The following is a 113,973-nucleotide window of genomic DNA, read 5'->3' as shown; positions in this document are numbered from 1 at the left end:
GAGTGGGCGCCCGCCGACACCGGCGCGGCCGCCGCCGGGGGCGGGGAGCGGGTGGTCAAGGACTCGGTCGGCAACGTGCTGAACGACGGCGACACCGTGACCGTCGTCAAGGCCCTGAAGGTGAAGGGCAGTGCCTCCGGCATCAAGGCCGGCACCAAGGTGCGCAACATCCGCCTGGTCGACGGGGTCGACGGCCACGACATCGACTGCCGCATCGAGGGCTTCGGCGCCATGCAGCTCAAGTCCAGCGTGGTCAAGAAGGCCTGACCGGCCTTCGCGGGCCTCGGCTCGTTCTCGTGGACCTGAGGCTCGTCCTCCGGCAGGTCCGGAGGACGAGCCTCAGGTGCGGATCCGGCGGAACACGACCAGCAGGGCGACCGCGGTGAGCGCCAGCAGGATGCCGGCCTCGACGAGCTGGACCGGCACGAGGTGGTCGGCCGGGTGGTAGCGGAGCCAGACGGCGGTGGCCCCGTCGCAGGGGGAGGACTGGCAGGTGTCGTCGGAGATGCGGCTGCCGTCGGCCAGGACGGAACCGCGCTCGACCAGCCACGCGTTGGTGGGCTGCCCGATGAAGGAATGTCCGGCGTCCATCGGGACCACCGTCTCGACGATCGGGTGGAAGTACGGGCGGACCAGGCTCATCAGGCCGTGGGCGGCCGCGACCAGCGCGCCGGTGAGGAACATCGCGGGCAGCGTTCGGCGCAGCAGCCGGCCGACCAGGACGCCCAGCGCCAGCGCGAACAGCGACCAGGCGATCGGCGCGACCCCGAGGGCCGGGTAGGTGAAGAACTGGAACGGCGGGTCGAAGGCGACCGGCCCGTGCACGATGTCCGTCCACCACACCCAGGTCATCAGGGAGGCGAGCGCGCCGCTGAAGACCAGCACCGCGAGGCCGGGCACCGCGAGCCGGGCGGCCAGCCAGCGCACCGGGCTGACGGACTGCGCGCGGATCAGCCGGATGGTGCCGCGCTCGTACTCCTGGGCCAGCAGCGGCGCGCCGACGAAGACGCCGATCAGCAGCGGGACGGCGGTGACCGCGGGCTGGAGTATCCGGACGAACCAGTAGTTCGGCCGGTCGATCGGCGAGAGCAGCGTCCAGCAGCGGGTGCCGGACCAGGTCGAGGGGCTGTAGCAGCCGGTGCGCCGCAGGACGCCGATGGTGTGCCGGCTGGCGAGGTGGATCCAGAGGAGGTCGGCCGCCACCAGGACCAGCAGTGCCGCCAAGGTCCACAGCACCGCCCGACTTTGACGGGTCGTCAGCCAGAGCATCCCGCGCAGCCCGGGGGCGGCGGGGCGGCGGCTCGCCGGTGCGGTGACGCGGTCGGGCAGGACGTTCGTGCTCATGCGGCGGCCCCGTCGTTCGTGTGCTCGTCGTTCGCGTGCTCGTCGTTCGCGTGCCTCGTGGCGAGGTTCCCGTCGGCCGGGCGCTCGGTGGTGGAGTGCCCGTCGGCCGGTGCGCGGAGGTAGCCGAGCAGCAGCTCCTCCAGGCCCGGCCGCTCGCCCTCCCACGGACCGTCCAACGGCTCACCGGTGCGCACCAGTGTGGTGGCCCGGCGTCCGCCGACGCGCTGCTCGACGACCAGGTCGGCCGGGAGCGCGGCGGACCCGGCCGGCCCGGTGACCAGCTGGTGCCCGTCCAGGATCTCCTCCAGGTCGCCGGCGAGTCGGATCCCTCCGCGCTGGACGAGCAGCAGGTGGTCGATGACGCCCTCCAGCTCGGGGAGGATGTGCGAGGAGACCACGATGGTGGTGCCGCGTTCGGCGGGCGCGGACATCAGGGTGCCCATGAGCTGGTGGCGGGCGAGCGGGTCGAGGTCGGCCATCGGCTCGTCGAGCAGCAGCAGGTCGGGGATCTTGCCGAGGGCGAGCGCCAGGCAGACCCGGGTGCGCTGCCCGCCGGAGAGCGAGCCGATCCGCGCCTTGGGCCGCAACTCGCCCTGGTCGACGATGCGTTGGGCCGTCTCCTGGTCCCAGACCGGATTGAGCTCACGGCCCATCCGCAGCGTCTCGGCGACGCTGAGGCCCGGATAGAGCGGCTTGTCCTGGGCCACGTACGCGACCCGGGCCCGCTGCTCCGGTGTGCCGGCGGCCTCGCCGAACACTCGCAACTCGCCCTCAGTGGGGGCTAGTTGTCGGGCAGCGAGGGAGAGCAGGGTGCTCTTGCCGGCTCCGTTGGGGCCCACCACGCCGCAGATCCGCCCGGTCGGGACGGTGAAGTCGCAGTCGCGCAGGGCCCAGTCACCCCGGTACCGCCTGCCGAGGCCGACGGCCTCCAGCGCGGGCGTCATGGTCGTCGGGTCTTCCACCCGGTCCCCCCACTGTTCTCAGTTCGGTGTTGCCGGGGAGACCCCGGTGTCGAAACGCTGCTCCAGGACGGAGGCCATCAGCGCGGCGATGTCCTCGCGCTCCAGGCCCGCCTCCCGGGCCCGGTCCACCCAGCCGACCAGGTCCGCGCGCAGCGGACCGTCGGCCGCCGCCTCCGGCCGGGCGAGTGACCGCCGGACGAAGGTGCCGAGCCCCGGCCGGGGCTCGACCAGTCCCTCGCGTTCGAGTTCGCGGTAGGCCTTCAGCACGGTGTTGGGGTTGATCGCGGTCAGCTCCACCACCTCACGGGCGGTCGGCAGCTTGTCCCCGGGCTGCAGCAGCCCGAGCCGCAGGGCCTGTTTGGTCTGCTGGACGATCTGCTGGTAGGTGGAGACGCCGCTGCGCCGCTCGATGCGGTACTCGATCACCGGCGTTCCGGCCTTTCACTAGTTCAATAGTGGAATGGTGGCCCACTGCGGCGCGCGGGTCAAGCCGAACCGGGGGAGGGGTGGGACGAACGGCCCGGTCAGGGGCGTTTGAGCAGCAGCAGGCCGTCCCGGTCGACCAATCGCCGGTAGCCCGACTCCTGGTAGACCGTCAGCATGCGGGCGGTGTCGGCGACGGCGCACGGGGCCCGCACGCTCGGATCGAGCAGATCGACGACCACCCACTCCGGACCGGGCCGGGCCGGCTCCCGGCACACCAGGGTGACCTCCGTCCGGTCGGTGAGCTGGGCCGCCAGGCGGTTGGAGGCGGCCACCGTGGCGTCGTCCGGTATCAGCCGGAGCATCGCCCGGGTCTCGGTGAGCCGCGGCGAGGTGCGCCAGGCCTCCGGCATCACCACCTCGTGCAGCGGGTAGAGCGGCAGCGTCACGACCGTCACCAGGGCGCTGACGAGCAGTGCGCGCCGGGCGCGGCGGGGGAGCGGGGCGGGCCTGGTTGCGGTCGCGCCGACGGTTGTGGCCTCGCTCGCGGTCGCGCCGACGGTTGTGGCCTGGCCGACGGTCGGGTGCCGGTCCCGGGAGCGGGCGAGGGCGTCGACCAGGGCGGCGACCGCGATCGGCATCAGCACCGCGCTGTAGTGGTAACTGACGCCCCAGTAGTGCGGGTTGGCGGACAGCAGCCGCCAGGCCAGGGTGGGCACGCAGAGCAGGAAGAGCGGAGAGCGCAGGCCGAGGAAGCCGGCCGTGGCGGCGAGCAGGAACAGCAGCAGCCATTTGACCGGCGGCCACACGAGGCGCAGCGGCAGCGCCCACGGCGCGGACTGCCCGCCGCCGTCCAGCTGCTGCCAGTAGTCGAAGCCCCCGCCGGAGTTGAAGGCGGGCAGCACCACGAGCACGGTCACCGCGGTCGCGGCGAGGCCGACGGCGGCGAGGGCGAGGCCGGGCAGCTGGGTGCCGGCGGCCTGCCGGGCCTGCCAGGCGATCAGCAGGCCGACGGCGGCGACGGTCAGGCCCAGGTCCTCCTTGACCAGCAGCAGTGGCAGCGACCAGAGCGCGGCGGCCAGCGGGCGGCGCCGGCCGAGCGCGGTGGCGGCGAAGGCGAGCAGCGGGACGGCGAACGCGATCTCGTGGAAGTCGTCGGCCGCGGCCCTGACGATCCCCCAGGAGGCCCCGGTGACGCAGCCGACCACCAGAGCCACCCGCGGCCCGGCCACCTCGTGGGCCCAGCGGGTCAGCGGGACGACGGCCAGTGCCATGAGCAGCGCCTGGGCGACCACGAGGGTGAGCGGCGTCGGGAAGGCCCGGTACGCGGGGGCGAGGGTGGCGATCAGCGGGTGGAAGTGGTCTCCGAGCAGGTGGTACCCGGGCCCCTTGAGCGGCACGATCGGCGCCCGCAGGTGCGCGTACGCCCGGATGGCCTGTTCGAAGATCCCCAGGTCGTAGGCCTTGGTGAGGCCGCGGCGGTGCCGGTTGGCGGCGACGCAGACGTAGAGCGCGGCGAAGACCGCGGCCAGGCCCCAGGCCAGTGCGGCGGGGTGGCGCGACAGGCGCGGGGTGCGGGCGGGGTGGCCGGACGGGGCCGCCGGCGGCTGGGGCCGCGGCTGAGGTGGGGGCGGGGGCTGGGGTGGGCTGTGCGGGGAGGGGGCCAGGGGCATCGGCATTGAACCCTTTCACTATTCGATTAGTGGAAGGGTGATGGAAGGCTGAGCGGGCGTCAAGCTCGGCCCGGGCGAGGCCGGGTGGTGCCGGGCGGTGTGCAGAAGCGGACGTGCATCACCATCTTGACTGGTGATGCACGCCTGTCGCGGTGGAGTCACCATCTCGACCGGTGATGGCAATGTGTTCCGACGTCACGCCCCTGACAGGTGCGCGGCACCACAGGTGACGGTAATGCCGGGGGCCGTGGCCGGTGGTCGACGGGTCAGCCGGCCCGCCCGGATCCACGGTCGAGGAGTCCTGCCCGGTGCCGTCACCGGAACATGTCGGCCGGTGCGGTCAGTGCGCGCCCATGGCGGGCGAGGTCTTCTTCCGGGCGCGGTAGGCGGCGGCCTTGATCTTGTTGCCGCAGGACTCCATGCCGCACCACTGGCGGCGCATGCCCCGGGAGCGGTCGATGTAGATCCGCGTGCACTCCGGGTTGCCGCACTCCTTCAGCAGGGGGACGTCCGGACCGCTGAGCAGTTCGACGGCGTGCCGCGCGACGGTGGCCAGGGCCTGTCCGGGTGTCGCCTCGTTGTGCCGGCCGGCCACTGTGAGCTGCGGCGTCACGGGGGTCCTGCGTGCGGCGGCGTTGAGCACGGCGAGCGCCTCGCGGTCGAAGTCCTCCTCGGCGAGGCGGTTGGTGACGAGCCGGTAGACGGCCTCGCGTACGGTCTGTGCCTCCCGGACGTCCTGCTCGTCGCCGGGCGTGATGGTGTCCACGAGTCCGCAGTCCAGGTACCAGGCGTTCAGCCGCTCGGGCGTCACGAACATCTCGAACCGGGTCGACCGCCGCGCGCGGAGGGTCGCGGCGAAGTCGAGGGCCGGGTGCCCGCACACGAAGACATGGTCAAGGTTCACATCACCATCCTGACAGGTGACTGTCAGGGGTGCAAGGACCGGCCGGTGCGCGGGCAGCGCCCACGGCTGCGCGCACCGGCCGGGTGTGAGGGGACGCGGCTACGGCTGTGTGCACCGCCCGTCCGGCTCCCGCGGTGGTCGGCCCGCCGGGCGCGAAGCCCCGGGACGCGGGCCGGACCACGCGCCGGCGGTTCACACCGCGGGGGCCCCGGTCTCCTGCAGCGTGCCGTCGGCCAGCCGCAGCCAGCGGTTCACCCCGATCTCGGCGAGGAACCGCTCGTCGTGGCTGACCACCAGGAACGCGCCCCGGTAGGCGTTGAGCGCGCTCTCCAACTGCCCTGCGCTGACCAGGTCGAGGTTGTTGGTCGGCTCGTCGAGCAGCAGCAGCTGCGGGGCCGGATCGGCGCACAGCACGCAGGCGAGGGTGGCGCGCAGCCGCTCCCCACCGGAGAGCACCCGCACGGGCAGGTGCGCCCGGGCGCCGCGGAACAGGAAGCGGGCGAGCAGGTTCATCCGCTCCGCCTCGGGCCGCTCGGGCGCGAAGGCGGCGAAGTTCTCCGCCACGGTGCGCTCCTGGTCGAGCAGGTCCAGCCGCTGCGAGAGGTAGGCGATCCGGCCGTCGTTGCGGGTGATCAGCCCGTCGTCCGGGGAGAGTTCGCCGGTGATCAGGCGCAGCAGGGTCGACTTGCCCGCGCCGTTGGGCCCGGTGAGCGCGATGCGCTCGGGGCCACGGACGTTCAGGTCGACACCGCCGTCGGCGAACACGGCCCGGCCGCCGTGGCGGACCTGCAGCCCTTCGCCGAGAAACAGGTTGCGCCCGGCGGGCACCTGGGTGTCGGGCAGTTCCAGGGACAGCCGCTGTTCGTCGCGCAGGGCGCGGCCGGCCTCGTCGAGCCGGGCCCTGGCCTCGCTGACGCGGGTCGCGTGCACCTGGCCGGACCGTCCCGCCGACTCCTGGGCGCCGCGCTTCATGTTCCCCGCGAAGATGCGGGGCAGACCGGCGTTCTTGAGGTTGCGGGCGGCGTTGCTCGCCCGGCGCTCGGCGCGTTCGCGGGCCTGCTGCATCTCCCGCTTCTCCCGCTTCAGCTCCTGCTCGGCGTTGCGGACGTTCTTCTCGGCGGTCTCCTGCTCGGCCCGCACGGCCTCCTCGTACTCGGTGAAGTCGCCGCCGTAGTAGCGAAGTTCGCCGCCGTCGAGTTCGGCGATGCCCTGCATGCGGTCGAGCAGCGCGCGGTCGTGGCTGACCAGCAGCAGGCAGCCGTTGAAGTCCGCCAGCACGTCGTGGAGCTTGCGCCGGGCGGCCAGGTCGAGGTTGTTGGTGGGCTCGTCGAGCAGCAGGACGTCGGGGCGCTTGAGGAGCTGGGCGGCGAGGCCGAGCGAGACGATCTGGCCGCCGCTGAGCGTGCTCAGGCTGCGGTCCAGGTCGAGATGGCCCAGGCCGAGCCGGTCGAGCTGGGCGCGGGTGCGCTCCTCGATGTCCCAGTCGTCGCCGATGGTGGTGAAGTGCCGCTCGTCGACGTCGCCGGACTCCACGGCGTCGATGGCGCTGATGACCGCGGCGACGTCGAGCACCTCGGCGACGGTGAGGTCCCCGGTCAGGGGGAGGCTCTGGCTGAGGTAGCCGAGGGTGCCACTGACCGTCACCGAGCCGGTGGTGGGGGTGAGTTGACCGGCGATCAGCTTGAGCAGGGTGCTCTTGCCGGAGCCGTTGGGGGCGACCAGGCCGGTCCGGCCGGCAGGCACGGTGAAGGACAGGTCGTGGAAGACCGGGGTGTCGTCCGGCCAGGCGAAGGAGAGGTTCGAGCAGACGACGGCGGCGTCGGACATGGAGGTGACCTCGAAAGGGGGTGAGGGCAGGGCTCTGGAGCGCTGCCCTGGGCAGACACGGGAAAGGGGTACGACGAAGCCGACCACTTCGGCGGCGGCGCTTCCGATGCGCCGGCCGGTGGCCGTCAGATCCGGATCTCACCCGGAGATGTCGTCGTCACCCGCCATGTCTGCCACTCCTCGATCACACGAACGTCAGGTCACGCGCAGCGTAGCAGGTTGTTCCGCGAAGGCCGCCGCCGTTTTCCACCGGCCCCTCCGCGTCGGCGCGTTGACCGCCGCGGTGGGGCGGATCACCGGCAGGGACGGCCCCGACCTGTCGGCCTTCGGGCCCTTCGCGTTCCCGTCGCCCGGGGGTGCGCCGGGCGGGTGCGCGGGTGGCGCCGGCCGGGTGTCAGCCGACGCGGTAGCGCACCGGGAGGGACCGCACGCCGCGGATGATCCCGGAGCCGATCCAGTCGAGCGAGTCCACCGGGACGGCCAGGTCCAGCTCCGGCACGCGCGCCAGCAGGGTGCGTAGGGCGACGGCGGCCTCCAACCGGGCGAGCGGGGCGCCGAGGCAGTAGTGGACGCCGTGCCCGAAGGCCAGGTGACGGGCGGCGGGCCGGGCCACGTCGAGGCCGGCCGGGTCGCCCCCGCCGTCGGCCTGCGGGGCGTCGTGTCCGGCGGAGCCGAGGGCGACCGCGATCAGGCTCCCCCGGGGGATCGACACCCCGCCCAGGTCGAGGTCCTCCGCGGCGTAGCGGTTCGTGGAGCGCTCGACCGAGGTGTCGTGGCGCAGGAACTCCTCCACCGCGCCCGGTACCAGCTCCGGCCGCTCGCGCAACAGGCGCAGCTGGTCGGGGTGTTGCAGCAGGGCGAGCACCGCGTTGCCGAGCAGGTTCACCGTGCTCTCGTGGCCCGCGACGACCAGCATCAGGGCGGTGCCCACCAGCTCCTCCTCGGACAGCCGGCCGTCCTCCGATCCGCTGCCCGGGTGTCTCTCCAGGCCGCTCTTCGGGCCGGCTCCGTGGTCGCCCGGCGAGTCGCGGACGGCGACCAGTGCGGAGAGCAGGTCGTCCTGCGGGCGGCGGCGCTTGTCCGCGACCAGGGCGGCCAGCAGCGCGTGCAGGGCGGCCAGCGCCCCGCGGTGCTCGGGCGAGGTCACCTGCAGCGCCTGCCCCGACCAGCGGCGGAAGTCCCGGTGGTGTTCCGGCGGGATCCCGAGGAGTTCGGCGATGACGGTGGCCGGCAGCGGGGCGTTGAACGCCTCGATCAGGTCGATCACACCGGACGGCGGCATCCGGTCGATCAGCGCGTGGGCGATCTGTTCGATGCGCGGCGCCAGCGCGGCCGTTCGGCGCGGGGTGAAGGCGGTCGCGGCCAGGCGGCGCAGCCGGGTGTGCTCGGGCGGGTCGGCCTCCAGCATCTGCGCGCCGAGTCCGACCGAGGGCTCGTGCAGGACGAAGCCGGCCGCGGCCAGCGCCCCGGCGGCGGGGGTGGCGTCCTTGAGCAGGGCCGGGTGGGTCAGCGCCTCGCGGGCCAGGTCGTGGCCGACGACCAGCCAGCCGGTCAGGCCGGGTTGGAACTCGGCGGGGTGGACGGGGCCGAGCTCCCGGAGCGCGGCGTAGCGGGCGGGGGCGTCCGCCTTGAAGGCGGGATCGAGGACCACTCGGCCGTCCCGGTACGGGCAGGGCTCGTCGGTGTCCATGAGGTGTCTCCTGATCGCTCGGTGTTCGGGTCGGTGTGGTCGGTGTGATCGGTGTTCGGGCCGGTGGGTGGCTGGTCGGCAGGTCGGCAGGTCGGCAGGTGGGTGTGCGGGCGCGGACGCGCCGGAGGGGCATGCGCGTGCTGCGCATGCCCCTCCGGCGTCGGGGAAGCTCAGTCGTCGCCGTCCAGGACGGTGAGGACCTGCAGCACCTCCAGGTAGATCCACACCAGCGTCGTGGTGAGGCCGAAGGCCGCGAGCCACGCCTGCTCGCGGGGGACGCCCTCGGCGAGGGCGTCCCCCACCTGCCGGAGGTCCAGGGTGAGGAAGCCCGCGCCGAGCAGGACGCCGACGGCGCCGAACAGCAGGCCGAGGACGCCGCAGTGGACGCCGAGGTCGTGGCCCGCGCCGAGGGCGGAGAAGAGCAGGTCGGCGAGGAGCAGCAGGAGGAAGCCGGCCGCGGCGCTGGCGAGGAAGCCGGTGAACCGGCGGGTGACCCGGATCCAGCGCATCCGGTGCGCGACCAGCACGGCCGCCGACACGGCGAAGGTGCCGAGGACGGTCTGGACGACGGCACCCGGGGCGAAGTAGGTCGAGGTCGCGCCGGAGATCACGCCGAGGAACACGCCCTCGAACGCCGCGTACCCGAGGATCAGGGCCGGGGACGGCAGCCGCCGGACGGCCTGGAGCATCGCGAGGGCGAACGCGACGACGGCGGCGCCCAGGGCGATCCCGCACGAGCGGCCGAGGTCCGCCTCGTCGACGGGCAGGAGGAGCCAGGAGAGCACCGCGGTCAGCACCACGGTGCCGAGCGTCGTCGCGGTGCGCACGACCACGTCGTCCAGGGTCATCGCGGGGGCGGCCGGGGCGGCCCGCGGAACCGTCGGGGCGTCAGGCGCTAGGGTACCGACGGGCGTTGCGGCGGGGGCTCCGTCGGTGCGGGGGCCGGCCGCCGGTGGGCCCCCGGCCGGGGTGTGGACCGGTCGGCGCGTCGATGCCTCGGCCGGGGCGGCGAAGCGGGCGGCGCCCCAGCGGGAGAAGACCGGGTTGGTGCTCTTCACGTCAATCCTCCTCTGCGGCCGCGGATGTGCGGCCTGCGGTGGAGCGTCGTCCTGGAGCGGCCGTGCGGAGGCGCACGTGTGAGCACGCCCGCGCCCGGGGCTGACGACAACCCCCCTTGTATCACCACTCTGGCAGGTGACGTAGAGGCCGGGCAAGTCATCCTCGCGGCCGGTCTCCGGCGGGCTCATCCGGGCGGCGCTCCCGGGTGGTCGAGCAGTCCGTGGAGGAAGCCGTCCCAGTCGATGCCCTCCAGCTCCGCCTCGGCCGGGACGATCCGGTAGGTGGCGTCCAGCCAGGCCGCCAGCGGTCCGGTCGGCAGCTCGAAGAGGGCCTCCAGCTCCGGGGTTTCGAGGAGCAGCCAGGAGGACGGCTGCTCGTCGGCCCGGCCCGGCCACATCCGTACGTCGCCGCAGCCGCTCATCGCCGTCAGCCCGCCCTGCAGCAGCGCGCGGCCGAACCGCCAGACGAGGCTCGGGCCGCGTTCCGCGAGGAACTCGACGGCGATCACCGCGGGCGTCCGCGGGTCGAAGCGGAACTCCGCCCGCGAGGGGAGCCGGGTGAACTCGTCGAGCATCCGGTCGACGTCCAGGACCAGGGGCGGCAGGTGTGCGGCCGTCGGCTGTGCCTGCAGGGGCGGTCGGTCACGGTGCATGGCATGGTTCCCCTCCGAGGTGCGGACTGTGCGGCCCTCACTCTCCGCCGGGGACGGGCCCCCGCGCATCGGTCACTTGACCGTCGAAGGGCGGTGCGCGGCGGGGCGTTCACGAAGCCGGGGCGGTGCGGCGGGCAGAGTCGGCCCCGCCGGAGGCACCGTCATTTGACTGCCCCCTCCCCGGAGCCGGGCCGGATCGGGGCCGGATCCGGGGAGGGCCGGAGCGGTGGGCACGACGACGGGGCCGACAGCGCATGGCTGTCGGCCCCTCCGGTCGTCCTCCCGCCGCGCCGGACCCGCGGAACCCGGCTGCGGCGCGGCTCACTTGGCGCGCAACGGCCCCGCGAAGGACTTGCGCAGGGACGGCGGGGCCGCCACCGGCAGGAGCGCGGCGAGCATCCTGCCCTTGACGGTGGTCGGGTGCCGGGTGAGCTCGACGTCGACCCTGGTGCCCTCCGCCCCGGGGGTCAGCCGGAACACCCAGCCGCCGCCGGCCCCGAAGAGCTTGGAGTCGAGCGTCGTGATGGTGACGGTGTCGCCGCCCGGCTCCCACTCGTACCGCGCGCGCTCCCACGCGGCTGCGGTGCCCTCGGTGACCTCGGCCCAGGTGTCGCCCCGGTCGTGGACCTCGAAGTGCTTCGCGTCGATCGTGGGCCAGGTCTGCGCCCGGGAGGGGCCGAAGTCGGTCAGCACCGCCAGGACGTCCTCCGGGGCGAGCGTGGAGACGAGATGGAACCGTACGACTGCCATGATGGGCTTCCTCGGGGATGAGTGGCTGGTCGGGCCGGTGACGCACCGGCCGTGGCGGGGGTGCGGCGGTGCCCGGTGCGGCCGCTGCGGGTCACCGCGCGGTGGGGTCGGGTGCGGGGAGGGCGGCCGGTCAGCCGGCGGTGGCGCGGGCGGCCTGTTCGATGACGTCCGCGACGAGGCGCGGGCGGGAGACGGCGACGGAGTGCGAGGCGGCCACCTCGGTGGTGTGGGCGTGGGCGCGCTCGGCCATGTAACGCTGCACCGCGACCGGGATGTTGAGGTCCTGGGTGGTGACGACGGACCAGCTGGGCGTGGTCTGCCAGGCCGCGCCGGCGGCCTTCTCCTCCAGGGCCGCCTGGGCGATCGGGCGCTGCTCGGCGGCCATCAGGGCGGCCCGGCCGGCCGGGACGTCGGCGGCGAACTGGTGGCGGAACGCGTCCTGCTTGATGTAGAGGTCGGTGGCTGTGCTGCCGTCACCCTGCCGGTAGGTGACGGGGTCCAGGGCGCCGGGGAGGGTGGAGCCCGGGTACCTGTTGGTGAGCTCCAGCGCGGTCTCGCCGGGGGCGGGCAGGAAGGCGGCCACGTAGACGAGGGCCTTGACGTCGGGGTCGTCGGTGGCGGCCTCGCTGATCACGGTGCCGCCGTAGGAGTGCCCGGCGAGGATCTTCGGGCCCTTGATGTGGTCGAGGACGGTGCGCAGGGCGGCGGCGTCGGAGGCGGGGCCGCGCAGCGGGTTGGCCGCGGCGACCACGGGGTAGCCGTCGGCGCGGAGTTCGGCGATGACGCCGTTCCAGCTGGAGCCGTCGGCGAAGGCGCCGTGCTCCAGGACGACGGTCGGCTTGGCGCGGCCGCCGAAGGCGTCGGCCCCGGCCCCGGCGGCGCCGCCCGCGCCGAGCGCGGAGCCGGGGGCGGTGAACGCGCACAGCGCCAGGCCCGCCGTGGCCGCTGCGACCGCACTCGCCATCAGCCGCTTGCGCCCACCCTTGATGCTTGCCACGACAAACCCCTTTTCGGATATTCCGGACATGGCCGGGCCGGCTGGTGCCGACTCCGTCACCGCTTTGACTGGTGATGAGTTTGTCGTGGCGTCGCGTTACCTGTCAAGGCGGTGACGCGATGGCGGGCTACCCGCGCCGCACCAGGGCGTCGACCCGGACGGCCACGGACAGCAGCTCCCGGTCGGCCCACCGGCGCCCGATCAGCTGCAGGCCGACGGGCGGTGACGCGGTGACCGGAAGGGGCACCGTGACCGAGGGCAGGCCGGCGACGGCGGCCGGGGAGGTGTTGCGGATCAGGGTGAAGAACGTGGGCACGTCCTGCCCGTTGAGGGGGAGGGAGTCCTCGAAGCGGTGCAGCGGCCGGGCGCACACCGGGACGGTGGGACTGAGGATCGCGTCCAGGCCGTTGGCCGTGAACAGGTCCTCGTAGGCCGCCTGCATCACGCGGCGCCGGGCGAGCGCCCCCTGGAGGGCGGCGTCCCCGGGGTACCCGGGGCCGGTGGGCAGGGCGGTGGCCTTGAGCATGTCGCCGATGACGGGGTCGGAGACCGCGTCGAGGACCTCGGCCGGGGTGAGTCCGGCGCGGTGCTCGTCGAGGTAGCGGCCGAGGGCGTCGGCGAACTCGCCGAAGACCAGCGGGAATCCGATCCGGGAGTCGTGCTCGACCAGGTGCGCCGTGTCCACCGGGACCCAGGTGGTCCGTTCGGTGGTCAGCCGGTCGACGGCGTCCTGCCAGGCGGCCCGGACCGGGCCCTCCAGATCCTCGGTGAACACGTGCCTCGGCAGGCCCAGCCGGAGCCGGCGTCCCGGGTCCTGCGGGCTCCCGGTCGCGCCGGTGACGACGGTGTCCAGCGTCAGGAGGAGGTCCAGGGTGGTCGCCATCGGGCCGGGTGTGTCCCGGGTGGGGCTCAACGGCGTGACGCCCGCCGAGGGGTAGCGCCCGGCGCTGGGGCGCAGGCCGTAGATGCCGTTGAGGGCGGCGGGGATGGTGATCGAACCGCCGGTGTCGGTGCCGAGCCCGGCGTCGGCGACGCCCGCCGCCACCGCCGCAGCCGTGCCGCCGCTGCTGCCGCCCGCGAAGAGGGCGGGGTCGGTGGCGTTGCCGACGGCGCCGAAGGCGTGGTTGCACGAGGTGGCCCCCAGGGCCAGCTCGTGCATGTTCGTCTTGCCGAGGACGATCGCCCCCGCGGCGCGCAGGGCCCGTACGACGGGTGCGTCCGTGGCGGGGACGAACTCGGCGAGCGCCGGGGTGCCGGCGGTGTTGGGCAGGCCGGCGACGTGGATGTTGTCCTTGATGACGAGGCACCAGGGGGCCGGCTCTTCCTGCTTCTCCTCCTGCCCCTGCTGCTCCGCCCCGCGCCCGCCATCGGCGTCGTGGCGGGCCGCGGCGGCGAGCGCTCCCTCGGTGTCGAGCGTGATGAACGCGTTGAGGTGCTCGGTCGCGGCGGCGCGGTCGAGCGCTGCCTCCACCGTCTCCTGCGCGCGGCCCCGGCCGGTCGGGTCCGGGTTGACCATGGACGTGTCTCCTTGTGACGGTGCGGGTGAACGGCTGCGCCGCGGCCCCGGCCGGGCAGTGCCGGCCCGGCCGGGACCACGCCGGAAAGGGACACTAGCGGTGTCGCCAGGCCGGTACCACCCGGTAACTGGGCGCCGCGGGTGGAGCGTTGGACCGGGCCGACGGCCCGGCGTCGACCTGGGTCGGGCGGAGCGGAGCACGCACGTGTGTGCGGCGGCGAGGTGTGGAGCCCACCGCGTCATCACCTGCTTGACAGGTGATGGATCCGCGCGCACGCTGGTGGCGTCGTCGGCGGCACCGAGGGAGCCGCCCGGGACCGGCGAAGTGGAGAGTGGCCATGGACGAGGACCGCACCCGCGACCCCGCCGCCGAAGCGCGGCACGCGCGCTACGGGAGGCTTCCCGAGCGCATCCGCTTCGAGGACATGACCGAGGAGGTGGACACGGCGCCGGGCCGCCGGGCGGGCGACCCGTACGACCCCGAGGGCTCCTGGAGGTTCTACAACTGCCTGGCCGTCGACCTGGGCGCGTAGCCCCCGTCCCGCCGTCCTGCCGTCCTGCCGTCCTGCCGCCCCGGCTCCCCGCCGTCCTGCCGCGCCGCCGCCCGGCGGACGCCCGTCCGGGGTGCGTCGCCCCGCCGGGGCCGCTGCCTCATGTGCCCGGGACACCGGGTGCAGGAGACTTCTGGCATCCGGTGGGTCGTCGGAGAGGACGGGGTGCTCATGGCTGCGGAGAGTGCGCGGAGAGCCTGGCGGCGACCCCGGTCCCGGCCCCGGCCCCGGTCCCGCCCGGCGGAGCGCCGGCTGGCCATGGCGGGGCTGTGCGCCGTCGTCTGCCTGGTGGCCGGCGGACTGTGGATCGGCTACGTCCTGAGCCACCAGGGGTCCGCCGGGCTCTCCCAGCCCGTCCACCACCTGGCGGTCCTGGGCTACGGCCTCGCCGCCGTCGCCGGCGGGGTGCTGCTGCACGCCCACCGGCCGGGGAACCAACTCGGCTGGGTGCTGCTCGCCTACGGCACGGCGCTGATCGTCCCGCTGGCCGCGCAGACCCCGGTCTGGGTCGAGGTGGACGATCCGCGCGTCGTCGGGGCCGTGGTGGTCCTGACGTCGATCGGGTACACGGTCAGCGGCACGCTCTGGCACGCGCTGCCGCTGTTCCTGCCGGACGGGGCGCTGCCGAGCCGCCGGTGGTGGTTCGCGATCGGCGCCGTGGCCCTGTGGATGCTGCCGCAGGCCTGCTACTACGTCTACCAGCCCACGGTGTTCGGCCGGCCCAACCCGCTCGCCGACACCGCCGTCGCCGGCTGGCTGCGGGCCTTCAACGACCGGCTGCACCTCACCCAGCTCGTCGTGTTCGTGGTGCTGACCGTCCTGGTGGTCCTCGTCCCGCTCGCCCGCACCCGCGGGATGCCCCGGCGCCGCCGGCAGAACGTCCTGATCGCCCTCGGCGTCTACCTGCTGTGGGGCGGCGCCGAACTCGGCTACTACTTCGACGACCAGAGCACCCCCTCCTACGTCGCGTTCGCGGTGGCCTCCGCGCTGTGGACGCTCACCCTGGCCGTGATCGTCGTCCGCGACGGCTCCTGGCGGCTCGACCGGGCGGCCCGGCGGGTCCTGGTCGGGCTGCTGATCGCCGCCGGGCTGGTCGTGGTGTTCGTGCTGGTGGCCTGCGTGCTCTCCACCATGCTGATGCCCGGCCGGCGCGGTGCGGGGGCGCTTCTGCTGGTCGCCGCCGTCTTCCTGCTCGCGGCCGGCCTGCCCCGGGGCGTGCGCTGGGCTTCGGGTGTCGTCGACCGCTGGTACTACGGCGCGCGCGCCCAGCCGTACCAGGTGCTGCGCAGCCTGGCCGGACGGGTCAGCCAGACCGTCGACCCGCAGGACGTGCCCGCCGTGCTCTGTGCCACGGTCAGTGACGAACTCCGGCTCTCCGGTGTGGCGTTGACCGTCTCCACGCGCGGCGGCGAACGCCCGCTGGCGGCCGTCGGCGACCGCTCCGGCAACAGCGAGGCCTTCGCCCTGGTGCACCGGGGCGCCGAGATCGGCCGGCTCACCGTCGCGCCGCGCCCGGGCCAGCGGGCCCTCGACTGCAGCGACCGCGACATCCTGCGCTCGCTCGCCGACCAGGCGGCGCCCGCCGTCGCCTCGCTGCAGCTGATGGAGGACCTGCGGGCCAGCCGCGAGCAGATCGTCGCGGCCCGCGAGGAGGAGCGCCGGCAGCTGCGCCGCGACATCCACGACGGACTCGGGCCGATGCTGGCGGGTCTGCGGCTGCGGTTGCAGGGGGCGGCCGCGGTGGACGACCCGGCGATGTTCTCGGCCACGCTGACGCGGGTCTCGGACGACCTGGCCACGGCGGTCCGGGAGGTGCGGCGGATCACCGACCGGCTCGGCCCCACCGCGCTGGGCGACTACGGGCTGTCGCGGGCGCTGGGCCGGCTCGCGGAGACCTTCAGCGGCGACGACCTCGCCGTCACGGCCCGGCTGCAGCCGGACCCGCTGCCGGAGCTGCCCGCCGCCGTGGAGGTCGCCGTCTACCGGATCACCGCGGAGGCCCTGAACAACGTGCTGCGGCACGCCCGGGCGAGCAGTGCCACGGTGTCCGTGCGGGTGGACGGCGGGGACCTGGAACTCCTCGTCGAGGACGACGGGCAGGGCCCGGGGCGCCGCGGACCGGCCGACCCCGGGGTGGGGCTGCGGTCGATGTCCGAGCGGGCCGCGGAGATCGGCGGCAGCTGCACGGTGGACGCCCTCGGGCGCGGCACCCGGGTGCACGCGGTGCTCCCGCGACGGCCCGCGAGCGGCTGAGCGCGGCGGCCTGGCCGGGCTGCCGCGGCCGCGGGCCCGGTCCGGACCGGCCCCGCCCCCGGCGCGACGGGCGCTCCGGGGGCGGGATCCGTGACCGGGTTCGAGGACGGGGGATCGATGGCGGGTTCAGTTGCAGTTCGGCGGGTTGGGGCACAGGCCCTTGGGGCCGCCGCCTCCGGGCGCGTGCCCGATGTGCGGTCGGCGCTTCGCTCGGTGGCCGCCTGCGCCGTGCTCGACCGGGCACCTGCACGCCCGGGCGGCCGCGGCGACGCTGATCGCGGCGAAGAACGCCGCGGCACCGGCCGCCAGCAGCGCCGTACTGGCCGTTCTGTCGGTCATGGTGACCTCCACGGTGGGTTTCGCAGGTCGGTCGTGCCGGCCTGCTCCTCCATGCCACCGCCGGTCGCGCCCTGTCCGCATGGGGCGACGGTCCCGTCCCGGTCCCGCCGGGCGGGAGCGCGCTCACGGTTCGTGGCGCGGGCACCGGGGAGCCTCTGTTCGAAGCGTATCCGGGCGAACTCTCGCCGCAAGTCGGCCAGTTGGCACCCGGTGCCAGCCGGTGCGGCGATCCGACCAGGACGGGGGCCGGGACGTCGGCCTCCGTCGGCGTCGGGACGTCGGGGGCTCCGTGCCGGTGGTGGCGGACCCGGCGCACGGGTGCCTCCTTTCCGCCCCGGTGGGCCGGTCCGGGATAAACTTGACCGGCGGTCAGGTTCTTGCCTGCTGCCGTACTGGACCGGCAGTCCAGTTGTCCGCCGGAGTGTCGGCCGGGTGTCCACGGGGCGCCGGGCGAACAGGGAAGAGGACTCGATGACGGACGGCCGACGCGAACGCGCCGACGCGACCCGCAACCGGCGCGCGATCCTGCGGGCGACCGAGGAGCTCCTGGCGGGGCACCGGCCCGAGCAGATCTCGATGGAGCAGGTCGCGGCCGCCGCCGGGGTGGGGAAGGGCACCGTCTTCCACCGCTTCGGCAGCCGGATGGGCCTGATGCGGGCGCTGATGCAGGAGCGGGCCTTCGACCTGGAGGAGGCGGTGCGCTGCGGGCCGCCGCCGCTGGGCCCCGGCGCCCCGGCCCGGGAGCGGCTGCTGGCCTTCCTGGACGCGGTGGTCGACGTCGTCTCCCGCAACAAGAGCCTGCTGGCCGCGCTCGGCCACGCGGTCTCCGCGAACCCGCCCTCGCCCGACCAGGGGCCGCGCGAGGCGCACCCGGTCTACCGGGCGTGGCACGAGCACCTCGCCGCCCTGCTCTCCGAGCAGCGGCCGGAGCTGGACGCCGAACTCACCGCCCACATCCTGCTCGGCGCGCTGCACAGCGACCCGATCCTGCGCCTGCTGGAGCAGGGCGAGGGGGAGCGGCTGGCGGACGCGCTGCGCGAGCTGGCCGTGTCGCTGCTCGGCCGCTGACGCCGGCCCGTGACAGGGTTGGGAGGGAACGGGTTCGTTCACTAACATCGTCAGTAGCCCCGTGACGGGGAATGGCCGGAGGAACGGGACAACCCGTTCGCCCGCGGGCGCCGACTGCGGCCCCGAACGGAGATTCGGTGGTCCGGAGAACCGCGGCGCGGGTGAACGCGTGTACCGATGGGATCGAGGAAGGACGACTGGAGAAGGTGCGCAGCCATGACCGCTGAAACGGATGCCGTGCGAGGACCGGTGGCGGGCGCCCCGCTGCGGCGACGCGGCGAGGCGCTGGAGAGCGCCATCTACGAGGCGGTCCTCCGACAACTGACCACCGACGGCTACGCCCGGCTGACCATGGAGGGCGTGGCCGCCGCCGCGCAGACCGGGAAGGCCGCGCTCTACCGCCGCTGGTCCTCGAAGGAGGACCTGGTGATGGACGCGCTGAGGGCCAGCCTGCCGCCCGGCGCGTCGGCCCCCGACACCGGCAGTCTCCGCGGCGACCTGCTGGAAGTCGTGGCCAGGCTGCGCGCCGCGATGTTCAGCGAGCTGGGCGCCGCCGTCCGGGCGATCATGAGCGAACTCGACCACCAGCGGGCCCACGCCTTCGTGGCGATCGTCTTCGAGCGGGTGGTCGAGCCGACGACGGCACTGCTCGCCGAGGTGCTGGACCGCGGGACGGAACGCGGCGAGGTCCGCCCGGGGGCGGTCACCCCGCTGGTCACCGACGTGGTGCCGGCGCTGATGCTGTACCGGATCAAGATGTGCGGCGGGGACGCGGTGCAGCTCGACCCGGAGGAGATCGTGGACGAGGTGCTGCTGCCGATCGTCCGCCCCTGACGGGCGCGGTACGGCGATCGGCAGCGGCCCTCGGGAATTCCCTCCCCCGGAATCAAGTCGGAATCGAGCGGGAATCGAGCGGGAATCGAGCGGGAATCCCGACCGGAGCGGTCCGGTGCGGTTACCGGCGAGGATTCCGGGGGAATTCCGGAGGTTTTCGGTGAAGGCGCGGGAGGTGTTCACGCCCCGCTGCGGCGGAGCATCTCCTCGCGCTCGACGACCTTGACCCGCTCGCGGCCCTCGGCCTCGCCGAGCGCGCGCTCGTGGGCGTCGAGCAGCTGCCAGCCCGCCCAGGTGGTGTACCGGACGCCCTGGCCGCGCAGGTGCTCCTCGATCGCCGCCGGATCGGGTTCGGCGGCGCCGGGCAGCCGGCCCGCGGCGTGGTCGTCCAGCAGGCAGGCGACGGTCTCGTTGGCGTCGCCCTTGGTGTGGCCGATCAGGCCGACCGGGCCGCGCTTGATCCAGCCGGTGACGTAGGTCGCGGTGCGGTGCGAGCCGTCGCCGTCCAGGACCCGGCCGGCCGTGTGCGGGACAGTGCCGGAGACCGGGTCGAAGGGCAGCTTGGGCAGCTCGTCCGAGTAGTAGCCGACGGCCCGGTAGACCGCCTGCACGTCCCAGTCGGTGAAGCGGCCGGTGCCGCGCACGTTGCCGGTGCCGTCCGGCTCGGTGCGCTCGGTGCGCAGCCCGACCACCCGGCCGTCCTCGCCGAGGACCTCCGCCGGGGACTCGAAGAAGTGCAGGAAGACGCGGTGCGGGCGGTCGCCGACGTCGCGGATCGCCCAGTTCTCCAGCGTCGCCGCGACCAGGTCGACGTGCTTGACCGCGCGGCGCTGGGCGATCGAGCCGGCGTCGTACTCGATGTCCTCGGGGTCGACGATCACCTCGATGGTGGGGGAGTGGTCCAGCTCGCGCAGTTCCATCGGGCTGAACTTGGCCTGGGCCGGGCCGCGGCGGCCGAAGACGTGCACCTCGCGGGCGCGGTTGTGCTTCAGGCCCTCGTGGACGTTCCCGGGGATCTCGGTGGGCAGCAGCTCCTCGGCGGTCTTGGCGAGGATGCGGGCGACGTCCAGCGCGACGTTGCCGACGCCGAGCACTGCGACCTTCTCGGCGTCGAGCGGCCAGCTGCGGGGCACGTCCGGGTGGCCGTCGTACCAGGAGACGAAGTCGGCCGCGCCGTAGGAGCCGTCCAGGTCGACGCCGGGCAGGTCCAGCGGACGGTCGGCGGTCGCGCCGGTGGCGAAGACCACGGCGTCGTAGAACCGGTGCAGGTCGTCCAGGGCGAGGTCGGCCGGGTAGTCGACGTTGCCGAACAGCCGCACCTGCGGCTTGTCGAGCACCTGGTGCAGGGCCGTCACGATGCCCTTGATGCGGGGGTGGTCGGGTGCGACGCCGTACCGGATCAGACCGAACGGCGCGGGCATCCGCTCGAACAGGTCGATCGAGACGCCCGGCGTCCGGGCGGCGTCGGACTTCAGCAGGGCGTCGGCGGCGTAGATGCCGGCGGGGCCGGCTCCGACGATCGCGACTCTGATCGGGCGAGGCATGACGGGCGGTCCTCCGGTCGGTGCGCAGCAGGAGGTGGTCTGGACCCGTTCAGCCAACCCCGAGGTGGGGCGCGGGTGTAGTCGGTTCCGATCTATGGGGTCATAGGGACGACCTATGGGTACGCGGGAACCCGGGGCGGCCGGGCCGGGCGGGTGCCCGGAGCGGCCGCGTGGGGTGGTGTGCGTGGGTGGTGTCCGCGTGGGTGGTCCGCGTGGACGGTCAGCTCCCGTCGGCCGGGGTCTGGGCGGGCACGGCGGGCACGGCGGGCACGGCGGGCGGCTGTGCCACGGCCCCGGCGGTCTTGTCGCCGTCGGCCGGTCCGTCCGCGATCCGGGCGGCGGAGGCCTCGAAGAAGCGCAGCAGCTCCACCGGGAACGGCAGCACCAGCGTCGAGTTCTTCTCCGCCGCGACCTCGACCACGGTCTGCAGCAGTCGCAGCTGCATCGCCGCCGGGGTCTCGGCCATCCTGGTGGCCGCCTCGGCGAGCTTGGACGCGGCCTGGAACTCGCCGTCGGCGGTGATGATCCGGGCCCGGCGCTCGCGGTCGGCCTCGGCCTGGCGGGCCATCGAGCGCTTCATCGAGTCGGGCAGGCTCACGTCCTTGATCTCCACCCGGTCGATGTGCACGCCCCAGCCGGTCGCCGGGCTCTCCAGCATGACCTCCAGCCCCTGGTGCAGGTTCTCCCGGCCGGAGAGCAGGTCGTCCAGCTCGCTCTTGCCGATGACCGAGCGCAGCGAGGTCTGGGCGACCTGCAGCATGGCGAAGGCGTAGTTCTGCACGTCCACGGTGGCCCGGATCGGGTCGATCACCCGGAAGTACAGCACGGCGTCGACGCTGACCGAGACGTTGTCCTTGGTGATGCCCTCCTGCGCGGGCACCGGCATGGTGACGACCTGGACGTTGACCTTGCGCATCCGGTCCAGCACCGGCAGCAGCAGGGTGACGCCGGGCTCGCGGACCCGGCCGCTCACCCGCCCGAGGCGGAACACCACGCCGCGTTCGTACTGCTGCACCACCCGCACACCGGTCAGCAGCCAGAGCAGGACCACCACGGCGACGATCACGGCCACTGCCACGATTCCGACCTCCCCCGTCGCGGCGCAGCCGGGCCGGGTCCGGGTGGGCCCTGTCGCTCGGTGCGAGCCGCGCAGGACAGTATGCTCCCGGCCCGCCGGGCCGGACAGACGGGTGCGGGGCGGTTTTGACGGATCTTTGCCACCGGCTCCGCTGCGGGCGCCTGCGGCCCTGAGCAGGTGGCTCGTCAGCGGACCGCGCCCCGGCGGACTGCGCCTCAGTGGACAGCGCCTCAGCGGACAGGGCTTCAGCGGGCGCCGGCGCGTTCCGGCTGCTTCGCGCCCGGTGTCGCTGCGGCCTCGACCCGGCGGCGCGGGCGGCCGGCCAGCGCGTTGATCGCCGCGACGGCCAGGCCCAGTCCGAGCGCGATCAGCCAGGCGCGCCGCTGGTCGAGGTGCGGACCGGCTGCGACCGAGGCCAGCACGGCCACGCCCAGGGTGCTGCCGAGCTGGCGGGAGGTGCTGGCGAGCGCGGAGGCCACGCCCGCCTGCTGCGCCGGCAGACCGGTCACCGCGGTGTTGGTGATCGGTGGGTTGACCAGGCCGAAGCCGAGCCCGAGCACGAGGTACCCGGCCGCGTACGGCAGGTAGCCGTCGCCCCCGGCCGCCAGGGCGAGCAGTCCGGCGCCCAGCGCCAGCAGCAGGCCGGAGCCCACCAGCAGCCGGCGCGCCCCGACCACCAGCAGGAGTCGGCCGCTCAGCGGCGACACCACGGCGATCATCAGCGTCGCCGGGAGCAACGCCAGTCCCGTCTCCAGCGCGGAGGCGTGCCGCTGCTGCTGCCAGTACACGCTGGACACGAACAGGAAACCGGCGAGGATCGCGAACGCCAGCACCGCGCTGACCGTGGCGGCGGTGAAGGTCGGGCGGCGCAGCAGCGCGAGCGGGAACACCGGGTGCGCCCGCTCCTTCTCGACGGCCACGAACGCCACTCCGCCGCCCACCGCCAGTGCCCCGCACACCAGCGGGGTGACGCCGCCGAAGCCGGCGTGGGCGCCGTGGATGAGCAGTTCGGTGACGCCGAACACGGCGACCGCGCCCAGGGCCAGCCCGACCGGGTCGAACGGACGGGGCGCACCGGCCCTGGTCTCCGGTACGCGCACCGACGCGGCCAACGCGAGGACCACCACCGGCAGGTTGACCAGGAAGATCCACCGCCAGCCCAGCGCGTCGATGAGTGAGCCGCCGACCAGCGGGCCGACGGCGGCGGCCAGCCCGAAGATGGCCGCCCAGAAGCCGATCGCCCGGGCCCGGCGCACCGGGTCCTCGATCGCCGTGGTCAGGGTGGACAGCGCGTTGGGGCCGAGCAGCGCGGCGCCGCAGCCCTGCAGGACACGGACGGCGATCAGCTGGTCGGGGCTGCCGGCGAGTGCGCAGCCCAGCGAGCCGACGCCGAAGACGAGCAGTCCGGCGCGGAACATGGTGCGCCGCCCGAGGCGGTCGCCGAGGGCCCCGGCGAGGAGCAGCAGCACCGCGAGGGTCAGCGTGTAGGCGTCCACGATCCAGGCCAACTGGGAGGGCCCGGCCGCGAGTTCGGAGCGAAGGGTGGGCAGGGCGACGTTCACCGCGGTGGAGTCGAGGCTGGTGATGAACAGGGAGGCGCCGCAGACGACGGTCAGGCCGGTCGGGCCGAGGACCCGGTGTTCGCGCGGCGGCCGGTGGACGTGTCGGGGCACGGCGGACGGCATGGGGGACCCCTTCCGGGTCGAGACGGGAAACGGCGACGGGCGGGGCGCGCCCCGGCGCGGAGGCCGGTCGGGCGGGCTGCGGTCGCTCTTCCTCGAACCTAGGCGGCCTGCGGATTTGCAGCAATCGGCAAAATGGCAACTGATACTTTCACCTGGTGCAACTGTCCTCGGTCGACCTCAACCTGCTGGTGGTCCTCGACGCCCTCCTGCAGGAGAGCTCCGTCACCCGCGCCGCGGACCGGCTCAACCTCTCCGTCCCGGCCACCAGCCGCGCCCTCGGCCGGCTGCGCCGCGCCTTCCAGGACCCGCTGCTGGTGCGCTCCGGTCGCGGGCTGCGGCCCACCGCCGCCGCCGTGGACCTCCGACCGCGGCTGAGGCTCTGGCTCGAACAGGCCGAGGAGCTCCTCGACCGTCAGGCCCGCCCGCTCGACCGCAGCCTGACCGTCGTCGCGCCGCAGGACCTGATCATCACCAGGAGCGCCGACCTGCTCGCCCGCCTCGCCGCGGCCGCCCCCGCCGCCGAACTGCGCCTGCTGGCCTCCGACGGCGGGCGGGACGGCGCCGAAGCCGTCCGGGACGGCACCGCCGACCTCGCCGTCGTGGTCAACGCCGCCAAGTACCCGGACCTGCGCTCGCTCGGCCTGGTCCGGGCCGGACTCACCGCCGCCGTCCGGGCGGACCACGGCCTGACCCGCGGCGAGGTGACCGCCGAGCGCTTCGCCGCCGCCGGGCACGTCCTGGTCTCCCGCAGCGGGCGGCCGGAGGAGGCGCTCGACCGGGAGCTGCGCGAGGCCGGCGTGCCCCGCACCGTCCGCTGCGTCGTCCCCGGCTACCTCGCCGCGCTGCAGCTGGTCGGCCGGACGGACCTGGTCACCGTCGCCCCCGCCGTGCTGGTCCGCGAGCCGGGCGCGGCCCTCGGCGTCGTGCCGGTCGACGTCCCCGCCCGGCTGCGGCCGCTGCGGGTCACCCTCCTGTGGCACCCGCGCCGGGACCAGGACCCGCTGGTGCGGCTGCTGCGGGAGAGCCTGGGCGCGCTGGCCGCGGAGCTCACCGGGGCGGGCGACGAGCCGCCGCACTGAGCGGCCGGACCGGGCGGCGGGACTGGGCGGCCGGACCGGGCGGCCGGCCTGTGCTGCCGGTCGAACTGCCGCACGGATCCGCCGCGTCGAACTGCGGCGTGGAGCCGCCGCTTCGAACTGCCGATCGGGCCGGAGTGCGGAGGCGAAGGCGCCGGGTGCGGGACCGTACCGGTGGCCCGTCGGGACGGATACCGTCACCGGGTGACCACGACGAGCAACTCCACGTCGCCGGAAGCCGGTTCCGTCCGGCCGCCACTGGTGACCCGGGCCCTGCTGCTGCGCTTCGTCTCGCTGTTCGGGTCCTCCGTCGGCTTCAACCTGCTGCTCTCCGCCGTCCCGCTGTACGCCCAGGAGTCCGGCGGCGGCGACCACGCGGCCGGCCTGGCCACCGGTGCGCTGATGCTGGCCACCGTCGTGGGCGAGCTGGCCACGCCCGCGCTGACCGCCCGGTTCGGCTACCGCCCGGTGCTGGCCGCCGGGTTGGTACTGCTGGGCGCGCCCGCGCTGGTGCTGGCCGCGACCGCTTCGATGGCGGCGGTGGTGGTGGTCTGCCTGCTGCGCGGGATCGGCTTCGCGACCGCGTTGGTGGCGGGCGGGGCGCTGACGGCCTCGCTGATCCCGGCCGAACGGCGCGGGGAGGGGCTCGCGCTGGTCGGGGTGGTCTCCGGAGTGCCGTCCGTGGTCGGCCTGCCGATCGGCGTCTGGCTGGGCCAACACGTCGGCTGGGACTGGGTGTTCGCGATCGGGGCGGTGGCCCCGCTGGCCGCCGTCGCCTCCGTCCCCGCCCTCCCGGACCGCAGGGCCGCGTCCGGTCCGGCGGTGGGACTGCGGGAGGGGCTGCGCAGTGCCGCCCTGCTGCGACCGGCGACGGTGTTCGGCGCCACGGCGCTGGCGGCGGGAGTCATCGTCACGTTCCTGCCGCTCGCCGTCCCGTCCGGCGGGGCCGTCGCGGTCGCGCTGCTGGTCCAGCCCGGGGCGGCGACGCTGGCCCGCTGGCTGGCCGGGCGGTACGGGGACCGGCGTGGCTCGGCCGGGCTGGTGCTGCCCGCCCTGCTCGCCGCGGCGGCCGGGATGCTGTTGCTGGCCTGGACGGACAGCGCGGTGGCGGTCGTCGCGGGGGCGGCGGTGTTCGGTGCCGGCTTCGGCGCCGCGCAGAACGCGACGCTGGCGCTGATGTACACCCGGGTGCCGCCGTCCGGGTACGGCACCGTGACCGCGCTGTGGAACGTCGCCTACGACGGGGCGATGGGCGTCGGCGCGGTCGCCTTCGGGGCGGTCGCGGGCGGGACGGGCTATCCGTGGGCGTTCGCCCTCACGGCGGCGGTGATGCTCGCGGCGCTCGCCCCGGCCCGGTGGGACCGGGGGAGCGCCGCGCCGGAGTGAGGGTCGCGCCGGGGTGAGCGCCGCGCCGGGCGCGGACCCCCTGTCCGGTGTGACCGCCCGTCAGTCCCGGAAGACCGCCGCGTGCTCGGCGGCGAACTCGGCGAAGGAGCGGGCCGGGCGCCCGGTCAGCTTCTCCACGTCCGGGCTGACCGCCGCGGCCTGCCCGGACGCGTACAGCCCGTACAGCTCGACCATGCCCTCGGCCCGCCACGGGTCCCAGCCGGCGCCGAGCATCCCGGCCAGGGCCTGCTCCGGCGCGAGCGCGGTGTACGCCACGTCGCGGCCCGCGACCGCGCCCAGCTGCTCGGCCAGCTCGTCGTGGGTGAGCCCGGCCGGGCCGGTCAGGGTGTAGACCGCGCCTTCGTGGCCGTCGGTCGCCAGCACCTCGACGGCCGCCGCGGCGACGTCCCGCGCGTCCACGTACGACACCGCGCCGGTGCCGCCCGGCACGGCCAGCGTGCCGGACCTCACCGACCCGGCCATGCCCAGGAAGTTCTGGTAGAAGCCGTTCGGCGCGAGGACCGTCCACGGCAGGCCGGAGGCCCGCAGGTGGTCGAGGCCGCTGACGTGCGAGCCGACGAAGCGCACGCCCTCCGGGCGGTGCTCGACGCCCGCGGCCGCGTGCAGCACGATCCGCGGGCGGCGCCCGGTGCGCACCGCGGCGTCGATCACGTTCCGCTCGTGCCCGGCCATCTCGGGGTGCACGGCCACCAGCAGGTAGACCACGTCGGCGCCGGCCAGGGCCGCGTCCAGCGACTCCGGGTCCGCGAAGTCGGCGGCCACCCGCTCGACCGCGTCGTCCCACCCGGCCGGCCCCGACGAACCGGCGCGCACCACGGCCCGCACCGTCGCACCGCGCTCCCGCAGCCCCACGACGACCTCGGACCCGACCGTACCGGTGGCACCCGTCACGACGATCACGGATGGCACTCCTCCCCGTTGTGGACCCGGACCTGATTCCGCGTCAGGCCGATGATCGCAGCCGGGTGGTGCGGGATCAAGGCCGGGTCCGGGGGCCGCGGCCCGCGGCCGTCGCACCGCCGACGGTGCTTACCGACACGCACGGGCCGGGCCGTTGCTCGACTTGCCGCAGGGTGGGCGCTTGGATGGTTCCGCCCTGGTCAAACGGACGGACCCGTACGGGGTCACGCCCGGCCTGCGGCCCGAACACCCCGGCAAGCCGAGGAGTCACCACCGTGCACGACACCCCCGACCCCGCCGTCGTGGCCCGCCGGATCGCCGAACGGCGGGAGCAACTGGGCCTCGGCGAGGAGGAGCTGGCACGACGGGCGGCGATGGCGCCCCGCTACCTGCGGCACCTCCTCGAAGCCGGGCCCGGCTTCGACCCGGGGGGCTTCGTCCGGATCGCCGCCGCCCTCGGCAGCAGCACCGACGAGCTGCTGTCGGGCCGCGCCGACGCCCCGCCCGGGCACGGCGGCCCCGGGCCGCGGCCGCAGCTGGAGAACCTCACCGAGGCCGAGTGCTGGGAGCTCGTCGGCACCCACGGCATCGGCCGGATCGGCCTGCCGGTCGAGCCGGGGCCGGTGGTGCTGCCCGTCAACTACGTGGTCGACCGGGCCTCCTTCGCCTACCGGACCGGTGCGCGCCACGCCACCGCGCCGGAGGAGGGCGCCGCGGTCTCCTTCCAGGTCGACCACATCGACGAGTACCTCGGCCGCGGCTGGAGCGTGCTCGCCCTGGGCCCGGCCCACTACGAGGACGACCCGGGCGAGCTGGAACGCCTGGACGGCCTGGTCGGCGCGGCACCGTGGGTGGGCGGCGACCGCCGGCTCTGGGTCCGGATCCGCCCCGAGGAGGTCACCGGCCGACGGCTGGTCACGGGCTGAGGCGGCCGTCGCCCCGTGCTGTCGCCCCCGGCACCGGCAGCGGTGACCGGCTGCGGCATCATGGCGAGGTCAGCGGAGTCGGCCCCGGGGGGAGTGCGGTCGTGCAGTTCGTCGTCCACCGGGACCCGGCCGGTCGCGCCGCGTCCCACCACATCGCGCGCGCCGACCTGGCCCCCTTCGGACTGGACGGGCGGGTCGAGCAGCTGTGGCTCCGGGCCCTGAACGACGGGAGCCACCAGGTCGCCTGCATACCCTTCGCGGCCTACGGGATCGCCCTGGGCGACATCGTGCTGCTCGACGACGAGGACTACGTCAGCGAGGTCGTCGGGACGGCCTGGCACCGGACGCTGCGGCTGGTGTTCGTCCCCGGCCTGCCGGCCGACGACCTCCGCGCGGCCGCCGACGGGATCAGGGCCGAGACCGGCGCGGCCGGACTGCTGAGCGAGTGGGAGGGCGACCGCCTCGTCGCCGTCGACGTCCCGCCCGACGTCGAGCCCGCCGGGCTGCTCGCCGTGATGGGGGCGCTGGTCGAGGCCGGACACGCCCGCTGGGAGTGGGCCGACGCGATGCCGTTCGCCGCCCGCTCCTGACGCCTCCTCGGTGAGCCGCGCCGCGCGTCGCCACGCGCGCGGTGCGCGGCGCGCGGTGCTCGACAAGCGATGCGCGGTGCTCGACAAGCGATGTGCGACGGACGAGGTCGGGCGAGGCGGGGCCGTCAGCCGCGGTCGAGCAGCTCGCGGACGCGGTCGGCGACGAGCGCGGGCTGCTCGGCCTGGATGAAGTGCCCGGAGTCCACGCGCTCGTAGCGTCCGTCGGGCAGGGCCTCGGTCCAGCGGCGCTGGTGTTCCTGGAGCGCCGGGTGGTTGCGTTCGCCGCCCCGCCGGGGGCGGTCGGCGGAGAGCAGGACGGTCGGGCAGGCCGGGGGCACCGGGGGCCGGGCCCGCAGGCGGGGGACGGCGGCGGCCACCGCGCGGAACTCGCGGCGGGTCTGGGCGATGCCGGCCGGGACGAAGTCCTCGGCGAGCATGGTGGCGTAGGTCTCGGGCGGGAAGACCCGGCGGACCTCGCCGCCGGCCAGGCGGGCGACCGCCCGGAGCCGGATCAGGGGCCCGACGACCGCGAGCGTGCGGTCGACCCGCCGGGCGATCTGCTCCATCGCGTCGTACGCCGGGGCGGTCTCCGGCGTGGGGTCGACCAGCAGTACCCCGCGCAGCCGGGGCGCCAGCCGCTCGGCGGCGAGGCGGGCCACCAGACCGCCCATGCTGTGGGCGACCAGCACGAAGCGGCCCGGGACGGTGGCGTCCGCCAGGGCGACGAGGTCGGCCGCCAGGTCCTCGACGGTGAGCGGGGCGTCGCTGCGCGGGCTGCGGCCGAAGCCGGAGCGGTCGTACGCGACCAGCCGGGCGCGGTCGGCGAGCAGCGGCAGGACCGGGTCCCAGGAGGTGCGGCCGAGGCCCTGGCCCGCCTCGAAGAGCACCTGGTCGGGGCCGTGGCCGGACTCCTCGACGTACAACGGCCGTCCGTTGACGGTCACCTCCCGTCCGCTGGTGCGACCTGTCCGTGGTGCCTGCCGTGTGCGGCGCATGTGCTGGTCCCCCCGTTCCGCGCGCCAGGATCCCGTCCGGGCGCTGACCGTTTTCATCTTTGAGAATGGTAGCGGCTGTGAAATCGTGGAGCAATGGACCACGATCCCGCCGACCTCCTCCTGCACCCGGTGCGCCTGCGCGTGGTGCACGCCCTCGCCGGGGGCCGAGTGCTCACCACCACGCAGCTGGGCGAACGGCTGTCCGGCGTCTCGAAGGTGACGGTGTACCGGCACGTCGCGCTGCTCGCCGAGGCGGGCTTCCTGGAGGTCGCGGAGGAGCACCGGGTGCGGGGCGCCGTGGAACGGCACTACCGGCTGCGCGAGGACCGTCCGGCGGTGGACGGCGCCACCGCCGCCGCGATGTCGACGGAGGACCACCGCCGGGGCTTCGCGGCCGCGATGGCCGTCCTGCTCGCCGAGTTCAACGCCTACCTCGACCGGGACGACGCCGACCCGGCGGCCCAGGGCGTGTCCTACCGGCAGGGCACGTTCTGGCTCAGCCCCGAGGAACTCGCCGAGCTGGGCGGCGAGTTGTTCGCGGTGCTGGCGCCGCGGCTGGCCAACCGCCCGGCACCGGAGCGGGATCCGTACCTGATCAGCCCGATCGTCTTCCCGGCCGCGGGATCCGCCGGAGCGGCCGCTGACGGTCCGTGAGCCCGACCGTCGGCCCCGGGGCCGGCCGCCCCTGCGCGGCCCGTGGACGCGCGCGCCGATGACTGGTATCCAGGCCACTGGGCAGCCGGACGGAGCCGGCGCCGCGCCGGGACGTACCACCAGGAGAGCAGGGGCGATGCGCAGAGTTCTGATCGTCGGTGCCGGGCAGGCCGGACTCCAACTGGCCCTGGGGCTGCAGGCCCACGGCTACGACGTGACGGTGCTGACGGACCGCAGCGCGGAGGAGGTGCGCGCCGGACGGGTGCTGTCCAGCCAGTGCATGTTCGACTCCGCGCTGCGCACCGAGCGCGCCCTCGGCCTCGACCTGTGGGCCGACAAGGCACCCCGGATCGAGGGCGTCGGGGTGTCGGTGGCCATGCCGGACGGGCCGCGGGTGATCGACTGGGTGGGGCGGCTGGACGCCTACGCGCAGTCCGTCGACCAGCGGCTGAAGATGTCGACCTGGCTGGAGGCCTTCGCCGGGCGCGGCGGCCGGGTGGAGCTGCGCACGGTGACCGCCGCCGACCTGCAGCACCTGGCCGGCTCGTACGACCTGGTGCTGGTCGCCTCCGGCAAGGGCGTGCTGGGCTCGCTGTTCGAGCGCGACCACGCGCACTCGCCGCACGAGCGGCCGCAGCGCGCGCTGGCCGCCGCCTACGTGCACGGGCTCGCGCCGCGCCCCGAGCACGACTTCCCCGCGGTGCGCTGCAACGTGGTGCCCGGCATCGGCGAGTTCTTCGTGATGCCCGCCCTGACCATGTCGGGGCCGTGCGACATCCTGCTCTGGGAGGCCATGCCGGGCGGACCGGCGGACGCCTTCGACGGGCTCCGCGACCCGGCCGAACACCTCAGGGTGACACTGGAGTTGATGAGGACCTTCACGCCTTGGGAGTACGACCGGGCCCGTGCCGGTGTCGAGCTCACCGACGCCGGCGCCACCCTGGCCGGGCGCTTCGCCCCGGTGGTCCGCCGCCCGGTCGGCGAACTGCCGGGCGGCGCCGCGGTGCTGGGCGTGGCGGACGTCGTGGTCACCAACGACCCGGTCACCGGGCAGGGGGCCAACAACGCCGCCAAGTGCGCGGCGGTCTACCTGGAGGCGATCCTCGCCCACGGCGACAAGCCCTTCGACCGCGACTTCCAGCAGGCCGCCTTCGACGGCTTCTGGGAGATCGCGGGCCCGGTCACCACCTGGTCCAACGCGATGCTCGCCCCGCCGCCCCCGCACGTCCTCGACCTGCTCGTCGCCGCCGGCGAGCACCAGGCGGTGGCGGACCGCTTCGCCAACAACTTCAACGACCCGGCGGACGTGGCGCGGTGGTACCTCGACCCGGACCGGGCCGCCGCGTACCTGGCCTCGGTCACGGCCGGAAGCTGAAAGGTCAAGAGCTTCCCAAATCGGGTGCGATCGCGCGTCGATCATGGTGGGTTCGTGTCGCCCCCTCGCCGAGGGGGACATTCGGCTCGGAACACGAGCAGTACGGACATCCGGACAACAGGAGACAGCGGTGGCGGTCGACGGGGGCAACATGGCCCAGGTTGTGATCGATACGGCGTACAACGAGCGCAAGCGGCTGCACACCGGCCGCAGTCGGACCACCACCATGATCGTGCTGGGTGTCCTGGCCGGGATCGGCCTGTTCCTGGCGCTGGTCGTCGGCAAGTCCGACCCGGACTCCGCGCCGACCTGCGACGGCCACACCATGACCCGGAACAGCGAGTGCCGGATCTGGTCCAACCACGGCGGCGGGGGCACCTACTCGTACGACGAGATGATCGACCGTCGGGAGTCCTCCAACGGCGTCTGGCGGGTCATCGGCTTCGGCGGCGCCGGCCTCGCCGTCGTCCTGATGGCGGTCGCCTACACCAAGCTCGACCCGAACCGCCCCTGGGGCAAGCCGGTCAGCGCGGCCTGCCCGCGCTGCCGGGAGCTCAACCTGCGGGAGAAGCTCACCGTCCACAGCGTCACCAAGGGGCGCACCACCCACCGCTACAGCGGCATCGTCACCCTCTGCACCCCGGCCTGCGGCTTCTCCACGATCCGCCAGCGCTGACCGGTCCGGCCGCTCGGCGTCCGGGCCCTGCCGTCCGGTCCCGGCTCCCGGCTCCCGGATCCCTGCGCCCGGGCCTTGCGCTCCGGTCCCCGCCCTCCGGGTCGGGACCGGAATGGGTCGTCCGCCTCCCACCCACTACGCTCGGTCCGGATCGAACGGACGATTGGGTGAAGCGAGTGAGCAGGTGGGAGCGGGCGCTGGACGCGGCCGGCGTGCACGACCCCGGGCTGCGGGCCGACTACGGCCGACAGCGCCGGCAGGTCGCCCGGTACAAGCGGGAGGTCACCCTGGCCGCCGGTCTGCTGCTCCCGGACCGCACCGTCCCGCACGTGATCGCGGCCGCCGCCTTCATGCACCGCACCGACACCCTGCTCGACAGCGGCCCGCTCGCCGAGCGCCGGGCGGCGTCCGCCCGCTGGCAGCGGGAGGTCACCGGGAGCCTCGACGCCGACCGCACCGACGACCCCGAGCTGCGCCCGCTGCTGAACAGCGTCGCCGCGCACCCCGCCCTGCGCGGGCACGTCCTGGACTTCCTGGCCGCGGCGGAGACGGACCTCGACTTCACCGGGTTCGCCACCGAGGAGGAGTACCAGGCGTACGTGGACGGGTACTCGTTGCCCGGCTTCATGCTCGTCGCCGGGCTGCTCGGCCCGGACGGTGACCAGGCCGCCTACCGCGCCGCCTGCCGCACCTACATCGACGCCGCCCAGCGGCTGGACTTCGTCAACGACCTCGCCGAGGACCTGGCCGAGGGCCGGCTGACCGTCCCCGAGGACACCCTGAGCCGGCACGGCGTCACCCGGGCCGACCTGGAACAGGCCCGCGACCTGCCGGCCGTCCGGACGCTGCTCGGCGAACTGCTCGACCGGGCCGACCACGCCCTCGCCGAGGGCGGCGCCGTCGTCGAACTGGTGCCGGCCGCCCACCGGCCGATGGTCCGCTGCCTCCTCGGCGTGGACGGGCTCGTCAGCGCCGCCGCCCGTGCCGACCTGGGCGCGCTGCTGCGCCGCTCCGCGAGCCCGGCGAAGGGGGCCGCGCTGCGCCTGCTGGGCCGCGAGTACCTCCGGGCCCGCCGGCTGCGCGGCTGAGCGGCCCGCCGGCTGCGCGGCCGAGGGACCGGGCGGTCCGCCCGCGCCACCGCTGACGAATCGTCAGGGTTCGTGCCGGGTGCGTGAGTCGGCTCCGTGGGGTGGGCCGGCCCGGGACGCCGCTTCGGCGGGGCCGCTGCCGTGAAGTCCGCAGCCGACCTGCGGACTATACCCCAGTCGACACATCTTGAACGCACGAGCCCCAGGCGTCACTCCAGGGCTCAGCAGGCGCCCGGCCTGTGTCGAGACTTCGCCGAAGTCCCTGCCTGCACTCCGTCATCGTCACTGATAGTCGCGACGATGACGCATTGCGTGTTCATGGCACCCCCTTCAGGTGATGGATGCGTTCAGGAAGATAACGAAAAGGCCCCGCCTTCTCTCGCCTTGGATTTACTTCTTGACTCCATCTGGCACATGCGGGTTGACTCCCTCCCACTCCGCCGCACTGTCGCGGCGACGTCAGGGAGGCACCCCCACATGAACGCAATGATGCGTCGCGCCGTCATCGCCACCGCAGCCGTCTCGATGGCCCTGTCCATGGCCGCGTGCGGCAAGGCCGGCAGCGACAAGAAGGACTCCGCCGCGAGCGGCGACAACAAGTCCATCGGCCTGCTGCTGCCCGAGAACGCGTCCTCGACCCGCTACGAGTCCTTCGACCGCCCGTTCATCGAGGCCAAGGTCAAGGCGCTGTGCGCGGACTGCAAGGTGCTCTACAACAACGCCGAGGGCAGCGCTGCCAAGCAGAAGCAGCAGTTCGACACCCTGATCGCCCAGGGCGTGAAGGTCATCGTCCTGGACGCCTTCGACGCCACCTCGACCCAGTCCTGGGTCAAGGAGGCCGCCGCCAAGGGCGTGAAGGTCGTCGCCTACGACCGCCTGGCCACCGGCCCGGTCGCCGCCTACGCCTCCTTCGACAACGAGAAGGTCGGCGAGCTGCAGGGCCAGGCCCTGGTCGACGCGCTCGGCGCGCAGGCCGCCGACGCCAACGTCGTCATGATCAACGGTGACGACGCGGACCCGAACGCCGGCCAGTTCAAGGCCGGTGCGCACAAGGTGCTCGACGGCAAGGTGAAGAAGGTCGTCTACGAGCAGTCCGGCGAGTGGAAGCCCACCGTCGCCGGCCAGAAGATCGGTGCCGCGATCACCCAGCTCGGCAAGGACGGCTTCCAGGCCGTCTACTCCGCCAACGACGGCATGGCGGGCGCCATCATCACCCAGCTCCAGGGTGCGGGCATCAAGGTCCCGGTCGGCGGCCAGGACGCCGGCCTCGACGCCATCCAGCGGATCGTCAACGGCGACCAGGCCTACACCATCTACAAGGCCTACAAGCCGCTCGCCGACACCGCCGCCGAGCTGGCCGTCGACCTCCTGCAGGGCAAGGACGTCAAGTCCGTGGCCACCGCCAGCGTCGACAGCGCCACCGACAAGGGCATCCCGGCCAAGCTGCTCGACCCGAAGGTCGTCACCAAGGCCAACATCAACGACACCGTCATCGCCGACGGCCTGTACAAGGCCGCCGACATCTGCACCGCGGACTACGCCGCCGCCTGCGCCACCGCCGGCCTGAAGTAGCACCGCCCGGGCGGAGCTCCCCGCCTCCCCGGGGAGCACCGCCCGCAGCGCGCGGCAGGCCCCGGCCCGCCCCGACAGCCCCTTTTCGACGTTCACCCGCCCGCTCCGCACGGCGCGCGGGCCACACCGGCCGCCGACCCACCATCACGGCGTGCGCGGGAAGAAGGAGATGGTTCACGTGACAGGCGCACCCGTACTGGCGTTGCGCGGGGTCTCCAAGCGCTTCGGCGCCGTCCAGGCACTGACCGACGTGCACCTGGAGGTACACGCCGGCGAGGTGGTGGCCCTGGTGGGCGACAACGGCGCCGGAAAGTCCACGCTGGTGAAGACCATCGCCGGCGTCCACCCCATCGACGAGGGGACGATCGAGTGGGAGGGCCAGGCGGTCTCCATCGGCCGCCCGCACGACGCCCAGGCCCTCGGCGTCGCGACCGTCTACCAGGACCTCGCGCTGTGCGACAACCTCGACGTGGTCGGCAACCTCTTCCTCGGCCGTGAGCTGAAGCGGTTCGGCACGCTCGACGAGGTCGCCATGGAGAAGCGCGCCCGCGAACTCCTCGACACGCTCTCCATCCGCATCCCGAGCGTGCGCATCCCCATCGCCGCCCTCTCCGGCGGCCAGCGCCAGGTGGTCGCCATCGCCCGCGCCCTGGTCGGCGACCCCAAGATCGTCATTCTGGACGAGCCCACCGCCGCCCTCGGCGTCGAGCAGACCGCCCAGGTCCTCGACCTCGTCGAGCGCCTGCGCGACCGCGGCCTCGGCGTCATCCTGATCAGCCACAACATGGCCGACGTCAAGGCCGTCGCCGACACCGTCGCCGTCCTGCGGCTGGGCCGCAACAACGGCGTCTTCGAGGTGGCGAACACCTCGCACGAGGAGATCATCTCCGCCATCACCGGCGCCACCGAGAACGCCGTCACCCGCCGCCAGGCACGACTCGCGGAGGAAGCGAAGTGACCACCGAGCAGACCACCCCCGACACCCCCGCACCGGCCGCCCCCGCGGTCGACCCCCGCCTGCTCGTCCGCGAGGCCGGTCTGGCCGGCTACGTCGCCGAGTTCAAGCAGAAGATGAAGAACGGCGACCTCGGCTCCGTGCCCGTCGTCCTCGGCCTGATCCTCATCGGCGTCATCTTCCAGAGCGTCACCGGCGACTTCCTCAACGCCGACAACCTCACCAACATCACCAAGTGGATCGCCGGCCCCGGCCTGATCGCCGTCGGCATCGTCTTCGTGCTCCTCCTCGGCGAGATCGACCTCTCGCTCGGCTCCGTCGCCGGCGTCGCCGCCGCGATAGCCGCCGTCCTGTCCGTGCGCTCCGGCTACAACGAGTGGCTCGCCTGCCTCATCGCCATCGCCGCCGCCGTCGCGATCGGCGCCCTGCACGGCTTCTTCTTCGCCAAGATCGGCGTCCCGGCGTTCGTCGTCACCCTCGCCGGCCTGCTCGCCTGGAGCGGCCTGCAGCAGTACGTCCTGGGCGACAAGGGCACCGTCAACGTCGTCAACGACGGCGTCCTCGCCAACCTGGACACCTACTTCCTCGGCGACGGCGACGTCGCCTACACCTGGGGCCTCGCCGTCCTCGGCGTCGCGCTCTTCGGCGCCGGGCAGATCATGGACGCCCGCCGCCGCAGCGCGGCCGGCCTCGCGGCCCGCCCGATGAGCGAGATCGCGCTGCGCACCGGGGTCCTCGCCGTCATCGCGCTGACCGCCGCCTACATGCTCAACCAGGACCGCGGCCTGCCGCTGCCCCTGCTCGTCTTCCTCGGCGTCGTCGTCATCACCGACTTCGTCCTGCGCCGCACGAGCTACGGCCGGCAGATCTTCGCGGTCGGCGGTGGCGTGGAGGCCGCCCGCCGCGCGGGCATCAACGTCGCCTGGGTCCGGATCTCGGTCTTCATGATCTCGGCCGGCATGGCGGCCCTCGGCGGTCTGTTCATCGCCTCGCAGCAGGGTTCCGCGGACAAGATCCTCGGCGGCGGCAACGTCCTGATGAACTCCATCGCGGCGGCCGTCATCGGCGGCACCAGCCTGTTCGGCGGACGCGGCAAGACCTGGTCGGCCCTGCTCGGCATCCTGGTCATCCAGTCGATCATCACCGGGCTCGACCTGGTCCACGTCAACCAGGCCATCCAGTACATGATCACCGGCGCCGTCCTGCTCGCCGCCGTCGTCCTGGACTCGGTGTCCCGACGCACCCGCAAGACCGCCGCGCGCTGACCCGCCGTCACGCGCTGCCCGGGCCGGCCCGGTACCCATCCTTCGGGTACCGGGCCGGCCCGTGCCGTGTGCGTGAGCCCGGCCGCATACGGCGTCCACAAGAGGCGCTCGCCGCAGCCGCCGCCGCCCTGCGTGGACCGCTGCGCCGAGTCGTCGCGGGGCCGGCTCGCCGGGGGCACGGGCTGAACGAGCGAAGCCTTCGCCGGGTCGGGTGTGGCAGACGACGGAGTGATCCCCGGGATCGGCATCCTGCTGGTGGCCCGATCAGCAGGCGAGTGGGTGCCACCGCACCGATCGCTCGCCCACCAGGTAAGGACAGCCCGTGAAGTCATTCGGGAAGATCAGCGCCATGTGCGCCGCCGTTGCAGCAGCCGCTCTCCTGGGCGCTCCCGCCGCTCACGCCCAGGGCGACGGCGGACTGCTCGGCCTCGGTCTCCTCAACACCCCCGCCCTCACCGTCGCGTGCATCCCCGGAGGGCTGGTGAGTCAAGGCAGCCCGTCCACCGGCAACCAGAACACCGGCTGCAGCCAGTCCGCTTCCGGAGCGGAAGCAACGCCGTCGTCGAGCGCCGGTGGCCTGCCCGCGCGCCAGACCGTCAGTTCGTCCGTCGCCGCCCAGCCCGGAGAGCTCGCCACCGCAAGTGCGCGCTGCCCGGCGGGGACGGTGGTCACGGGCGGTGGCCTCGCGACGGATGCCGGCTCCTCCTGGGACATCAAGAGCTCCGCCGCCACCGGGACCGCCGACCCGAGCACCGGGGGCGCCTGGTCGGCGAGTGCCAAGAACACCGGCACCGCGCCCCAGATGCTCACCGTCCATGCGGTCTGCGCGGGCCGCGCGGCCTGAACCACGGCCCGCCACCGGTTGCGGCCCCCGGGGCCCGGACCCGACAGCCCCTGTCGGATCCGGGCCCCGGCACCCCGACACGGCGGAATGGCAGCGGAACGATCAATGAGTGGAGCGGGTGCGGATCAACCGCACCCGCTTTTCCGTGCCTGCCCCAGTACACCTTTCCCGACGAGCTGTCAGGTCGTGTTCGAGGGCGAAACATCGCAGGTCGCTGGCGGATCGCTCAAGCGCCGCTGAAGAGGCGGTGGCGATGCGCCGTGGGGGCACGGACTACCGGCCAAACGCCCCGTCGGCCATGTCGGCGGCGGGTTCCCGAGGCCTAGAGTCGTCCTCGGGCGGCGCGACAGCAGGGTTCGAGTGACCCTCGACCGACGCACCCACGGGGGGCCCGGCACATCCCACAGCACCCGCTTCGCAGACCCGTTCCCGGATCATCCGGCACGCCTGCCACCTCAAGGGAGTCCGCCATGTCCGACAACGCTCTCGACCTCCAGGACCTCGACCTCAGCGAGCTGAACGTCACCGCGCTGCGCGACACCGTCGCGCTGCCGGAGAACGGCGCGTCCTGGGGCTCCTGCTCCTGCCAGGGCTCGTCCTCCTGCGCCCAGCCGGAGACCATGGTCGCCCCGCTTTCCTGACGACTCATCAGCTCACGACTCATCACATCACCGTCCGGCAAGCCTCGTTCGAGAACCCAGGGAGACATCATGTCCGACCGTACACAGGGCACGCTCGCGCTCGATGACATCCTCGCCCTCGACGGCCTCGACCTCGGGGAGCTGACCGTCACCTCGCTGCGCGACACCGTCGCGCTGCCCGAGACCGGCGCCTCCGGCGGCCCCAGCTCGACCTCCTGCGGATCGTCCTCCTGCGGCGCGCCGCACCCGCCGGTCCTCGACACCTTCTGAGAACCGGCCCCACCGAACCACCCCGCACCACCCCGTACGCCGAGCATCGCCCCGCACCACCAGTGCAACAACTTTGAACCCGGCGCGTTCGCGCGGACGCGCCGGGTTCCTGCCGTGCACCGCCCAGGCCCGTCGGAGGGAGCCGCCATGCCGAACCGAGCCCTGCCGCGTCCCGTACTCCGCCCGGTCCCCGCACCCGTGCCGGCACCGGTCGCCCACACCGCCCGCCACGCCCTGGTGCGCGCCACCGTGCTCGCCCGGCCCGCACAGTCCGCACCGTCGGCAGCCGTACGGAGCCTGCTCGCCGAACTCGGCGCCGTCGAAGCCGCGGAGGCGGCCCTGCGGACCGACCTCTGCGACGACCTGTACGACAGCCGCACCGGGCACGACGAGGAGTTCCACCGCCGGATCGTGCTCCCGCTCCGCCGCGACCTGCACAACGGACGCCCGCCCCGCGCCGCCCGGCTCGACCGGCTCGCCGACCTGCCGCAGCGCGTCCCGCGGCTCGCCGACTGGCTGGACCTGCGGCAGCGCCGCGCCCGGCTGCTCGCCGCGCTCGCCGACGCCGTCCCGCCCGCGCTCGCCGCCGAACGTGCCGCTCTCGCCGAACTCTGCCGTGCGTCCGCCTTCACCCGGGCCGTCGCCCTCACCAGCGCCGACCTGCTGCGCGCGGTCGCCAACACGGCGCGCGCGGCCGACTCGACGGGGGAGCGGCCGGCCCGCGCCCGCAAGGAGGAAGCCGCCGTCCTGCGCCACGCGCTGCGGGCCACCACCAAGACCAGCCCGCTCACCTGGTTCACCTCGGTCGGCTGGTCCTCGGGCGACGGCTCGCCGGACGGGTACGCGGAGGACGCCACACCGGACGGGTACGCGGAGGACGCCACACCGGACGGGCCCGCAGGGGACGCCACGCCGAACGCCATGCCGGACGCGCCCGCCGGAACGCCGGTGCCCCCGTACGCGGTGGTCCGGGAGAACCGGACGCTGGTCGCCGCGCTCGTCCAGGCCCTGCTCGACGACCCCCGGCGCAGCCGCACCCTGCCGCACCGGATGACCGGCGCCGCCCGCGTCGCCGACGGCCGCGCCCACTACGCCCGCAGCGAGGTGGTGTTCGCCGGCGGCCGCTACCTCGTCACCCGCGAGGAGGAGGTCGAACTGGCCGACCGGCCCGAACTGGCGCTGCTCGCCTCGCTCGCCGACACCCCGGACACCCCGGACCGCCTCGCCACCCGCCTCGCCGCCGCCCTCCGCCGCCCGGAGGACGACCCCGTCGTGCACCGCTTCGTCGGCCAGCTCCGCACCGCCCGCCTGCTGGTGCCCACCGACCCGGTCGACCCGCAGGACCCGCAGCCGCTGCGCAGCCTCGCCCACTGGCTCCGGCAGTGGCCGGAGGACGCCGCGATCGTCACCCTGGTCGACCACCTGGCGGACCGGACGGCCGAGTTGGCGGACGCGCCGGGCGAGCGCCGCCCCGCGCTGCTCGCCGCGCTCGCCGACGCCTGGCACCGGGTGCTCGCCGCCGCCGGCCGACCCGTCCCCGCCGAGGCCGCACCGCTCACCGTTCTCAGCGAGGACGTCCACGCGCCCGCGCCGCCGCAGCGCCGGCCGAGCCCGGCCGACCGCGCAGCGCTCGCCGAACTCACCGCGCTGGCCGAGCTGTTCGACCACGGACACCTGATGCGACGGGCCGCCTGCGACCGGTTCGTCGCCCGCTACGGCGTCGGCGGGGTCTGCGGCACACCGTGGGAGTTCGCCGCCGATGCCGCCGAGGCCTGGTCCGCCATCACCGTACCGGACGAACTGGCCGCCCTGCGGGCCGAGTTCGCGGCCGTACCGGAGACGGACGGCGAGATCGTCCTCCCCGCCGAGCGGGTCCGGGCGCTGGCCGCCCGGCTGCCCGACTGGACCGCGGCCCGGCCGCTCAGCTACTCGTGGTTCGTCCAATCCGACCCCACCGACGGCCTGTTGTGCGTCAACCACGTCTACGGCGGCTGGGGGCGCTTCGCCAGCCGGTTCCTCGACGCCACCACACCGCGGGCCGCCGCCGACGTCACCCGGCAGATCCGCCGCGGCCTCGGCGAGGGAGCCCGCGCGGCCCAGATCCGGCCGGTCGGCGGCTTCAACGCCAACCTCCACCCCCTGCTGCTCGCCGACGAGATCGGCCCCGACCGGCGGTGGACCAACCTGGTCGAAGCCGACCTCGACCTCGTCCACGACCCCGCCTCCGACCAGCTCCGCTTCCGCCTGCGGAGCACCGGCGAACTGCTGGACGTCCTCTACCTCGGCTTCCTCGCGCCGGTCATGCTGCCCCAGCGGCTCGCCCCGCTGCTCGCCGACCACCCCAACGGCGTGGTCGACTTCCGCCCGCTGCTGCCCCGCACCGCCCTCCGTGCGCCCGGCGGCACCGTCACCGGCACCCCGCGCCTGCGCCACCGCCACGTCGTCCTCGCCCGCCGCCGCTGGCACCTGCCGCCGGCCGTCCTCGACGCCCTGCGCGCCGACCTCGCCGCGGACCCCGGCGCCGACGGGATCCCGGCCGGGGCCACCGCCCGCTGGCGCGCCCTGCTGGGCCTCCCCGAACAGCTCTTCCTCCACCCCGTACCGGCCGCCGCCGCCACGGACACACCCGCCGACGCCTTCGTGGCCCACCTGCGGGCGCCGAAGCCCCAACCCGTCGACCTCGGCAACCCTCTGCACCTGTGCCACCTCGCCAAGTGGCTCACCCGGTACCCGAACGGGGTGGTGCTGGAGGAGGCGCTGCCCGCCATCGCCGGCACGGCGGAGCCGACCCGGACGGTCGAGCTGGTGGCGGAGACCTACCGGCCCGGACGGGCGGGCGCCACGGGCCCCGAGGAGGGAGCCCCGTGACCCGGGCGCCGACGCACGCGAGGGCCGGCCGGCCCTCGGGCGGCCCGCGGCACGGTGCCGCGGAAGCCGGCGGCCCGCCCTCTGGCGCGAGTCCGTTCCTCAGCCCTTCCCCCCGTCCCGCTCCGCACTGCCGAGGAGGCGTCCGATGAGTGACCTGGCCGACGGCCCGGAGGCCGTGACCGCCCGCGATGTGGTCCTGACCTACTACCAGCCCGTCAAGGCCCGAGCGCTGCGCGAAGCCGTGCTGCCGGCCGCCCGGCAGGCGGCGGCGGACGGGCTGGAGGCGCACGTCGAGCGGCACTGGCGGTTCGGGCCGCACCTGCGGCTGCGGCTGCGCGGCCCGGGGGCGCGGGTGGCCGCCGCGGCCGAGCGGGCCGCCGAGGGGCTGCGGGCCTGGACGGCGGCGCACCCGTCGGTCGCCGACCGGACGGACGAACAGCTGCTGGCCGAGGCCGCCGTCGCCGGACGGGTCGAGCTGATCGCGCCGCCGTACGGGCCGCTGGTGCCGGACAACACCGTCCGCGTGCTGCCCGTCGACCCGTCCGCCGGGGAAGCGCTGAACGCCCTGCTGGGAGCCGGGTCCGCCGAACTGCGCGACGAGTTGATGCGGCTGGGCCTGCCCGCCCTCGGCGCGGGGTGCGACTTCCTCGGCGCGCACGGCGACGCCTCCGAGGCCCGCGTCCAGCTGGTGGTGTCGGCGCTCGCCGCCCACGCCGCCGCGCACCCGGAGGGGCTGATCGGCGGGCACTACTCGATGGTCTCGCACCTGGAGGACTTCCTCGTCCACGAGGACCCGGACGGCAGCCTGCGGGCCGCCTTCGACCGGCGCTGGGACCGCGTCGGCGGCGCCGTCACCGCACTGGTGGGCCGGATCACCGACGGCGGCGCGCGCGGCTGGGAGCGGGACTGGGCGCACTGGTCGGCGACCGCCTGGGCCCTCGCGGAGCGGCGCCACGCGGCCGGGATCGACCTCGGCGGCAGCCGCGAGGAGTACCGGGCCCGCGCGGCCGCGGTCGGCGACCCGGACACCGCCGCCCGCTGGGACTTCGCCCTGCGCACCCGCTACAGCGACTTCCACTGGCTGCTGCACCGCTCCGACCCCGGCGGCACGATGTGGACCCGCCCGGACTACCTGATCTACCGGGCCTGCACCAACGGCCTGTACCGGCTGTTCGCGATCTGCGACGTCCGGCCGGTGGAGCGCTACCTTGCCGCGCACCTGGTCGTCCGCACCGTGCCCGAGCTCACCGGGCACCGCTGGCAGGACCGGGTGGACGAGGTCATCGCCGCCGTGGAGGGCGCCGCGTGACCGGCCGGGCCGGGGGTCCGCAGGGGGGCGTCGTACGGCCCCACCTGCGCCCGGGCGTGGCGGTGACCCGGCTCCGGGACGGACTGCACCTGCGCGGGCGCGGCAGCAGTCTCACCCTGGAGGGCAGCCGCGTGCTCCCCGCACTGTGGAAGCTGCTCGACGCCCGGCTCGCGCCCGGTGCGGACCCGGCGGCGCCGGTCCCCGAGCCGAAGGTGGCGGCGGCGCTGGCCACCGTCACCGCCCGGCTGCGCGAGCACGACCTGATCGTGGACCACCCGAGCGGCGCCCGACTGCCGCTCTGGCCGGGCGCGGTGGCGGCGGAGCCGGGTGGCGCGGCGGCGGCCCTCGCGGCCACCCGCCCGGTGGTGGCCGCCGCCGACCCGGACGGCCCGCTGGCCCGCGCGGTGGCCCGTGGCCTCGCCCGGGGCGGGACGGCCGCACCGGCGGTGGTCGCCGACGCCGGGCTGCCGGCCGGGCGGGTGGTGGCCTCGGCGGGCGCCCCGCCGGTGGCGGTCGCGGTGCAGTGCGGCGCGGACGGCGGGTTCGTCACCGAGCCCGCCGACCCGGCCCGCACCCGGGCGGACGCCGCCGCCCTCGCGGCCCGACTGGGCACCGGCCCCGGCGCCGACCCTGGCCCCGGCACCAACCCGAGCGCCGGACACCCTGCCGCGCTGCCCGTCCTGCTCGCCGCCGCGGCCGCCCAGCGGCTGCTGTGCGCGGTCGCCGGCCTGCCGGACCCGGGCGAGCCGGGCGCCGACCCGCGCCTGCTCGCCGGTCGCCCAGCCGTCCTGCTCGCCGAGGCCCGCCCGACGCGTGCCGAGCACCACCCGTGGGCGGCGGGCGCGGGCGGTGCCGCCGAACCGCCCACGGACCTGGTCGAGGCCCTCCGCCGGGTGACCGCCCTGGGCGATCCACGGCTGGGCGTCCTCGACGCGCCGTCGCCCGGCGACCTGCCCCAACTGCCCGTCGCCCTGGTCTCCTGCGCCACGCCGTCCGGCACCCTGGTGGCCGGCGCGGCCCGGACGGACCTCGCCCGGCTGGCCGCCGCCTGCCGGTCCGCCGAACTCCACCTGGCGGCCGTCGACGGGGGAGCAGCCCCGGTGGTGGGCGCCGACCCGGAGCACGCCCTCGGCCGGGCCCTGCGCGCGGCGGCCTTCGACCGGGCCGCGGCGGACGGCCCCGCCTCGCACGGACCCGCGCTGCCGGAGTCGGCCTGGCGCGAGCACCCGCAGGCCGCGCACTGGTGGGCTGTGCTGGCCCGTCTCCTCGGCCGCTCACCAGATTTGACGATCCGTCAATTTCCGCACGGTGTGCGGGTGTTCCTGGCCGAGGTCGACGGGAGCCGAGCCGTCGAGGCCACCCCCGCCGACGCCGTCGCCCACGCCGCCCTGGCCGCCCTCACCCGCCTCCTCGCCCGGCGGAGCGGCCTGGCCGCCGCCCACCACACCGCCCTCACCGGCGCGGCCGCCCCGCTCGCCGCCGCCGGACGCCACCCGGCCGCCTGGACGGACGAGGGCTGGACCGACCACTGGCTCACCGGACTCGCCGACCGCGAAGCGGACCTGCACGCCGCCCTGCACCGCCTGACCGGCCTGCGCACCGCCCCCTGGCGGCCCGCCACCCCCGCCGCCCGTCCGCTCGCCAACGCCCTGGACGGCTGCGGGTTCACCGCACTCGTACGCTCAGGAGACGGCCGATGAGCGAACTCCCCGTCCTCACCCCGGCGCAGGCCCTGGCCACCACCGGCGGCACCGCCGTGGTCCACCTCACCGAGTGGACCCTCGGCCTCGCCGCCCGGCTCAGCCGCCACGCCCTGGCCCACCCCGTGCGCCTGGTGCCGGTGCGCGAGGACGGCGCGCTGACCCTGGTCGGCCCCGTCCTGCACCCCGGCGCCCCCGCCTGCCTCGGCTGCACCGAGTACCAGCGGCTCGCCACCGCCGGCGGCCGGGTGCCCTGGCAGAGCCCCGAACTGGCGCTCGCGGGCACCGGCACCCCGGCCTTCGGCGACGCGGTGGCCGCACTCGCCGCCGAGCTGGCCGCAGCCGTACCGGCCCGCGTAGGAGCACCGGCCCCCGCCGAAGCACCGGCCCCCGCCGCGGCCGCACCGGAGCCGGCCGACGTCGGCCACGCCACCGTCCACCTGGTGAACGGCGCCCGCGCCACCTGGTCCACCCACCGGGTCCGTCCCGTCGGCGGCTGCGCCGTCTGCCGCCCGCTGCCCGCCGACACCGCGGAGGCCGCCCGGCTGCCCGCGACGCCCCGCCCGCTGCCCGACCCGGCCGTGCTGCGCGGCCCCAACGACCGTACGGGCGCCGAGCAGTTGCGGGCCGAACTGCACGACGAGCGCTTCGGCCCCGTCCGCCGGCTGTTCCGCACCGAGGACTCGGCGTTCGCCCTCACCACCGCCTGGGCGACCGACGGCCGGACGGTCGACGACGGCGGCTACGGACGGGCGGAGGACTTCCGTTCCAGCGAGCGGGTGGCCCTGTTCGAGGCCGTGGAGCGGTACGCCGGCATGCGGCCGCTCGGCCGCCGGACCGTCCTGCGCGCCTCCTTCGCCGACCTGCGGCGCGACCTCGGCCGCGACGCCGTCCTCGACCCCGCCCGGATCGGCCTGCCCGACCCCGCCCACCACGGGCACCCCGCCGCCACCACCGTCCCGTACACCCCGGACCTGGAACTCGACTGGGTGCACGGCTGGTCGCTGACCCACCGCCGCCCGGTCGCCGTCCCCGAGCACGTCGCCTACTGGGACCTGCCGGCCCGCGACCGCCCCCGCGTGGTCTACGAGTCCTCCAACGGCTGCGGACTCGGCAACAGCCCCCAGGAGGCCGCGCTCTACGGCCTGTTCGAGGTCGCCGAGCGCGACGCCTTCCTGATGGCCTGGTACGCGGGCACCCCGCTGCCCGGTGTCGCCGTCCCCACCGAGGACCCGCAGGTCGCCGACCTGGCCGCCCGGGCCCGGCTGTTCGGCTACCGGCTGACCCTCCTCGACGCCACCAACGACCTCGGCATCCCCGCCGTGATCGCCCTCTGCCGCCACCACGGCGGCCACCCGGACACCCCGCGCACCTTCCTCGCGGCGGGCGCCCACCACGACCCGCTGACGGCGATCCGTTCCGCCGTCGCCGAGGTGGTCACCAACGTCCAGGAGGCCCCGCACCGCTCCACCGCCCCGGGCGGCCCGCGCGACCCGCAGCGGCTGCGGCAGCTGCTGGACCGGCCCGACCTGGTCGTCACCCTGGACGACCACGTCGGCCTCAACGCCCTGCCCGAGGCGCAGCCCCGGCTGGACTTCCTCTTCGCCGGCCCACCGCCGGTGCCCCCGGCCGAGCGCTGGCCCGGCGCCCCCGCGCCGGTCACCGACCTGACCGAGCTGCTGGAGGACACCGTGCGCCGGCTCGCCGGCGAGGGCCTGGAAGTCGTCGTGGTCACCCAGGACGAGCCCGGCGTCCGCGACCGGCTGGGCCTGCACTGCGCCAAGGTGATCGTGCCCGGCACGCTGCCGATGACCTTCGGCCACGTCAACCGCCGCACCCGGGGCCTGCCCCGGCTGCTGGAGGTCCCGTACCGGCTCGGCCGCACCCCGGGCCCGCTGCGCCACGACGAACTGCCGCTCCACCCGCACCCGTTCCCCTAGCCCTCCAGCCCTCCAGCCCTCCAGCCGTCCGGGAAGGACACGATGACCATGCAGGACGTGACGACCGCCCACCGGCCGCCCACCGGCCACGCCGCACCCCCGACCGGCTGGCACAGCCTGCACCTCGCGCTGCCCCTGCCCGCCCACGAGGCGGACGCCTTCGTCACCGCCGACCTCGCCCCGCTGATGGACGGGCTCGCCGACACCGACTGGTTCTTCATCCGCTACGGCGAGGGCGGCCCCCACCTGCGGATCCGCCTCCGCGGCCCCGGCGCGCCGCCCGCGTCCCTCGCCGCCGAGCTCTCCCGGCTCGCCACCCGCCGCACCCCCCTGGACGAGCCCTGGGCGGCGCGGCACGGCGAGGTCACCGAGGTGCCGTACGTGCCCGAGACCGAGCGCTACGGCGGCCCGGCCCTGCTGCCGATCGCCGAGGAGCTGTTCACCCGCTCCACCCGCACCGCCGTGCACGCCCTGCGCGCCCTGGACGCGGCCCCCGGTTCCCGCCTGCCGATCGCCCTCGACCTCGCCCACACCACCGCACACGCGCTCGGCCTCGACGAGCTCGCCGCCTCGCGCTGGCTGCGCCGCCAAGCCGCCTCCTGGCGCTGGGTCACCGAGTACCGGGCGCTGCCCGGCGCCGCCGTCCACACCCGGGTGAACACGGTGTTCGCCCGGCAGCGCGACGCCCTGGCCAGGCGTGCCCGGGCCCTGCGCGCGGCCCTCGGCTCGGGGACGGCCGCGCCGTGGCTGGGCGACTGGGCCGCCGAGGTCGCCGACGCCGCCGCCCGGATGCGGGCCGCCGGGGCCCCGGAGCCGGCCGAACGCCTCGCCTGGGTCTGGGCCTCGCAGCTGCACATGCTGTTCAACCGGCTCGGCGTCGGCCCGGACGAGGAGCGCGCGGTCTGCCGCCTCGCCGCCCGGACGCTGCTGGAGACCGAGCAGCCGTTCACCTTCTTCCCCGCCGACCACCACGCGCCGGACCACCAGTACCTGGAACGCAGCAAGTTCCAGATCGGCCGCACCGAGGACACCACCCTGCGGGACCTGCCGCCCGTCCCGGCCCAGCGGCCCCGGCCCGGCGACGTCCCGCTGCCCGCCGACCCGCTGCCGCCGGTCACCCTCGCCGACGCGCTGCTCACCCGCCGCTCCAGCCGTGGCCCGCTGACCGGCCCGCTCACCGCCGCCACCCTCGGCGGCCTGCTGTGGCCGGCCTTCGCCGAGGGCGAGGCCGAGGGCACCGGCCACCGCCCGTACCCGAGCGCGGGCGCCCTGCACACCGTGCGCCTGCGGCTGGTCGCCCTCGCCGTCGACGGCCTGCCCGCCGGCACCTACGAGTGCCTGCCGGAGCACCGCAGCCTGCGCCCGATCGGCCCGCCGCCCGAGCTCGACGACCTCAAAGCCCTCTCCTCCTACCTCTCCCGCCCGGCCGGCGACCCGGCGGCGATCGACATCGGGAGCGCCCCCGCCGTCCTCGTCGTCTACCTCGACCTCGCCCTGCTGCGCCGCCGCTACGGGCTGCGGGCGCTGCGCCTCGGCCTCCTCGAAGCCGGCCACCTCACCCAGAACCTGCTGCTCACCTCGGCCGCCCACGGCCTGGGCACCACCCCTCTCGGCGGTCTCCAGGACGACCTCGCCCACGAACTCCTCGGCCTGGACGACATCGAGGAGCCCGTCCAGTACCTGCTCCCGCTGGGGCGGCCGGTGCCGGCGGAGCGCCCCGGGAGCCCGGTGCTGCCCGGGTGACCGCGACGTGAGGGGGCCGGACCGGGGCCGTTGTCACTCGGGCCGTTGTTCTTGAATGGGTATTCAGATATGGTTCCCCCATGCCCAGGCCCCGTGAGTTCGACCCCGAGACCGTCCTCGACCAGGCGATGCTGCGGTTCTGGGAGCGCGGGTACCGGGCGACGTCCATCGAGGACCTGGTGAAGGCCACGGGCGTGAAGCCCGGCAGCATCTACGGCGCGTTCCCCGGCGGCAAGCGCGCGCTCTTCGTCCAGTCGCTGGAGCGCTACTCGAAGCTGGTCGTGCCCCGCAAGCTCGGCGAGCTGGAGGCGGCGGGTGCGTCGGTGGCGGAGGTCCGCGGCTACTTCGACGGGCTGGTGCGCGACCTGCTCAGCCCCGAGGGGCGCCAGGGCTGCCTGCTGGTGAACACGGCGATCGAGAACGCCGCCGAGGACGACGCGGCGGCGGCCGTCGTGCGCGGCCACCTGGCGCGTCTGGAGCGGTGCATGACCCACGCCCTGGAGAACGCCGTTCGCCGGGGTGAGGTGCGGGCCTCGCTCGACCCGGGCGGCAGCGCCAAGCTGCTGGTCGCGACGTGCCAGGGGCTCATGGTCGTGGGCAAGGCCAATCCCGACGGGGCGGTGCTGCGGGCGATCGTCGACAACGCCTTCGCCGTGCTCGCCTGACGCCACGGCACCTCGGGCCACCGTACGCGGTGGCCCTTTCGTCGGCCCTATAGATGAATGACTATTCAAGAATGAGGTTGGGACATGAAGGCCATGGTCATATCCGCCCACGGCGGCCCCGAGGTCCTCACCGCCACGGAACTGCCCGACCCGGTGCCCGCCGCCGGCGAGGTCCTCGTCCGGGTGAAGGCGTTCGGCCTCAACCACGCCGAGGCGTACATGCGGAGCGGTGCCTGGGGCCAGGTGGCCGCCGTCCCCGGGATCGAGTGCGCCGGCCTCGTCGAGGCCGACCCCTCGGGTGAACTCCCGGTCGGTACACGGGTGGTGGCGATCCTCGGCGGCATGGGACGGACCCGCAACGGCAGCTACGCGGAACGCGTCACCGTCCCCGCGACCAACGTGGTGGCCGTGGACTCGACCCTGCCCTGGGCCGACCTGGCCGCCGTGCCCGAGGTGTACGCCACGGCGTACAGCGCCCTGCACGGCAACCTCGCCCTCGGCGCCGGGGAGACCCTGCTGGTCCGCGGCGCGACCTCCTCCCTCGGGCAGGCCGCCGTCAACCTGGCCGTCCACCACGGCGCAACGGTGCTCGCCACCACCCGCAACCCCGCACACGCGCCCCTGCTCAAGGACCTCGGGGCCTCCGAGGTGCTCATCGACGACGGGCGGCTGGCCGCGGAGGCCGAACGCAGGGGCCTCGCCGTCGACGCGCTGCTCGACGTCGTCGGCAACACGGTGCTCCGTGACTCGCTGCGCACCGTCGGGCCGCGCGGCCGGGTCTGCCAGGTCGGCTTCCTCGGCGGATTCGCCCCCGTGGCGGACTTCGACCCGATCGCCGACCTGCCCAGCGGCGTCCGGCTCAGCTTCTTCGGCAGCGCCTTCGTCCTGGGGACCCCGGCCTTCCCGCTCTCGGACGTTCCACTGGACGAGATCTACGCCCGGGTCGAGTCCGGCGCACTCCGCGCCCGCCCCACCCGGACCTTCCGCTTCGACGAGATCGTCGAGGCCCACCGGGTGATGGAGGCCGGCCAGGCCCTGGGCAAGATGGTCGTCGTCCTCGACTGACCCGACGCGGCCGGGCGGCACCGACCCTCCGGTGCCGCCCGGCCGCCGTCTCGCCGCCCCGGGCGGCCGGCGCCGGACCTAGCTGCTGTACACGCCGACCTCGTGCAGCGAGTACCCCCACTGGGTGCCGCGCTGCACGCCCTGCACGCGGACGTACCGGGCCGGGACGCCGGGGAACCGTGCGGTGTCCAGGCCGCCGTCCCCGGTCGTGGTGGACCACACCGACCGCCAGGTGCTCCCGTCGGTGGAGACCTCGATCCGGTACGCCCGCCCGTAGGCGCGTTCCCAGTCCAGCGTGACCCGCCCGACCAGGCCGGTGGAACCGAGGTCGACCTGGAACCACTGGTCGTCGCTCCACTCGCTGGCCCAGCGGGTGCCCGGGTCGCCGTCCACCGCCCGGCCGGGCGCGAAGCTGACGAACGGGTTCCACCACTCGGTGGTGCTGGCGGTGGCCGGGCGGTTGGCGGCCAGGTTCACCGTCGACCGGTGCCGCTCCGCGGCCCCCCACGTGGTGAGGTAGGACTCGGCGCCGCGGAAGAGGTCGTCCACCACGCCCTGACCGCCGACCTGCCGGATGTCCTCCAGCCAGTCCGGCACCAGGCCGTAGTGGGCGGCGCCGTCCGTGTTGATGTCCCAGGTGCGCGAGCCGGTGGTCTGGCGGTCGATCAGGGACCCGCCGTCCGCGCTGCGGAACGGGTAGTGCACCGGGTTGGCGGTGTCCGCGCCGCGCGGGCCGGGCCAGCCGCCGACGCCGTTCATGTCGGTGCCGTAGCCGTACCCCACGTTGTACTTGTCGCGCAGCGCGTCGGTCCGCTTGGCCTCGGCGCTGAACGCCTCGGCGCCGTTCATGTACTGGGCGACGAAGCCGCCGAGCTTGTAGACCCGCTCGATCCAGTCGAGGTCCATCCAGCTGTGCGAGGAGATCACGCCCGGGTAGGACTCCGACTCCAGGATGTCGAACGAGCGCGCGGCCGCCTTGACGCTCATGTGGTCGACTTCGAGCATCATCTTGCGTTTCATCATCCCGCGCACCGCGTACTCGCCGAGATCGGTCAGCCCGCGCGTGTTGCACTGGGCGCCGCCGGCGTAGGCCGGCACCGCGACCCCCGCCGGGAGCTGCTGCTGCGCCTCGGGCGCCGGGGCGAGGCCGATCGGGTTGTCGTGCTGCGGCCCGGCGCACTGCTCGGTCTTCCAGAAGGTGCCGGTCGACAGGAACTGCCCGACGTTGATCGCCGTCCCGAGCGCGCCCTCGTCGAAGCGCACCCCGCAGAGCGCGTTGTCGAACTTGTGGCACAGGAACATGCTGCGCACGCCCAGCCCGTACAGCTCGTCCAGGCCGCGGTCGATGTCGGCCCTGCTGCACTGGGCGACGTCGAGGATCTGCTTGCAGCCGAAGGGCTCGGAGGTCTCCACGCCGAGGATCACGGCCAGCTTGCCCTGCTCGACGACCTCGCGGGCCTGCGCGCTGTCCGTGACGATCCGGAACCAGCCCTTGCCCGGCCCGCCGTACATCGTGTCGACGTAGGCCTGCAGCTCGTAAGTCTTCTGCGCCTGGAGGCGGATGGAGGTCATCTCGTCGCAGCTGCGGTCCTTGAAGAAGTAGACCGAGCAGATCACCCCGTTGGTGACCAGGTCGTTGACCAGCACCCGCTGGCCGCCGCGCCAGGCCCGTTCGATCCAGGCGTAGTAGTTCTGCTGGTGGGTGAGCGAGTCGTGGGCCGGCCAGTCCTTGAAGGTCGGCCAGCCGACCGGGTCGTGCTTGCCGTCGCCGCCCTTGGTGATGAAGTCGAAGATGGCGAGCGAGCCGTCGGGGTAGTGCTCGGGGCAGTCCTTCAGCGCGTCCGCGATCCCGGCTTCGGAGAAGGACTTGCCGCAGATCAGCCGCCCGCCGAACGCCTCGTTGGCCATGATGTGGTCGTGCGCGTCGACGAAGCCCCGGACCCGCCCCTGGGCGTCGGTGCCGCGGAACGGTTCGCCCGTGACGCCGATCTGTGAGTCGGGCGCGGGGCGTGCGGTCGGGTTCCACCAGTCCGTCCCGCCCGGCGCGGCGGGCGCCGGCCCGGCGAGCGCCATGGCGGCTAGGGTGAGGAGTGCGGCCAGCAGTGCGACGAGTCCGCGTCTGCCGTGGGGGAGTCGGTGCATGGTCACCACCCGTGTCCGAGGTGAGGGGGTGGCGCGGCCACGCACGGGCCCGTCCGGGGCGCGGACCGACCCTTCCGGGCCGGCTGTCATGGACCGCGCACTCGGTGTGATGAGAATCGCCACTGTTGGACTGGTAGTCAATAGGCGTGCGCGGATTCCGGTGCGGATTCCCGGCCGGGCCCGGCGGTCCTCGACGAGCCGATCGCATCCGCCTCTGTCAGGCTGATGGAGCGGTGCCGAGCGGCACCGCCGCGCGCGAGGAGGTCCGTACGGATGTCTGAGCGAGAACCGGGGCGGAAGCCGGATCCGGCTGACCGCAGGGCCCACACGGCGGCCTTCCGGGCCGCGGAGGCCCGCCGGGAGCGGCGCCGGCGGTGGCTGGTGCGCGGCACGATCGGCCTGGTCGCCGTGGCGGCGGTCGGCGGGATCGCCGCCGTGATCGCGACGAACCAGGGCTCGTCCGGTTCCTCGCACGGGATCCCGGCGCAGCCGCGGATCACGGCCGAGGGCCGCACCACGCTTCCGCCGTGGGACGCGCCGAGCGACGTCGCGGCCGCGGTGGCGGCGGCCGGGCTGCCGATGCTCGGCACCGAGGGCTCGGCGCTGCACATCCACACCCACCTGGACGTCCTGGCCGACGGCAAGCCCGTCGAGGTGCCGGCACAGATCGGCGTGGACGAGGCCGCCCAGCAGATCAGCCCGCTGCACACCCACGACACCACCGGCATCATCCACGTCGAGTCGCCGGTGCACGCGGACTTCAGCCTCGGGCAGTTCCTCACCGAATGGCAGGTCTCCGCCTCCGCCGACCACCTCGGCGGCCTGAAGACCGACGCCACCCACACACTGAAGACCTACGTCAACGGCAAGCAGACCGACGGCGACCCGGCCGCGCTCCTGCTGCACGACCACGACGAGATCGCCCTGGTCTACGGCACGGCCGCGGAGGACGCCGGCGTCCAGGTGCCGAGCGGCTGCACCTGGCCGAGCGGGCTGTAGGGACGGCCATGGCGTACGAGCCCGAGAGCCCCTTCCGCTCGCCCATCGTGGGTGACCTCAACCTCTCCCAGCCCGGGCCCGCGCCCGGGAGCGAGCCCGGCTCCCCGCCGGGGCTCATGCTCGGGGCCGTCGAGGAGGTCGACCCGGAGCAGCAGGTGCCGATGCTGATCGAGCTGAACCTGCGCTACCCCGGCGGGCTGCAGGTGGTCCGCGACGAGTTCTACGCGCTCTGGGAGCGCTACGCGGGACGCTCCCGCGGGCAGTGGCCCGACGAGGTCACGTCGGGGAGCCACGTGCAGCCCGAGGTGCCCCCGGGGCTCGCACTGGTCGCGCCGAAGCTGTACCAGACCGTCCTGTCCCGGGCGGACCTCGGCGAACTGGTGGAGGACGACCGCCGCTCCGCCGCCCGCACCGGGCGACCGCCGACCGTCTTCCGGGTGTGGCCGGACTACCTGCTGCACCCGCAGATCGACCGCTCCGCACCCACGGTGAAGGCCAACGCCGCCTGGCGCGCCTACGACGCGCGCGGGAGCGGGATCGTCTGGGCGGTCATCGACAGCGGCATCGACGCGACCCACCCGCACTTCGCCGGGCTGGAGCTCGCGGCCGAGGGGCGCGGCGAGGACTTACCGCAGGGGCGGACCAGCGGTCTGCACCGGGACTTCGGCTTCCTGGTGAACCCGGCCGACCCGGTGGCGCAGCCGCCCGGCGGAGCGGCGGCCGGGGCCCCGGCGTCGCCGCTCGTGGACGACAGCGGGCACGGCACGCACGTCGCCGGCATCATCGCGGGCTGCACCCCGGACGGCATGACGCCGCGGGTGGCCACGCCGGACGAGCCCGGGGACGGCGGGTTCGTGGCCAGGGCCGGCGCGGACCGGCTGTCGGGGATGGCGCCGGCCTGCGAACTGGTCAGCATCAAGGTGATGAGGCTCAGCAGCCAGGGCACCTACGTGACGTCCTCCAGCGCGGTCATCCGCGCGCTGACCTACCTGCGGACCGAGGTCAACGTGGACCCGGCGGTGCTGCGGGTGCACGGCGTCAACATGAGCCTCGGTTGCGAGTGGCGGCCCGACCAGTACGCCGCGGGCCAGTCGCCGCTGTGCCAGGCGGTGGGCCAGGTGGTCGCCTCCGGCGTGGTCGTGGTGGTCTCCGCCGGCAACTTCGGTGCCCGGAGCACGTCCCGGGACACCGCCGACACCTCGGCCGTCATGGGCTCGATCACCGAACCGGCGCACACCGAGGACTGCATCGCGGTCGGCTCCACCCACCGGGAGGCCCCGCACGCGTTCGGCGTCACGTGGACCTCGGGAAAGGGCCCGACGCTCGACGGGCGGATGAAACCCGACGTCGTGGCGCCCGGCGAGTGGATCGCCTCGGCGGCCAGCGGCAAGGTCCGGGCCACCGCCGGGCTGACCCCGGCCCCGGGGGACCCGCTGCCGGCGAGCCTGCTGACGTACGCCGAGCAGTCCGGCACCTCGATGGCGGCGCCGCACGTCTCGGGTGTGATCGCGGCCTTCCTCTCCGCCCGCCCGGAGTTCATCGGCCGGCCGCAGCAGGTCAAGAGCCTGCTCACCGCCTCCGCCACCGACCTCGGCCGGGAGCGCTACGCCCAGGGGGCCGGACTGGTGGACCTGATGCGGATGCTGGCGAATGTCTGACGGACGGACGAAAGGCCACCCGAAAGGCCACCCGAAAGGTCACGCGCGATGAGACGACTGCCGACGAACGAGCCCGTGTGGGACGTCACCTTCGACGCCCAGGGGCTGCTGACCGCCCCCGCGGCGGCGGACTTCCTCGACCAGGTCACCGCCGAGGGGGTGCAGGACCTGTTCGTCTTCAGCCACGGATGGGGCACCGCCCAGCAGAGCGCCCGCGAGCTCTACGACGCGATGTTCCCGCTGATCCGGGAGGCCGTGAGCGACGCGGCGAGCCTCGGCACGGTCGGATTCGCGGGCGTCTACTGGCCCTCGCTCTGGTTCCCGCCCACGCCGGCCACCCCGCCGCCGGCGGCCGCCGCGCCGCAGGCCGGGGACGGTGCCGTGGTGGACCTCAGCGCCGGAACGGCGGCCGTCTCCGGGGCCGACATCGCCGCGTCGCTGGTCCAGGGCTTCGCCGACCCGGCGCAGCAGCAGACGGTGACGGACCTCGGCCGGCTCATCGACGAGGGGGTGGCGGCGGTCGGCTCGGACGAGACCGACGAGGTCAAGGAGCAACGGCTGGTGCGGATCCACCAGTTGGTCCGGTCGCTGGTGCCGCCGCCCGCGCCCGACGGCACGTTCGAGGACTCGGGCGAGCAGGCGCTGCTGCAGGACGCCGACCCGAAGACGGCGTACCAGGCCGCCGCCGAGGCCTTCGGCAGCGCGCCGCCCGGCTCCTCCACGCAGGGCATCGGCGACTGGTTCCGGCACGCCGTGAACGGGGCGAAGGACGCGCTGCGGGTGCTCTCGTACTCGGTCATGAAGGCCCGGGCCGGCGACATCGGCCGGACCGGCCTCGGGCCGCTGCTCGCCGCCCTGCACGCCCGCGCGCCCGGCCTGCGGGTGCACCTGCTCGGGCACAGCTTCGGTGCCCGGCTGGTCTCCTTCGCCCTGGCCGGGGTCGGTGCGCCGGCCGACAGCCCGGTCGCCTCCCTGCTGCTGATCCAGGGGGCGTTCTCGCACTGGTCCTTCGCGCACGCCCAGGACAACCCCTTCGGCAGCGCGGGCGCGCTGAACACCTTCGCGGACCGGGTGCACGGCCCGCTCGTCTCCACCTTCAGCGTCCACGACTGGGCGGTCGGCGTGTGGTATCCGAAGGCCTCCTTCCTCGCCCGCCAGGACTCCGAGGCCGACGTCGCCGGGCGCTGGGACGGCATGGGCGCGGACGGGTACCAGGCCGTGGCGCCGTCCGAGGACCGGGTGATGCCCGCCGACGGCGGAGCCGCGTACGGCTTCGTGCCCGGGGCCTTCTACCGGGTGAACGCCGCCGCCGTCATCGACAACGTGGAGGGCGAACCGTTCTCCGGCGCGCACTCCGACATCCGCAAGCCGCAGGTGGCCGCGCTCGCGGCGGCCGCCGCCGGGGCGCACGCGTAGCAGGGGCGGGGGGTTCGGCGGGTCGACGCCGACGGCCACCGGCCGTCCGCGGGGCTACCGGCCGGGCGCGACGCTACCGGCCGGGCGCGGTCGGCGGCGGAGTCTCCAGCACCCGGAAGGAGATCCCCGCCGCGACCAGCCGGTCGATCAGCGGCCGGCCCATCGCCACCGCCGTGGTCAGCTGCCCCGCCAGCGGCGGCAGGTCGTCGTACGCCAGGCACAGCGCCGACTCCGCCAGCATCTTCGCGGTCTCCTGGTAGCCGGGATCGCCCCCGGACACCTCGGCGAGGACCGTCCGCCCGCCCTCCGCCCGGGCCACGAACCGGACGGCGAACCAGGACCGCGCCCGCTGCTCCGCGCTCGGCCCGGCGCCGGGCGCGCGCAGCCGCCCCAGCGCCCGGCGCAGCGGCGGCAGCTGGGCGGCGAGGGCGAGCGCCGCCACCGCGGCGACACCGCCGAGGGCGACCGGCAGCCGCCGTACCGCCGCGTAGTGCGCGTAGCCGAAGTCCGGGCCGTACTCGTCCAGCGCGGCGGCCGAGCGGGACACCACCTGCGGGTCGATCGTGGGCATCGGCACCGCCCAGGCGCGGGCCGTCCGCGACCGGTGCGGCCGGCCGGCCGGGGTGCGGACCAGCCGGCCCTTCGGCCGGGGCTCGACCGCGCGGCGCTCCCGGGCGGCCCGGGCCATCGCCCCCGGCCGGGAGAGGGCCGTCATCGCGGAGGCGAAGGTGCCGCCGGAGACGGTGCCGCCGACGCGGACGAAGCCCTCGACCGACACCCGGGCCGCCGAGCCGCCGCGGCGCAGCAGTTCGTCGACGGTGAACAGCACGCCGAGGTCGTGCGGCACCGAGTCGAAGCCGCAGGCGTGCACCAGCCGCGCGCCGGTGGCCACCGCCCGCTCGTGGTACCGGAGGTACATCCGGTCGACGAACTCCGGCTCGCCGGTGAGGTCCACGTAGTCGGTGCCGCTGTCGGCGCAGGCCGCGACCAGCGGCTCGCCGTGCCGCAGGTACGGGCCGACGGTGGAGACCACCACCCGGGCCGAGGCGGCCACCTCGCGCAGCGCCGCGCGGTCCGCGGCGTCCGCGACCAGCAGCGGGAGGTCGGCGCAGCGCGGGTCGATCGTCGCCAGCCGCGTCCGGACGGCGGCGAGCCTGCGCGCGTCCCGCCCGGCGAGCGCCCAGCGGCAGCCCTCGGGCGCGGTCCGCGCGAGGTACTCGGCGGTGAGCCCGCCGGTGAACCCAGTGGCTCCGAACAGGACGAGGTCGTACGGGCGGGTCTCGGCCATCAACAGTCCCTACGTGCAGCAGTCCCTACCGGCGGGTAATCGACTGCGCCACGCTAGGAGCCCCGTGCGGCACTGTCAACGGCTCCGAGCAGGCGGCGCGGGCGGCACGGTCAACGGTTCCGAGCAGGCGGCGCGGGCGGCACCGTCGAGCGGGCCGGGGGCGTCGCCGACCGCGCGTTGACCGCTTGTCTACCACGGACTCCTACCGTCCGGGCCGTTGGCACGTTCCTCACGGCTCAGAAGGATTCCCATGATCGACCCGGCCGCGCCGTCGCGCGGTGACACACCCCGGATCGCCGACGATCCGCGCTTCGTCGAACTGCGCACCGCGTACCGCAGGTTCGTCTTCCCGGTGACGGCGGCGTTCCTGCTCTGGTACCTGGCGTACGTCCTCTGCTCGGCCTTCGCCCGCGACCTCATGGCGACCGAGGTCGTCGGACACGTCAACCTGGCGCTGGTCCTCGGACTGCTGCAGTTCGTCTCGACCTTCGGCATCGCCCTGGCCTACGGCCGGTTCGCCGCCCGGCGGTTGGACCCGCCGGCCGCGGCCCTGCGCAGCGCGGCGGCGTGCCGTCCGACCACCCCGGGCCCGGCGGGCCCCGGCGGCGACCAGGAACCGACGGAGATCCGGACATGACCCAGCACCTTCCCACCGCCACCGCCGCGGCGGCCTCGGCATCGCACAAGGGCCTGACCATCGGCCTGTTCGTCGCCCTGGTGGCGGTGACCCTCGCCATCACCCTCCGGGCGCGGCGCAGCACCCGCGGCACCGGCGGCTTCTACACCGGCGGCGGCCAGTTCTCCGCGCTGCAGAACGGGATCGCGATCTCGGGCGACTACCTGTCCGCGGCCTCCTTCCTCGGCATCGCCGGGATCATCGCGCTCTCCGGGTACGACGGCTTCCTCTACTCGATCGGCTTCCTGGTCGCCTGGCTGGTCGCGCTGCTCATGGTGGCCGAACTGCTGCGCAACACCGGGCGGTTCACCATGGCCGACGTGCTGGCCGCGCGGCTGCGCAGCGGGCCGGTGCGGACCGCCGCGGGTGTGTCGACCATCGTGGTCTCGATCTTCTACCTGATCGCGCAGATGGTCGGCGCGGCGACGATCGTGGGGCAGCTGCTCGACGTCAAGGGCGCCTCCGCGCAGATCTGGACCATCGTCGGGGTCGGCGCCCTGATGATCGTCTACGTCGTGGTCGGCGGGATGAAGGGCACCACCTGGGTGCAGATCGTCAAGGCGGTGCTGCTGATGGCGGGCGCGGCCGTGATGACCCTGTGGGTGCTGGCGAAGTACGGGTTCGACCTCGGTCACCTGCTCGGGGACGCCGCCACGGCGTCCAAGAAGGGGGAGGCGTTCCTTCGGCCGGGCCTGAAGTACGGGGCCACCGACGGCTGGTCGAAGCTCGACCTGGTCAGCCTCGGCATCGCCCTGGTGCTGGGCACCGCGGCGCTTCCGCACGTCCTGGTCCGCTTCTACACCGTCCCGACCGGCCGCGACGCGCGCAAGTCGGTGAACTGGGCGATCGGCATCATCGGGGTCTTCTACCTGATGACCCTGGTGCTCGGCTTCGGGGCGGCCGCGCTGGTCGGCACGACGACGATCAAGGAGAAGGACCCGTCCGGCAACACCGCCGCCACCCTGCTGGCCGAACACCTCGGCGGCGGCGCGGGAACCACCGGCGGCTCGCTGATGCTCGCCTTCGTCGCGGCGGTGGCGTTCGCCACCATCCTCGCGGTCGTCGCCGGGCTCACCCTCACCTCGTCGTCGTCGTTCGCCCATGACCTGTACGCCAGCGTCATCCGCAAGGGCACGGCCACCGAGCGGCAGGAACTGGTCACGGCGAAGATCGCCGCCGTGGTCATCGGTGCGGTCGCGGTCGCCCTGTCGATCTTCGCCAGGGACCTCAACGTCGCGTTCCTGGTGGCCCTGGCCTTCGCCATCGCGGCCTCGGCCAATCTGCCGGCGATCCTGCTGACCCTGTTCTGGAAGCGCTTCACCACCTTCGGCGCCACGTGCGGCATCTACGCGGGCCTGGTCAGCGCGATCGGCCTGGTGCTGCTCTCCCCGATCTGCTGGGGCGGCGCGACCGGCACGGTCCACGCCGTGAAGCTGACGGCCGCACAGGCGAAGGACTGCGGCGTGGAGGTTTCCAGCCAGCAGGTCGGCAACGCCACGGCGCTGATCTCCTGCACCGCCACCGCACCGGTCCCGCTGCAGAACCCGGGCATCGTCTCGATCCCGGTCGGGTTCGGGGCCGCCGTCCTCGGCTCCCTGCTCGGCGGCCGCCGCCGCCGCGACGAGGAGTCGGACCGGCGCGGCTTCGAGGACCTCCAGGTCCGCGCGCTCACCGGGGTGGGGCGGTAGACGTGGAACCGGGCTCGAACCTCGACGAGTTCCTCTCCGACCTCGCGCGCTACGCCGCCGCGGAGGTCCTGACCGCCCAGCTCACCGCGGACACCCTGCGCAAGTACCTGCGGGCCGGGCTGATCGTCCCCGACGACCTGTGCGCCGGTGACACCGACGGCTACGCGCAGCGGCTCCTGCACGCCGGACGGACGCACTCGGTGGTGGCGCTGACCTGGCTGCCCGGGCAGTCCACCCCGATCCACGACCACGTCGCCTGGTGCGTGTCGGGCGTGGTGGAGGGCGTCGAGGTGGACGAGGCGTTCCGGCTGTGGCGGCTGCCCCGGTCGGGGCGCCGGGTGCTGGTGCCGTCCGGCCGGACCACCTGTTCCCCCGGCCGGGTGCAACTCCTGGTGCCGCCCGACGAGGACATCCACCGGGTGTCGAACGGCGGCACCGGTCGCGCGGTCTCCCTGCACGTCTACGGCGCCGACATCTCGCTGAACGGGGGCAGCTCGATCAACCGGGTCTTCGGACAGGAGGTCGTGGCCGTCCGGCCGGACGGAGCCCGCCTGGTCAGCTGGCGGAACGCGGACGATCCGGCCCCCTGACCGGCACGCCGTGGGCCCGCCCGCCGCTGTGGTCGGACCTCGCGCGCATCGGCCCCCGTCGGGGACGGGGGCCGGTGCGCGCGGCGCGGTCAGGCGTACGCCCTGGTCAGGGGTTCGCCCCGGTCAGGCGCGGGCTACGGGCACTTCTCGTCGATCCGGTACTGCAGGGCCCTCGGGTAGTCGTGCCGGCTGAGCCGGACCCGGGCCAGGATCGGCGCGTGGTTGAGGTCGTTGCCGGGATCGGCGATCTCCGTCAGGAGCGATTCGAGCTCGGCGTGGGTGGTGAGTTCGCGCCCGTGCATCCGGTCCTTCTCGGTGCCGAACACCTCGGCCAGCATGTCGTAGCGCCACGGGTGCAGCACGTTGTAGAAGTCGGCGCCGTTGGACGGCTTCTCCTTGTAGTAGCAGGGGCTGACCAGCATCTGCTCGATGCCGTAGAAGCCCTCGTTGTCCAGGACGAAGACCACCGGCCGCAGGTGGTGGCGCACCTGGGTGGACAGCTCCTGGCAGATCTCCTGGAAGGAGCCGTCCCCGACGAACACGAGCGGGCGCTTCAGCGGCTGCTGGCGGCCCAGCGCCACGCCGGTGGCGGCGCCGACGGAGTAGCCGATGGACAGCCAGCTGTTCTGGGCCAGGAAGCCGGCCCGCTCGGTGATCCGCAGGTTCATCGAGCCGAGGAGTGCGAAGGCGGCGTCCGAGACCACCGTGAACGGCGAGGGGGCCTGAGGGTCCCCGCCGGTGGCCCGGTGCTCCAGGAAGTGGTTCATGTGCTCGAAGAAGCTGTCGTAGGTCAGCTCCGCCGGGTACTGGTCGCTGCTCAGCGAGTCCAGGAAGTCGGCCGTGCTGGCCGGGACGTCCAGGCCCGCCGCGTGCGCCAGTGCGAAGTGGTCGGCGGCGAAGGTCCTGCCGCCCAGTGCGTCGCGCAACGCCCGGATGAACCGGCCGAGCTGGACCTCGGGGAAGTACTTGGCGCCGACGCTGACACCGTCGCGGGCCGCCACGATCCAGTCGTCGCCGATCGACTGCTCGCCGCCGAGGTTCTTGGACGTGGACCAGGTGCCCAGGCCGATCCGGCAGCCGGCGTTCTTGAAGGTCGCCCGGATCTCCGGCAGGCTCGCCTTCCCGTTGTAGACGCCGGCGAACAGCGGGTGCCGTTCGGACACCACGGACTTCGCGCCGACCGTGGTGCAGAACTGCATCCGGGTGGCCTGCACGAAGTCCAGCAGCTCGTCCTCCAGCCGCTTGCGGACCAGTTCCTCGCCGGCCCACACGATCGGGGTGCCGAACGCGTCGATCAGCTCCACCGCGGCCGCGACCGCCTTCTCCAGCATCTCCTCGTTCCGCTGGGTGAACGGCCGCTCGTGGGCGCGGAGTTCTCCCTGCGGAGGCGCGCACGGCGCGTGCCAGAGGTCCTCCATCACCTCCAGGTAGACCGGCTTGCGCTCGGTGAGGCACGCGGTGATCGCGCTGTCGATCTGCGAGGGCGCGAGGCCCGGGTTGGAGAGCACCTGTGCGTCCACCGTGACCTGCCGGTAGACCTCCAGGTTGCTCTCCCGGCGCGGGCTCATGTGCGAGGTGAGCAGGCCGACCGCCTGCTGGTTGAGCCACTGCTCGTAGGAGGGCGCGGCGTTGATCGCGATCAGCGGCACGTCCTCGACGTACGCGCCGCCGACGGTGTTGAGCAGGCTGAACGCGCCCACCCCGTAGGTCACCGCGACGGCGCCGACGGCCTGTTCGCCCGTGGCCGGGTCGATGTCGGCGGCCCGCACCCGGGCGTAGGCGTCGGCCGCGTAGCCGCCGCCCATCTCGGTGGGGGTGCCGATCCAGCGCACGCCGGTGGTGGACTGCATGATCGTCAGGAACGGGCCGAGGAAGTCCCCCGGCACCCCGAACAGGTACTTGACGCCCAACTGCTCCAGCCGGGTGGCCAGGTAGCGGGCCACCGTCCATTCGTCGCCGCTCATCCGCGCAGTGCCTCCTGCCGGCTCTCCGACCGTCCTTCCTCCCGGGCCCGGACCTCGGGCCGGAGCTCCGGTTCCGCCCGGGCCGGCGGCGGCGGGGCCTCGTGCACCGCCATGGCCGACCGGACGGCGGTCTCCACCGCGCCCTCGATCCAGGCGTGCTTGAACGAGACGTGCTCGCCGGCGAAGTGCACCGGGCCCTCCGGCTTCATCACGTCGAGGTGGAAGCTGGTCATCTGGTGGGGGGTGTACACCGCCGCCTCGCCGAAGGCGTACGGGTCGCGCAGCCAGCTCTGGGTCTGTCCGTAGCCGGTGTAGAACACCTCGATCCGGCGGCCGTGCACCGACTGGAGGTTGCGCAACGCGTACACGTACCGCTCGTCGTCCTCCATGGAGTCCCAGCGCACCGCGTCGTCCGACCAGCTGTAGCTCGCCAGGACCACGCCGCCGCCGTCGCCCTCGGGCACCGGGTGCGAGGGGTAGTACATGAAGCGGTTCGGGTTGTCGGTGGTCGAGCCGCCGCCGAAGCAGTCGGTGGCGGGGCGCACGCTCGCCCGGAGCAGCGGGGTGTGCTGGTAGACCTCCCGCTGGCCCTGGCCGATCCGGCGCTCGTCCACGCTCGCGTGCGCGCCGAGCAGCACCTCCGGCAGGTTGCGCGGGGGCCGGTGGCCGTTGTGGGCGGCGGCGACGGCCGCCTCGGCGTCGTCCTCGCCCGCCCGCTGGTAGTACTCGTACAGGCCGGGGGCGATGGAGTCGAGTTCGACCTTCCAGTCCGCCTCGGTGAACTCCCACCACCGGCGGGAGAACTCCAGCAGCACCTTGGTGGCCTGGTCGTAGTGGGTCTCGATGATCGCCCGGCGCTTCTTGTAGGAGAACGGCGGCGTCACCTGGACGAACCGCAGCGCGGAGAACGGGACGGTGACGATCGCGAAGTCGCCCTTCCAGACCGTGGGTTCGGCCTCCGGGTCGTCCTCGGGGACGGTGCTGACGGCGACCTGCGGCCCGATCGGGCCCACCTCCCGGGCTCCGCCGCCGTCCCGGCGCGGGTCCCAGTACTCCATCCGGATCATCCGCCGGCCCATCCGCAGTTCGTCGCGGAGCTCGTCGGCGAGCGCTTCGGGCAGCTTCCAGCTGCCGCCCTCGATCTCCCAGTAGGTGGCGTTCGGGTTGATGTCGCTGCGGCCCAGGAAGGTGTGGAAGAAGGCCAGGTGCAGCCGCGAGGTCATGTTCTCGATCGTGCCGATCGCCTCGATGGCCTCGTCGCTGAAGCCCGCGTACTCGCGCAGGAAACGGCCCATCGAGTAGCCGTCGAAGTCGCGGATCACCCGGGCCCAGCCGTCCAGCCACTCGGCGAACGGCTTGTTCACCCGCTTGCCGTCCTTGATCTCCGAGTAGTAGTCGCGGACCGGCTCCAGGGCCTGGTTGACCATGTCGGCGGCGGTGATCCGCACCTCGTCGCCGGTGAGGTGGAAGCCCTCGTTGATGCAGCTGGGGTCGGCCGCGTACTCCTTGCGGCGGGCCTGGATCCGGTTCGTGCGGATCCAGGAGTTGAAGCGCTTGGCCGGTTCGCGGAAGTCCGGGCTGTCCGTGCCGTACTTCCAGACCTTGCCGGGCTCGAAGGACTCGTAGACCACCGGCGGGACGGGTGCGTTCTGGTTGCCGGTGTCCGGATCGACGTCGACGTTGAAGAACAGCTGCCGCTGCAGGCCGAGGCTGTCGACCAGCGCCAGGGTGAGCGGGTGGAAGCTGGGCAGCCGCATCGCCCCGGCCTCCGCGTACTGCCTGGGGTCGTAGAACGGCCCGTCGAGTTCGTCGTCGGTGGACCGGAAGGTCTTGATCCGCCCGCCGGTCCGGTTGGCGTTGGCCTCCAGGATGGTGACGTTGTGCCCGGCGTCCTTGAGCAACTTCCCGGCGACCAGCCCGGCGATGCCCGCGCCGATGATCAGCACGTCCTTGGGCTCGTCCGTCGCCGGGATGCCGTCCTTGATCAGGACGTCGAGGTAGCGCAGCTTCAGGTCCTTGTCGTCCGGACCGACCAGCAGCAGTTCGCGCGCCAGTTGTCGGCAGGTCTGCCAGCGGGCGCGATCGCCGGCGGTGCCTTCGATGACGGGGTTCTCCATGGTGTTCCTCGGGGGAGTGGGCAGCGCGGATGACCACGATGAGTGATTCGTATGCTACTCAAAGTAGCTTCGTCGCCGAGGGACCTGTCAACCGGAGGTCGGTCCTTCGACGGGATCACGCAGTGCCACCGGGCGAGTTCCCGCCCGGGGGGTGTGCGGGGAGCGAGTTGCGGGGAGCGGGCCCGCGCCGGGCGGGGAGCCCGTAGAGTGCGCGGCATGTCGGATGACGAGCTGCGGCGGATCAACGCCTTCCTGGCCGGGTTCGCGCGTCGGCGGGCCGAGCGCACGGTCGAACTCCAGGGCGGGTTCGCGGTGTTCGACGACCGCTTCGCGGGCTCGTGGTCGAACAACCAGGTCGTGGTGGACCGGACCGACGCGGAGCCGGCCGCCCTGCCCGGCGTCGTCGACGAGGTGATGGGCGAGCGGCCCTTCCGCGTCGCGTCCGTCCTGGACGACGACTTCGGCGCGGCGTGCGTCGGGCCCTTCGAGCGGGCCGGGTACCGGCACAGCACCTACCTGGTGATGCTGCACTCCGGCCCGGTCCCCGCCGCCCGCGACGGCCGCACCGTCGAGGAGGTCGGCCTGGCGGCACTCCGCGAGCCGCTCGCGGCGAGCTGGCGGACGGCACTGCCGGACGCCGACGAGGAGGTGATCCACCTGCTGGTCGAGCGACGCGTGACGACCCGCCGCGGAGCCCAACGCGTCCGCTTCCTCGGCTCGCGGGCGGAGAACGGCGAGGTCGCGGCCTGGAGTGACCTCTACCTCGAACCCACCCTCGGGATCGCCCAGATCGAGGACCTGATGACCGCCGAGGCGCACCGCCGGCGCGGCCACGCCGACGCCGTCCTGGCCGCCGGGCTGAGCCGCGCGGCGGACGCGGGCTGCGCCACGCGCTTCCTGATCGCGGAGTCCGACGACTGGCCGCGGGAGTGGTACGCCCGCCGGGGCTTCGAGGTCATCGGGCGCGGCCACGGGTTCGAACGCACCTGAGGCACGGCCGGCGGGCACGGGAGGGGCACCATCGGCGCGGGCGAGGTCCCGCCACACTCCCAGGAACGGCGCCCCCGGACGGGGCAGGACGGGACGGGCAGGGCAGCCGCGGCCGATCGGGCCCTCGCGCGCGTCGCCCGAGCGGCTCACACCTCCTGGGCCGTCCCGCCCGGCCAGTCCCCGCGGCCCGCCAGGTCCAGGACCAGGGCGGCGATGTTCCACGCGTCGTCGTCGCCCCGGTGGTGGCGCCCCTCCAGCGGGAGGCCGGCCACCGTCAGCGCCTGGGCCATGCCGGGGCGCCGCCGCAGGCCGTAGGCGGCGGTGAAGGCGACCTTCGCATTGGTGTGGCGCTGCCCGAACGGGTACTCCGTGCCCGTGGTCCGGCACTGGCGGGTGAACTGGTTGCGGTCGTAGTCGCCCCAACTCGCCCAGGGCAGCGTGCCGGTGCGGTGCCGGGCGGCCAGCGTCCGGCAGGCCTCGGCGAAGGACAGGCCCCCGTCCACCTCGGCCTGGGTCAGCCCCGTCAGCTCCGTGCAGAACGGGCTCACCCGCGACCGCGCCGGCCGCACCAGCAGCCGGTGCTTGGCGAGGCGGGTGCCGACGCGCAGGTCGACGACGGTGAGCCCGATCTCGATGATCTCGCTCACCTGCCCGGGCGGCGGCTGCCCCTCCCAGCAGGTCGCTTCGACATCGACCACGTTCACCAGGTGCTCGTTGACGTCCATGAGGGGGCATCGTAGGAACCTCCAGCCCCCGGGTCACCCGGATTTCCGCCGCCGGGCCGGTGACCGGCCGCCGTTCCGGGCCTCAGTCCGCGAGGCCCAGCGGGTCGGGGGCGGTGTCCAGCAGTTCGGGGCCGTTGTTGCGCACGCTGTTGACGGTGGGGGCGACGGCGCGCACGCGCAGGTCGCCGTCGGCGGGGCGGCGCAGGAGGTGGTGGAGCTCGGCCGGGTCGGTGTGGGCGGGGGAGAGCCAGGTGGGGAGGTCGTCCGGGGCGATGGTGAGGGGCATCCGGTCGTGGATGCGGCCGGCGCTGTCGGTGGCGTCGGTGGTGATGACGGTGGCGGTGGCGAGCCAGGCGAGCGGGTCGTCGTCGGCGCGGGTGCGGTCGCGCCAGAACTCGTAGAGGCCGGCCATCAGCATCACGCCGCCGGTGCTGAGGAAGTACGGCTGCTTGTACTTCTTGCGGTCGGCATCGGCGGGCACCTCCCGCCATTCGAAGTAGCCGTCGGCGGGGATGACGCAGCGGCGGGCGGTGAAGGCCTTGCGGAAGGCGGGCTTGGTGTCGACGGTCTCCGAGCGGGCGTTGATCATGCGGGCGCCGCCGGACGCGTCCTTGGACCAGGACGGCACCAGGCCCCAGCGCAGCGGGCGCAGTTGCCGCAGCACCTCGCCGGTGTCCCGGTCGACGCGTTCCAGGACGGCCGGGACGGGATCGGTGGGGGCGACGTTCCAGCTCGGCGCGAAGGTCTCGGCCGGGTCCCAGCGGAGCTCACCGAGCAGCGAGACGAGGTCCTGGGGCGTGGTGGTGGAGACGAAGCGGCCGCACATGCCCCCCAGCCTGCCACCAGGGACGGACAACCGGGGCGCACCCCCGCGGCTTCGACGCGTCGGCGGCTCGACGACCTGCGCGTGGGCCGAGACCCCCGCCCGCGGGGCGACGGGGGCTTCGGGGGCGGCCCCGGCGCGGCGCCTCAGTGGGCGCGCCGCCGCCCGTCCTCCGTCCAGGGGCGCAGCTTCTCCGGGTTGCGGACCGCCCAGATCCGGGTGATCCGGCCGCCGTCCACCTCGAAGGCCGCGACGGTCGCGGTGCGGCCGGCGCGCTGGGCGACCAGGCCGGGGCGGCCGTTGACGGTCCGTTCGAGGAGCGTGAGCCCGGGGGCCAGGTCGGCGATCCGGACCACGTACCGGGCGATCGGGTCGGCGCCCACGACCGGGCGCAGGACGGCGCCGACCGTGCCGCCGCCGTCGGCCGTCATCGTGGCGTCGGGGGCGAGCAGGCCGACCAGCGCCGCGATGTCCCTGGCCTCCCAGGCCTCCTTGAAGTGCCGTACCAGATTGGCCTGTCCGGCCCTGGGGGCGGTCGGCGCCTGCGCGGCGCGCACCCGCCGTCGGGCCGAGGTGGCCAGCTGGCGGCAGGCCGCCGGGGTGCGGCCGACGATCTCGGCGACCTCGGGGAACGGGTACCGGAAGACGTCGTGCAGGATGAACGCCACCCGCTCGGCCGGGGTCATCGCCTCCAGGACGACGAGGAAGGCCATGTTCACCGACTCGTCCAGGGTGACCCAGTCGGCCGGGTCGGTCGGCTCCTCGTGGCCGCCGCCCGGCCCGCCGATCCACTCGGCGCGGTCGGGCAGCGGTTCGGGTATCCACTCCCCGACGTAGCGCTCGCGCCGCACCCGCGCCGAGCCGAGCAGGTCCAGGCAGACGCGGGTGGCCACCGTGGTCAGCCAGGCACCGGGCGAGGCGACGGCCTGCTGCCGTTCCGGCGGCATCGCGTACCACCGGGTGTACGTCTCCTGCACGGCGTCCTCGGCCTCGGCCAGCGAACCCAGCAGCCGGTAGGCGAGGTTGATCAGCTGCCGCCGCTCGCCGACGATCGCGCTCGGGTCCGGTTCGGACGGGTGGTGCCCCGGCTCGGATGGGGTGGTCATGATCGGGGCCGCTCCCTGGCTCGTCTCGTCCGCCGCCGCCCGCACGGCGCTCGTGCGGACGGCTCCTGCCGCTCTCGCCGTTACGACCGAACGGCGCACCGGAGTGTGACACCGGAGACCCCGCCTCACACTCGGGGCCCCCACATCGTCGGTTGATCGAGACATCGACGATCACTGCCGCGGGGCGGCAGAGGGGAGCGCATCATGACCACGGCGACGACGGCTGCGACGGCGACGACGGCGGCGACCCGGCGGGGCGTCACCTTCCTGAGGGCCGCGATCGCCCTGCAGACCGCGGCCGTCTTCTTCCAGGCGGTCACGGCCGGCCTGCTGCTGTCCACCTCCTCCGCCGAGGTGGTGCACGGCGTCGGGGCGCGGGTGATGTACGGGGCGTCGATGCTGTACGTGCTCGCCGCGGTCCTGGCGTGGCGGCCGGGCGGCGGGTCGCCGCGGCCGGTCCTGCACGCCGTCGGCTTCCTGGTGCTGGCCTCGGCGCAGGTCGTGCTGGGCATCGCGCACGTGCCGTCGGTGCACGTCCCGCTGGGCGTGCTGATCTTCGGCCTGAGCGTGGCGGCGCTGGTCCGGGCGCCGGCCGCCCGCGTGGTGCGGCGGTCCGGCGCCCGGTAGCGCGGGCTCAGGAGGTGACGGTCCAACTCCGCCCGGCGGGCGGGTCGGTGGTGACGGGCGTGCCCGCGGCCGCGGAGCCGACGCCGAGGTCGAGCCCGGTGGCGACGTTGGTGACGGTGAGGGCGCCGCCGGCCGGGGCCCGCGTCACCCGCCACTCCTGCCAGGGGTTGCCGGGCGAGAGGTCGAGCAGGTAGGCGCTGTTGCCGGCGGAGGCCCCGGCGGACAGCACGGTGTGCCGGTGGGTCGGGGTGTCGCAGCCGTCGGTGATCCGGACTGTGCCGTCCGGGTTGGTGGTGAACACCCACTGCTGCGCCGGGTCGCCGCCGCGCGGCGGCTCGATGTCCGCGATCGAGGTGAGCGGAGAGGCGCAGGAGCCGGAGACGCCCATCGCCAAGCCGCCGGTGGTCAGCGCGTGGTACCGGCCGTCGTCGACCACACCCGTCGTCCCGCCGCCGCTCTGCGCGGTGAGCCGGTACAGCGCCGCCCCGTGCGGCGGCAGGGTGCCGCCGAGCGGGCCGGTGACGGTCGAACTCGCGCCGGTCCACAGCTCCTCGGCGCGGTAGGCGGCGCCGCCGAGTCCGAGTCCGGCGAGGCTGGTGCTCACCGTCCGGGCGGCCGTCGGGTCCTGGTTGACCAGCAGCACGGCGGTGTCGCCGCCGGCCAGTTGCCGCTTGAGCACGACCGGTGCCCGCCCGTCGGCCGGCCTGGCGCCGACCAGGGTGGCGGGCTTCGCCAGGCTGTCCTGGTCGACGGCGATCACCCCGCGGTTCTTCAGGATCGCGAGGCTCTCGGCGCTGATCCCGGTGGACCAGGTGTAGCCGTCGGCGCTGTGCCCGGACTGCGCGGCGGTGCGCAGGTCGGCGCCGGAGATCAGCGGCGCGGCGAGCATCGCGAGGATCGAGGTCTCCGTCCGGGACTCGTCGTCGGTGAAGGGCTTGTGGCAGGTGCAGGTGTCGGTGGTGCCGTAGAGGCCGTAGACGTCCTGCCAGCCGGTGAACATCATGTCCAGGTCGTTCCAGCTGCCCGGGCGGACGTTGTCCGGGTACTGCAGCGCGGTCTGCAACTGCCCGTTCCAGAGCACCCCGTCGAGTTCGCTGTCCCGGTCGCCGCCGATCCGGCACAGGTGGGCGACCTGGCCGCACCAGATGCCGGTGGGCGCGTAGCCGGGGGCCTGGAAGGGGGCCGTGCCGGCGGCCAGGACGACCGGGTCGGTGCGGGCCGGGTCGTCGGCGGCGAGCAGGTACGGGACGCCGGTGTGGACGGGCTGGGCGGAGACGCTGAGGGTGACCCGGGGCCGTCCCTGCGCGGCGGAGGCCGCGTCGAGGGCGCGCTGGAAGGTCTGCACCCGGGTGTAGACGGAGCGGGTCAGCTCCTTGCCCTCGCCCTGGGTGCCGTAGTCGTGCCCGTCCGGGCCGATGATCTTCGGGCCGTACGGGCAGTCGTCGTACTTGACGAAGTCGACGCCCCAGGCGACGAAGTCGGCCGCGTCGGTGCTCTCGTGGCCGAGGCTGCCGGGGTGCATCTGGCAGGTGAGGTAGGTGTCGGTGGCGTAGAGGCCGAACTTCATGCCCTTGTCGTGGGCGTACCGGGCGAGGTACTCGATCCCGTTGACGGTCCGGCCGTCGACGTTCTGCGCGGGGAAGTGGTCGGGCCTCGGGACGAGGTGGCCGCTGGTGGGGTCGTTGCCGGCGCCGTCGCTGCCGCCGACCGGGTTCCCGGCGGCGTCGTAGAGCTGCAGACCGCCGTCGGCGTTGCGGACCAGGTCGGTGGTCTGGCCGTCGCGGTGCCACAGCGACCAGCCGTCGTCGATGGTGACGGTGTCGTAGCCGGCCGCGACCAGGCCGTTGGCGGCCATGAAGTCGATGGTCTGGACGACCTGCTCCTCGGTGACCTCGGTGCCGAGGGAGTTCCAGGAGTTCCAGCCCATCGGCGGGGTGAGGGCGGGGCCGTTGCCGAGCGCGGCGGCTCCGGGGGCGGTGCCGAGGTCGAGGGCGGTGAGGCCGGCGGTGGCGAGGGCGAGTGAGAGGAGGGTGGCCGCCAGGCGGCGGGGGGTTCGGCGCATGCGCGCTCTCCTGGGGTGTGGGGGCGGGTGTGGGGGCGGGTGTGACGGTCGGTCGGGAGGTGCGGGGGGAGCCGCGGCCGGCCGGGTGGGGCCGGCCGGCCGCGGGTGGTGCGGTGTGGGGGTCAGTCGGTGACGGCCGCGGTCGCGGACCGGCCGGGGGCGAGGGTGACGGTGGCGTAGGTGTAGGTGACGCCGTCGACGACCTCGGTGCGGGCGTCCCGCGGCTTGCCGTCGACGGTGAGGTGCGCGTGCCGGCCCCGGAAGCGGGCCTCCCAAGTGAGCTTCTTCGCACCGGTGTTGGTGACGGTGCTGGCGCGTTCGCCGTCGTGGCGGACGGTCACCGTGCCGTCGCCGACCGGGATGCCGGCGACCTGCAGCCAGCCCGTCGGGGCGGGCAGCCGGGAGGTGGTGGCGAGGGTGCCGGCGGCCGCGTCCGGTTCGACGCCGAGCAGGCCCTGGACGGTCTGGGCGAGCAGGGTGAACGGGACCTCGGGGTAGTCGCCGTTGAGCATCCGCCCGCTCGCGTGCTGCTCGCCGGCGTTCTCGTAGACGTAGCGCATCCACTTCCAGGCGGTGGCACCGTCGTTGCCCGCGAAGAAGGCGTCCGGCAGGTAGGTGTAGGCCTCCAGGTTGGCCGAGCGCTCGGGGCCGGAGTCGGCGGCGTCGATGGCGGCGAGGAGGCCGTCCCGGCGCGGCCCGGGGTCGAGCAGCTGCTTGACCGGCATCAGCACGCTCGCCTCGTAGCCCCAGCCGGTGATCGGCGTGCCGGCGGTGTCGTAGCCGTGCACCACCTCGCCGGGCCGGCCGGGGTCCACGCTCCAGGTGGTGTTGACGTACGTGCGCAGTGCCTCGGCGGCCCGGCGGTACCCGTCGGCCGAGGCGGCGTCGCCCCGGGCGTCGGCGAGCGTGGCGGCGGCGAGGTAGGCCTGGTACTGGGCGCCCAGCGCGTCGCCGGCCTCGGCGTAGGTGCCGGTGGCGTTCTCGGCGTAGCCGGCGGTGCCGGCGAAGATGCTGCGGCTGGTGGCCTGCGGGATCGGCAGGCCGCCGTTGTCGATCGGGCCGGGGTGGCGGGCGATGAACGGGCCCAGGGTGTTGCGGACGTAGGTGCCGAGCGTCGCGTCGTCGACGTAGTCGCGGTCGCCGGTCCAGCGGTAGGCCTCGCCGGCCTTCTGGACCAGCTCGAAGGGCGCGGGCAGCTCGCGGACGAAGCTGTTCGGGCTCCGGTAGTCGATGGCGCCGTACGTCCGGGCGTCGAAGTCGAGCGCCCAGACCGGGTACAGCCCGTTGACCTCGGTGGCGGAGGTGGCGAAGCCGCGCAGCATGGTCTTGTTCTCGGCGTCGAGGCCCAGCAGGTGCGCGCCGACCAGCTGGTGGGCGAAGTCCCGGCTGTAGAAGGCGGAGCGGAAGGGGTAGCCGGCCCAGTAGGTGGCGTCGTAGGTGGTGCTGCCGGTGCCGCCGGGGTGGTTCTCGTCCATGTCGAGGACGCCGGTGGCGCCGGCCTGCTGCACCCAGCTGTTGGCCTTGGTCTTGGCCCAGTCGAACAGCGCGACGACCTCGGGGTCGGAGGAGCTGGCGACCGGGTCGTTCGGGGCGGACGGGGCGACGGCGGCGTCGTCGACGTTGACCCAACCGGTGGGCGAGGAGCCGATGGTGAGGTCGATGCGGTCGCCGGCGGCGACCCGGATCCGGGGGAGGCTGTACTTGGCGTAGGTGGGCTGCTCGGGGAGGGTGAGCGAGCGCACGACGGCGCCGTTGACGCGGACCGCGAGGGTGCCGCCGGCGGCACCGGTCGCGATCCAGGCGGAGAGGTCGTAGCCGCCGGCGGCGACGGCGGTCGTCCGGTGGGTGACGGAGTAGCCGGAGCCGGCGTCGAGGTAGGCGAGGCGGGTGCCGCCGTGCGGGTTGTTGGTGGCGATGCCGGTGTGCTCGGTGAGGGTCCAGCCGTCGGCGCCCTGCTCGAAGCCGGGGTTGGCGAGCGTGAGGGGCTCGGTGCGGGTGAGGGTCCAGCGGTGGGCCGGGCGGGTGTCGCAGCGGCCGCGCGCCGCGGCCCGTCCGGTCCCCGGCGCGGGGCCGGTCCCGGCGTCCTGTCCGGCGCTGAGGCAGGAGCCGGTGCCGCGCGCGGCGAGGGTGTACGTGCCCTGCGGTCCGCGGGAGACGGTGAAGCGCTCGGCGTCGGGGGAGGTGCCGCAGTCGGCGGTGGCGGGCGGGCGGCCCGGGCCGTCGAGGGTGAGGCAGCGGCCGGTCGCGGCGTTGACGATCAGGAACTCGCCCCCGGTGCCGCGCAGTTGCCAGCGCTGGCTGAGCAGCCGTTGGCAGTGGGCGCCGACGACCGGCACCGGGCCGGGGCCGGACTGCGCGAACTGCGGGCCGAGGCAGCTGCCGTCCAGGGCGGAGCCGAGGACGTAGCTGCCGCCGTCCACGAGCGGCGCCCGGTCGGGCGCCTGGTCGCCCGCGAACGCGGGTGGGCCGCCGAGGGCCTGGGCGGCGAGGACGGCCAGCAGCAGAAGACCGGACGGTAAGGCGCGGGTGCGGGCACGGGGCGGCATGGCGGGTCCTCTTCCGTCGGGTGGGTTGACTGCCAGGCGTTTGAACGTTCAAATCGATGCGCAACAGGTCGCATGTGATGGGTGACATTTCACATGTTCAGACAAGCCCGCGTCAACGGCCCGGACAGCACCGGCTGCGCGGCGCGGCGACGGCCCCTGCCCGACGGGGGTGGGCAGGGGTCGTCGCCCGGCATGCGGTCCGGGCTCAGCGTCCGAGGGCGGCGAGCGTGTCGTCCAGCGTGGGGCCGCCGGGGCGCGGGCGGTTGTGCGGGAGCCTGGCGAGCACCGAGCCCATGGCGCAGGTGTTCGTCAGCGCGGAGAAGGCCAGCCCGGCGCCGACCGCCGCGGAGACCCAGCGGGCGCGCGGCAGCACGAGGTCGACCAGCAGCCCGGCGAGGACCAACGATCCTGCCACCAGCCGTATCTGACGGTCCATCGCCCAGGTCCTACGGGCGCCGGGCGCCTTGTACAGCGCCTGCCCGGCGCCGGACCAGGCGTTGGTGCCGCCGGACAGGGTGAGGGTCGGGATGCCGGCGTCGGCCAGCCGGCGGCAGGCCTGCTCGGCGCGCGGCCCGGCGGCGCAGACGACGGCGAGTTCGTGCTGATCGGCGGCGTCGCGCAGTGCGGGCAGGGCGCGGTCCAGCCGGTCGAGCGGGATGTTCAGCGCGCCGGGGATGTGGCCGGCGGCGTACTCGCCGGGGGAGCGGACGTCGATGAGGGTGAGCTGCCCGAGGCGGGGCTTGAGCTGCTCGACGGTCAGCGGCGTGGTCATGGGGGTCCTTTCGGGCGGGGGTGGTCTCGGCCCGGGGTGGGTCGCGGCCCGGGGTGGGTCGCGGGGGAGGGGAGGGGGAGGGAGGAAGGGGGGCGATGCCCGACTCGGTGGGGGTGCCCCGGTTCCGCGGGGCGATCAGCTCAGTGAGGTGATCAGCATCAGCGCCGCGACGCCGAGCAGGGCGACGGCGAAGGCCTTCTGCAGGGTGCGCCCGCTGAGCTTGTCGGCGAGCCGCTTGCCGTCCCAGGCGCCGAGGATCGCGGCCCCGGTGAAGGGCGCGGCCACGGCCCAGTCGATGGCGCCGGTCGCGCCGAGGCGGGGCAGCAGGGCGGCGAGGGAGTTGGCGCTGATGACCAGCAGGCTGGTGCCGACCGCCTCGGCCATGGTGAGGGCGAGCACCGAGACCAGGGCGGGGACGGCCAGGAATCCGCCGCCGACACCGAGCAGGCCGGTGACGGCGCCGAGCCCGGCACCCGCCGCCGTCGAGCGTCCGGGCGTTGCGGCGGAACGTTCCTGCGCGTCCGGCTTGGCCGGCTTCAGCATCCGCCAGGCCGCGAGCGCCGCCAGTACCGCGAAGGCACCGGTCAGCAGCGCGCCCGGCAGGTGTGCGGACAACGCCCCGGCGGCGGCCGCCACGGGCAGTCCGGCGGCGGCGAACAGTGCGCCGGTGCGCCAGCGGACCCGCCCCGCCCGGGCGTGGGCGAGCAGCCCGGTCAGCGAGGTCGCGGCGACGATCACCAGGGCGGCCGTGGTGGCCAGCGCCGGGCTGAAGCCCAGCAGGTAGACCAGGGCGGGCACGGCGAGCATGCTGCCGCCCCCGCCGAGCCCGCCCAGCGCGAGCCCGACCACGGCGCCGGCGGCCAGCGCCAGCAGCAGCGAGGTCATGCCACCCGCCCGGCTTCGCCGCCCGGGGTGGTGACCGGCAGCCCGGCCAGGGCCCAGGCGTGCATGCCGCCCGTGACGTTCAGCGCCCGGACGCCGCGCTGCGCGAGCAGTTCCACCGCGCGCCGGGAGCGGTGCCCGGAGCGGCAGAGGGCGAGCACCGTCCGTCCGGTGGCCGCCGGCGGCAGCGGGGCGCCCGCCGCCAGGGCGATCAGCGGCTGGTGCAGCGCGCCCGGGGCGTGGCCGGCGGCGAACTCGTCGGCCTCCCGGACGTCGAGCAGGACGGCGTCGCCGGTGCGGGCGAGCTCCCGGGCCTGGACGGGGGTGGCCCGGTCGGTGTCCGGGTGGGGTGCGGGGTGCCCGAGGGCGGGCGGCAGTTGAGGCAAGGGAGTCTCCAGTGGTGCGGGCCGGACGGCACGTGGGTCCGGGCGGAGCGGGGGGTGTCGCGGCCGCCCGTGCGGGCCGTGCGGCCCGGTGCGGCGGCGGTGTCGGCGCTTCCTCGGCCCCGCCCGTACCTGGTTTCGGTGGCGGCGGCCGGTCCCCCTCGACGCCACCATAGTACCCCCGGGGGTATTATCGAAACTGTTCGGCGATACCCCCGCCGGTATCGGCTCCATGGCCGCCGCATGCCGGAAGGAATACCGAGGGGGGTATCGCGACCACTGTCCCGGCGCCCGACGCCTCCAGGAGGGCCACCCGTCGAACGCGTGGCCGGCTTGTCAGACCCGACGAGGAGACACCCCGTGATCTTCAGCCAGTACTACCTCGACTGCCTCTCCCAGGCGTCCTACCTGATCGCCGACGAGACCACCCGCCAGGCCGTGATCGTCGACCCCCGCCGGGACGTCGACGAGTACCTCGCCGACGCCAGGGCGCGCGGCCTGACCGTCGTCGGCGTGATCAACACCCACTTCCACGCCGACTTCCTGGCCGGCCACCTCGAACTCGCCGCCCGCACCGGCGCCTGGATCGGCTACGGCCGGCGGGCCGAGACCGAGTACCCCATCCGCCCCCTCGCCGACGGCGAACGCATCCCCCTCGGCGACGTCACCCTGCAGATCATGGAGACCCCCGGGCACACCCCCGAGTCGATCAGCATCCTCGTCCACGAGTACGCCACCGACGAAGTCCCGTACGGGGTCCTCACCGGCGACGCCCTCTTCATCGGCGACGTCGGCCGTCCCGATCTGCTTGCCTCCGCCGGCGTCACCGCCGAGGAGCTCGGCGCCATGCTCTACGACAGCGTCCACCGCAAGCTGATGGCCCTGCCCGACGAGGTCCGCGTCTTCCCCGCGCACGGCGCCGGATCCGCCTGCGGGAAGAGCCTCTCCACCGAGAAGCAGTCCACCATCGGCGCACAGCGCCTGACCAACTACGCCTGTCAGCCCATGGACGAGGACGCCTTCGTCCGCATCGTCGCCGCCGGTCAGCCCGCCGCCCCCGCCTACTTCGGCCACGACGCCGCCCTCAACCGGCAGGACCGCCCGCTGCTCGACCGGACGAACGCCGACCGCCCCCTGTGCCCCGAAGGCTTCAGGGAGGTCCGCGCCGCGGGCGCCGTCGTCCTCGACGCCCGCAGCCCCCAGGACTTCGGTGCGGGACACCTCCGCGGCGCCGTCAACGTCCCGATCGACGGCCGCTTCGCCGAACAGGCCGGCACCGTCCTGACCCCCGACTCCACCATCGCGATCATCGCGCCGCAGGACCGCGAGGACGAGGTCGTCACCCGCCTCGCCCGCATCGGCTTCGACCGCATCGCCGGCTACCTGCGCAACCCCGGCACCGCCCTGCCCGCCCTCGCCGACGAGGTCACCCCCGCCAGCCGCCTCACCGCCGACCAGCTCCGGACCGCACTCGCCGGCGCGCAGCCCCCCACCGTCCTGGACGTGCGCAGCTGCAGCGAACGCGCATCAGGAGCCATCGAAGGGTCCCTGCACATCACCCTGGCCGACCTCCCCCGCCGCCTGGACGAGATCCCCACCGGCCGCCCCCTGGTCGTCCACTGCGCCGGCGGCCACCGCTCCTCCATCGCCGCCAGCCTGCTGCGCCACCACGGCCGCGCCGACACCTCCGACCTCATCGGCGGCTACCACGCCTGGGACGCTCTCACCCACCCCGCCCGGGGCTGAACCCGGCGGCCGTCCCGGCCCGCGGCGTGCCCGGGGCCGTTCGGGTGCCGGGGGCCGGGGGCCGGGCGGCGGGTGCCGGGCGGTGGGCGAACCGCCGAACCGCCGGACCGCCGTCACGATGCGGGCTGTTCGTCTCCGTCTCCGAAGGCCTGTTCGACCCACACCGTCTTTCCGGTGGTGGCGAACCGGACGCCCCAGCGGTCCGCGAGCTGCGACACGATGTAGAGCCCGCGGCCGCACTCGTCCGTGGTCCGGGCGTGGCGGAGGTGGGGGCTGGTGTCCGCGCCGTCGCTGACCTCGACGCTCAGGCTGTCGGCATGGATCAGGCGCAGGCGGCACGGCGGATCGCCGTAGCGGACCACATTGGTCACCAGCTCGCTCACCACGAGCTCGGTGGCGTACACGGCCTCCTCGGGCAGCCCCCAACGCCCCAGCTGCGCCCGCACCAGCGAACGGGCCCGGGCGGGGGCTTGCTCGTCGGCGTCCAGGACCCATTCCACGGCGGCGTCGCGGGCCAGTCCGGCGGCCCGGCCCAGGAGCAGGACCACCGCCCCCGCCTGCCCGGCGTCGCCCGACGCGAGCAGGACTTCGTCGCACTGGTCGCGCAGCGGGCGGCCGCCGGGCACGAGGCGGGCGTGCAGGCCCCGGGCGCCGAGGGCGGCGTACAGGGCCGGTGTGGTGAGCGCCAGCACGGTGCCGTCGGGGACGGACATCCGGCTCGCGGCGAAGGGGGCGGTCTCGGAGGTTCCCAGGGTGGGTCCCTCCGGGAGGTCCGCCTCGGTGAGGGCCCCGTCGGGGGAGACGAGGACCAGGCCGGGGTTGCCGGCGCGGGCCGCGGTGAGGCTGCCGGAAGCCGGGTCGTAGACCGCGCAGAGACAGCTCGCCGTCAGCGCCCGGTCCCGCAGCGGGTCGGCGGCCGGCAGCGCGCGTCGTTCCGCGGCCAGCTGCCGCGTGGTCTCGTCCAGGCGGGCCAGCAGCTCGTCCGGTTCGAGGTCGAGGGAGGCCAGGCAGCGCAGCGCGGTGCGCAACTGGCCCATCGTCGCGGCGGTGTGGATCCCGTCGCCGCGGACCTCGCCGTTGCCGTGGGCCTCGCCGTCGCCGTGGGCCTCGCCGTCGCGGTGGACGTCGTCGTCGCCGTGGACCTCGCCGACGACGAGCGCGGTGCGGGCGCCCGGCAGGGGGATGACGTCGTACCAGCCACCGCCGGCCCGATGCGTCGGCAGGTGCCCCTGCGCGATCTCCAGGCCGGCGACGGACTGCGGTGCCCGCGGCAGGAACCGTCGCTGCACCGTGGCGGCGACCGCGTGCTCGCGGGTGTAGCGGCGCGAGTTGTCCAGGCACAGTGCGACGTAGTCGGTGACCGTCGCGGCCAGTTCCGCGTCCTCGTCGGTGAACGCGGGGGAGCCCTCGCACCGGTACAGGATCAGCAGGCCCAGGAGCGTGCCCCGCAGGATGAAGGGCGCCACCAGTACGGCGACGGGCGTCGCCCCGCGCAGTGCCGCGGCGTGGTCGGCGGTGGGGTGCAGCCAGGCGTCCTCGCCGGTCGGCCTGACCGTGACCGGCCTGCCCCGCGTCAGGGCCAGCCCGAAGGGTGACGCCGCGTCCGGCACGTGCGAGGACCCGAGCGGCCCGCCCGAGCGGTCGCTGCCGCGCCGTCCCACCGCCATGCCGTGCAGGGCCACGTACCCCGGCGGCGGGAAGAGCGGGGGATCGTCGCCGGTCATCAGCGCGTCGACGACCTCCACGACCACCGCATCGGCCATGCCGGCCGCAAGGACGTCGGCCAGTTCGCGGCAGATGTCGAGGGCCTCCAGCGAGGCACCCACCTGCGCCCGGATCGCGCCCAGGACCTGCGCGCCCGCCTCCGCGACCGCCAGTTCCGTCACGTCCACCACGATCGCGGCCAGCCCGTAGAGCGTCCCCGCCTGCGACCGCAGCCGGAAGAGCGACACCGAGTACGTGCGCGTCGGCGCCGGGGGCGGGTCGGTGAAAGCCCGGATGCGCCGTTCCAGCACCGGCCGCCCGTCCGTGAGCACCGAGCGTGCCAGGGCCTCCACGGCATCCGGGTCCTTCAGCGGGAACACGTCCCGGAGCGGGAGGCCGACCAGGTCCCGGACATCGCGCCCCCGCATGGCAGCCGTCGCCGGATTGCTCCGCACCAGCCGCAGGTCGGCGTCGAAGATGTGCAGCCCCAGCGGAGACCTGCTGAGCAGAGCCTCCAGCGTCAGTCCCTCCGCCGGGTTCTCCGCGGCGCTCACCGGCCGGACCGCTCCGTCGTCCCCGCCGCAGGGCGGGGCGACCGGTCGCCCCGTGGACGGTCCAGCACAGAAGAGCACCCGACGGCCTCACGCTCGGTCATGCCACCATGATCCCCGATCCGTGGTCCGCCGACGACATTTCGGACACCAGCGTGCCACCGTCGGGGGACGTCACCGGCAGGGCCGGGGCCGGCGGGCCTCCCCGCCCCCGTGCCGGCCGCCGTCAGCGGTTGCGGAACTCCGGCGGGCGGGATTCGGTGGAATCCCGGCGAAGGAAGCGGCGCGACCGGCTCTCGGCGCCTGCGCACGCTCGATCCTCTCTTCGTGAATCCCGCGGTCCCACCGGCGGGACCGACCTCCCAGATCCAGGAGACCGATCATGCCCTTCGTCAACGTCGGCCAGGAGAACTCCGCTCCGATCGACCTGTACTACGAGGACCACGGCGCGGGCCGGCCCGTCGTGCTCATCCACGGCTTCCCGCTCAGCGGCCGTGCCTGGGAACGCCAGGAGCGTGCACTGCTGGCCGCCGGGCACCGGGTGATCACCTACGACCGGCGCGGCTTCGGGCGCTCCGGCCAGCCGACGACCGGGTACGACTACGACACCTTCGCCGCCGATCTGGACAAGCTGCTGACCGCGCTCGACCTGCGGGACGCCGACCTGGTCGGCCACTCCATGGGCGGCGGCGAGATCGCCCGCTACCTCGGCAACCACGGCTCCGGGCGGATCCGCCGCGCGGTCATCGTCTCCGGCGTGCCGCCGTACCTGCTGAAGACCGACGAGACGCCCCAGGGAGTGCCCCAGCAGGTGTTCGACGACATCGCGGCCGGGCTCACCGCCGACCGCCAGGCGTACTTCACCGAGTGGAACAAGAACTTCTACAACCTCGACCTGACGCTCGGAAGCCGGATCAGCCCCGAGGCGGTGCAGGACGCCTGGAACACCGCCGTCGGCGCCTCCCCGGCGGGGACGATCGCCTGCGTGGCCACCTGGCACACCGACTTCCGTGCCGACCTGCCCAAGATCGACATCCCGGTGCTGATCCTGCACGGCACCGCGGACCGCATCCTGCCGATCGACGCGTGCGGCCCGCGCAGCCACGAGCTGATCAAGGACAGCCGGTACGTGACGATCGAGGGTGCCGACCACGGCCTGTGCTGGACGTACGCCGACGAGGTCAACGAGCACCTGCTCGCCTTCCTGGCGTGACCGGCTCGCGCCCCGTTGCCCGGCCGGCCCGCGTCCTGCCGGCCCGCGTCCTGCCGGCCGGGGCCCGGACCGCCTCCGCCGGGCTCGCGCAGCGGAAGTCCCACGACCGGGAGATGATCGGCAGGACCCGGAGACCGCCGCTGGCGAAAGCGGCAAGAGCCACGACCACAGGAGGACGGCCCGTGATTCCCGAGAGCGCCTTCGACGCACTCGTCCCGCCCAGCGGCACCGGCTGCGTCGAATGCGACGAGGCCGGCGGCTGGTGGGTCCATCTGCGACGCTGCGCCCTGTGCGGGCACATCGGCTGCTGTGACGACTCGCTCGCCAAGCACGCCACCGCCCACGCCAGAGCCAGCGGCCACCCGGTCATCCGAAGCTTCGAGCCGGGGGAGACGTGGTTCTGGAACTACGACACGTCCGAGTACTTCGAGACCGGGCCCGAGCTGGCACCGTCACACAGCCACCCGGCCGACCAGCCGGTGCCCGGCCCCGCCGGCCGGGTCCCCGCCGACTGGGCCGACCTGCTCGGCGCCTCCTGACCGGCGCCGCCGCGCCGCGACGGCAGGCCGCGGGCGGTGGACGCCGAGGCCGGCACTCCCCTCCAGGACGTCTTCCGGCGGCTCGCCCCCGTCCACCGGTCGCTGCTGCTCCCCGACGGGACGGAACTGCGCGCCCGACTCCCCGCCGGCCTGCCGCTGTTGCTCCGACTCGACGCATGGAACCAGCCCGACGACTTCGGGGAGACGCCGCCCAGCGGGCCCGAGACCTTCCGCCTCCTCGCCGAGGTCCTGGATTCCGGCGACCCGACCCGCTACCGCCCGACCCTCGCCCCCGACACCCACTGGTCGCACTGGCCCGACGCGGGGACGCTGTAGTCCCGGGGTCGGGCACCGGGGCGGTCCCGGAGCATGCCGGGGCCGCCTTCGGTGCGGTTCCGGTGCGGCTCCGGCGCGGTCGCAGGATCGGCGGGCGAAGTAATTGAACGCGTTCAGAACTCTGGGCTACGCTGGTCCGCGGAGATGAGGGGGGAACGCATGAAGATCGTCATTCCCGGCGGATCCGGCGCGCTCGGCGCGCTGCTCGACCGCAGCCTGACCGCCGCCGGACACCGGGTGGTCACCCTGAGCCGCAGGCCCGTCCGACCCCGGCAGGTCGGCTGGGACGGGCGCACGCTCGGCGCCTGGGCGGAGGAGGTCGACGGCAGCGACGTCGTGGTCAACCTCGCCGGGCGCAGCGTCAACTGCCGCTACACGGAAGAGAACCGGCGCGAGATGATGGACTCCCGGGTCCTCTCCACCCGCGCCGTCGGCCAGGCGATCGCCGCCGCCCGGCGCCCGCCCGCGGTCTGGCTGCAGATGAGCACCGCCACCGTCTACGCCCACCGCCACGACGCCCCGAACGGCGAGCACGACGGCCTGATCGGTGGCGCCGAACCCGACGCCCCGGCCTCCTGGCGGTACAGCATCGACATCGCCCGCGCCTGGGAGGACACCCAGAGCGAGGCCGACACCCCGGCCACCCGCAAGCTCGCCCTGCGCACCGCCGTCGTCCTCGGCCCGGAACGCGGCGGCGCCCTCGACTCGCTCTCCTGGCTGGCCCGCCTCGGCGCCGGCGGCGCGATCGCGGGCGGCGCGCAGTACGTCTCCTGGATCCACGAACGCGACTTCGCCCGCGCCGTGGACTTCCTGATCGCGCACGAGGAGCTGACCGGCCCGGTCAACCTCGCCGCGCCGAACCCGCTGCCCCAGCGCGAGTTCATGCGCGACCTGCGCACCGCCTGGGGCATGCCGCTGGCCCTGCCCGCCGCGCGCTGGATGGCCGAGATCGGCGCCTTCGCCCTGCGCTCGGAGACCGAACTGCTGCTGAAGAGCCGCCGGGTCGTCCCGACCCGCCTGCTCGACGCGGGCTTCGACTTCGCGTACCCGAGCTGGCCCGCCGCCGCGCGGGACCTGGTCCGGCGCCTGCGCGGGCGGTGACGGGCGGCGCACGCACGGTCGGTTCGTCACGGGCCCGTCACAGCTCCGGCGGCCCGCTTGTCCGGGCCGCGCGCCGGCCGCGAGGCTGGGAGCACGCGCGGGGAAGGGGGCGGGATGACGACGGTACGGCTGGCGTTCATGCGACGCCGGGTGGACGCCATCGGGGTCGGCTGTCTGCTCGCCCTGATCGCGGTGATCGTGCTCAGCGGGACCGGCGCCACGGGTGTGGGGCCGACCCTGCTGATCGGCGCCGCGATCGCCGCCGCCGCGGCCGTCGGCGGGCCGCGCACGTTCTGGCTGCGGGAGGAGGAGACCGGCCTCACCGTGGTCCGCCTGCTCGTGCCCAAGCACTACACCTGGTCGCAGATCGGCGGCATCGCCATGGACTTCGCCGAGGAGCCCGAGACCAGTGCCCACCAGGTCCGGCTCCGGCTGCGCCTGGTCGACCCGCCGGGCCGGTCCTGCGGCCCGTTCCTCGGCGAACTCACGATCACGGACGACGACCGGCCGCGCGGAGTCGAACCGCGCGCCCTCGCCGAGCTGTTCGCCCTCTTCGGCCGGCACGGACTGCCCGTCGACCGCCCGGAGTTCGCGAACGCCGTGCTCTCCGCCCACGCACTCCCGCCGCTCCCGCCCCCGGCCGTACCGACCGCGCCGGACGGGCCGGCCGCCCCGGGGGAGTAGCGCCACCTCGGCGGACCGCCGGGCCAGGCTCGACGCCTCACCGGCCCCGGCGGCAGGACCCCGACGGCGTCGGCGGCCGTGTGGAAGGCGCGGACGCGGTAGGGCGAGGCGCCGTTCCACTCCAGGAGGAAGGCGATCCGCCGCAGCGCCTCCGTCGGGTCCACCGCCGCGACCGCCTCAGGGCGCCGCGAGGGTGAGCGCCGCGAGCTCGTCGACCACGGCGGTCAGCCGGCCGTGGCGGCGCAGGGCGCGCCGCTGGCGGTCGGCCCCGGTGCCCCGCCGGTGGATCCGGCCGAGCGCGGTCTCGACCGCGGTCAGGTCTCCGGCGGCGGCCAGGCCGGGGGCGGCCCGTTCCAGCAGACGGTCGGCCAGTGCGGCCATCGGGGTGAGCCGTCCGGTGAGCGGGTCGATGCCGTCCCCGGCCACGCCGGTGCGGGCGGCCTGCCAGTGGGCGTCGCGGACCAGGCCGGCCGGGCACGCCGGAGCGGGTCGGCCCTCGTCGATCTCGTCGAGGAGGACGGTGGTGAGCCCGCGCAGCAGCGCCGCCAGCAGCAGGACGGTCCGCAGGTCGGCGTTGACGTCGGCGACCCGCACCTCCAGCGTCGGGACGTGCTCCGACGGCCGGGCGTACCAGTACACCATCCGCCGGTCGAGCAGCACCCCGGAACGCACCAGGGCGGCCACCACGGACTCGTACTGCTCCTCGTCCAGCACCGGGGCCGGGCCGACGGTGGGCCAGCGCGCCCAGCGGACGGAGCGCCAGCTCGCGAAGCCGCTGTCCCGGCCCTCCGCGAACGGGGAGTTGACCGTGAGTGCCTGGACGACCGGCAGCCAGGGACGCAGGTGGTTGGCCAGCGCCAGCGCCCGTCCGCGGCTCACCGTCCCCACGTGGACGTGGCAGCCGCACAGCGCGCCGCCGTAGCCGTCGACCACGCTCCGGTAGCGGGCCGCCATCTCCCGGTAGCGCGGATCGTCGGTGACCCGGCCCGGCCGCGGGTTGCTCAGCACCGGTGTGCCCGACGCGACCAGGAGGCACCCCGCCTCGGCGGCCGCGGCGGCGACCACCGCGCGCAGGTGGACCAGGTCGGCGGCCAGCTCGTCGAGCCGGGTGGCGGGCCGGGTGCACACCTCGACCTGGACGGGGAAGAACTCGGCCTGCACCTGTTCGCCCAGCTCGCCCGCGGCGTCCGCGATGACCTGCGGCGCGCGTTCGGCGGGCAGCCGGGTGCGCCGGTCGACCAGCAGGAACTCCTCCTCCACCCCGACGGTGGGCAGGGCGCGCGGCGGCGCCGTCCCGGGCGCAGCGGCCGTCCGCTGCGCCGGGGCGGGCGTGGTGACGGCCGGGCCCGGGACGTGCTTCGGTCCGGGCCCGGCCCCGGCCGTGGCCGGGGGGCCCGGAGGCTGGTGGATCCGCATGACGGGCGTCTTGCCGGGCCGGTGGCGCCGAAACGTCACAGGCGACGGATCTTCGGTGGCGGCCGTCCCGGGACGCCCTGCCGCGCCCCGGGACGGCGCCGGTCAGTGGCCGAGGGCGTGTGCCAGTTCGCGTTTGTTCATCTTCGAACGGCCCTTGACGTTGCGGTGCTTGGCCTCGTTGTACAGCTGGTCGTAGGTCGGCCCCTGGGCGCCGCTGTGCGAGCGCTTCCCGCCGCGGTGGCCGGAGGAGACGTCCTCCGTCGAGGTGCGGCCGGCCGTCTCCGACTCGCCGTGCCGGGCCCGCTCCTTGTTGACCGTCCGGGCGGCGATCTCCTTGGCCCGCTTCTCGCTCTCGCCGCGGTCGAGCGCGCTCTCCTTGATGTGCTCGTACTGGCGCTCCCGCTTGGGGCTGGATCCTCGGGGCATGACGCCCCTCCTCTCGTGACCGTCGGTGTGCCCGCGCCTACCCGGACAAATCAGAAGAAAACGAACCAAACATGAATTCACTGTCGTATGTCGGGTAGAACACCCATGCAGCGGCCGGGACCGGATCCGGCCGCCCCGGCACCCGTCCGGGTGCCACCGGGACCGCGCTTGAAGAAGCCGGGCACAGGTCCTGGGGGAAGAAACCCCGAAGGCGCGCGGGTTCGCACCGCACGCGCCACCGGGCGACCCCGTTGCCCAGGAGACATCAAGTGTCCATCCGACTGCAGACATCCCACCCGGATGTCGTCACCCGCCCTGACCAGCCCCCCGACATCCCGCCCGACATCCCGCCCAGGCCCACCACCGCCGAGCTGCGGGCGATGGGCAAGACCGAGGCCCGCGAACTCAGCGACGCGCTGTTCGAGCGCCTGGCCGGCCTCGCCCGCGAGAGCCACGCCTACAGCTACGTCCGCGGCACGATCATCGAACTCAACATGCCGCTGGTGCGCTTCATCGCCGCCCGCTTCCGGCACCGCGCCGAGGACATGGACGACATCCTGCAGGTCGGCACCATCGGCCTGATCAAGGCCGTCGACGGCTACGACCCGCAACGCGGCGTCGAGTTCATCACCTACGCGATCCCCACCATCACCGGCGAGATCAAGCGGTTCTTCCGCGACACCTCCTGGCCGGTGCGCGTGTCGCGCAGCATGCAGGAGCTGTACCTCACCGTCGCCCGCGGCTCCGACCGGCTGGAACAGGAACTCGGCCGGCTGCCGGAACCCGAGGAGCTCGCCGAGGGCCTGCACCTCACCGTCGAACAGGCCACCGAGGGCCTGATGGCGGGCCGGGTCTACCGCCCCAACTCCCTGGACGCCCTGCGCGAGCAGGACACCGACGACACCGGCAGCGCCCTGCTCGACCGGCTCGGCGGCTGCGACCCCGGCATCGAACTCGCCGACTTCCGCACCGCCGTCCGCCCGCTGCTCGCCGAACTGCCGCACCGGGAACAGACCGTCCTCAAGCTCAGGTTCTGGGACGGCTGCACCCAGTCCCAGATCGCCGACCGGATCGGCGTCTCCCAGATGCACGTCTCCCGGCTGCTCACCGCGACGCTGAACCGTCTGCGCGAGCAGCTCGACGACCTCGACGCGCCCGGCTGGGACGACGGCCCCGAGAAACCGGCCTGAGCCCGTCGACCGCCGCACCACCCCCGGACGCACAGGCGGACGGACGGGCGGCACGGCGCGGCACGGACGGGTACGGGCAGGGCGAGGAGGGCGAGGAGGCCGAGGAGGGCGAGGAGGCCGAGGGCATGGACGGGCGGCTGCGGGACGGAGAGGACCGGCGGGCCGGGCGGGCGACGGACGCCCCGCCCTCCCCGCGCGGCCCGCTGTCCGCGGCGGTGCTCGGCCTGGCGGCCGCCGGGCCGCCCGGCGCCGGACGCCTGCTCGCGCCGCCCGGCCCCTTCACCCACCCCTGGAGCGAGGACCACCAGCTCGCGCTGTACCTCTGCTACGAACTCCACGACCGGGGCCTTCCCGGCGTCGCCGACGGGTGGGAGTGGGAGCCCGAACTGCTGTCACTGCGACGGTCGTTGGAGCGCCCGTTCCTCGCCGAGGTCCGCGCCGAGGCGGAGCCCGTCGCACCCCTGGGGGAGGCCCTGGAGCGCCTGCTCACGGAGCCCCCGGACGGCACCGGGCCCTCGCACTTCCTGCTGGCCGAGGGCGAACTCGGGCACGCCCGCGAATACCTGGTGCACCGGTCGCTCTACCACCTCAAGGAGGCGGACCCGCAGCTGTGGATGCTGCCGAGGATCCACGGTCCCGCGCAGGCGGCGCTGATGGCGATCCTCTTCGACGAGTACGGCGCCGGACGGCCGGAACGGGCCCACGCCGAACTGTTCGCCCGGATGATGACCGCCTTCGGCCTGGAGCCCGGCTACCGGCACTACCTGGACCTGGTCCCCGCGCCCGGCCTGGCAGTGGTCAACCTGATGATGCTCTTCGGCCTGCACCGGGAACTGCGCTGCGCGGCGGTCGGGCAGTTCGCGACCATCGAGATCACCTCCTCGCCCGGCTCGGCCCGCCTGGCGTCGGCGCTGGAGCGACTCGGCGGCGGCCCGGACGGCACCCTCTTCTACCGCGAGCACGTCGAGGCGGACGCCGTCCACGAGCAGCTGGTGCGACGCGGGGTCATCGAGGAACTGGTCGCCGCCGAGCCGGCCGCGGCACGGGACGTGGCGTTCGGCATCGCCGCCACCGAGGTCGTCGACGGCCGCTTCGCGGACCACCTGCTCGGCTGCTGGCGCGCCGGGCGGACCTCCCTGCGCTCACCCCTGCCCGACGGCCCGGTCTGAGCCGCGTCCGGCACCGCCCGCCGGGCGTCCCGCCTCGCATGCCGGGCGTCCCGGCTCCGAGCCCCGTCCGGGCCGACCGCGACGGCGGTGGCTGGTGTCGCAGAACGGGTACGTCCGGCTCCGGCGGCACGCGCACAGCGCCACCACCGGGCGCTCGGAGACCCGTACCGTCCCGTCCGGCAGGACCACCTCCACCGGACCCTCGACCAGCAGCGGACCACCCGGAACGACGACCACCCTGGTCGGCCCCCGGTCAGCCGTCGCGGACACCGCGCACCACCACCAGCTCCTCCTCGCGCTCGCCCGGCCGGATCAGCCCGCGCCGCTCGAACAGGGCGGCCCGCGCGGTCATCACCGGTCCGAACGCCTGCCGCCGCCGGGCCGCGACCTCCACCCGCAGCCCCGCCCCGCGCAGCAGAGCCAGGGTGGCGGGGACGTCGGCGAGCGCGGACTGCACCAGCAGCAGCACCCCGCCGGCGGCGAGCAGACCGGGGGCCGTCCGGCAGATCCGGTCCAGGACGAGCCGGCCGTCCGGCCCGGCGTCCCAGGCCAGCGCGGCGCCGCGGCCGCCGGCTCCCGCGGCGGGATCGACCGGGACGTACGGAGGGTTCGCCGTGATCAGGTCGAAGCGCCCGACGGCCACCGGGGCCAGCAGGTCGCCCCGGTGCAGGCGGATCCGGCGACGGTGCAGCCGGGCGTTGACCCAGGCGGTGACCACGGCGCGGGCGGACACGTCGACCGCGGTCACCCGGGCCCCGGTCCGCGCCGCGACGAGCGCGACCGCCCCCGTGCCGGTGCAGAGGTCGAGCACCCGGCCGGTGGCGTCCAGACGCTCCCGGCGCACACACGAGGCCAGCAACCGGGTGTCCCCCTGCGGGCGGTACACCCCGGGCGGTCGGAGCAGCAGCCGCACCTGGCTGCGGGCCGCCGGGGCGGCCGGGCGCCGGACGCGGACGTGCCCGGCGACGACGGCCGCCACCCGGATCCCGGGGCGCCACCTGCCCTCCGGTGCGTCGGCGCGAGGCGGGAGATCGGGGACAGCGGCGGTCATGGCTCCTCCTGTGGTGCTCCCGGGCGGCTGCCCCCGGCCGTCGGGGTGAAACGCCGTCCGGTGCCGACCGGTCGGGGCGGCGCCCCCGGGAACGGCCCTGGTGACGGCCCTGGTGACAGCGGGTCAGCCGGCCCCGGGCAGCCGCACCTCCAGGTGGCCCGAGAGCACCCGGGTCTCCAGCACCGGCTGCGGCGCGGTGGCCGGGCCGTGCACCACCTGGCCGTCGAGCAGCCGGAACTCGCTGCCGTGCCACGGGCAGCGCAGGCAACCGTCGGCGACGGTGCCCTCGGACAACGGCCCGGACAGGTGCGCGCAGCGCTCGGCCAGGACGTGACAGAGCTCGCCGTCCCGGACGACGACCACGGACAGCTCGCCGGCCGTCCGGCGCACGGCCCGGTCGGGCGGGAAGTCCTCCACGGCGCCGAGGCCGACCCAGTCGGCCGGGGCCAGCCGGGGCACGGCCGCGGCCCGGTCCGGCCCGGCGGCCAGCCGGTAGGACAGGTGCCCGCCGAGCGCCGCCCCGGCCGAGACCGCGGTCAGCCCGGCGAGGCCGAGCAGCCGGCCCCGGGCGCGGTGCCCCCGGCAACGGGCCAGCAGCGACCCCGCGTACAGCAACACACCGGTGGTGTTGGAGAGCGCGTGCACCAGACCGGTGCGGCGGCGCGGCGGATCGAGCCGGGCCCAGTCCACCCAGCCGGCGAGCGCCGCGGGCCCGGCGGCCAGCAGCCCGGCCGCCACCAGGGTGTCGGCCGACCGGCGGCCGCCCGGGGTGAGGTCCAGCAGGGCGGCGGACGTCCAGCAGCCCAGCGGGAACTGGACCAGCGCCGGGTGGAGCGGGTGGCCGAGCCACACGCCGTGCAGGGTGTCCCGGTACGGCCCGAGCGGGAGGGCCTCCACCGCGCGGGCGAGCTTCCCGGCCGGGGCGTCCAGGACGTCCCAGTGCTCCGGCGTCTCCAGCGCGCGGCGCAGCCGGCGGGACCAGGGGTGGGTGTGCAGGGGTGAGATGTCCATACCGGGCGGCTAGCCGGGTACCGCCCGGTCAAACCCGCTGCGGGGTGTGTGACGCGGCGGTCCGGGTAGGCGTGCGGGGTGCGCAGGCCCCGGGGCCGGGCCGGCCCGACCGTCGTCCCGATGCAGGTCGCACCCGTCCGGCCCCGCCGCGGTTACGCCGGCACCGTCGGGGCAGACGCGCGGGCGGCCGGGAAACACCCGGGCGGCCGGGAAACACCCGGCCGGTTCCCAGCGAGGAGGCCCGCATGAGCATGGTGAAGGAGTCGGTCGACGTCGAGGTCCCGCTGCACACCGCCTACAACCAGTGGACCCAGTTCGAGGAGTTCCCGCGCTTCATGGAGGGCGTCGAGTCGGTGACCCAGCTGGACGAGCGCCACAACCACTGGCGCACCAGTATCGGCGGCATCACCCGTGAGTTCGACACCGAGATCGTCGACCAGCTGCCGGACGAGCGGATCGCCTGGCGGACCACGGACGGCGAGGTGGACCAGAAGGGCGTGGTGACCTTCCAGCGGCTCACCGAAGGACGCACCCGGGTCAACATGGCCATCGACTACCGGCCGGACGGCATGGTCGAGAAGGCCGGTGACGCGATGGGCATGGTCGACCGGAGGGTGAAGGGCGACCTGAAGCGGTTCAAGGAGTTCATCGAGCACCGAGGCATGGAGCAGGGCGGCTGGCGCGGGCGGATCAATCCGCGCTGAGCCCGTTCCGGCAGGTCCGGCGGTTCCGGCCCCTCCCGGGGCGGGAGCCGCCGGACGGGTGCGAGGGATGTGCGCGAACCGTGTGTGCGAGCCGGTGTGTGCGGCCGCGCGGGACGGGCCGCTGGTGACGGTCCTGCGCGCCGACGGGTTGGCCCCGGCCCGGCGGGGTAGGCGCGCGGCATGGAGGACCTCGGACCCCCGGCGGGCGACCAGGCCGGGAACGACGCGGAACCGCTCGACCTGTGCGACCAGTGCGGACGGGCCGTCCCCGACGCCGACCTGCTCGGCGCCCTGGTGCCGGACTCCTCGGCGCTGCACGCCACCGACCCCGACCTGGACGGCAAGCGGGTGCTGCTGGCCTGCTCCGTCGACCACCTGGCCACCCTGATCGAGGAGTACCGGCGCCGCCGGTTCGTCCCCGAGGAGCAGTGGGCCGGCAAGGTCAGCCGAGCGCTCGCCGACGTCGACGAGCCCGTCCCGCTCAGCGTGGTCGCCCGCATGACCGGCCTGTCCGAGCACCAGGCGGTCCAAGGCGTGGAGTGGCACAACGCCCGCGCCCGGGAGTGGCGCGAGCGCTACGGGGGCGGCGGGGACCGGGACGGGGACGGGGACGGGGACGAACACTGACCGGTGGTCACCGGCTGCTCGATCAGCCCGGCGAACCCGCTCCGCGCAGGCGGCGCTCGCACCGGCGCAGCTCCTCCGGCGCGCTGCCGGCCCGCAGGGCGGGGAACAACTGCTCCTCCTCGCCGCGCAGGTGGGCCCGGACCACCACGATCAGGACGGACACCGCGTGGCGCCGTTCGGTGGGGGTGAGGCGGCCGTCGTCCGCCCGGTCGAGCAACCGGCGGATCGCCTCGTGGGTGCGGACCGCCGCGTCCGCGAGCGCCGCACCCGTCGGCAGGGACCGACGCGCCAGCGGGTACAGGTGCTGCTCCTCGGACGCCAGATGGGGGTCGACGATCCGCCGCAGCGAGTCCAGCAGGCGCAGCGCCTCGTCGTCGGTACCGCGGCGGGTGGCGATCCGGTCCAGCTGCCGCAGCAGCGCGTCGATGGCCCGGTGCTCGGCGCACAACCTGTTCGGGAAGTCCTCGGCACCGTTCATGGTGGTCTCCGTCCGACTGACTGCGGTAGGCGGTTGAACCCGGACGCCTGCCCGGTCCGCTCGGGGCCAACCGCCGTACGGCGCCCGGATTGCGATCGGCCGACAGCTCGGCCGGTCGTCGCAGGTCGTCACGGACCGGGCCCGCCGCTCCCATCGCGCATCGCGCGCCCCGCCTCGGTGACGTTGGCCGTCCCGGTGGTCGTTCCGGAACCGGGACGTACCGGGCAGGTGCCCACGACCGGCCCCGCCACACCCGTCGCGCGGCGGCGTTTGGCAGCGGTCCGCCCGGGGACACGCCGGGGCGGCGGGGAACAGCGCCGACAAGGAGGCGAGCGATGTCCAACGATGCCATCGTCCTGCTGCGCGAGGACCACAAGGAAGTCCGCCGTCTGTTCCGCGAGTACCGGGGGCTCGTCGAAGGCGACGGCGAAGGCGGCGCGCAGGCGCGTCGCGAGAAGGTCGAACGGATCGTGGAGGAGCTGACCGTCCACACCTACCTGGAGGACGAACTCTTCTACCCCAGGATCCGCCGGGAGGTGCCCGGACTCGCCGAGGCCATGGACCGCGCCAAGGAGGAGCACCACGTCGCCGACCTGCTCTGCGAGGAGCTGAGCCGGATGACTCCCGACGACGAGGGCTACGACGCCAAGACCGCCGTCCTGATCGACGCCGTCGAGCGGCACATCGAACAGGAGGAGGGCGACTGGTTCCCGGAGGTCCGCTCCGCCCTCGGCCGCAAGGAACTGCAGGAGATCGGCGAACGGATGCAGGCCGTGCGGGAGACCGCGCCGCGCCGGCCGACCGGCGGCGGGGTGCTGCACCGGATCGCCTCCGCTCTGGAGGGCTGACCGGCCCGAGTCCAGGAAGGCCCGACCCGAGTCCAGGAAGGCCCGAGCCCAGGAAGCCCCGAGCCCAGGAAGGGGTACCACCCGTGAACCACGACGAAGACCTGCTGGAACAGCTCGTCGCCGACCACCGGTCGATGCTGGTCCACTTCAGCGAACTCAGCGGCATCCCCAGCGGGGACCGCCAGCGCAAGCGCCTCGCCGCCCTGGTGACCGACCAGCTGGTCCGCCACACCAGGGCCGAGGAGGAGCACCTCTACCCGCTCGTCCGCGACCGGCTGCCTGACGGGCCCGCCGTGGTCGAACGCGAACTCGCCGACCACCGCGGGGTCGAGGCCCTGCTGGTCGAACTCCGCCGGACCCACGTCACCTCGCCGACCTTCGACCGCCTGGTCGCCCGGCTGACGGAGGAGGTCACCCGGCACGCCGGCGACGAGGAGGCACGGCTCTTCCCCGCGGTCCGCGCGGTGACCACCGAGGCCGAGTTGCACGAGCTGGCGGCCCTGGCCCGCGAGACCAAGGCCTCCTCGACCGGTCGGCCCCGCTACCAGCGGCCGTCCGAACGTCCCGCGGACCACCTGCCGCCCCCCGAACGCTCGCTCACCGAGCGGGTGCGCGAACTCCTGACACCGGGCGGGCCGCACTGACGGACGAGCCGGCCGGGCCGGCCGGGCACTCCGGCCGGACACCGGACGGGAGCGGCGCGACGAGGAGGGCGCGCCGCTCCCGCCCGGCGTCCGGCGCCGTACGACAGCGGCGCCTCGTACATCAGCGCGGCGCCCGGCTCGGCGCTGCTCACCGTCCGTCAGGCCTCACCGTCCCCGATCGTCAGGCTTCACCGTCCGGCGATCCTCACCGACCGTCGGGCTTCGCGGGGCCGTGGCGCCGGTCGTCGCTGCGCCCGGACCCACCCCCGTCGCCGGGGCCACCGTCCTCCCCGGCCTCGTCCGCGTCCTCGAAGGAGACGTCCACGCGCTGCTCGGGGCGGCGCTCCTCCTGCCGGGCGACGGAGGACAGCACCTTCTGGTCGGCGTCCGTGAGCGGTGGCTGCAGCAGGCTGCGCGGCCACAGCCGGCGGGCGAGCACCACATCGGTCTCGGCCGCGTACACGGTGATCTGCGCGGCGAGGTAGATCCAGAAGAGCAGGCCGATCACGGTCGCGAAGAAGCCGTAGACCTGGCTCGCGTGGCGCAGCTCGTGGGCGACCAGCAGGGCGCCGAACGCCTGCAGCACGGTGAACAGCGGACCGGCGATCGCGCAGCCGGGCCACAGGGCGCGGGTGGGGATCTCGCGGGGGGTGAGCACCCGGAAGCAGGCCAGGCACAGCGCGGTGTTCAGCAGCGCCGAGACGACCAGGCCGCCGATCCGGGCCGGGGTGCCGCCCAGGGTGGTGCCGACCAGTGAGGCGGCGGCGGTGCCCAGGACCAGTCCGGCGCCGAGGACCGCGAACAGCAGCAGGCTGCGGGCCAGTCGCGGCCAGTAGCCGGGGCGCTGGACGCCGGGGACGTTCCAGACCTCGGCCATGGCGTGCTGGAGGACCTGGGCGATGCCGAGCGCCCCGTACAGCATGCCGAGCGCCCCGATGAGCAGGGCCAGGCCGCTGCCCTGCAGGGAGTGCACGTTCTGGCGCAGCTGGTCGCCGATGATCGGGAAGTCGGCGAGCGCGGAGTCCACCACCGAGCGCTGGGCGCCGGGGTGGCCGTGCAGGACGAAGCCGAGGACGGTGCTGAGCAGGAGGAGCAGCGGGATCAGGGCGACGAAGCCGTAGTAGGTGATCAGGGCGGACAGCAGCCCGCCGCGGTCGTCCCCGTACTTGCGCACCACGCCGACCACCACGCCGGTGGGCCGGTGGCGCTGCTGGAAGCCGTCCATGCCCCGCAGGGTCCGTTCGATGGGGTTCACACGGCGGCGTCTGCCCCGGTCGGGCGGTCCGACACCCGGCGGCGACGCCTGTTCCGACCGGTGCGCGCGAGGGGGCTCAGGAGGCTGCCAGGGCGCGCTCGCACTCGCGGCAGCGGCGGTCGGCCAGTTCGGGCGGGTACCAGGGGTCACCGGGGCGCGCGGGGGCGTAGTGGCTGTGCTCCATGGAGCGGGTGTCGCGTTGACACAGCGTGGTGGGCTGGGGGTCCTCGGGGACGTCGGGGTCGGCACCGGCGGCGTGGACGGCCAGTACTCCCGGTCCGACGCCCTCGGCGCCGAGGACCTGCTCGGACTCCAGCTCGAACAGCACGATGATCGAGGCCATGTCTCCGACGGTGCGCCGGGGCGGACCGCTCCGCACTCCGGGCCGGTCACGCGTGGGACGGGTCGCGCGGACGTCCGGCCGCCGCCGTCGCCGCGCCGTGGGCCCGCCCGACGACGACCCGGTGCGGGCGGCGGCCCGCGAGCTGGGCGCGGACGGGGCGTGGGTGTTCCTGGCCGACGTCCAGCAGCGCCACCTCGTCCCGCTGCCCGGCCCCGAGGACGGTGACCCCTTCGACCCGGTCGACGTCGAGGGGACGCTCGGTGGCCGCGCCTACCGGTTGCAGCAGACCCAGCTGTCCTCCGCATCGCCCGGCGTCGGCTGGTTCCCGCTGGTCGACGGGGTCGAACGGATCGGCGTGCTGCGGATCGAGGACGGGGCACCGGGCGGGGACTCGACCGGGCGCTACGAGGCGCTGGCGGCGCTGGTCGCCCTGCTGGTGGTGTCGAAGAGCGCGTACAGCGACGTCGTCGTCGGCGTCGGACGGCGGCAGCCGATGAGTCTGCAGGCCGAGCTGCTGTGGGCCTTCCTGCCGCCACGGACCATCGGCACCCGGCACGTCACGTCCAGCGCCGTCCTGGAACCGGCCTACGACGTGGGCGGCGACGCCTTCGACCACTCGGTGGCGGGTGGTCGCCTGCACGTCTCCGTGTTCGACGCGATGGGGCACGACCTCGCCTCCGGCGGTGCCAGCTCGGTCGCCCTGGCGGCCTGCCGCTCCACCCGGAGATCCGGCGGCGGCCTGGCCGACATCGTCCGGGCCATCGACGACGCGCTGGCCCGGTGGATCCCGGACCGGCTGCTGACCGCGGTCGTCGCCGACCTCGACACGTTCACCGGCGAGCTGTCCTGGGTCAACTGCGGGCACCCGCCGCCGCTGCTGATCCGGGACGGCCACGTCCTGACGGACGCGCTGAGCCGGCGGCCCGAGCTGCCGCTCGGCCTCGGCTTCCACCGGCACGGGCCGCAGCCCGTCCACCACGAGCGGCTGCAGCCCGGCGACCGGCTGCTGGTGTACACCGACGGGGTCACCGAGGCCCGCTCGACCTCCGGCGAGCTGTTCGGCGAGCTCCGGCTGACCGACTCCCTCGTTCAGCACATGACCGGCGGGGACCCGGCCCCGGAGGCCCTGCGTCGTCTGATCCACGCCCTGGTCACGCACCAGGACCACGAACTGCGCGACGACGCCACCATCCTGCTGGCGGAGTGGCACCCGGACCGGCCCGGGAACTGAGGCGGGGACTCCCGGACTACCGCAGCAGTCGGTCCAGCACCCGGCCGAAGACCAGGCGTCCGGTGGCGGCGACGACCGGATCGGCGAACCGCGGCACACCGGAGATCCGCAGTTCCTCCGCCCACACCGCCACGCTGCCGCCGCCCACCGCCCGGACCCGCAGCACCGCCCCGCCGCGCACCGGGCGGCCGCGCTTGGCCAGCCGGCACAGCCCGTCACGTCCGGGCCCGGGCGGGACCAGCTCGACGATCTCCATCGGGTCGTCGAACCGCAGCGGCCCGACGGCCGTCCTGGCCAGGACGACGTCACCCACCTCCCGGCCGGTGCCCCGGGCGACGCCGACCCGGGTGAACGGCACCCGCTCCCCGTGCCGGGGCCAGGCGGTCAGCCGCTCCCAGCAGACCGCCGGGGGCAGCGGCGTGCGGCGGGTCAGGACGAAACGGGCCATGCGGCCCACCGTAGCGCCGCGGCCAGCCGCCGGAGGCCCGCACCGGGTGCGTCGGCCCGCGCACGATGCCCCGCTCACGACGGCCCTCGTACGACGGCCCGCGCCCGTCGGTCTAGGCCCGGTCGCCCAGCAGCGCCGCCACCGCCGCCAGATCGGCCTCCTCGTCGACCAGCACCACCACCGGCGGGTGCGGTGGGGCGCCCAGCCGGGCGATCTCGTAGGCGGTGACGCCGAGTCCCGGCGGGGCGACCAGGACGACCGGGGCGCGGGACTCCAGCAGCGGGCCGAGCACCGGGCGGTAGGCGGCGGGCGGCGGGTCCTCCCCGACCGGGCGCAGCACGCCGAGGCCCTGCGGGCCGGGCCAGCCGCGGGCGGCGCCGGCCAGCCGGATCTGCGGGGCGCCGGGCGGGGGCAGCAGCAGGACCCAGCCCGCGTCCGGGAGGCCGGCCCGGTGCAGGACGTCCAGCCGCACCGCGGGGCCGTCGGGCGCGGGCGCGTCGGCGGCGTCCGGATCGGCGCCGCCGCCGGCCTCGCCGGCCTCGCCGGCCTCGCCGGCCTCGCCGGAGAGCCGGGGCGCGGGCTGTCCGGCGAGCGTGGTGCGCAGCACCTCGGTGGTGCTCAGCCCGCTCGGCAGGTCCGGGAAGGCACGCAGCAGGTGGGCGCTCTGGCTGAGGAGTTCGACGGCGTCCTGGTCGGCGAGCAGGGTGCGGTCGTGGGTCGCGGTGAGGACGAGCCCGCCGGTGGTGTCGTAGTGGGCGGCGAGGGTGATCGGGTACGAGGTGAAGGTGCCGGCCGGCACCGGGCTCTCCACGTGGATGCCGTGCGCGGCCAGGTCGGTCTCCAGCCGCAGGTGGTGCGCGGCGGTCGGCTGGTGCTCCAGGACGACCAGGCTGTTGGGCCGCCGTCCGCGCGGGCCGGCCGTCCAGCGGTGCGCCTGGCCGGGGGAGACCCACTCGTACGCGGCGAGGTCGAGCACCCCGTCGCGCAGGGCGGTGAGCAGCTGCGGCACGGTGGTGCCCGGGTGCAGCCGGACGGAGATCGGCAGCGGGTTGCGCAGTGCGCCGGGGAGCCGGTCGATGCCGTCCAGCGGGATGCCCCGGCCGGAGACGGTCACGGCGAAGCCGACCCGCACCGAGCGGGCCGGGCGGCGGGGCCGGTCGGACTGCGCGGCGCGGTACAGCAGCAGCGCCCAGGCGGCCTGCAGCGCGCTGCTCTCGCCGGCGCCCCAGGCCGCCGCCCAGCCGCGCAGCCGGACCGCCTCGTACGGGGTGAGCCGGCGCCGGGCCCGGCCGCTGCCGTGCCGGCGCGGGTCGGGGGCGAGCGGCAGGACGGCCGTGGCGCCGGGGCGGGTGGACCAGAACTGCTGGGCCGCGTCGGTGCCCTGGGCCTGCAGCCAGCGGGCGTGGTCGCGGACGTCGGGGCGGCGTTCGCCGCCGGGCAGGACGCCGCCGGTCAGGTAGGCGCGGTAGAAGGACTGCAGCAGCAGGCGCACGCTCCAGCCGTCCAGCATCGCGTGGTGGTAGCTGAGCAGCACCCGGGTGGCGGGCCCCTCGTCGGCGTCCGGCGGGGCGTCGAGCAGGGTGGCGCGCAGCAGGGCGGGGCGGCGCAGGTCGAAGCCGCGGCGGCGGTCGGCGGCGAGCAGTTCCTCCCAGTCGGCGGTGCCGTGCGGGTGCCGGGTGACCTCGGGGACGGCGCGTTCGTGCAGCACCATCCAGGGCTCGGTGTCGCCGCTCTCGTCCCAGTCGAAGGCCGCGCGCAGCACCGTCTCGTGGTCGATGACGGACTGCCAGGCGGCGGTGAAGCGCTCGGTGTCCAGCGGGCCGTGCCAGTGCCAGGACAGCTGCTCGACGTGCCGTCCGTCGTGGTCCGGCTGCCCGAGGACCTGGCGCAGCAGCTCCCGCTGCAGCGCGCTGGTGGGTACGGTGACGGGCTCCGGCGGGTGCGCCAGGGCCTCGCGCAGCTCCTGCAGCAGGGCGAGGGCGCGCCCGGGCGGGCCGGGTGCGAGGCCGACGAAGAGCCTCGGCTCGCGGGCGCCGTCCCGGTCCTCGACGAGCACCGCCCGCAGCCGGGGCCCGGTGGCCAGGCTGTGCCCGAGCTCGGCGAGCACCCGGTCGAGGCCTTCCGGGCCGTCGGCCGTGCGCTGCCACAGCAGTTCCTCGCCGGCGTCCGGCCGGACGGCCCGCAGTGCGGCGCGCAGCACGTCCGGCCGGTACGCCCGGTACAGCTCGACCAGCAGGAACTCCTTGGCCCGCGCGGGCCGGGCGGCGGCCTTCCGGGGCCGGGCCGCGGTCCGGGCCAGTGCGGCGCTGACCGCCCCCGCGTCGAGGCGTCTCGGCGGGCGGGCGGCGGGCAGGCAGGGCTCGGGCGCGGGGGCGCCGGACACCAGCAAGGTGACGGGTGCGCTGGAGAACTGACGGTTCGTCATCACTGATCAGCGGGCACCGGAGCCCGAGTCCTTCCCGTGGGCCGGCCAGGATCGCGCCGGGGTTACTGGGTGGCGAGTCCGCCGCAGACGTTGAGTGCCTGGGCGGTGATGCTGGCGGCGGTCGGGGTGGTGAGGTAGCCGGCCAGCGAGGCGACCTCCTCGGGGGTGGTGTAGCGGCCGAGCGGGATGTGCGTCTGGAAGTGCTGGTGGATGGTCTCGGGCGTGGTGTTGTAGGCGGTCGCGTACTCGTGGTGGATCCGGGTGGTGTGCGGGGTCTGGACGTAGCCGGGGCAGATCGCGTTGACGGTGGTGCCGGTGGGTGCCAGCTCCTTGGCCAGGGCCCGGGTGAAGCCGATCACGGCGTGCTTGCTCGCGGTGTACGGCGCGCCCAGGGTGACGGCCTGCTTCCCGGCCGTGGAGGCGATGTTGATGATGCGCGGGTTCGCGGTGCTGGTGATGTGGCCCTGCCGGAGGGTTTCCCGGGTGACCAGGAAGACGGCGTTCAGGTTGGTGTCGATGACGTCGTACCACAGGTCGTCGGTGGTGGTCGCAGTCGGTCCGCCGCCGGTGCGTCCGGCGTTGTTGACCAGCACGGTGATCGGGCCGTGCTCGGCGACCGCGTGCCGGATCAGCTCGGCGACCTGGGCGGGGTCGCGGACGTCGCAGGTGCGGCCGTCGGCCTGGTGGCCCTCGCCGCGCAGGGTGACCAGCGCCTGGTCGATGTGCGGGGCGGTGCGGGCGCAGATGAAGACACGGTGGCCGCGGCTGCCGAGTTCGCGGGCGATGGCCAGGCCGATGCCGCGGGTACCGCCGGTGATCAGGGCGAGGGGTTGCTCGGGTGCGGTGGTCATGACGCGTCCTGTGGGTGAGGGCTGGGAGAGGTCTGCGGGGACGGCCGTACGGACGGGGCTCAGGCCGAGTACAGGTTGTAGGTGGTCGGGTGGGCGGTGGTGGGCGTGTTGAGGGTCGGGTCGAGGGTGAGGATGGCGTGCTGCAGGTGCTGCAGGTGCGGGGAGGGCTGGATGCCGAGTTCGGTGGTCAGCCGGTGCCGCAGGTGGTGGTAGGTGGTGAGGGCGTTGGTCTGCCGGCCGGCCCGGTAGAGCGCGACCATGGCCTGGGCGTGCAGGCCCTCGTGGTGCGGGTGCTGGTGGGTCAGGTGGGTGAGTTCGGGGATCAGTTCGTTGTGCCGGCCGAGCCGCAGGTCGGTGTCGATCCGCCGTTCCAGGGTGATCAGCCGGCTCTCCTCCAGGCGCATGATCTCGATGGTGAGGATGGGGCCGGGCCGTACGTCGACCAGGGCGGGGCCGTGCCAGAGCGCGAGGGCCTGGCGGAAGTGGGTGGCGGCCTGGTGGTCGTGGCCGTGGTTGAAGGCGTGCTGGCCCTGGGTGATCAGCAGGTTGTAGGTGTGGACGTCCAGGCTGTCCGGGTGCGCGGTGAGCTGGTAGCCGCCGTGGCGGGTGGTGAGGATGTCCTTGGCGGTGGTGTCCGGGGTCGGTCCGAGGGCCTGGGTGATGCGGCGGCGCAGCTGCAGGATGTACGTCTGCATGGTGGTGAGCGCCTGTCTGGGCGGGTCGTCGCCCCAGATCTCCTCGATGAGGGTGGCCGTGGGCAGGATCCGGTTCGGGTAGAGCGCGAGCAGCGCGAGGATCTGGCGCTGCTTGGCGGCGGAGGGGACGACGGATATGCCGTTGAGGTCGGCGGTGAGGGGGCCGAGGACTCTGAGCTGCATGGCGGTTCCCCTTTCGTGCGCGGGACGGTTGTCGGGCGCGTGACGTGTGCTCGGGAGCGGATCGGTCGGCCGTGCGTGGGGCGGTGGGTCGGGCGATGTGTCGTGCTGGTGTTCGAAAGCAGGGGATGGTGGGGGGTTGCGTCGCACCTTAGTTGCGCCGGGAGGCGGGGGCCGGATTCCTCAAGTGCCCGTCGAGCGCGGTTCCGGGCGCTCTGGTGGGGCTCTCCGGGCACGACGGGGCGGCGGGGCACCGGCCCGGGTGGGGCCGGCGCCCCGCCGCGGGGCGGGAACGGGTGCGTTCAGCCGCGGGTGGCGCCGCTCCGGGCGCTGTTCGGTGTGCCGTCCGGTGCGCCGTGGGGCGTGCCGTGGGGCGTGCCGTTCGCGGGCGTGGCGGCCGGCGCCGGGAGGTGCGCCTGCCGGTCCGGCGGGTAGAACTGCCGGGCCCAGTGCCGCATCGCGCCGATCGGCCCGTCCCCGGCGGCGAGCCGGGGCGGCGACTGGTACCGCTTGGTGGACCAGATCGGGAAGTCGGCCGAGGTGAACTCCAGGTTGCGCCTGAACATCGGCCCCGCCAGCACCGCGGTCACCGCGCGGCTGACCGTCCGGGCGACGGCCGGCGGCAGCCCGGCCGGCTCCCGCATGACGAAGCGTCCGGCCTGCCGCAGCTGCATCCGGCCGGGGGAGACCTGGGTCGCCATCACCAGTGAGCAGATCTCCAGGCCGAGCGAGGGCGTGCGCACGTCGGTGTGCAGCGCGGTCAGCCCGTACCCGTCCACCTCCACGTCGACCTGCCGCATGCCGAGCAGCGGGAAGGTCTCCCGCACCCGCATCGAGACGTGGAAGCGGGGGCCGTCGAACTCCACCGGTGCCGCCAGCTCGCCCTGCGGCCAGCCGTGCAGGGTGACGAAGTGGCCCAGGTCGAAGGAGTTCTCCATGACGTCCTGGGCGTGGCCGGGCATCTCGAAGGAGGCGTACCGCAGCGGCTGCCGGCCGTCGCCGAGCCGGTGCCAGGACGGGATCTCCCAGTCCGGTTCCCGGCCGTCGTGGTGGCGCCAGACGAAGACGGCCTCGTTCACCTCCCGCACGGGCAGGTGCGCCAGGGCGGCCTTCGGCGGCGGGGTGCCGTAGCCGGTCCGCACGCAGCGGCCGTCGGGGTCGAAGGCGAACCGGTGGAAGGGGCAGACCAGGTCATCGCCCTCGACCGCCGCCAGGCCGAGGTGGGCGCCCAGGTGCGGGCAGTACGGGCGGATCGCGCGCAGGCGGCCGTTGCGCAGCCGGTACAGCACGACGTCCTCGCCGGCGAGTCGGCGGGTGAGCACGGTGCCCGGCCGGAGTTCGGCGGAGAAGGCGAGTGCGGACCACCCGTCGGGGTAGGGCAGGGCCGGTGGCAGGGCGACGTCGGCGGCCGTGGGGCGGTCGCTGACGGGGTGGACGTGCGGGTGGGACACGCGCATGAACTCTCCTGTCGGGTCCGTCCGGCGCCGCCCCTCCCAGGCGATGAGCGCTCGAACGACATGCATTTCAGATGCTAGCCAGGGGTGGTGTGTGTCCGCACGACAACCTCCGTGCGGCAGTGGAAGTCTGATGATCAGTCAGTCGTGCATGGTCAAAGCTTGGCAAATTCCGGTCGCTCCTCTGGATGTGCCATTGCACATGTCACATCATGCTCCCCATGAGAAAACCCCTCGCCCTGCTCGCGGCCCTCACGGCCGTCGCCGCCCTCGGCGGAACCTCCGCCTCCGCCGCCGGACCCGACGCCACCGACCTGGCCGACACCGGCCAGGGTGCGCTGGTCTGGAGCTCCTGCAACGACGCCACCACCCCCGCGCTGCAGTGCGCGATGCTCGACGTGCCGGTGGACTACGCCGACCCGCACGGGCGGAAGATCGCCATCAAGCTGAACCGCCTCCCGGCCACCGCGCCCCGGGAGAAGCAGCAGGGGCCGATCCTGCTCAACCCCGGCGGCCCCGGCGACTCCGGGCTCTGGATGCCGGTGTCCATCGCCTCCCAGCTCCCGGCGGACGTCGCCTCGACCTATGACTGGATCGGCTTCGACCCGCGCGGCACCAACGGCAGCGACCCCCATGTGGTCTGCGACGCCCACTACTTCGACGCCGAGCGCCCCGACTACCAGGTGAGCCAGGGCACGTCGAAGGCGTGGCTGAAGAAGGCGGCCGGCTACGCCGCCGACTGCGCGGCGGACTGGTCCTGGCTGCTGCCGCACATGACCACCGTCGACAACGCCCGCGACATGGACAGCATCCGCCGGGCGCTCGGCGTCCCGAAGATCAACTTCTACGGCGGCTCCTGGGGCACCTCGCTGGGCTCCACCTACGGCCAGCTGTTCCCCTCGCACGTGCGCCGGATGGTGCTGGACAGCATCGTCGGACCGACCATCAGCTGGTACGACCACAACATCCTGCAGGACAAGGAACACCAGCGCCGCTTCGAGGCCTTCGCGGCCTGGACCGCCAAGGCCGACTCCGTCTACCACCTGGGCACCGACGCCGCCGCCGTCGAGCGGGCGTACGGCCAGGTCGAGGACGCCCTGCGCAAGGACCCGGTGGACGCCGCCCCCGCGCCCGGCCGGATCGGCCCCGCCGAGTTCGAGGACACCTTCTACGGCGGCGGCTACAACTTCCTGCGCTGGCCCCGGATGGCGACCGTGCTCTCCGCCTACCTCACCCAGCACGACACCCGTCCGCTGGCCATCGCGTACAACCGGTACGCCGCCCCGGGCGCCGACGACGGCACTTTCCCGGCGTACAACGCGGCGCAGTGCACCGAGAACGCCTGGCCGCGCGACTGGGAGGTCTGGAAGAAGGACCAGGCGAAGGTGAACGCCGTCGCGCCCTTCTACACCTATAACAACATGTGGTACAACGCCGCGTGCATGTTCTGGCCGTACCAGGGCAACCCGGCGGGCCGGCTGAAGATCACCGGCAAGGGCCTGCCTCCCGTCCTGCTCTTCCAGGCCACCGAGGACGCCGCCACGCCGTACGAGGGCGGGCTCGCCATGCACGACGCGCTGCCCGGCTCCAAGCTGGTCGTCCAGAACGGCGGCAGCTTCCACGAGATCCTCTTCCACGGCAACGCCTGCCTGGACGACACCTTCACCGCCTACCTGCGCGACGGCAGCCTGCCCCAGGGCAAGGGACGGATCGCCAAGACCTGTGCGCCCGAGGCCGATCCGGACCCGGTGTACGTGACGCCGCCCCCGGCCGCCGCCAAGGCCGCGCCCGCGACCGCCCCGGTCACCGGCCTGGCGCCGACCGACCCGGAGGCCGTGCACGGCGTCCTGCGGTAACGACGCCGAAGCCGGGTGGCCCGTTCGACCGCGGGCTACCCGGCAGTCACATCCGCGGCGTATGGTCGGTCCCCGTCAATTCCGCGCCACCCTCACCTCACCCGGGATGACCATGAAGAGACTCGGAACACGCCTGCTCGCCGCGGCCGCGTGCCTGCCCCTGCTCGCCGCCGTGCCGGCGGGCGCCGCCGCCGCCGCGCCCCGGGCCGGGGCCGCCGCCCAGACCGGCGCGCAGACCGCCCAAGCAGGTGTGCAGACCGGCCCCGAACTGGCCGCGTCCTGGACCGGACCGCTCAGCACCCGCGGGCGCTACATCGTCGACGCGAACGGCGCCCGCTTCAAGCTGAAGTCCGCCAACTGGGCCGGAGCCCAGGGCACCTGGGAGGGCAGCGGGAGCACCGACGACCCCGCGAACAACCAGGCCGGGCAGGTCTCGCACAACATCCCGCTGGACCTGGACCGGGTGCCGCTGGAACGCCTCATGGCCGATTTCCACGGCCTCGGCCTCAACAGCATCCGGCTGCCGTTCGCGAACGCGATGATCCACGACACCGCCGCCGTACCGGACTCCGCCGTCGCCGCCAACCCGCAGCTGCGCGGCCGCACCCCGCTGCAGGTGTACGACGCCGTGGTCGCCGCGCTCACCGCCGACGGCTTCGCGGTCGTCCTCAACAACCACACCACCGGCTACCGCTTCTGCTGCGGCCTGGACGGCAACGAGCGCTGGAACAGCGGGCAGTCGACCCAGGCGTGGGAGGACGACTGGGTGTTCCTGGTGAACCGCTACCGGGCGAACAAGCGGGTGGTGGGCGCCGACCTGCGCAACGAGGTCCGCCGCGACACCTGGGACGACCCCAACTGGGGCATGGGCGACGCCCACGACGAGTACGCCGCCTTCGAGGAGGCCGGCAACCGGATCCTGCAGGCCGACCCGGACATGCTCGTCATCATGGAGGGCATCAACTGGTACGGCATCCCCGCCGCGATCTTCAGCCACGGGCGTCCGATGCTCACCCCGGTGCGCAACCTCTCCAACACCCTGATCGACTCGGGCAAGTTGGTGTACTCCGCGCACTTCTACGCCTACACCGGCCCGGCCAACACCGGCGCGGGCAGCGGCCCGGGAGCCACCGGCGACCCCCGCTACGAGGACTTCACCCCCGAGCAGCTGGCCCAGGTCGTCGACGACGAGGCGCTGTTCGTCACCCAGGCCGGGCAGCACTTCACCGCACCGGTGTGGATCAGCGAGTTCGGCGCGGGCGGACGCGGCTCCACCGACGCCAAGGAACAGGCCTGGCTGCACACCTTCACCGACCTCCTGGCCGCCCGTGACGCCGACTTCGCCATCTGGCCGCTCGTCGGCTGGGCCGACACCGCCGGCCGCCCGCTGGACACCTGGGCGCTGCTCTCCTACGACCCAGCGGGCAAGCGGACCGGCCTGACCGACCCCGGCGACTGGCGGGCCGCCGACTGGACCAAGCTGGTCGGCGCCCCGGCACTGACCGGCCCGGTGGCGCCGGTGAACCACTGGAACGTGCTCGACCTCGACCACGGCGACCAGAACGTCTCCCGCCGGATGGCCGGGGTGGACTGGAGCAGTGGCAACCGCAAGGGCAACTGCCCGGACGGCCAACGCCTGGTCGCCCTCGGCCGCAGCGACAGCCGGGGCCTGTGCACCGACGCCGGCGAGCCCGCGACGGGCACCGGCGACTGGGTCACCGTCACCGACGAACGGTACGTCACCGGCGGCGACTGGGCGTCCGGCTACAACAAGCTCCAGTGCCCCGACCGCACCTTCGCCGTCGGCTACAGCGTGCACAGCGACGCCATGTCCGCCCTGCTGTGCGCACCCGCGGCCGGCCCGCTGCCCACCACCGGCCGCGACGTCTGGTTCGACCACGGCGACAACCGCCCCGCCACCGGCGGCTCGGTCGCGAGCGACTGGGCACCGGGCCACTACAAGGGCCAGTGCGCGGACAACGAGTACGTCGCCGGCGTCGCCTACACCTGGAAGTGGCTCCACTACGGCGTGCCGGACGCGCTGCTCTGCCGCCCCCTCGCCTGAGCGCCGCCGCCCGTCCGCGGGATCCCCGCCGCTGCCGGCCCGAGGCGTACGCGCCCCGGGCCGGCACCGGCCCCCGGCGGACGGGCGGTCAGTCTGCCGCGGGCGGCCGCATCGGCCGGTTCACGCCCGCCACTCCTCGGCCAGCAGCCCGAGCACCACCTGGTCCACGAACTCCCCGCACGCCCACGCCGCGCCGCGCAGCCGCCCCTCCGCGGTGAAACCGGCCCCGGTCGCGGCCCTGATCATCGGCGTGTTGTCCGCGAGCGTCTCCAACTGCAGCCGGTGCAGGCCGAGCACCACGAACCCGTACCGGCACAGCACCCGGACGACGTCCGTCGCGAACCCGCGGCCGCGGTGGCCCGGGCGCAGGGCGAGGCCCAGGTGGGCGCTGCGGTTGTGGGCGTCGATGCCCCACAGGAGGGCCTCCCCGGCCAGCTCCCCGGAGGCCGTGTCGACCACGGAGAAGCACGCCGCCTCGTCGGACGGCCCGGTGACGGCGTACGGCGACTGCGCCGATCCCGGCGGGAGGGGCCGCCAGGGGCGGGAGTCGGCCCGCGAACGGGTCGCCACGTCGTCGTGGAGCTCGGTCTGGAGCACCGGGACGTCGGCCTCGTGCCGGGCCCGGAGGGTGATGTGAGTGCCCTGTAGCATGTCACATTGTTAACACTCCCGACGGGGCCGTTGCTACCGGTTTTCCGCCGCAGGGTTCCGCCCCGGGGTCAACCGGTGGTGGCGCGGGCCGGGTGGGACCAGGTGCGGTGGTACCGGTCGATGTCCCCGCGAACAGCCTGAGCGCGACGCCGGCCCGGGTGAGGTCCATCGCGACCATCAGCGCCCGTGCGAGCGATGTGCATCTGCCAGATCGGTGCCGGTGCTCATCCGCCCATCGCAGGCCGAATCCGTGCGCACCTGCTCACCCGTTCCGGCCGCGTCAGCGCGGGAGGGCGGCCCAGGCCGCGGCGAGGCGGGAGACCAGGGTGGCGGCGGTGTCCGGAGGGAAGGAGTACGGCAGCCGGAGGTGGCCGTCGTGGGCGCCGGTCGGGTCCATGGTGGCGCCGGGGACGACCTCGGCGCCGTGGCGCAGGGCGAGTTGGGCGTAGACCCGTGCGTCGGTGCCGGCGGGGAGACGGATCCAGAGCACGGAACCGCCCTGCGGGGGCTGCCAGTGCCAGTCCGGGAGGTGTGCGGCGAGCAGGCCGGTCATGGTGGCTAGCCGCTCGCGCCGCAGGCGCTCCCGTTCGGGGGCGAGGGCGGCGAGAGCGGGCAGCAGGCGGGCGGCGAGGGCTTGGTCGAGCAGCGGGCTGCCGAGGTCGTCGAGCGCCTTGAGCCGGGCCAGGCGGGCGGCGGTCTCCCGCGGTGCGCGGATCCAGCCGATCCGCAGGCCGCCCCAGACCGCCTTGGCCAGCGAACCCACCGTCAGCACGGCGCCCCCGGCCGGGTACGCGGCGACCGGCGGCGGGGCCTGCCCGGGGGCGAGGGCCGCCGCGTGGGCGCTGTCCTCCAGGACGGGCACGCCGTGCCGGGCGGCGAGTTCGGCGACCCGGCGACGACGGCCGGCGGACATCAGCGTGCCGGTGGGGTTGTGGAAGGTCGGCATGAGGTAGACCAGCGCGGGCCGGTGCTCGGCGAGCGCCGCGGCGAGCCCGTCGATCCGGATGCCGTCCGAGTCGAGGCCGATGCCGACCAGCCGTGCGCCGGCGGCCCGCAGGACGTCCAGGCAGCCCGGCCACCCGGGGGACTCCACGATCGCGGTCGACCCCCGCCCGAGGAGCAGCCGGGCCGCCAGGGTGACCGCCTGGGTGGCCCCGGTCGTGACCACCACCTGCTCGGGCACCGTCGGCAGGCCGTGCGCGCCGTGGTGGTCGGCGATCGCCGCCCGCAGGGCGGGCAGCCCGGCCGGGTGGTAGCCGGCGTCGCGGACCAGGCCCGGCAGATCCTCGCGGACGAGGTCGGTCAGCGCCCCGGCCAGGTCCGGCCCGCCGGCCTCGGCCGCCTGCCCCAGTGAGATGACGTCCGGCGGCGGCGCCACCAGCCGCTGGATCACCGCGGTGGCCTGGCCACCGGGCACCCGCCCGTCCACCGGGGCCCGGTGGACGGCGGCGCCCCCCGACACCCGGGTGCCGCTGCCCCGGCGGGTCTCGACCAGGCCGGACCCGCGCAGCGCGTCGTAGGCGGCGACCACCGTGGCCCGGCTGGCCGGGAGCGCGTCGGCGAGCCGCCGCTCGGGCGGCAGGCGGTCGCCGGGGCGCAGGTCCCCGGAGCGCACGGCCCGCACGAAGGCCTCGGTGAGCCGCCGGTACAGCGGCCCCTCGGCCGAACTCCAGTCGCCCAGCAGGTCGATCAGCTCGGCGGGCTCGGAGGTCCCACGATTCCGGTCCACTTTCCCCTCCATTGGCACGGGAGTACGACCCGCCGCTGACAGAGGCTAGCGGCATGATCATCACCTCGACTCCGGACCCCCGACTCACCGCCGTCTGCGACCTCTCCGTCGTCGCCGCCCGCGACGGCGCCGGCCTGCACCGGTACGACGGCGTCGTCCAGGACCTCTCCCCGGACGGCGTGCGCCGCGGCCTCGCCGCCCTCGGCGGCCCCGCCGGCACCACGCCCTACCCGGACCCGTACGACGAGGCGCACACCGCCGCCGCCGAGGAGGCCCTGCGGGTCCGCTTCGGCGAGCTCGAACTGCACCGCAGCAACCCGCTCTGGCACATCGAGAACCTGGACCCGTCCGGCTACGACCGCCCGTACGCGCCGCAGCCCGAACGGGACGCCGCCCGCCAGGCCCACCTCGGCCGCTGGCCGGACGCCGTCGACGCCGCCGTGGAAGCACTGGACCGGGTGCCCGCGCCGCTCGCCGAGTCCACCCTGCCGCTCGCCCGCGGCCTCGCCACCTTCGTCGACCCCCAGGGCGGCCCCGTCCACGCCGCCGCGGGCCGCGCCCACGCCCGGCTGCTGGCCCACCTCGAACGAGCCGCCGCCCTGGGCCCGGAATCGGCCGCGCTCGGCGGCCCCGCCCTCGCCCGGCTGCTCGGCGCCGCCGAGGCCTGCACTGTCGACCTCACCGCGATGTCCGCCCGGGTGGACGCGGAGCGCGACCTGCTGCGGGCGCTGCTCGACGAGTCGCTGCGCCGCGTCGACCCCGCAGCCCCCACGCCCGCCGCCACCGTACGGGCCCTGCAGGCCGACCACCCTGACGCCGACGGGGTGTTGGCGGAGTTCCGTGGGCTCGTCGACGAGACGGTCGCCTGGACCGCCCGGCACGACCTGGTGCCCGACCACGACGTCGAGGTGCTCGTCGAGCCCATGCCCGAATCCCAACGCCGCGCGCTGGCCGGGCTGTTCGCGGCCGCGCCGTACGAGCCCGACGCGCCCGGCAGCTTCCGGGTCACCCTCCCGGACACCTGCTGGTCACGAACGGAACGCGACCAGTGGCTCTCGACCGGCTTCAACCGCACCCTGATGCCCAACATGGCGATCCACGAGGTTGCCCCCGGGCACGCCAGCCACTTCCGGGCGCTGCGCCGGGCGACGACCGACGTCCGCCGAACCCTCCACTCCGAGGCCTTCATCGAGGGATGGGCCCACTACTGCGAGGAGTTGGCCCTGGAAGAGGGCTTCCGTGACGGCGACCCACGGGTCGCCGTGGCCGTCGCCCAGGACGCGCTGCGCCGGGTCACCCGCTTCGCCTGCGCGATCGGGCTGCACACCGGGGCCATGACCCTCGCGGACGCGGCGGCGCGGTTCACCGAGGACGTCGCCCTGGACGGCCCGGCCGCCCTGCACGAGGCCCGGCGCGGACTCTTCGACCCCACCTACGGCCGTTACACCTGGGGCAAGTTCGCGATCCTCGACCTGCGCGAACAGGCCGCGAAGCGCTGGGGCGCCACCTTCTCGCTGCGCCGCTTCCACACCGCCCTGTTCGACCTCGGCGCCCCGCCGCTGGGCCTGCTGTCCACCGCACTGGAGCGCGGATGACCTCGCTCGCCGGCTTCCTGCTCGCCTCGCTGGCGCTGGTCGCCGTGCCGGGGCCCAACCTGATCTACATCGTCACGCGCAGCGTGCGGGACGGACGGCGGGCCGGCCTCGTCTCGGCCCTCGGTGTGGAGACCGGCACGCTGGTCCACGTCCTGCTCGCGGTCGGCGGCCTGGCGGCGCTGGTCACCGACCACCCGCTCGCCTTCACGGTGCTGCGCTACGCGGGCGCCGGCTACCTCGCCCAGCTGGGCGTGCGGACCCTCGTCCGCTGCCCCTCCCCGGCCGGCGAGGGGCAGCCGGAGCCGGCCCGGCGCCGCCTGCTGCGGGTCTACGGCGACGCGGTCCTGGTCAACCTGCTCAACCCCAAGGTGGTGCTGTTCTTCCTGGCCTTCCTCCCGCAGTTCGTGCCCACCGGACTGTCCGCCGGCGACACCCGGGCGCGCATGCTCGTCCTCGGCGCGGTCTTCCTGACCGTCGCGCTCGCCCTGGACCTCTGCTACGCCCTCCTCGGCGCCGCGCTCACCAGCCGGCTCCGCGGCACACCGCGCGGTCAGCGGCGGCTGTCCTACGCGGTCGGCGGCGTCTACCTCGCCCTGGCGGCCCTGGTGTTCGTCTGAACGCCCGGCCGGGCCCCGGGAACGCAGGCGGCCTTCCATCGAGCGTCGGCCCAGCGGCCGGCCGGCCGGTTGCCCACCCGGGCGGCTCCCTCCTGGGAGGGGGGCGAACCCCTCTGCGGCGGGATCCGCGCAGGCCGCGGCCCCGGTTGACTGGTGATCAACGACGACCGGGGGGAAGACCCATGATGCGCAGGCGAATCGGACGGATGGTGGCTCAGGCCGCGGCGGTGGCGATGCTGGCCGGAACGGCCGCGGTGCCCGCCGCGGCGGCCGGGGCCGGACCGGCGGACATCCGGGCCGCGATCGAGGCGGTGCCCGGCCTGCGGATCGTGGAGGAGAAGCCCGCCGCACCCGGCTTCCGCTTCTTCGTCCTGACGCTGCACCAGCCCGCCGACCACGGCCACCCCGAGCGGGGCGGCTTCGACCAGCGGCTCACCCTGCTGCACCGCGGCACCGACCGTCCCACGGTGCTCTACACCAGCGGCTACGACGTCTCCACTGCCCAGTACCGCTCGGAGCCGGCCGAGCTGCTGGACGGCAACCAGGTGAGCACCGAGCAGCGCTTCTTCGGCACCTCCCGGCCCGACCCTGCCGACTGGGACGACCTCGACATCCGGCAGGCCGCCGCCGACCACCACCACGTGATCGAGGCGCTGCGCGCCGTCTACCGGGCACCGTGGATCTCCACCGGCGGCAGCAAGGGCGGCATGACCACCGTCTACCACCGCCGCTTCTACCCGCAGGACGTGGCCGGCTCGGTCGCCTACTCGGCGCCGAACAACGTCGACGACCGCGAGGACTCCGCCTACCTGGACTTCCTGCGCACCGTCGGCACCCCCGAGTGCCGCACCGCCCTGCAGGCCGCGCAGCGCGCCCTGCTGGAGCGCCGCACCGCCCTCGTCGCCCGGTACCAGGCCTGGGCGGACTCCCGGGGCGACGGCTTCCGGCTCGTCGGGAGCGCCGACAAGGCCTTCGAGATCGCCGTCCTGCGCGCGCCGTTCATGTTCTGGCAGGGCCGCGGCCAGGCCGCCTGCCCGGCGGTGCCGCCCGCGGACGCCTCCGACGACGCCCTGTACGGCTGGCTCTCCGACGTCGCCCAACTGCCCGTCTACGCCGACGCGGTGGCCGGGAAGTTCGTCCCGTACTTCTACCAACTGGGCACCCAGCTCGGCTACTTCCCGGTCGAGACGGCCCACCTGGCCGGCCTGCTGCGCTACCCCGGCGCCACCGAGCCGCGCACCTTCGTCCCGCAGGACCTCCCGATGCGCTACCGGCCGCAGGCGATGCGCGACGTCGACCGCTGGGTCCGCACCCGCGGCGAGCACCTGATGTTCGTCAACGGCGCCGCCGACCCGTCCGTCGCCGAACCGTTCCGCCTCGGCGACGGCTCGCGGGACTCCTACCTCTTCGAGGTGCCGGGCGGCACGCACTCCGTGCGGATCGCCCAGCTGCCCGCCGCCGACGCCGCGGCGGCGACCGCCGCGCTGCGCCGCTGGGCGGGGGTGTAGCACGGCGGAGGAGCGGCGCGGCAGCCGAGCGGCCCCCGCCCCCGGTTCGACCGGGGACGGGGGCCGCAGTGTGCCGGTGCGGGTGACCGGGCGGGCCTACCTGGCCAGGCCGTAGCCGCCGACGGCGGCGTAGACGGTGTCGGCGACGTGGCGGGGGGAGGAGTCGGTGGTGGTGGTCACGGGCGGCTCGTTGCCGTTCTGGTCGCGCAGGTTGAGGGTGGTCGAGCCGCCGCCGTCCAGGTTGACCGCGTCGACCAGGTTGAGCGCCTTGAGCAGCTGGGCGAACTCGCTGCGGGTGGCTCCGGACGCGAGGGGCGCCGGGCCGCCCTTCTGCCCCTCGACGGTGACGAAGAAGAGGTGGCCGAAGCCGTCCGCCCCGCCGGCGGTGCGCCAGGCCCGGGCGGTGTCGTCGGCCGGCTGGTAGACGACCGAGGCGTCGCGGATCAGGACGTCGCCGGCGGGGGTCGCGTACAGCGCCGGGTCGATCGGCTGCTCCACGGCGCCGGCCGGGGCGCGGCCGAACCAGGTGTCGGCGAGGGTGTCGCCGAAGCGGGTGTCGGTGATCACCGTGTGCAGGGTGACCGGCTTGCCGGCGCAGGCGTTGTCCCAGAGCCAGGTCGCGCCGTCGCCGGTGCCCTCCAGGGCCCGCCCGCCGGGCGGCACGTCGTGGCCGCCGCGCGGGGCGTCGGAGACGATGCCGCCGGGCGCGGCGCCGGGGCGGAAGCAGGCGGTGGCCACGCCCGCCGCGTTGAACAGCACCTCGACGCCCGGGTCGTCGTCGGTGGTCGTGTCGGTCTGCCTGAGCACGTCGGGAGCCGGCGTCCTCGCCCCGAACTCGGGGGTGAACTCGACGATCTCCGACGGATCGAAGCAGACACCGCCGACGACCGTCACGTCCGTGTTGGCGGGGTCGGTGTTGCGCAGGCAGTGACCGGCCCGGCCGGGGAGCCGGTTGACGCCGTCGACCTTGCGGCTGACGGCGCCGTCGTCGGAGAGCTGCACGCTGAGCCCGGTGGCGAGCTCGGTGATGTACGGGCGGCCGTTCTGCAGCATCAGCACGGAGTTGGCCGGGCGCAGCCCGACGGCCTTGCCGGTGACGGTGTCGTAGACGTAGCGGCCTCCGCCGGCCTCGCTGAGCAGCCGCCCGTTCTTCAGCGAGGTGCCGCCGAGGTCGCCGAGGAAGATCCGGTTCGCCGGGTCCAGGACCACGCCGTCGTCGAAGTAGCCGCCGTTGACCCCGAGGTAGGGGCGCCGGCTGCTCACCCCGGTGGTCTGCTCCAGCATCTCCTGGACGGTCTGCGTGGTGTACATGCCCTGGCCGATCGAGCCGTCGAAGGTGATCGGCGCCCGGCTCGGGTCGATGTCCAGGACGTTGACCGTCCACGTCCGGTCGGCGTCCTGGTAGACGGTGCGGGTGATCCCGGGGAACGGCGTGGTGGCGGAGGCCTGGGCGAGGGTGATGCCGCCGAGGACGATGCCGGTGTCCGCCGCGCCGGCCAGGCCGCTGCCGGGAACGGCGAGGACGGAGGCGGCCAGGCCGAGGGCGGTGGCGGTCCGAAGCGCGGCGGCGCGCCGCACGAGGGTGTGCTTCATGTGGGGCTCCCGGGTCAGCAGAAGTCGGTGGCGGGGCGGCCGCCGGCGGCGGTGACCAGACGGTCGGAGCTGAGCGTCCCGGCGTACGGCGCGGGGACGAAGGTGCTGTCGCCGCTGAGCACGACGAAGGCCCGGTAGGTGGAGCCGTTGGCGCTCCAGGAGCCGGTGAGCCCGTTCTCCGGGTAGAAGCAGGCGTGCTTGGCGGTGTGGTTGAAGACCGAGACCGTCCGGTCGTTCCACCCGGCGCCGTAGTCGCGGACCTCGTCCTCGGTGAAGGAGGTCATCGCGCCGCGGCCGCTCTCCTCCGCGAACAGGCAGAGCCGCCCGGTCTCGCAGCGCTCGTAGCCGGTGAAGCAGCCGGCCTTGGACTTGGCGCCCTTGAAGGAGGTGACCTTGCCGTCCAGGTGGGTGCCGAGCTCGGCGAGGGTGGCCTGGCCGCCGGGGCGGACGGCCTGGACGGTGCCGCCGTAGCCGGCGTCGGCGTAGAGGCAGGCCCAGTAGGGGGACCGGTTGTCCACCGAGCGGGCGCGGTCGTTCCAGGCGGGGTCGACGCCCTGGACGGGGACCCGGGGGTCGTTGGCGAGTTCGGCGCCCTGGCCGCCGTCCTGGTCGTAGAGGCAGAAGCCGCCGGCGGCGCAGTGGCTGGTCCAGCTCGCTGCGGTGGCCCGGCTGCCGGGCAGGACGGCGAGCACGAGCGCCACGAGCAGCATGCCCATGACGGCGCGCGGAAGGTGTTGCCTCACGGCGGAGTTCTCCTCGGTGGAAGTGGCGGGTGGTCCGAGCCGGGCTCGGGACGCCGTGGTTCGGGATCGACCGACCGATGCGCTCGCGCACCCACACCATCGCCCGCACCTTCGACCGGGTCTGCGCCCTGCTCACCGACCTCGGCTACCTGAGCGGCGACACCGTCAC

The 113,973-nt window shown here is 74.7% G+C and carries 100 protein-coding genes (1 of these 100 only partly in view); 52 read left to right on the top strand and 48 right to left on the bottom strand.

The window, feature by feature from the left end; all coding sequences use genetic code 11:
* Positions 1-267, top strand: the 3' portion of a protein-coding gene (locus ABT048_RS21980; RefSeq protein ID WP_350523132.1) for a zinc ribbon domain-containing protein YjdM. The gene continues 90 nt to the left of window position 1, outside the view; only the last 267 of its 357 coding nucleotides appear in the window; its start codon lies beyond the left edge, outside the window; it ends in the stop codon at positions 265-267.
* A gap of 72 nt (positions 268-339) precedes the next feature.
* On the opposite strand, the gene ABT048_RS21975 is transcribed toward ABT048_RS21980, so the two are convergent.
* The 12 genes from ABT048_RS21975 to ABT048_RS21920 all read right to left on the bottom strand — a co-directional run bounded on the left by ABT048_RS21975 (position 340) and on the right by ABT048_RS21920 (position 13,797).
* Complete coding sequence (locus tag ABT048_RS21975; RefSeq protein WP_350523131.1) at positions 340-1,344, bottom strand: ABC-2 membrane transporter-related protein; 1,005 nt, start codon at positions 1,342-1,344, stop codon at positions 340-342.
* Complete coding sequence (locus ABT048_RS21970; protein WP_350523130.1) at positions 1,341-2,306, bottom strand: ABC transporter ATP-binding protein; 966 nt, start codon at positions 2,304-2,306, stop codon at positions 1,341-1,343. The genes ABT048_RS21975 and ABT048_RS21970 overlap by 4 nt, the downstream gene beginning before the upstream one ends.
* Before the next feature lie 18 nt (positions 2,307-2,324).
* Entirely contained in the window at positions 2,325-2,732 is a 408-nt protein-coding gene (locus tag ABT048_RS21965) for a GntR family transcriptional regulator (protein ID WP_350523129.1), read from the bottom strand.
* 98 nt (positions 2,733-2,830) lie between these two features.
* On the bottom strand, positions 2,831-4,402 hold the full coding sequence (locus ABT048_RS21960) for a DUF2079 domain-containing protein (RefSeq protein ID WP_350523128.1): 1,572 nt from the start codon (positions 4,400-4,402) through the stop codon (positions 2,831-2,833).
* Between the two features lie 340 nt (positions 4,403-4,742).
* The gene (locus tag ABT048_RS21955; RefSeq protein WP_350523127.1) at positions 4,743-5,306 is read right to left on the bottom strand and encodes a CGNR zinc finger domain-containing protein; all 564 of its coding nucleotides are present in this window, start codon (positions 5,304-5,306) and stop codon (positions 4,743-4,745) included.
* A 192-nt stretch (positions 5,307-5,498) separates the two neighbouring features.
* On the bottom strand, positions 5,499-7,133 hold the full coding sequence (gene abc-f / locus ABT048_RS21950) for a ribosomal protection-like ABC-F family protein (RefSeq protein WP_350523126.1): 1,635 nt from the start codon (positions 7,131-7,133) through the stop codon (positions 5,499-5,501).
* 394 nt (positions 7,134-7,527) lie between these two features.
* Positions 7,528-8,823, bottom strand: coding sequence for a cytochrome P450 family protein (locus ABT048_RS21945; RefSeq protein WP_350523125.1), 1,296 nt, complete (start codon positions 8,821-8,823; stop codon positions 7,528-7,530).
* A 170-nt stretch (positions 8,824-8,993) separates the two neighbouring features.
* Positions 8,994-9,881: a Bax inhibitor-1/YccA family protein gene (locus ABT048_RS21940; RefSeq protein ID WP_350523124.1), complete on the bottom strand. Its 888-nt coding sequence runs from the start codon at positions 9,879-9,881 to the stop codon at positions 8,994-8,996.
* Between the two features lie 185 nt (positions 9,882-10,066).
* Positions 10,067-10,534: an SsgA family sporulation/cell division regulator gene (locus tag ABT048_RS21935; protein ID WP_350523123.1), complete on the bottom strand. Its 468-nt coding sequence runs from the start codon at positions 10,532-10,534 to the stop codon at positions 10,067-10,069.
* Between the two features lie 321 nt (positions 10,535-10,855).
* Positions 10,856-11,284 (bottom strand): SRPBCC family protein, encoded by a 429-nt coding sequence (locus tag ABT048_RS21930; protein ID WP_350523122.1) that lies wholly within the window; start codon positions 11,282-11,284, stop codon positions 10,856-10,858.
* Positions 11,285-11,414: 130 nt separating this feature from the next.
* Positions 11,415-12,281 carry an alpha/beta fold hydrolase gene (locus ABT048_RS21925; protein WP_350523121.1) on the bottom strand — a complete coding sequence of 289 codons (867 nt, stop codon included), beginning with the start codon at positions 12,279-12,281 and terminating at the stop codon, positions 11,415-11,417.
* 127 nt (positions 12,282-12,408) lie between these two features.
* Entirely contained in the window at positions 12,409-13,797 is a 1,389-nt protein-coding gene (locus tag ABT048_RS21920) for an amidase family protein (protein ID WP_350523120.1), read from the bottom strand.
* Between the two features lie 338 nt (positions 13,798-14,135).
* Here ABT048_RS21920 and ABT048_RS21915 point away from each other — a divergent pair, with 338 nt between their 5' ends.
* Positions 14,136-14,330: a hypothetical protein gene (locus ABT048_RS21915; RefSeq protein ID WP_350523119.1), complete on the top strand. Its 195-nt coding sequence runs from the start codon at positions 14,136-14,138 to the stop codon at positions 14,328-14,330.
* Between the two features lie 276 nt (positions 14,331-14,606).
* Positions 14,607-16,601 (top strand): sensor histidine kinase, encoded by a 1,995-nt coding sequence (locus tag ABT048_RS21910; RefSeq protein ID WP_350523118.1) that lies wholly within the window; start codon positions 14,607-14,609, stop codon positions 16,599-16,601.
* Between the two features lie 126 nt (positions 16,602-16,727).
* On the opposite strand, the gene ABT048_RS21905 is transcribed toward ABT048_RS21910, so the two are convergent.
* Entirely contained in the window at positions 16,728-16,940 is a 213-nt protein-coding gene (locus ABT048_RS21905) for a hypothetical protein (protein WP_350523117.1), read from the bottom strand.
* 471 nt (positions 16,941-17,411) lie between these two features.
* Here ABT048_RS21905 and ABT048_RS21900 point away from each other — a divergent pair, with 471 nt between their 5' ends.
* Both ABT048_RS21900 and ABT048_RS21895 read left to right on the top strand, forming a co-directional pair.
* Positions 17,412-18,008, top strand: coding sequence for a TetR/AcrR family transcriptional regulator (locus ABT048_RS21900; protein WP_350523116.1), 597 nt, complete (start codon positions 17,412-17,414; stop codon positions 18,006-18,008).
* 216 nt (positions 18,009-18,224) lie between these two features.
* Entirely contained in the window at positions 18,225-18,842 is a 618-nt protein-coding gene (locus ABT048_RS21895; RefSeq protein WP_350523115.1) for a TetR-like C-terminal domain-containing protein, read from the top strand.
* Between the two features lie 179 nt (positions 18,843-19,021).
* Here the strand turns inward: ABT048_RS21895 and ABT048_RS21890 are convergent, their stop codons facing one another.
* The 3 genes from ABT048_RS21890 to ABT048_RS21880 all read right to left on the bottom strand — a co-directional run bounded on the left by ABT048_RS21890 (position 19,022) and on the right by ABT048_RS21880 (position 23,149).
* Positions 19,022-20,386, bottom strand: coding sequence for an FAD-dependent oxidoreductase (locus ABT048_RS21890; protein WP_350523114.1), 1,365 nt, complete (start codon positions 20,384-20,386; stop codon positions 19,022-19,024).
* Between the two features lie 220 nt (positions 20,387-20,606).
* Entirely contained in the window at positions 20,607-21,467 is an 861-nt protein-coding gene (locus tag ABT048_RS21885; protein WP_502894053.1) for a slipin family protein, read from the bottom strand.
* A 242-nt stretch (positions 21,468-21,709) separates the two neighbouring features.
* Positions 21,710-23,149, bottom strand: a complete 1,440-nt coding sequence (locus ABT048_RS21880; protein ID WP_350523112.1) for an MFS transporter — start codon at positions 23,147-23,149, stop codon at positions 21,710-21,712.
* A 155-nt stretch (positions 23,150-23,304) separates the two neighbouring features.
* On the opposite strand from ABT048_RS21880, the gene ABT048_RS21875 reads away from it, so the two are divergent.
* Together ABT048_RS21875 and ABT048_RS21870 are read left to right on the top strand one after the other, a co-directional pair.
* Positions 23,305-24,228, top strand: a complete 924-nt coding sequence (locus ABT048_RS21875; protein ID WP_350523111.1) for a LysR family transcriptional regulator — start codon at positions 23,305-23,307, stop codon at positions 24,226-24,228.
* 201 nt (positions 24,229-24,429) lie between these two features.
* Entirely contained in the window at positions 24,430-25,611 is a 1,182-nt protein-coding gene (locus ABT048_RS21870; protein ID WP_350523110.1) for an MFS transporter, read from the top strand.
* 60 nt (positions 25,612-25,671) lie between these two features.
* Here the strand turns inward: ABT048_RS21870 and ABT048_RS21865 are convergent, their stop codons facing one another.
* Positions 25,672-26,532, bottom strand: coding sequence for an NAD(P)H-binding protein (locus ABT048_RS21865; protein ID WP_350523109.1), 861 nt, complete (start codon positions 26,530-26,532; stop codon positions 25,672-25,674).
* A gap of 275 nt (positions 26,533-26,807) precedes the next feature.
* Between ABT048_RS21865 and ABT048_RS21860 the strand changes: the two genes are divergently transcribed.
* On the top strand, positions 26,808-27,458 hold the full coding sequence (locus tag ABT048_RS21860) for a helix-turn-helix domain-containing protein (RefSeq protein ID WP_350523108.1): 651 nt from the start codon (positions 26,808-26,810) through the stop codon (positions 27,456-27,458).
* Positions 27,459-27,559: 101 nt separating this feature from the next.
* A complete protein-coding gene (locus tag ABT048_RS21855) occupies positions 27,560-28,048 on the top strand; it encodes a DUF4265 domain-containing protein (protein WP_350523107.1) in 489 nt (162 codons plus the stop codon).
* Between the two features lie 125 nt (positions 28,049-28,173).
* Here ABT048_RS21855 and ABT048_RS21850 read toward each other — a convergent pair whose 3' ends face one another.
* On the bottom strand, positions 28,174-28,992 hold the full coding sequence (locus ABT048_RS21850; protein ID WP_350523106.1) for an alpha/beta fold hydrolase: 819 nt from the start codon (positions 28,990-28,992) through the stop codon (positions 28,174-28,176).
* A 144-nt stretch (positions 28,993-29,136) separates the two neighbouring features.
* On the opposite strand from ABT048_RS21850, the gene ABT048_RS21845 reads away from it, so the two are divergent.
* The 17 genes from ABT048_RS21845 (at position 29,137) to ABT048_RS21765 (ending at position 49,673) form a co-directional block, all read left to right on the top strand.
* Positions 29,137-29,697 (top strand): helix-turn-helix domain-containing protein, encoded by a 561-nt coding sequence (locus tag ABT048_RS21845; RefSeq protein ID WP_350523105.1) that lies wholly within the window; start codon positions 29,137-29,139, stop codon positions 29,695-29,697.
* A gap of 136 nt (positions 29,698-29,833) precedes the next feature.
* Positions 29,834-31,072, top strand: a complete 1,239-nt coding sequence (locus ABT048_RS21840; RefSeq protein ID WP_350523104.1) for a styrene monooxygenase/indole monooxygenase family protein — start codon at positions 29,834-29,836, stop codon at positions 31,070-31,072.
* Positions 31,073-31,202: 130 nt separating this feature from the next.
* Positions 31,203-31,748: a hypothetical protein gene (locus tag ABT048_RS21835; protein ID WP_350523103.1), complete on the top strand. Its 546-nt coding sequence runs from the start codon at positions 31,203-31,205 to the stop codon at positions 31,746-31,748.
* A 176-nt stretch (positions 31,749-31,924) separates the two neighbouring features.
* A complete protein-coding gene (locus tag ABT048_RS21830) occupies positions 31,925-32,836 on the top strand; it encodes a phytoene/squalene synthase family protein (protein WP_350523102.1) in 912 nt (303 codons plus the stop codon).
* A gap of 477 nt (positions 32,837-33,313) precedes the next feature.
* The gene (locus tag ABT048_RS21825; protein ID WP_350523101.1) at positions 33,314-34,408 is read left to right on the top strand and encodes a sugar ABC transporter substrate-binding protein; all 1,095 of its coding nucleotides are present in this window, start codon (positions 33,314-33,316) and stop codon (positions 34,406-34,408) included.
* Positions 34,409-34,577: 169 nt separating this feature from the next.
* Positions 34,578-35,366: an ATP-binding cassette domain-containing protein gene (locus tag ABT048_RS21820; protein WP_350523100.1), complete on the top strand. Its 789-nt coding sequence runs from the start codon at positions 34,578-34,580 to the stop codon at positions 35,364-35,366.
* Complete coding sequence (locus ABT048_RS21815) at positions 35,363-36,628, top strand: sugar ABC transporter permease (RefSeq protein ID WP_350523099.1); 1,266 nt, start codon at positions 35,363-35,365, stop codon at positions 36,626-36,628. The genes ABT048_RS21820 and ABT048_RS21815 overlap by 4 nt, the downstream gene beginning before the upstream one ends.
* Before the next feature lie 322 nt (positions 36,629-36,950).
* Positions 36,951-37,472, top strand: a complete 522-nt coding sequence (locus ABT048_RS21810; RefSeq protein WP_350523098.1) for a hypothetical protein — start codon at positions 36,951-36,953, stop codon at positions 37,470-37,472.
* A 470-nt stretch (positions 37,473-37,942) separates the two neighbouring features.
* On the top strand, positions 37,943-38,113 hold the full coding sequence (locus ABT048_RS21805; RefSeq protein WP_350523097.1) for a thiazolylpeptide-type bacteriocin: 171 nt from the start codon (positions 37,943-37,945) through the stop codon (positions 38,111-38,113).
* A gap of 69 nt (positions 38,114-38,182) precedes the next feature.
* Positions 38,183-38,383, top strand: coding sequence for a thiazolylpeptide-type bacteriocin (locus ABT048_RS21800; protein WP_350523096.1), 201 nt, complete (start codon positions 38,183-38,185; stop codon positions 38,381-38,383).
* A 147-nt stretch (positions 38,384-38,530) separates the two neighbouring features.
* Positions 38,531-41,251, top strand: a complete 2,721-nt coding sequence (locus tag ABT048_RS21795) for a lantibiotic dehydratase (RefSeq protein ID WP_350523095.1) — start codon at positions 38,531-38,533, stop codon at positions 41,249-41,251.
* 145 nt (positions 41,252-41,396) lie between these two features.
* Complete coding sequence (locus ABT048_RS21790; protein WP_350523094.1) at positions 41,397-42,560, top strand: hypothetical protein; 1,164 nt, start codon at positions 41,397-41,399, stop codon at positions 42,558-42,560.
* The gene (locus ABT048_RS21785; RefSeq protein WP_350523093.1) at positions 42,557-44,260 is read left to right on the top strand and encodes a hypothetical protein; all 1,704 of its coding nucleotides are present in this window, start codon (positions 42,557-42,559) and stop codon (positions 44,258-44,260) included. The genes ABT048_RS21790 and ABT048_RS21785 overlap by 4 nt, the downstream gene beginning before the upstream one ends.
* A complete protein-coding gene (locus ABT048_RS21780; RefSeq protein ID WP_350523092.1) occupies positions 44,257-46,200 on the top strand; it encodes a TOMM precursor leader peptide-binding protein in 1,944 nt (647 codons plus the stop codon). Before ABT048_RS21785 ends, ABT048_RS21780 begins: the two co-directional genes overlap by 4 nt.
* Before the next feature lie 48 nt (positions 46,201-46,248).
* Positions 46,249-47,943 carry a thiopeptide-type bacteriocin biosynthesis protein gene (locus ABT048_RS21775; protein ID WP_350523091.1) on the top strand — a complete coding sequence of 565 codons (1,695 nt, stop codon included), beginning with the start codon at positions 46,249-46,251 and terminating at the stop codon, positions 47,941-47,943.
* Positions 47,944-48,023: 80 nt separating this feature from the next.
* On the top strand, positions 48,024-48,608 hold the full coding sequence (locus tag ABT048_RS21770) for a TetR/AcrR family transcriptional regulator (protein WP_350523090.1): 585 nt from the start codon (positions 48,024-48,026) through the stop codon (positions 48,606-48,608).
* Between the two features lie 84 nt (positions 48,609-48,692).
* A complete protein-coding gene (locus ABT048_RS21765; RefSeq protein ID WP_350523089.1) occupies positions 48,693-49,673 on the top strand; it encodes a zinc-binding dehydrogenase in 981 nt (326 codons plus the stop codon).
* Between the two features lie 78 nt (positions 49,674-49,751).
* Here the strand turns inward: ABT048_RS21765 and ABT048_RS21760 are convergent, their stop codons facing one another.
* On the bottom strand, positions 49,752-51,815 hold the full coding sequence (locus ABT048_RS21760) for a galactose-binding domain-containing protein (protein WP_350523088.1): 2,064 nt from the start codon (positions 51,813-51,815) through the stop codon (positions 49,752-49,754).
* Positions 51,816-52,088: 273 nt separating this feature from the next.
* Between ABT048_RS21760 and ABT048_RS21755 the strand changes: the two genes are divergently transcribed.
* From ABT048_RS21755 to ABT048_RS21745, 3 genes are read left to right on the top strand one after another with little or no spacing between them, the layout of a single operon-like run.
* On the top strand, positions 52,089-52,814 hold the full coding sequence (locus tag ABT048_RS21755; protein WP_350523087.1) for a hypothetical protein: 726 nt from the start codon (positions 52,089-52,091) through the stop codon (positions 52,812-52,814).
* 8 nt (positions 52,815-52,822) lie between these two features.
* Positions 52,823-54,472: a S8 family serine peptidase gene (locus ABT048_RS21750; protein ID WP_350523086.1), complete on the top strand. Its 1,650-nt coding sequence runs from the start codon at positions 52,823-52,825 to the stop codon at positions 54,470-54,472.
* 48 nt (positions 54,473-54,520) lie between these two features.
* Entirely contained in the window at positions 54,521-55,888 is a 1,368-nt protein-coding gene (locus ABT048_RS21745) for a hypothetical protein (protein ID WP_350523085.1), read from the top strand.
* A 73-nt stretch (positions 55,889-55,961) separates the two neighbouring features.
* Here the strand turns inward: ABT048_RS21745 and ABT048_RS21740 are convergent, their stop codons facing one another.
* A complete protein-coding gene (locus ABT048_RS21740; protein WP_350523084.1) occupies positions 55,962-57,176 on the bottom strand; it encodes a saccharopine dehydrogenase family protein in 1,215 nt (404 codons plus the stop codon).
* A gap of 250 nt (positions 57,177-57,426) precedes the next feature.
* On the opposite strand from ABT048_RS21740, the gene ABT048_RS21735 reads away from it, so the two are divergent.
* Genes ABT048_RS21735 through ABT048_RS21725 form a run of 3 tightly spaced genes read left to right on the top strand, consistent with a single transcriptional unit; the run spans position 57,427 to position 60,130 of the window.
* Positions 57,427-57,813 carry a DUF485 domain-containing protein gene (locus ABT048_RS21735; protein ID WP_350523083.1) on the top strand — a complete coding sequence of 129 codons (387 nt, stop codon included), beginning with the start codon at positions 57,427-57,429 and terminating at the stop codon, positions 57,811-57,813.
* Positions 57,810-59,540, top strand: a complete 1,731-nt coding sequence (locus ABT048_RS21730; protein WP_350523082.1) for a monocarboxylic acid transporter — start codon at positions 57,810-57,812, stop codon at positions 59,538-59,540. Before ABT048_RS21735 ends, ABT048_RS21730 begins: the two co-directional genes overlap by 4 nt.
* A 2-nt stretch (positions 59,541-59,542) precedes the next feature.
* Positions 59,543-60,130 carry a cysteine dioxygenase family protein gene (locus ABT048_RS21725; protein WP_350523081.1) on the top strand — a complete coding sequence of 196 codons (588 nt, stop codon included), beginning with the start codon at positions 59,543-59,545 and terminating at the stop codon, positions 60,128-60,130.
* Positions 60,131-60,264: 134 nt separating this feature from the next.
* On the opposite strand, the gene ABT048_RS21720 is transcribed toward ABT048_RS21725, so the two are convergent.
* Positions 60,265-62,094 (bottom strand): alpha-keto acid decarboxylase family protein, encoded by a 1,830-nt coding sequence (locus ABT048_RS21720; RefSeq protein WP_350523080.1) that lies wholly within the window; start codon positions 62,092-62,094, stop codon positions 60,265-60,267.
* Positions 62,091-64,211, bottom strand: coding sequence for a flavin monoamine oxidase family protein (locus ABT048_RS21715; RefSeq protein ID WP_350523079.1), 2,121 nt, complete (start codon positions 64,209-64,211; stop codon positions 62,091-62,093). Before ABT048_RS21715 ends, ABT048_RS21720 begins: the two co-directional genes overlap by 4 nt.
* Positions 64,212-64,427: 216 nt before the next feature.
* On the opposite strand from ABT048_RS21715, the gene ABT048_RS21710 reads away from it, so the two are divergent.
* Entirely contained in the window at positions 64,428-65,201 is a 774-nt protein-coding gene (locus ABT048_RS21710; RefSeq protein WP_350523078.1) for a GNAT family N-acetyltransferase, read from the top strand.
* Between the two features lie 146 nt (positions 65,202-65,347).
* Here ABT048_RS21710 and ABT048_RS21705 read toward each other — a convergent pair whose 3' ends face one another.
* The 3 genes from ABT048_RS21705 to sigJ form a co-directional block, all read right to left on the bottom strand.
* Positions 65,348-65,926: a 3'-5' exonuclease gene (locus ABT048_RS21705; RefSeq protein ID WP_350523077.1), complete on the bottom strand. Its 579-nt coding sequence runs from the start codon at positions 65,924-65,926 to the stop codon at positions 65,348-65,350.
* 82 nt (positions 65,927-66,008) lie between these two features.
* Complete coding sequence (locus ABT048_RS21700) at positions 66,009-66,752, bottom strand: SOS response-associated peptidase (RefSeq protein WP_350523076.1); 744 nt, start codon at positions 66,750-66,752, stop codon at positions 66,009-66,011.
* A 143-nt stretch (positions 66,753-66,895) separates the two neighbouring features.
* Entirely contained in the window at positions 66,896-67,855 is a 960-nt protein-coding gene (gene sigJ / locus ABT048_RS21695; protein WP_350523075.1) for an RNA polymerase sigma factor SigJ, read from the bottom strand.
* A 204-nt stretch (positions 67,856-68,059) separates the two neighbouring features.
* Here sigJ and ABT048_RS21690 point away from each other — a divergent pair, with 204 nt between their 5' ends.
* Complete coding sequence (locus ABT048_RS21690) at positions 68,060-68,482, top strand: hypothetical protein (protein WP_350523074.1); 423 nt, start codon at positions 68,060-68,062, stop codon at positions 68,480-68,482.
* Positions 68,483-68,489: 7 nt separating this feature from the next.
* Here ABT048_RS21690 and ABT048_RS21685 read toward each other — a convergent pair whose 3' ends face one another.
* The 5 genes from ABT048_RS21685 to ABT048_RS21665 all read right to left on the bottom strand — a co-directional run bounded on the left by ABT048_RS21685 (position 68,490) and on the right by ABT048_RS21665 (position 75,130).
* Positions 68,490-70,544: an alpha-galactosidase gene (locus ABT048_RS21685; protein WP_350523073.1), complete on the bottom strand. Its 2,055-nt coding sequence runs from the start codon at positions 70,542-70,544 to the stop codon at positions 68,490-68,492.
* Between the two features lie 122 nt (positions 70,545-70,666).
* Positions 70,667-73,090: an RICIN domain-containing protein gene (locus ABT048_RS21680; RefSeq protein ID WP_350523072.1), complete on the bottom strand. Its 2,424-nt coding sequence runs from the start codon at positions 73,088-73,090 to the stop codon at positions 70,667-70,669.
* 205 nt (positions 73,091-73,295) lie between these two features.
* A complete protein-coding gene (locus ABT048_RS21675) occupies positions 73,296-73,862 on the bottom strand; it encodes a rhodanese-like domain-containing protein (RefSeq protein WP_350523071.1) in 567 nt (188 codons plus the stop codon).
* A 135-nt stretch (positions 73,863-73,997) separates the two neighbouring features.
* Entirely contained in the window at positions 73,998-74,747 is a 750-nt protein-coding gene (locus tag ABT048_RS21670) for a sulfite exporter TauE/SafE family protein (RefSeq protein ID WP_350523070.1), read from the bottom strand.
* Entirely contained in the window at positions 74,744-75,130 is a 387-nt protein-coding gene (locus tag ABT048_RS21665; RefSeq protein ID WP_502894051.1) for a rhodanese-like domain-containing protein, read from the bottom strand. The genes ABT048_RS21670 and ABT048_RS21665 overlap by 4 nt, the downstream gene beginning before the upstream one ends.
* A gap of 357 nt (positions 75,131-75,487) precedes the next feature.
* Between ABT048_RS21665 and ABT048_RS21660 the strand changes: the two genes are divergently transcribed.
* Positions 75,488-76,873: an MBL fold metallo-hydrolase gene (locus ABT048_RS21660; RefSeq protein ID WP_350523069.1), complete on the top strand. Its 1,386-nt coding sequence runs from the start codon at positions 75,488-75,490 to the stop codon at positions 76,871-76,873.
* 113 nt (positions 76,874-76,986) lie between these two features.
* On the opposite strand, the gene ABT048_RS21655 is transcribed toward ABT048_RS21660, so the two are convergent.
* Complete coding sequence (locus ABT048_RS21655; RefSeq protein WP_350523068.1) at positions 76,987-79,131, bottom strand: SpoIIE family protein phosphatase; 2,145 nt, start codon at positions 79,129-79,131, stop codon at positions 76,987-76,989.
* 379 nt (positions 79,132-79,510) lie between these two features.
* On the opposite strand from ABT048_RS21655, the gene ABT048_RS21650 reads away from it, so the two are divergent.
* From ABT048_RS21650 to ABT048_RS21630, 5 genes are all read left to right on the top strand, one after another.
* A complete protein-coding gene (locus ABT048_RS21650) occupies positions 79,511-80,341 on the top strand; it encodes an alpha/beta fold hydrolase (RefSeq protein WP_350523067.1) in 831 nt (276 codons plus the stop codon).
* Positions 80,342-80,523: 182 nt separating this feature from the next.
* Positions 80,524-80,880, top strand: coding sequence for a UBP-type zinc finger domain-containing protein (locus tag ABT048_RS21645; RefSeq protein WP_350523066.1), 357 nt, complete (start codon positions 80,524-80,526; stop codon positions 80,878-80,880).
* A gap of 36 nt (positions 80,881-80,916) precedes the next feature.
* Complete coding sequence (locus tag ABT048_RS21640; RefSeq protein ID WP_350523065.1) at positions 80,917-81,216, top strand: DUF7003 family protein; 300 nt, start codon at positions 80,917-80,919, stop codon at positions 81,214-81,216.
* Positions 81,217-81,375: 159 nt separating this feature from the next.
* Complete coding sequence (locus ABT048_RS21635) at positions 81,376-82,317, top strand: TIGR01777 family oxidoreductase (protein WP_350523064.1); 942 nt, start codon at positions 81,376-81,378, stop codon at positions 82,315-82,317.
* 114 nt (positions 82,318-82,431) lie between these two features.
* A complete protein-coding gene (locus tag ABT048_RS21630; RefSeq protein WP_350523180.1) occupies positions 82,432-83,001 on the top strand; it encodes a hypothetical protein in 570 nt (189 codons plus the stop codon).
* A 177-nt stretch (positions 83,002-83,178) separates the two neighbouring features.
* Here ABT048_RS21630 and ABT048_RS21620 read toward each other — a convergent pair whose 3' ends face one another.
* The gene (locus ABT048_RS21620) at positions 83,179-84,417 is read right to left on the bottom strand and encodes a carboxylate-amine ligase (RefSeq protein ID WP_350523063.1); all 1,239 of its coding nucleotides are present in this window, start codon (positions 84,415-84,417) and stop codon (positions 83,179-83,181) included.
* A 102-nt stretch (positions 84,418-84,519) separates the two neighbouring features.
* The gene (locus ABT048_RS21615) at positions 84,520-84,843 is read right to left on the bottom strand and encodes a plasmid stabilization protein (protein WP_350523062.1); all 324 of its coding nucleotides are present in this window, start codon (positions 84,841-84,843) and stop codon (positions 84,520-84,522) included.
* 269 nt (positions 84,844-85,112) lie between these two features.
* Between ABT048_RS21615 and ABT048_RS21610 the strand changes: the two genes are divergently transcribed.
* Positions 85,113-86,033, top strand: coding sequence for a SigB/SigF/SigG family RNA polymerase sigma factor (locus ABT048_RS21610; RefSeq protein WP_350523061.1), 921 nt, complete (start codon positions 85,113-85,115; stop codon positions 86,031-86,033).
* Positions 86,034-86,158: 125 nt separating this feature from the next.
* The gene (locus tag ABT048_RS21605) at positions 86,159-87,202 is read left to right on the top strand and encodes an iron-containing redox enzyme family protein (protein WP_350523060.1); all 1,044 of its coding nucleotides are present in this window, start codon (positions 86,159-86,161) and stop codon (positions 87,200-87,202) included.
* On the opposite strand, the gene ABT048_RS21600 is transcribed toward ABT048_RS21605, so the two are convergent.
* The 3 genes from ABT048_RS21600 to ABT048_RS21590 form a co-directional block, all read right to left on the bottom strand.
* Positions 87,176-87,439 carry a CDGSH iron-sulfur domain-containing protein gene (locus ABT048_RS21600; RefSeq protein ID WP_350523176.1) on the bottom strand — a complete coding sequence of 88 codons (264 nt, stop codon included), beginning with the start codon at positions 87,437-87,439 and terminating at the stop codon, positions 87,176-87,178. The genes ABT048_RS21605 and ABT048_RS21600 overlap by 27 nt on opposite strands.
* Before the next feature lie 16 nt (positions 87,440-87,455).
* On the bottom strand, positions 87,456-88,253 hold the full coding sequence (locus ABT048_RS21595) for a HemK2/MTQ2 family protein methyltransferase (RefSeq protein WP_350523059.1): 798 nt from the start codon (positions 88,251-88,253) through the stop codon (positions 87,456-87,458).
* A gap of 123 nt (positions 88,254-88,376) precedes the next feature.
* Positions 88,377-89,264 carry a Rieske (2Fe-2S) protein gene (locus ABT048_RS21590; RefSeq protein WP_350523058.1) on the bottom strand — a complete coding sequence of 296 codons (888 nt, stop codon included), beginning with the start codon at positions 89,262-89,264 and terminating at the stop codon, positions 88,377-88,379.
* A gap of 245 nt (positions 89,265-89,509) precedes the next feature.
* Here ABT048_RS21590 and ABT048_RS21585 point away from each other — a divergent pair, with 245 nt between their 5' ends.
* Both ABT048_RS21585 and ABT048_RS21580 read left to right on the top strand, forming a co-directional pair.
* Positions 89,510-89,968 carry an SRPBCC family protein gene (locus ABT048_RS21585; protein ID WP_350523057.1) on the top strand — a complete coding sequence of 153 codons (459 nt, stop codon included), beginning with the start codon at positions 89,510-89,512 and terminating at the stop codon, positions 89,966-89,968.
* Positions 89,969-90,148: 180 nt separating this feature from the next.
* Entirely contained in the window at positions 90,149-90,595 is a 447-nt protein-coding gene (locus ABT048_RS21580) for a hypothetical protein (RefSeq protein ID WP_350523056.1), read from the top strand.
* A gap of 22 nt (positions 90,596-90,617) precedes the next feature.
* Here ABT048_RS21580 and ABT048_RS21575 read toward each other — a convergent pair whose 3' ends face one another.
* Entirely contained in the window at positions 90,618-91,073 is a 456-nt protein-coding gene (locus tag ABT048_RS21575; RefSeq protein ID WP_350523055.1) for a hemerythrin domain-containing protein, read from the bottom strand.
* A gap of 335 nt (positions 91,074-91,408) precedes the next feature.
* Here ABT048_RS21575 and ABT048_RS21570 point away from each other — a divergent pair, with 335 nt between their 5' ends.
* Complete coding sequence (locus ABT048_RS21570) at positions 91,409-91,921, top strand: hemerythrin domain-containing protein (protein WP_350523054.1); 513 nt, start codon at positions 91,409-91,411, stop codon at positions 91,919-91,921.
* A gap of 83 nt (positions 91,922-92,004) precedes the next feature.
* A complete protein-coding gene (locus ABT048_RS21565) occupies positions 92,005-92,565 on the top strand; it encodes a hemerythrin domain-containing protein (RefSeq protein ID WP_350523053.1) in 561 nt (186 codons plus the stop codon).
* 205 nt (positions 92,566-92,770) lie between these two features.
* Here the strand turns inward: ABT048_RS21565 and ABT048_RS21560 are convergent, their stop codons facing one another.
* Together ABT048_RS21560 and ABT048_RS21555 are read right to left on the bottom strand one after the other, a co-directional pair.
* On the bottom strand, positions 92,771-93,820 hold the full coding sequence (locus ABT048_RS21560) for a YihY/virulence factor BrkB family protein (protein ID WP_350523052.1): 1,050 nt from the start codon (positions 93,818-93,820) through the stop codon (positions 92,771-92,773).
* A 76-nt stretch (positions 93,821-93,896) separates the two neighbouring features.
* On the bottom strand, positions 93,897-94,163 hold the full coding sequence (locus ABT048_RS21555; RefSeq protein ID WP_350523051.1) for a hypothetical protein: 267 nt from the start codon (positions 94,161-94,163) through the stop codon (positions 93,897-93,899).
* A 97-nt stretch (positions 94,164-94,260) separates the two neighbouring features.
* Between ABT048_RS21555 and ABT048_RS21550 the strand changes: the two genes are divergently transcribed.
* A complete protein-coding gene (locus tag ABT048_RS21550; RefSeq protein ID WP_350523050.1) occupies positions 94,261-95,394 on the top strand; it encodes a PP2C family protein-serine/threonine phosphatase in 1,134 nt (377 codons plus the stop codon).
* Between the two features lie 16 nt (positions 95,395-95,410).
* Here the strand turns inward: ABT048_RS21550 and ABT048_RS21545 are convergent, their stop codons facing one another.
* The 5 genes from ABT048_RS21545 to ABT048_RS21525 form a co-directional block, all read right to left on the bottom strand.
* A complete protein-coding gene (locus tag ABT048_RS21545) occupies positions 95,411-95,842 on the bottom strand; it encodes an SRPBCC family protein (RefSeq protein ID WP_350523049.1) in 432 nt (143 codons plus the stop codon).
* A gap of 112 nt (positions 95,843-95,954) precedes the next feature.
* A complete protein-coding gene (locus tag ABT048_RS21540; protein WP_350523048.1) occupies positions 95,955-98,267 on the bottom strand; it encodes a condensation domain-containing protein in 2,313 nt (770 codons plus the stop codon).
* A 62-nt stretch (positions 98,268-98,329) separates the two neighbouring features.
* Positions 98,330-99,118: an SDR family NAD(P)-dependent oxidoreductase gene (locus tag ABT048_RS21535; protein WP_350523047.1), complete on the bottom strand. Its 789-nt coding sequence runs from the start codon at positions 99,116-99,118 to the stop codon at positions 98,330-98,332.
* A 59-nt stretch (positions 99,119-99,177) separates the two neighbouring features.
* A complete protein-coding gene (locus ABT048_RS21530; RefSeq protein WP_350523046.1) occupies positions 99,178-99,996 on the bottom strand; it encodes an AfsR/SARP family transcriptional regulator in 819 nt (272 codons plus the stop codon).
* A gap of 299 nt (positions 99,997-100,295) precedes the next feature.
* Positions 100,296-101,450: a Rieske 2Fe-2S domain-containing protein gene (locus ABT048_RS21525; RefSeq protein ID WP_350523045.1), complete on the bottom strand. Its 1,155-nt coding sequence runs from the start codon at positions 101,448-101,450 to the stop codon at positions 100,296-100,298.
* Between the two features lie 218 nt (positions 101,451-101,668).
* On the opposite strand from ABT048_RS21525, the gene ABT048_RS21520 reads away from it, so the two are divergent.
* Both ABT048_RS21520 and ABT048_RS21515 read left to right on the top strand, forming a co-directional pair.
* Positions 101,669-103,303 (top strand): alpha/beta hydrolase, encoded by a 1,635-nt coding sequence (locus tag ABT048_RS21520; RefSeq protein WP_350523044.1) that lies wholly within the window; start codon positions 101,669-101,671, stop codon positions 103,301-103,303.
* A 106-nt stretch (positions 103,304-103,409) separates the two neighbouring features.
* Positions 103,410-105,368: a glycoside hydrolase family 5 protein gene (locus tag ABT048_RS21515; RefSeq protein WP_350523043.1), complete on the top strand. Its 1,959-nt coding sequence runs from the start codon at positions 103,410-103,412 to the stop codon at positions 105,366-105,368.
* A gap of 120 nt (positions 105,369-105,488) precedes the next feature.
* Here the strand turns inward: ABT048_RS21515 and ABT048_RS21510 are convergent, their stop codons facing one another.
* Together ABT048_RS21510 and ABT048_RS21505 are read right to left on the bottom strand one after the other, a co-directional pair.
* The gene (locus ABT048_RS21510) at positions 105,489-106,019 is read right to left on the bottom strand and encodes a GNAT family N-acetyltransferase (protein ID WP_350523042.1); all 531 of its coding nucleotides are present in this window, start codon (positions 106,017-106,019) and stop codon (positions 105,489-105,491) included.
* 280 nt (positions 106,020-106,299) lie between these two features.
* The gene (locus ABT048_RS21505; RefSeq protein ID WP_350523041.1) at positions 106,300-107,748 is read right to left on the bottom strand and encodes an aminotransferase-like domain-containing protein; all 1,449 of its coding nucleotides are present in this window, start codon (positions 107,746-107,748) and stop codon (positions 106,300-106,302) included.
* A gap of 53 nt (positions 107,749-107,801) precedes the next feature.
* On the opposite strand from ABT048_RS21505, the gene ABT048_RS21500 reads away from it, so the two are divergent.
* The 3 genes from ABT048_RS21500 to ABT048_RS21490 all read left to right on the top strand — a co-directional run bounded on the left by ABT048_RS21500 (position 107,802) and on the right by ABT048_RS21490 (position 111,468).
* Complete coding sequence (locus tag ABT048_RS21500; RefSeq protein WP_350523040.1) at positions 107,802-109,343, top strand: DUF885 family protein; 1,542 nt, start codon at positions 107,802-107,804, stop codon at positions 109,341-109,343.
* Complete coding sequence (locus ABT048_RS21495) at positions 109,340-109,960, top strand: LysE family translocator (RefSeq protein ID WP_350523039.1); 621 nt, start codon at positions 109,340-109,342, stop codon at positions 109,958-109,960. Before ABT048_RS21500 ends, ABT048_RS21495 begins: the two co-directional genes overlap by 4 nt.
* A gap of 206 nt (positions 109,961-110,166) precedes the next feature.
* Positions 110,167-111,468, top strand: coding sequence for a S28 family serine protease (locus tag ABT048_RS21490; protein ID WP_350523038.1), 1,302 nt, complete (start codon positions 110,167-110,169; stop codon positions 111,466-111,468).
* 96 nt (positions 111,469-111,564) lie between these two features.
* Here ABT048_RS21490 and ABT048_RS21485 read toward each other — a convergent pair whose 3' ends face one another.
* The gene (locus ABT048_RS21485) at positions 111,565-113,061 is read right to left on the bottom strand and encodes a phosphodiester glycosidase family protein (protein WP_350523037.1); all 1,497 of its coding nucleotides are present in this window, start codon (positions 113,059-113,061) and stop codon (positions 111,565-111,567) included.
* Between the two features lie 14 nt (positions 113,062-113,075).
* The gene (locus ABT048_RS21480; protein ID WP_350523036.1) at positions 113,076-113,804 is read right to left on the bottom strand and encodes a peptidase inhibitor family I36 protein; all 729 of its coding nucleotides are present in this window, start codon (positions 113,802-113,804) and stop codon (positions 113,076-113,078) included.
* Positions 113,805-113,973 lie beyond the last annotated feature (169 nt).

Source organism: Kitasatospora sp. NPDC096140 (assembly GCF_040303045.1).
Taxonomy (GTDB): Bacteria; Actinomycetota; Actinomycetes; order Streptomycetales; family Streptomycetaceae; genus Kitasatospora.
This window is presented reverse-complemented; position numbering and strand designations above follow the sequence as displayed.

Coding starts and splice junctions, on each gene's coding strand:
- ABT048_RS21975 (WP_350523131.1), bottom strand. CDS start 1,344: ATGAGCACGAACGTCCTGCCCGACCGCGTCACCGCACCGGCGAGCCGC.
- ABT048_RS21960 (WP_350523128.1), bottom strand. CDS start 4,402: ATGCCCCTGGCCCCCTCCCCGCACAGCCCACCCCAGCCCCCGCCCCCA.
- abc-f (WP_350523126.1), bottom strand. CDS start 7,133: ATGTCCGACGCCGCCGTCGTCTGCTCGAACCTCTCCTTCGCCTGGCCG.
- ABT048_RS21945 (WP_350523125.1), bottom strand. CDS start 8,823: ATGGACACCGACGAGCCCTGCCCGTACCGGGACGGCCGAGTGGTCCTC.
- ABT048_RS21935 (WP_350523123.1), bottom strand. CDS start 10,534: ATGCACCGTGACCGACCGCCCCTGCAGGCACAGCCGACGGCCGCACAC.
- ABT048_RS21930 (WP_350523122.1), bottom strand. CDS start 11,284: ATGGCAGTCGTACGGTTCCATCTCGTCTCCACGCTCGCCCCGGAGGAC.
- ABT048_RS21920 (WP_350523120.1), bottom strand. CDS start 13,797: ATGGTCAACCCGGACCCGACCGGCCGGGGCCGCGCGCAGGAGACGGTG.
- ABT048_RS21915 (WP_350523119.1), top strand. CDS start 14,136: ATGGACGAGGACCGCACCCGCGACCCCGCCGCCGAAGCGCGGCACGCG.
- ABT048_RS21910 (WP_350523118.1), top strand. CDS start 14,607: ATGGCGGGGCTGTGCGCCGTCGTCTGCCTGGTGGCCGGCGGACTGTGG.
- ABT048_RS21905 (WP_350523117.1), bottom strand. CDS start 16,940: ATGACCGACAGAACGGCCAGTACGGCGCTGCTGGCGGCCGGTGCCGCG.
- ABT048_RS21900 (WP_350523116.1), top strand. CDS start 17,412: ATGACGGACGGCCGACGCGAACGCGCCGACGCGACCCGCAACCGGCGC.
- ABT048_RS21895 (WP_350523115.1), top strand. CDS start 18,225: ATGACCGCTGAAACGGATGCCGTGCGAGGACCGGTGGCGGGCGCCCCG.
- ABT048_RS21890 (WP_350523114.1), bottom strand. CDS start 20,386: ATGCCTCGCCCGATCAGAGTCGCGATCGTCGGAGCCGGCCCCGCCGGC.
- ABT048_RS21880 (WP_350523112.1), bottom strand. CDS start 23,149: ATGCCGTCCGCCGTGCCCCGACACGTCCACCGGCCGCCGCGCGAACAC.
- ABT048_RS21845 (WP_350523105.1), top strand. CDS start 29,137: ATGGACCACGATCCCGCCGACCTCCTCCTGCACCCGGTGCGCCTGCGC.
- ABT048_RS21840 (WP_350523104.1), top strand. CDS start 29,834: ATGCGCAGAGTTCTGATCGTCGGTGCCGGGCAGGCCGGACTCCAACTG.
- ABT048_RS21825 (WP_350523101.1), top strand. CDS start 33,314: ATGAACGCAATGATGCGTCGCGCCGTCATCGCCACCGCAGCCGTCTCG.
- ABT048_RS21820 (WP_350523100.1), top strand. CDS start 34,578: ATGGTTCACGTGACAGGCGCACCCGTACTGGCGTTGCGCGGGGTCTCC.
- ABT048_RS21805 (WP_350523097.1), top strand. CDS start 37,943: ATGTCCGACAACGCTCTCGACCTCCAGGACCTCGACCTCAGCGAGCTG.
- ABT048_RS21800 (WP_350523096.1), top strand. CDS start 38,183: ATGTCCGACCGTACACAGGGCACGCTCGCGCTCGATGACATCCTCGCC.
- ABT048_RS21795 (WP_350523095.1), top strand. CDS start 38,531: ATGCCGAACCGAGCCCTGCCGCGTCCCGTACTCCGCCCGGTCCCCGCA.
- ABT048_RS21790 (WP_350523094.1), top strand. CDS start 41,397: ATGAGTGACCTGGCCGACGGCCCGGAGGCCGTGACCGCCCGCGATGTG.
- ABT048_RS21780 (WP_350523092.1), top strand. CDS start 44,257: ATGAGCGAACTCCCCGTCCTCACCCCGGCGCAGGCCCTGGCCACCACC.
- ABT048_RS21775 (WP_350523091.1), top strand. CDS start 46,249: ATGCAGGACGTGACGACCGCCCACCGGCCGCCCACCGGCCACGCCGCA.
- ABT048_RS21770 (WP_350523090.1), top strand. CDS start 48,024: ATGCCCAGGCCCCGTGAGTTCGACCCCGAGACCGTCCTCGACCAGGCG.
- ABT048_RS21765 (WP_350523089.1), top strand. CDS start 48,693: ATGAAGGCCATGGTCATATCCGCCCACGGCGGCCCCGAGGTCCTCACC.
- ABT048_RS21760 (WP_350523088.1), bottom strand. CDS start 51,815: ATGCACCGACTCCCCCACGGCAGACGCGGACTCGTCGCACTGCTGGCC.
- ABT048_RS21755 (WP_350523087.1), top strand. CDS start 52,089: ATGTCTGAGCGAGAACCGGGGCGGAAGCCGGATCCGGCTGACCGCAGG.
- ABT048_RS21750 (WP_350523086.1), top strand. CDS start 52,823: ATGGCGTACGAGCCCGAGAGCCCCTTCCGCTCGCCCATCGTGGGTGAC.
- ABT048_RS21745 (WP_350523085.1), top strand. CDS start 54,521: ATGAGACGACTGCCGACGAACGAGCCCGTGTGGGACGTCACCTTCGAC.
- ABT048_RS21740 (WP_350523084.1), bottom strand. CDS start 57,176: ATGGCCGAGACCCGCCCGTACGACCTCGTCCTGTTCGGAGCCACTGGG.
- ABT048_RS21735 (WP_350523083.1), top strand. CDS start 57,427: ATGATCGACCCGGCCGCGCCGTCGCGCGGTGACACACCCCGGATCGCC.
- ABT048_RS21730 (WP_350523082.1), top strand. CDS start 57,810: ATGACCCAGCACCTTCCCACCGCCACCGCCGCGGCGGCCTCGGCATCG.
- ABT048_RS21720 (WP_350523080.1), bottom strand. CDS start 62,094: ATGAGCGGCGACGAATGGACGGTGGCCCGCTACCTGGCCACCCGGCTG.
- ABT048_RS21715 (WP_350523079.1), bottom strand. CDS start 64,211: ATGGAGAACCCCGTCATCGAAGGCACCGCCGGCGATCGCGCCCGCTGG.
- ABT048_RS21710 (WP_350523078.1), top strand. CDS start 64,428: ATGTCGGATGACGAGCTGCGGCGGATCAACGCCTTCCTGGCCGGGTTC.
- ABT048_RS21705 (WP_350523077.1), bottom strand. CDS start 65,926: ATGGACGTCAACGAGCACCTGGTGAACGTGGTCGATGTCGAAGCGACC.
- ABT048_RS21700 (WP_350523076.1), bottom strand. CDS start 66,752: ATGTGCGGCCGCTTCGTCTCCACCACCACGCCCCAGGACCTCGTCTCG.
- sigJ (WP_350523075.1), bottom strand. CDS start 67,855: ATGACCACCCCATCCGAGCCGGGGCACCACCCGTCCGAACCGGACCCG.
- ABT048_RS21690 (WP_350523074.1), top strand. CDS start 68,060: ATGACCACGGCGACGACGGCTGCGACGGCGACGACGGCGGCGACCCGG.
- ABT048_RS21685 (WP_350523073.1), bottom strand. CDS start 70,544: ATGCGCCGAACCCCCCGCCGCCTGGCGGCCACCCTCCTCTCACTCGCC.
- ABT048_RS21680 (WP_350523072.1), bottom strand. CDS start 73,090: ATGCCGCCCCGTGCCCGCACCCGCGCCTTACCGTCCGGTCTTCTGCTG.
- ABT048_RS21675 (WP_350523071.1), bottom strand. CDS start 73,862: ATGACCACGCCGCTGACCGTCGAGCAGCTCAAGCCCCGCCTCGGGCAG.
- ABT048_RS21670 (WP_350523070.1), bottom strand. CDS start 74,747: ATGACCTCGCTGCTGCTGGCGCTGGCCGCCGGCGCCGTGGTCGGGCTC.
- ABT048_RS21650 (WP_350523067.1), top strand. CDS start 79,511: ATGCCCTTCGTCAACGTCGGCCAGGAGAACTCCGCTCCGATCGACCTG.
- ABT048_RS21635 (WP_350523064.1), top strand. CDS start 81,376: ATGAAGATCGTCATTCCCGGCGGATCCGGCGCGCTCGGCGCGCTGCTC.
- ABT048_RS21630 (WP_350523180.1), top strand. CDS start 82,432: ATGACGACGGTACGGCTGGCGTTCATGCGACGCCGGGTGGACGCCATC.
- ABT048_RS21620 (WP_350523063.1), bottom strand. CDS start 84,417: ATGCGGATCCACCAGCCTCCGGGCCCCCCGGCCACGGCCGGGGCCGGG.
- ABT048_RS21615 (WP_350523062.1), bottom strand. CDS start 84,843: ATGCCCCGAGGATCCAGCCCCAAGCGGGAGCGCCAGTACGAGCACATC.
- ABT048_RS21605 (WP_350523060.1), top strand. CDS start 86,159: ATGGACGGGCGGCTGCGGGACGGAGAGGACCGGCGGGCCGGGCGGGCG.
- ABT048_RS21595 (WP_350523059.1), bottom strand. CDS start 88,253: ATGACCGCCGCTGTCCCCGATCTCCCGCCTCGCGCCGACGCACCGGAG.
- ABT048_RS21590 (WP_350523058.1), bottom strand. CDS start 89,264: ATGGACATCTCACCCCTGCACACCCACCCCTGGTCCCGCCGGCTGCGC.
- ABT048_RS21585 (WP_350523057.1), top strand. CDS start 89,510: ATGAGCATGGTGAAGGAGTCGGTCGACGTCGAGGTCCCGCTGCACACC.
- ABT048_RS21580 (WP_350523056.1), top strand. CDS start 90,149: ATGGAGGACCTCGGACCCCCGGCGGGCGACCAGGCCGGGAACGACGCG.
- ABT048_RS21575 (WP_350523055.1), bottom strand. CDS start 91,073: ATGAACGGTGCCGAGGACTTCCCGAACAGGTTGTGCGCCGAGCACCGG.
- ABT048_RS21570 (WP_350523054.1), top strand. CDS start 91,409: ATGTCCAACGATGCCATCGTCCTGCTGCGCGAGGACCACAAGGAAGTC.
- ABT048_RS21555 (WP_350523051.1), bottom strand. CDS start 94,163: ATGGCCTCGATCATCGTGCTGTTCGAGCTGGAGTCCGAGCAGGTCCTC.
- ABT048_RS21545 (WP_350523049.1), bottom strand. CDS start 95,842: ATGGCCCGTTTCGTCCTGACCCGCCGCACGCCGCTGCCCCCGGCGGTC.
- ABT048_RS21540 (WP_350523048.1), bottom strand. CDS start 98,267: ATGACGAACCGTCAGTTCTCCAGCGCACCCGTCACCTTGCTGGTGTCC.
- ABT048_RS21535 (WP_350523047.1), bottom strand. CDS start 99,118: ATGACCACCGCACCCGAGCAACCCCTCGCCCTGATCACCGGCGGTACC.
- ABT048_RS21530 (WP_350523046.1), bottom strand. CDS start 99,996: ATGCAGCTCAGAGTCCTCGGCCCCCTCACCGCCGACCTCAACGGCATA.
- ABT048_RS21525 (WP_350523045.1), bottom strand. CDS start 101,450: ATGCGCGTGTCCCACCCGCACGTCCACCCCGTCAGCGACCGCCCCACG.
- ABT048_RS21520 (WP_350523044.1), top strand. CDS start 101,669: ATGAGAAAACCCCTCGCCCTGCTCGCGGCCCTCACGGCCGTCGCCGCC.
- ABT048_RS21515 (WP_350523043.1), top strand. CDS start 103,410: ATGACCATGAAGAGACTCGGAACACGCCTGCTCGCCGCGGCCGCGTGC.
- ABT048_RS21510 (WP_350523042.1), bottom strand. CDS start 106,019: ATGCTACAGGGCACTCACATCACCCTCCGGGCCCGGCACGAGGCCGAC.
- ABT048_RS21500 (WP_350523040.1), top strand. CDS start 107,802: ATGATCATCACCTCGACTCCGGACCCCCGACTCACCGCCGTCTGCGAC.
- ABT048_RS21495 (WP_350523039.1), top strand. CDS start 109,340: ATGACCTCGCTCGCCGGCTTCCTGCTCGCCTCGCTGGCGCTGGTCGCC.
- ABT048_RS21490 (WP_350523038.1), top strand. CDS start 110,167: ATGGTGGCTCAGGCCGCGGCGGTGGCGATGCTGGCCGGAACGGCCGCG.
- ABT048_RS21485 (WP_350523037.1), bottom strand. CDS start 113,061: ATGAAGCACACCCTCGTGCGGCGCGCCGCCGCGCTTCGGACCGCCACC.